Annotated in this window: 122 protein-coding genes, 1 tRNA gene, 1 other RNA gene and 1 riboswitch (2 of these 125 running past the window's edge); of the genes, 28 read left to right on the forward strand and 96 right to left on the reverse strand. The window is 37.2% G+C overall.

Annotation, left to right across the window (positions count from 1 at the left end):
* The 3 genes from F8162_RS27070 to F8162_RS27080 form a co-directional block, all read right to left on the reverse strand.
* On the reverse strand, positions 1–116 hold the 5' portion of the coding sequence (locus tag F8162_RS27070) for an SET domain-containing protein (protein WP_000573650.1). The gene continues 280 nt to the left of window position 1, outside the view; only the first 116 of its 396 coding nucleotides appear in the window; the start codon lies at positions 114–116; the stop codon falls past the left edge of the window.
* 210 nt (positions 117–326) lie between these two features.
* A complete protein-coding gene (locus F8162_RS27075) occupies positions 327–1,829 on the reverse strand; it encodes a DUF4077 domain-containing protein (RefSeq protein ID WP_151632220.1) in 1,503 nt (500 codons plus the stop codon).
* Positions 1,830–1,856: 27 nt separating this feature from the next.
* Positions 1,857–2,915 carry an endonuclease/exonuclease/phosphatase family protein gene (locus tag F8162_RS27080; RefSeq protein ID WP_151632218.1) on the reverse strand — a complete coding sequence of 353 codons (1,059 nt, stop codon included), beginning with the start codon at positions 2,913–2,915 and terminating at the stop codon, positions 1,857–1,859.
* A 217-nt stretch (positions 2,916–3,132) separates the two neighbouring features.
* Positions 3,133–3,192, forward strand: a riboswitch (Fluoride riboswitch).
* Between the two features lie 54 nt (positions 3,193–3,246).
* On the opposite strand from F8162_RS27080, the gene crcB (F8162_RS27085) reads away from it, so the two are divergent.
* Positions 3,247–3,651, forward strand: coding sequence for a fluoride efflux transporter CrcB (crcB, locus tag F8162_RS27085; protein ID WP_192797680.1), 405 nt, complete (start codon positions 3,247–3,249; stop codon positions 3,649–3,651).
* The gene (crcB, locus tag F8162_RS27090; protein WP_151632214.1) at positions 3,648–4,004 is read left to right on the forward strand and encodes a fluoride efflux transporter CrcB; all 357 of its coding nucleotides are present in this window, start codon (positions 3,648–3,650) and stop codon (positions 4,002–4,004) included. Before crcB (F8162_RS27085) ends, crcB (F8162_RS27090) begins: the two co-directional genes overlap by 4 nt.
* A 33-nt stretch (positions 4,005–4,037) precedes the next feature.
* Here the strand turns inward: crcB (F8162_RS27090) and F8162_RS27095 are convergent, their stop codons facing one another.
* The 6 genes from F8162_RS27095 to psiE form a co-directional block, all read right to left on the reverse strand.
* The gene (locus F8162_RS27095; protein WP_151632211.1) at positions 4,038–4,277 is read right to left on the reverse strand and encodes a DUF3947 family protein; all 240 of its coding nucleotides are present in this window, start codon (positions 4,275–4,277) and stop codon (positions 4,038–4,040) included.
* A gap of 100 nt (positions 4,278–4,377) precedes the next feature.
* On the reverse strand, positions 4,378–4,611 hold the full coding sequence (locus tag F8162_RS27100) for a DUF3955 domain-containing protein (RefSeq protein WP_076541675.1): 234 nt from the start codon (positions 4,609–4,611) through the stop codon (positions 4,378–4,380).
* A 159-nt stretch (positions 4,612–4,770) separates the two neighbouring features.
* Entirely contained in the window at positions 4,771–5,964 is a 1,194-nt protein-coding gene (locus F8162_RS27105; protein ID WP_151632208.1) for an MFS transporter, read from the reverse strand.
* 5 nt (positions 5,965–5,969) lie between these two features.
* On the reverse strand, positions 5,970–7,517 hold the full coding sequence (locus F8162_RS27110) for an ABC-F family ATP-binding cassette domain-containing protein (protein WP_151632206.1): 1,548 nt from the start codon (positions 7,515–7,517) through the stop codon (positions 5,970–5,972).
* 436 nt (positions 7,518–7,953) lie between these two features.
* Positions 7,954–8,469 carry a spermidine N1-acetyltransferase gene (gene speG / locus F8162_RS27115; protein ID WP_151632204.1) on the reverse strand — a complete coding sequence of 172 codons (516 nt, stop codon included), beginning with the start codon at positions 8,467–8,469 and terminating at the stop codon, positions 7,954–7,956.
* 140 nt (positions 8,470–8,609) lie between these two features.
* Complete coding sequence (gene psiE, locus F8162_RS27120) at positions 8,610–9,014, reverse strand: phosphate-starvation-inducible protein PsiE (protein WP_151632202.1); 405 nt, start codon at positions 9,012–9,014, stop codon at positions 8,610–8,612.
* A 294-nt stretch (positions 9,015–9,308) separates the two neighbouring features.
* Here psiE and F8162_RS27125 point away from each other — a divergent pair, with 294 nt between their 5' ends.
* On the forward strand, positions 9,309–9,866 hold the full coding sequence (locus F8162_RS27125) for a cysteine hydrolase family protein (protein ID WP_151632200.1): 558 nt from the start codon (positions 9,309–9,311) through the stop codon (positions 9,864–9,866).
* Between the two features lie 40 nt (positions 9,867–9,906).
* On the opposite strand, the gene F8162_RS27130 is transcribed toward F8162_RS27125, so the two are convergent.
* Both F8162_RS27130 and F8162_RS27135 read right to left on the reverse strand, forming a co-directional pair.
* Positions 9,907–10,341 (reverse strand): Lrp/AsnC family transcriptional regulator, encoded by a 435-nt coding sequence (locus F8162_RS27130; protein WP_151632198.1) that lies wholly within the window; start codon positions 10,339–10,341, stop codon positions 9,907–9,909.
* 282 nt (positions 10,342–10,623) lie between these two features.
* A complete protein-coding gene (locus F8162_RS27135) occupies positions 10,624–11,055 on the reverse strand; it encodes an Lrp/AsnC family transcriptional regulator (protein WP_025709812.1) in 432 nt (143 codons plus the stop codon).
* Positions 11,056–11,222: 167 nt separating this feature from the next.
* Here F8162_RS27135 and F8162_RS27140 point away from each other — a divergent pair, with 167 nt between their 5' ends.
* The 3 genes from F8162_RS27140 to F8162_RS27150 all read left to right on the forward strand — a co-directional run bounded on the left by F8162_RS27140 (position 11,223) and on the right by F8162_RS27150 (position 13,713).
* Positions 11,223–11,804 (forward strand): beta-class carbonic anhydrase, encoded by a 582-nt coding sequence (locus F8162_RS27140; protein WP_076541667.1) that lies wholly within the window; start codon positions 11,223–11,225, stop codon positions 11,802–11,804.
* A gap of 55 nt (positions 11,805–11,859) precedes the next feature.
* A complete protein-coding gene (cynS, locus tag F8162_RS27145; protein WP_029443571.1) occupies positions 11,860–12,309 on the forward strand; it encodes a cyanase in 450 nt (149 codons plus the stop codon).
* A 123-nt stretch (positions 12,310–12,432) separates the two neighbouring features.
* Positions 12,433–13,713 carry a purine/pyrimidine permease gene (locus tag F8162_RS27150; RefSeq protein ID WP_151632196.1) on the forward strand — a complete coding sequence of 427 codons (1,281 nt, stop codon included), beginning with the start codon at positions 12,433–12,435 and terminating at the stop codon, positions 13,711–13,713.
* 136 nt (positions 13,714–13,849) lie between these two features.
* Here F8162_RS27150 and F8162_RS27155 read toward each other — a convergent pair whose 3' ends face one another.
* From F8162_RS27155 to F8162_RS27210, 12 genes are all read right to left on the reverse strand, one after another.
* A complete protein-coding gene (locus F8162_RS27155; protein ID WP_151632194.1) occupies positions 13,850–14,602 on the reverse strand; it encodes an ABC transporter ATP-binding protein in 753 nt (250 codons plus the stop codon).
* The gene (locus F8162_RS27160) at positions 14,599–15,663 is read right to left on the reverse strand and encodes an iron chelate uptake ABC transporter family permease subunit (RefSeq protein ID WP_137052376.1); all 1,065 of its coding nucleotides are present in this window, start codon (positions 15,661–15,663) and stop codon (positions 14,599–14,601) included. The genes F8162_RS27155 and F8162_RS27160 overlap by 4 nt, the downstream gene beginning before the upstream one ends.
* Entirely contained in the window at positions 15,660–16,676 is a 1,017-nt protein-coding gene (locus tag F8162_RS27165; protein ID WP_151632192.1) for an ABC transporter permease, read from the reverse strand. Before F8162_RS27165 ends, F8162_RS27160 begins: the two co-directional genes overlap by 4 nt.
* A 19-nt stretch (positions 16,677–16,695) precedes the next feature.
* Entirely contained in the window at positions 16,696–17,715 is a 1,020-nt protein-coding gene (locus F8162_RS27170) for a siderophore ABC transporter substrate-binding protein (RefSeq protein WP_151632190.1), read from the reverse strand.
* A 390-nt stretch (positions 17,716–18,105) separates the two neighbouring features.
* The gene (locus tag F8162_RS27175; protein WP_151632188.1) at positions 18,106–18,783 is read right to left on the reverse strand and encodes a response regulator transcription factor; all 678 of its coding nucleotides are present in this window, start codon (positions 18,781–18,783) and stop codon (positions 18,106–18,108) included.
* Between the two features lie 376 nt (positions 18,784–19,159).
* Positions 19,160–19,514: a transfer-messenger RNA gene (gene ssrA, locus F8162_RS27180) on the reverse strand.
* Positions 19,515–19,640: 126 nt separating this feature from the next.
* Positions 19,641–20,108, reverse strand: coding sequence for an SsrA-binding protein (smpB, locus tag F8162_RS27185; protein ID WP_001123922.1), 468 nt, complete (start codon positions 20,106–20,108; stop codon positions 19,641–19,643).
* A gap of 126 nt (positions 20,109–20,234) precedes the next feature.
* Complete coding sequence (gene rnr, locus F8162_RS27190) at positions 20,235–22,667, reverse strand: ribonuclease R (RefSeq protein WP_151632183.1); 2,433 nt, start codon at positions 22,665–22,667, stop codon at positions 20,235–20,237.
* Between the two features lie 142 nt (positions 22,668–22,809).
* The gene (gene estA / locus F8162_RS27195; protein WP_165615090.1) at positions 22,810–23,550 is read right to left on the reverse strand and encodes a carboxylesterase; all 741 of its coding nucleotides are present in this window, start codon (positions 23,548–23,550) and stop codon (positions 22,810–22,812) included.
* A gap of 162 nt (positions 23,551–23,712) precedes the next feature.
* Positions 23,713–23,946 (reverse strand): preprotein translocase subunit SecG, encoded by a 234-nt coding sequence (secG, locus tag F8162_RS27200; RefSeq protein ID WP_000557263.1) that lies wholly within the window; start codon positions 23,944–23,946, stop codon positions 23,713–23,715.
* Positions 23,947–24,040: 94 nt separating this feature from the next.
* Positions 24,041–24,733 carry an LrgB family protein gene (locus F8162_RS27205; RefSeq protein ID WP_000078299.1) on the reverse strand — a complete coding sequence of 231 codons (693 nt, stop codon included), beginning with the start codon at positions 24,731–24,733 and terminating at the stop codon, positions 24,041–24,043.
* Positions 24,730–25,098 carry a CidA/LrgA family holin-like protein gene (locus tag F8162_RS27210; protein WP_151632181.1) on the reverse strand — a complete coding sequence of 123 codons (369 nt, stop codon included), beginning with the start codon at positions 25,096–25,098 and terminating at the stop codon, positions 24,730–24,732. The genes F8162_RS27205 and F8162_RS27210 overlap by 4 nt, the downstream gene beginning before the upstream one ends.
* 428 nt (positions 25,099–25,526) lie before the next feature.
* Here F8162_RS27210 and F8162_RS27215 point away from each other — a divergent pair, with 428 nt between their 5' ends.
* A complete protein-coding gene (locus F8162_RS27215) occupies positions 25,527–26,477 on the forward strand; it encodes a nucleoside hydrolase (RefSeq protein WP_151632179.1) in 951 nt (316 codons plus the stop codon).
* A 50-nt stretch (positions 26,478–26,527) separates the two neighbouring features.
* Here F8162_RS27215 and eno read toward each other — a convergent pair whose 3' ends face one another.
* The 13 genes from eno to F8162_RS27280 form a co-directional block, all read right to left on the reverse strand.
* Positions 26,528–27,823: a phosphopyruvate hydratase gene (gene eno / locus F8162_RS27220; protein ID WP_000103948.1), complete on the reverse strand. Its 1,296-nt coding sequence runs from the start codon at positions 27,821–27,823 to the stop codon at positions 26,528–26,530.
* A 30-nt stretch (positions 27,824–27,853) separates the two neighbouring features.
* The gene (gene gpmI / locus F8162_RS27225; protein WP_001231145.1) at positions 27,854–29,383 is read right to left on the reverse strand and encodes a 2,3-bisphosphoglycerate-independent phosphoglycerate mutase; all 1,530 of its coding nucleotides are present in this window, start codon (positions 29,381–29,383) and stop codon (positions 27,854–27,856) included.
* Positions 29,380–30,135 carry a triose-phosphate isomerase gene (gene tpiA / locus F8162_RS27230; RefSeq protein ID WP_001231042.1) on the reverse strand — a complete coding sequence of 252 codons (756 nt, stop codon included), beginning with the start codon at positions 30,133–30,135 and terminating at the stop codon, positions 29,380–29,382. Before tpiA ends, gpmI begins: the two co-directional genes overlap by 4 nt.
* A 32-nt stretch (positions 30,136–30,167) precedes the next feature.
* Complete coding sequence (locus F8162_RS27235) at positions 30,168–31,352, reverse strand: phosphoglycerate kinase (protein ID WP_001036333.1); 1,185 nt, start codon at positions 31,350–31,352, stop codon at positions 30,168–30,170.
* Positions 31,353–31,491: 139 nt separating this feature from the next.
* Positions 31,492–32,496, reverse strand: coding sequence for a type I glyceraldehyde-3-phosphate dehydrogenase (gap, locus tag F8162_RS27240; RefSeq protein ID WP_000161234.1), 1,005 nt, complete (start codon positions 32,494–32,496; stop codon positions 31,492–31,494).
* 26 nt (positions 32,497–32,522) lie between these two features.
* Positions 32,523–33,551: a gapA transcriptional regulator CggR gene (cggR, locus tag F8162_RS27245; RefSeq protein ID WP_001258183.1), complete on the reverse strand. Its 1,029-nt coding sequence runs from the start codon at positions 33,549–33,551 to the stop codon at positions 32,523–32,525.
* Between the two features lie 136 nt (positions 33,552–33,687).
* A complete protein-coding gene (locus F8162_RS27250; protein WP_151632176.1) occupies positions 33,688–33,933 on the reverse strand; it encodes a glutaredoxin family protein in 246 nt (81 codons plus the stop codon).
* Between the two features lie 9 nt (positions 33,934–33,942).
* Positions 33,943–35,250: an RNA polymerase factor sigma-54 gene (gene rpoN / locus F8162_RS27255; RefSeq protein WP_151632174.1), complete on the reverse strand. Its 1,308-nt coding sequence runs from the start codon at positions 35,248–35,250 to the stop codon at positions 33,943–33,945.
* Between the two features lie 256 nt (positions 35,251–35,506).
* Positions 35,507–35,665: a hypothetical protein gene (locus F8162_RS28940; RefSeq protein ID WP_192797674.1), complete on the reverse strand. Its 159-nt coding sequence runs from the start codon at positions 35,663–35,665 to the stop codon at positions 35,507–35,509.
* 246 nt (positions 35,666–35,911) lie between these two features.
* Positions 35,912–36,178 carry a hypothetical protein gene (locus F8162_RS27265; protein ID WP_151632172.1) on the reverse strand — a complete coding sequence of 89 codons (267 nt, stop codon included), beginning with the start codon at positions 36,176–36,178 and terminating at the stop codon, positions 35,912–35,914.
* 348 nt (positions 36,179–36,526) lie between these two features.
* Positions 36,527–36,602 (reverse strand) — tRNA-Arg (locus F8162_RS27270).
* A gap of 129 nt (positions 36,603–36,731) precedes the next feature.
* Positions 36,732–36,920 (reverse strand): hypothetical protein, encoded by a 189-nt coding sequence (locus F8162_RS27275; protein WP_151632170.1) that lies wholly within the window; start codon positions 36,918–36,920, stop codon positions 36,732–36,734.
* Positions 36,921–36,937: 17 nt separating this feature from the next.
* Complete coding sequence (locus tag F8162_RS27280) at positions 36,938–37,414, reverse strand: hypothetical protein (protein ID WP_151632168.1); 477 nt, start codon at positions 37,412–37,414, stop codon at positions 36,938–36,940.
* 345 nt (positions 37,415–37,759) lie between these two features.
* Between F8162_RS27280 and F8162_RS27285 the strand changes: the two genes are divergently transcribed.
* The 8 genes from F8162_RS27285 to clpP all read left to right on the forward strand — a co-directional run bounded on the left by F8162_RS27285 (position 37,760) and on the right by clpP (position 42,345).
* Positions 37,760–37,966 carry a DUF1657 domain-containing protein gene (locus tag F8162_RS27285; protein WP_000216166.1) on the forward strand — a complete coding sequence of 69 codons (207 nt, stop codon included), beginning with the start codon at positions 37,760–37,762 and terminating at the stop codon, positions 37,964–37,966.
* 93 nt (positions 37,967–38,059) lie between these two features.
* Positions 38,060–38,545, forward strand: a complete 486-nt coding sequence (locus tag F8162_RS27290; protein ID WP_151632166.1) for a YhcN/YlaJ family sporulation lipoprotein — start codon at positions 38,060–38,062, stop codon at positions 38,543–38,545.
* A 29-nt stretch (positions 38,546–38,574) separates the two neighbouring features.
* Positions 38,575–39,051: a stage V sporulation protein AC gene (spoVAC, locus tag F8162_RS27295; RefSeq protein ID WP_151632164.1), complete on the forward strand. Its 477-nt coding sequence runs from the start codon at positions 38,575–38,577 to the stop codon at positions 39,049–39,051.
* Positions 39,052–40,068, forward strand: coding sequence for a stage V sporulation protein AD (gene spoVAD, locus F8162_RS27300; RefSeq protein WP_000938974.1), 1,017 nt, complete (start codon positions 39,052–39,054; stop codon positions 40,066–40,068).
* Positions 40,065–40,415 (forward strand): stage V sporulation protein AE, encoded by a 351-nt coding sequence (gene spoVAE / locus F8162_RS27305; protein WP_000575919.1) that lies wholly within the window; start codon positions 40,065–40,067, stop codon positions 40,413–40,415. The genes spoVAD and spoVAE overlap by 4 nt, the downstream gene beginning before the upstream one ends.
* An 11-nt stretch (positions 40,416–40,426) precedes the next feature.
* Positions 40,427–40,633, forward strand: coding sequence for a DUF1657 domain-containing protein (locus F8162_RS27310; RefSeq protein ID WP_151632162.1), 207 nt, complete (start codon positions 40,427–40,429; stop codon positions 40,631–40,633).
* A gap of 20 nt (positions 40,634–40,653) precedes the next feature.
* Positions 40,654–41,523 carry a DUF421 domain-containing protein gene (locus F8162_RS27315; protein WP_151632160.1) on the forward strand — a complete coding sequence of 290 codons (870 nt, stop codon included), beginning with the start codon at positions 40,654–40,656 and terminating at the stop codon, positions 41,521–41,523.
* A 240-nt stretch (positions 41,524–41,763) separates the two neighbouring features.
* Entirely contained in the window at positions 41,764–42,345 is a 582-nt protein-coding gene (gene clpP, locus F8162_RS27320; RefSeq protein ID WP_001049162.1) for an ATP-dependent Clp endopeptidase proteolytic subunit ClpP, read from the forward strand.
* 167 nt (positions 42,346–42,512) lie between these two features.
* Here clpP and F8162_RS28945 read toward each other — a convergent pair whose 3' ends face one another.
* The 26 genes from F8162_RS28945 to F8162_RS27445 all read right to left on the reverse strand — a co-directional run bounded on the left by F8162_RS28945 (position 42,513) and on the right by F8162_RS27445 (position 64,369).
* Positions 42,513–42,635 (reverse strand): PadR family transcriptional regulator, encoded by a 123-nt coding sequence (locus F8162_RS28945; protein WP_192797675.1) that lies wholly within the window; start codon positions 42,633–42,635, stop codon positions 42,513–42,515.
* Between the two features lie 108 nt (positions 42,636–42,743).
* Positions 42,744–42,992: an HPr family phosphocarrier protein gene (locus F8162_RS27325; protein ID WP_000250307.1), complete on the reverse strand. Its 249-nt coding sequence runs from the start codon at positions 42,990–42,992 to the stop codon at positions 42,744–42,746.
* A 23-nt stretch (positions 42,993–43,015) separates the two neighbouring features.
* Complete coding sequence (gene whiA, locus F8162_RS27330; protein WP_000006564.1) at positions 43,016–43,966, reverse strand: DNA-binding protein WhiA; 951 nt, start codon at positions 43,964–43,966, stop codon at positions 43,016–43,018.
* A gap of 89 nt (positions 43,967–44,055) precedes the next feature.
* Entirely contained in the window at positions 44,056–45,009 is a 954-nt protein-coding gene (locus F8162_RS27335) for a gluconeogenesis factor YvcK family protein (protein WP_151632158.1), read from the reverse strand.
* Positions 45,010–45,012: 3 nt separating this feature from the next.
* Positions 45,013–45,894 carry an RNase adapter RapZ gene (rapZ, locus tag F8162_RS27340; RefSeq protein ID WP_151632156.1) on the reverse strand — a complete coding sequence of 294 codons (882 nt, stop codon included), beginning with the start codon at positions 45,892–45,894 and terminating at the stop codon, positions 45,013–45,015.
* Positions 45,895–45,914: 20 nt separating this feature from the next.
* On the reverse strand, positions 45,915–46,373 hold the full coding sequence (locus tag F8162_RS27345) for an NUDIX hydrolase (protein WP_001190080.1): 459 nt from the start codon (positions 46,371–46,373) through the stop codon (positions 45,915–45,917).
* Positions 46,374–46,601: 228 nt separating this feature from the next.
* Complete coding sequence (locus F8162_RS27350; RefSeq protein WP_151632154.1) at positions 46,602–47,408, reverse strand: DUF368 domain-containing protein; 807 nt, start codon at positions 47,406–47,408, stop codon at positions 46,602–46,604.
* Positions 47,409–47,570: 162 nt separating this feature from the next.
* A complete protein-coding gene (gene trxB, locus F8162_RS27355) occupies positions 47,571–48,527 on the reverse strand; it encodes a thioredoxin-disulfide reductase (RefSeq protein ID WP_001288064.1) in 957 nt (318 codons plus the stop codon).
* 85 nt (positions 48,528–48,612) lie between these two features.
* Positions 48,613–50,124 (reverse strand): tetratricopeptide repeat protein, encoded by a 1,512-nt coding sequence (locus F8162_RS27360; RefSeq protein WP_151632152.1) that lies wholly within the window; start codon positions 50,122–50,124, stop codon positions 48,613–48,615.
* A 145-nt stretch (positions 50,125–50,269) separates the two neighbouring features.
* Complete coding sequence (locus F8162_RS27365; RefSeq protein ID WP_151632150.1) at positions 50,270–50,776, reverse strand: acyltransferase; 507 nt, start codon at positions 50,774–50,776, stop codon at positions 50,270–50,272.
* A gap of 75 nt (positions 50,777–50,851) precedes the next feature.
* The gene (ppaX, locus tag F8162_RS27370; RefSeq protein ID WP_151632148.1) at positions 50,852–51,502 is read right to left on the reverse strand and encodes a pyrophosphatase PpaX; all 651 of its coding nucleotides are present in this window, start codon (positions 51,500–51,502) and stop codon (positions 50,852–50,854) included.
* 67 nt (positions 51,503–51,569) lie between these two features.
* Positions 51,570–52,382, reverse strand: a complete 813-nt coding sequence (gene lgt, locus F8162_RS27375; RefSeq protein ID WP_087983077.1) for a prolipoprotein diacylglyceryl transferase — start codon at positions 52,380–52,382, stop codon at positions 51,570–51,572.
* A gap of 30 nt (positions 52,383–52,412) precedes the next feature.
* Positions 52,413–53,342: an HPr(Ser) kinase/phosphatase gene (gene hprK / locus F8162_RS27380; protein WP_001127251.1), complete on the reverse strand. Its 930-nt coding sequence runs from the start codon at positions 53,340–53,342 to the stop codon at positions 52,413–52,415.
* Between the two features lie 156 nt (positions 53,343–53,498).
* Entirely contained in the window at positions 53,499–53,879 is a 381-nt protein-coding gene (locus tag F8162_RS27385; RefSeq protein WP_151632146.1) for a phage holin family protein, read from the reverse strand.
* Positions 53,880–53,993: 114 nt separating this feature from the next.
* Positions 53,994–54,443, reverse strand: coding sequence for a DUF4275 family protein (locus F8162_RS27390; RefSeq protein WP_151632144.1), 450 nt, complete (start codon positions 54,441–54,443; stop codon positions 53,994–53,996).
* 59 nt (positions 54,444–54,502) lie between these two features.
* Positions 54,503–57,373: an excinuclease ABC subunit UvrA gene (gene uvrA / locus F8162_RS27395; RefSeq protein ID WP_151632434.1), complete on the reverse strand. Its 2,871-nt coding sequence runs from the start codon at positions 57,371–57,373 to the stop codon at positions 54,503–54,505.
* Between the two features lie 11 nt (positions 57,374–57,384).
* Entirely contained in the window at positions 57,385–59,361 is a 1,977-nt protein-coding gene (uvrB, locus tag F8162_RS27400; RefSeq protein ID WP_151632142.1) for an excinuclease ABC subunit B, read from the reverse strand.
* Positions 59,362–59,512: 151 nt separating this feature from the next.
* Positions 59,513–59,944, reverse strand: coding sequence for a DUF4362 domain-containing protein (locus F8162_RS27405; RefSeq protein ID WP_151632140.1), 432 nt, complete (start codon positions 59,942–59,944; stop codon positions 59,513–59,515).
* Between the two features lie 45 nt (positions 59,945–59,989).
* The gene (locus F8162_RS27410; protein ID WP_151632137.1) at positions 59,990–60,610 is read right to left on the reverse strand and encodes a hypothetical protein; all 621 of its coding nucleotides are present in this window, start codon (positions 60,608–60,610) and stop codon (positions 59,990–59,992) included.
* On the reverse strand, positions 60,607–61,368 hold the full coding sequence (locus F8162_RS27415; protein ID WP_151632135.1) for a MerR family transcriptional regulator: 762 nt from the start codon (positions 61,366–61,368) through the stop codon (positions 60,607–60,609). The genes F8162_RS27410 and F8162_RS27415 overlap by 4 nt, the downstream gene beginning before the upstream one ends.
* 100 nt (positions 61,369–61,468) lie before the next feature.
* Complete coding sequence (locus tag F8162_RS27420) at positions 61,469–61,696, reverse strand: hypothetical protein (RefSeq protein ID WP_151632133.1); 228 nt, start codon at positions 61,694–61,696, stop codon at positions 61,469–61,471.
* 196 nt (positions 61,697–61,892) lie between these two features.
* Complete coding sequence (locus F8162_RS27425; protein ID WP_151632131.1) at positions 61,893–62,258, reverse strand: ATPase; 366 nt, start codon at positions 62,256–62,258, stop codon at positions 61,893–61,895.
* Positions 62,255–62,476, reverse strand: a complete 222-nt coding sequence (locus F8162_RS27430; protein ID WP_016118885.1) for a hypothetical protein — start codon at positions 62,474–62,476, stop codon at positions 62,255–62,257. Before F8162_RS27430 ends, F8162_RS27425 begins: the two co-directional genes overlap by 4 nt.
* Positions 62,477–62,493: 17 nt before the next feature.
* Complete coding sequence (locus F8162_RS27435; RefSeq protein WP_151632129.1) at positions 62,494–62,883, reverse strand: hypothetical protein; 390 nt, start codon at positions 62,881–62,883, stop codon at positions 62,494–62,496.
* 11 nt (positions 62,884–62,894) lie between these two features.
* Entirely contained in the window at positions 62,895–63,092 is a 198-nt protein-coding gene (locus tag F8162_RS27440) for a helix-turn-helix transcriptional regulator (RefSeq protein WP_151632127.1), read from the reverse strand.
* A gap of 254 nt (positions 63,093–63,346) precedes the next feature.
* Positions 63,347–64,369, reverse strand: coding sequence for a YeiH family protein (locus F8162_RS27445; RefSeq protein WP_151632125.1), 1,023 nt, complete (start codon positions 64,367–64,369; stop codon positions 63,347–63,349).
* A 151-nt stretch (positions 64,370–64,520) separates the two neighbouring features.
* Here F8162_RS27445 and F8162_RS27450 point away from each other — a divergent pair, with 151 nt between their 5' ends.
* Positions 64,521–65,414, forward strand: coding sequence for a LysR family transcriptional regulator (locus F8162_RS27450; protein ID WP_151632123.1), 894 nt, complete (start codon positions 64,521–64,523; stop codon positions 65,412–65,414).
* A gap of 171 nt (positions 65,415–65,585) precedes the next feature.
* Here F8162_RS27450 and F8162_RS27455 read toward each other — a convergent pair whose 3' ends face one another.
* From F8162_RS27455 to F8162_RS27535, 17 genes are all read right to left on the reverse strand, one after another.
* Positions 65,586–65,897: a heavy metal-binding domain-containing protein gene (locus F8162_RS27455; RefSeq protein WP_000637525.1), complete on the reverse strand. Its 312-nt coding sequence runs from the start codon at positions 65,895–65,897 to the stop codon at positions 65,586–65,588.
* A 65-nt stretch (positions 65,898–65,962) separates the two neighbouring features.
* Positions 65,963–67,678: an ABC transporter ATP-binding protein gene (locus tag F8162_RS27460; protein ID WP_151632121.1), complete on the reverse strand. Its 1,716-nt coding sequence runs from the start codon at positions 67,676–67,678 to the stop codon at positions 65,963–65,965.
* 77 nt (positions 67,679–67,755) lie between these two features.
* Complete coding sequence (locus F8162_RS27465; protein ID WP_151632119.1) at positions 67,756–67,971, reverse strand: hypothetical protein; 216 nt, start codon at positions 67,969–67,971, stop codon at positions 67,756–67,758.
* On the reverse strand, positions 67,950–69,152 hold the full coding sequence (locus F8162_RS27470; protein ID WP_151632117.1) for a PDZ domain-containing protein: 1,203 nt from the start codon (positions 69,150–69,152) through the stop codon (positions 67,950–67,952). The genes F8162_RS27465 and F8162_RS27470 overlap by 22 nt, the downstream gene beginning before the upstream one ends.
* A 91-nt stretch (positions 69,153–69,243) precedes the next feature.
* The gene (locus F8162_RS27475; RefSeq protein ID WP_151632432.1) at positions 69,244–70,728 is read right to left on the reverse strand and encodes a S41 family peptidase; all 1,485 of its coding nucleotides are present in this window, start codon (positions 70,726–70,728) and stop codon (positions 69,244–69,246) included.
* A 70-nt stretch (positions 70,729–70,798) separates the two neighbouring features.
* Positions 70,799–71,692: a permease-like cell division protein FtsX gene (gene ftsX / locus F8162_RS27480; RefSeq protein WP_000645023.1), complete on the reverse strand. Its 894-nt coding sequence runs from the start codon at positions 71,690–71,692 to the stop codon at positions 70,799–70,801.
* Entirely contained in the window at positions 71,682–72,368 is a 687-nt protein-coding gene (ftsE, locus tag F8162_RS27485; RefSeq protein ID WP_071724655.1) for a cell division ATP-binding protein FtsE, read from the reverse strand. The genes ftsX and ftsE overlap by 11 nt, the downstream gene beginning before the upstream one ends.
* A gap of 313 nt (positions 72,369–72,681) precedes the next feature.
* Positions 72,682–73,005 carry a cytochrome c551 gene (gene cccB, locus F8162_RS27490; protein WP_087959294.1) on the reverse strand — a complete coding sequence of 108 codons (324 nt, stop codon included), beginning with the start codon at positions 73,003–73,005 and terminating at the stop codon, positions 72,682–72,684.
* A 439-nt stretch (positions 73,006–73,444) separates the two neighbouring features.
* A protein-coding gene (gene prfB / locus F8162_RS27495; RefSeq protein WP_151632115.1) for a peptide chain release factor 2 occupies positions 73,445–74,543 on the reverse strand; the annotation gives its coding sequence in 2 pieces (ribosomal slippage) (positions 73,445–74,470 and positions 74,472–74,543; 1,098 coding nt in all).
* 134 nt (positions 74,544–74,677) lie between these two features.
* Positions 74,678–77,185 carry a preprotein translocase subunit SecA gene (gene secA / locus F8162_RS27500; RefSeq protein ID WP_151632113.1) on the reverse strand — a complete coding sequence of 836 codons (2,508 nt, stop codon included), beginning with the start codon at positions 77,183–77,185 and terminating at the stop codon, positions 74,678–74,680.
* 275 nt (positions 77,186–77,460) lie between these two features.
* Positions 77,461–78,003: a ribosome hibernation-promoting factor, HPF/YfiA family gene (gene hpf, locus F8162_RS27505; protein WP_071710070.1), complete on the reverse strand. Its 543-nt coding sequence runs from the start codon at positions 78,001–78,003 to the stop codon at positions 77,461–77,463.
* Positions 78,004–78,321: 318 nt separating this feature from the next.
* The gene (gene cspC, locus F8162_RS27510; RefSeq protein ID WP_001990088.1) at positions 78,322–78,519 is read right to left on the reverse strand and encodes a cold shock protein CspC; all 198 of its coding nucleotides are present in this window, start codon (positions 78,517–78,519) and stop codon (positions 78,322–78,324) included.
* 126 nt (positions 78,520–78,645) lie between these two features.
* Positions 78,646–79,350 (reverse strand): ComF family protein, encoded by a 705-nt coding sequence (locus F8162_RS27515; RefSeq protein ID WP_151632111.1) that lies wholly within the window; start codon positions 79,348–79,350, stop codon positions 78,646–78,648.
* Entirely contained in the window at positions 79,350–80,699 is a 1,350-nt protein-coding gene (gene comFA / locus F8162_RS27520; RefSeq protein ID WP_151632109.1) for an ATP-dependent helicase ComFA, read from the reverse strand. The genes F8162_RS27515 and comFA overlap by 1 nt, the downstream gene beginning before the upstream one ends.
* Before the next feature lie 126 nt (positions 80,700–80,825).
* Entirely contained in the window at positions 80,826–82,247 is a 1,422-nt protein-coding gene (locus F8162_RS27525; RefSeq protein ID WP_151632107.1) for an NlpC/P60 family protein, read from the reverse strand.
* Positions 82,248–82,394: 147 nt separating this feature from the next.
* Entirely contained in the window at positions 82,395–82,709 is a 315-nt protein-coding gene (locus tag F8162_RS27530) for a winged helix-turn-helix transcriptional regulator (protein WP_000400857.1), read from the reverse strand.
* A gap of 173 nt (positions 82,710–82,882) precedes the next feature.
* The gene (locus F8162_RS27535) at positions 82,883–83,725 is read right to left on the reverse strand and encodes a DegV family protein (RefSeq protein ID WP_098904013.1); all 843 of its coding nucleotides are present in this window, start codon (positions 83,723–83,725) and stop codon (positions 82,883–82,885) included.
* A 239-nt stretch (positions 83,726–83,964) separates the two neighbouring features.
* Between F8162_RS27535 and F8162_RS27540 the strand changes: the two genes are divergently transcribed.
* Together F8162_RS27540 and F8162_RS27545 are read left to right on the forward strand one after the other, a co-directional pair.
* Complete coding sequence (locus F8162_RS27540) at positions 83,965–84,600, forward strand: YigZ family protein (RefSeq protein WP_151632105.1); 636 nt, start codon at positions 83,965–83,967, stop codon at positions 84,598–84,600.
* Positions 84,601–84,674: 74 nt separating this feature from the next.
* A complete protein-coding gene (locus F8162_RS27545; RefSeq protein WP_151632103.1) occupies positions 84,675–85,832 on the forward strand; it encodes an LCP family protein in 1,158 nt (385 codons plus the stop codon).
* Between the two features lie 38 nt (positions 85,833–85,870).
* On the opposite strand, the gene wecB is transcribed toward F8162_RS27545, so the two are convergent.
* The gene (gene wecB / locus F8162_RS27550) at positions 85,871–86,986 is read right to left on the reverse strand and encodes a non-hydrolyzing UDP-N-acetylglucosamine 2-epimerase (RefSeq protein ID WP_151632101.1); all 1,116 of its coding nucleotides are present in this window, start codon (positions 86,984–86,986) and stop codon (positions 85,871–85,873) included.
* 74 nt (positions 86,987–87,060) lie between these two features.
* A complete protein-coding gene (locus tag F8162_RS27555; protein WP_151632099.1) occupies positions 87,061–88,431 on the reverse strand; it encodes a UDP-glucose dehydrogenase family protein in 1,371 nt (456 codons plus the stop codon).
* Positions 88,432–89,174: 743 nt separating this feature from the next.
* Between F8162_RS27555 and F8162_RS27560 the strand changes: the two genes are divergently transcribed.
* The 3 genes from F8162_RS27560 to F8162_RS27570 all read left to right on the forward strand — a co-directional run bounded on the left by F8162_RS27560 (position 89,175) and on the right by F8162_RS27570 (position 93,966).
* Positions 89,175–90,248 carry a glycosyltransferase family 4 protein gene (locus tag F8162_RS27560; protein ID WP_016718934.1) on the forward strand — a complete coding sequence of 358 codons (1,074 nt, stop codon included), beginning with the start codon at positions 89,175–89,177 and terminating at the stop codon, positions 90,246–90,248.
* A gap of 200 nt (positions 90,249–90,448) precedes the next feature.
* Positions 90,449–91,186, forward strand: coding sequence for a polysaccharide deacetylase family protein (locus F8162_RS27565; protein ID WP_151632097.1), 738 nt, complete (start codon positions 90,449–90,451; stop codon positions 91,184–91,186).
* Between the two features lie 104 nt (positions 91,187–91,290).
* Positions 91,291–93,966, forward strand: a complete 2,676-nt coding sequence (locus tag F8162_RS27570; RefSeq protein WP_151632095.1) for a PRD domain-containing protein — start codon at positions 91,291–91,293, stop codon at positions 93,964–93,966.
* 181 nt (positions 93,967–94,147) lie between these two features.
* Here the strand turns inward: F8162_RS27570 and exsM are convergent, their stop codons facing one another.
* On the reverse strand, positions 94,148–94,561 hold the full coding sequence (gene exsM / locus F8162_RS27575; protein WP_151632093.1) for an exosporium regulatory protein ExsM: 414 nt from the start codon (positions 94,559–94,561) through the stop codon (positions 94,148–94,150).
* Positions 94,562–94,750: 189 nt separating this feature from the next.
* Between exsM and F8162_RS27580 the strand changes: the two genes are divergently transcribed.
* The gene (locus F8162_RS27580) at positions 94,751–95,932 is read left to right on the forward strand and encodes a chromate transporter (protein ID WP_151632091.1); all 1,182 of its coding nucleotides are present in this window, start codon (positions 94,751–94,753) and stop codon (positions 95,930–95,932) included.
* Between the two features lie 39 nt (positions 95,933–95,971).
* On the opposite strand, the gene chbG is transcribed toward F8162_RS27580, so the two are convergent.
* The 10 genes from chbG to F8162_RS27630 all read right to left on the reverse strand — a co-directional run bounded on the left by chbG (position 95,972) and on the right by F8162_RS27630 (position 103,532).
* Complete coding sequence (chbG, locus tag F8162_RS27585; protein ID WP_151632089.1) at positions 95,972–96,676, reverse strand: chitin disaccharide deacetylase; 705 nt, start codon at positions 96,674–96,676, stop codon at positions 95,972–95,974.
* Positions 96,677–96,725: 49 nt separating this feature from the next.
* Positions 96,726–98,051 carry a 6-phospho-beta-glucosidase gene (gene celF / locus F8162_RS27590; protein WP_000145755.1) on the reverse strand — a complete coding sequence of 442 codons (1,326 nt, stop codon included), beginning with the start codon at positions 98,049–98,051 and terminating at the stop codon, positions 96,726–96,728.
* Positions 98,052–98,054: 3 nt separating this feature from the next.
* Positions 98,055–98,378 (reverse strand): PTS lactose/cellobiose transporter subunit IIA, encoded by a 324-nt coding sequence (locus tag F8162_RS27595; RefSeq protein WP_000989053.1) that lies wholly within the window; start codon positions 98,376–98,378, stop codon positions 98,055–98,057.
* Between the two features lie 183 nt (positions 98,379–98,561).
* Positions 98,562–99,869, reverse strand: coding sequence for a PTS cellobiose transporter subunit IIC (gene celB, locus F8162_RS27600; protein WP_151632087.1), 1,308 nt, complete (start codon positions 99,867–99,869; stop codon positions 98,562–98,564).
* 16 nt (positions 99,870–99,885) lie between these two features.
* Complete coding sequence (locus tag F8162_RS27605; protein WP_001023569.1) at positions 99,886–100,188, reverse strand: PTS sugar transporter subunit IIB; 303 nt, start codon at positions 100,186–100,188, stop codon at positions 99,886–99,888.
* A 407-nt stretch (positions 100,189–100,595) separates the two neighbouring features.
* Positions 100,596–101,000, reverse strand: a complete 405-nt coding sequence (locus F8162_RS27610; RefSeq protein WP_151632085.1) for a DUF3021 domain-containing protein — start codon at positions 100,998–101,000, stop codon at positions 100,596–100,598.
* Positions 101,001–101,003: 3 nt separating this feature from the next.
* Positions 101,004–101,453, reverse strand: a complete 450-nt coding sequence (locus tag F8162_RS27615) for a LytTR family DNA-binding domain-containing protein (RefSeq protein WP_151632083.1) — start codon at positions 101,451–101,453, stop codon at positions 101,004–101,006.
* 133 nt (positions 101,454–101,586) lie between these two features.
* Positions 101,587–101,904 carry a PTS lactose/cellobiose transporter subunit IIA gene (locus F8162_RS27620; RefSeq protein WP_151632081.1) on the reverse strand — a complete coding sequence of 106 codons (318 nt, stop codon included), beginning with the start codon at positions 101,902–101,904 and terminating at the stop codon, positions 101,587–101,589.
* A 9-nt stretch (positions 101,905–101,913) separates the two neighbouring features.
* Complete coding sequence (celB, locus tag F8162_RS27625) at positions 101,914–103,215, reverse strand: PTS cellobiose transporter subunit IIC (RefSeq protein WP_151632078.1); 1,302 nt, start codon at positions 103,213–103,215, stop codon at positions 101,914–101,916.
* A gap of 14 nt (positions 103,216–103,229) precedes the next feature.
* Positions 103,230–103,532, reverse strand: a complete 303-nt coding sequence (locus tag F8162_RS27630; RefSeq protein WP_002139105.1) for a PTS sugar transporter subunit IIB — start codon at positions 103,530–103,532, stop codon at positions 103,230–103,232.
* A 222-nt stretch (positions 103,533–103,754) separates the two neighbouring features.
* Between F8162_RS27630 and F8162_RS27635 the strand changes: the two genes are divergently transcribed.
* The 3 genes from F8162_RS27635 (at position 103,755) to F8162_RS27645 (ending at position 106,701) form a co-directional block, all read left to right on the forward strand.
* Complete coding sequence (locus F8162_RS27635; protein ID WP_151632076.1) at positions 103,755–104,972, forward strand: dicarboxylate/amino acid:cation symporter; 1,218 nt, start codon at positions 103,755–103,757, stop codon at positions 104,970–104,972.
* A gap of 148 nt (positions 104,973–105,120) precedes the next feature.
* Positions 105,121–106,278, forward strand: coding sequence for an acyltransferase family protein (locus F8162_RS27640; protein WP_151632074.1), 1,158 nt, complete (start codon positions 105,121–105,123; stop codon positions 106,276–106,278).
* Positions 106,279–106,320: 42 nt separating this feature from the next.
* The gene (locus F8162_RS27645; RefSeq protein WP_151632072.1) at positions 106,321–106,701 is read left to right on the forward strand and encodes a VOC family protein; all 381 of its coding nucleotides are present in this window, start codon (positions 106,321–106,323) and stop codon (positions 106,699–106,701) included.
* A gap of 38 nt (positions 106,702–106,739) precedes the next feature.
* On the opposite strand, the gene F8162_RS27650 is transcribed toward F8162_RS27645, so the two are convergent.
* Complete coding sequence (locus tag F8162_RS27650) at positions 106,740–108,740, reverse strand: YhgE/Pip family protein (protein ID WP_151632070.1); 2,001 nt, start codon at positions 108,738–108,740, stop codon at positions 106,740–106,742.
* Between the two features lie 135 nt (positions 108,741–108,875).
* Between F8162_RS27650 and F8162_RS27655 the strand changes: the two genes are divergently transcribed.
* Positions 108,876–109,760 carry a LysR family transcriptional regulator gene (locus F8162_RS27655; protein WP_151632068.1) on the forward strand — a complete coding sequence of 295 codons (885 nt, stop codon included), beginning with the start codon at positions 108,876–108,878 and terminating at the stop codon, positions 109,758–109,760.
* Positions 109,761–109,807: 47 nt separating this feature from the next.
* Here F8162_RS27655 and F8162_RS27660 read toward each other — a convergent pair whose 3' ends face one another.
* A complete protein-coding gene (locus tag F8162_RS27660; RefSeq protein WP_151632066.1) occupies positions 109,808–110,893 on the reverse strand; it encodes a transcriptional regulator in 1,086 nt (361 codons plus the stop codon).
* Positions 110,894–110,984: 91 nt separating this feature from the next.
* Positions 110,985–111,134 carry a hypothetical protein gene (locus F8162_RS28950; RefSeq protein WP_098200230.1) on the reverse strand — a complete coding sequence of 50 codons (150 nt, stop codon included), beginning with the start codon at positions 111,132–111,134 and terminating at the stop codon, positions 110,985–110,987.
* A gap of 253 nt (positions 111,135–111,387) precedes the next feature.
* On the opposite strand from F8162_RS28950, the gene cydA reads away from it, so the two are divergent.
* Complete coding sequence (gene cydA / locus F8162_RS27665) at positions 111,388–112,743, forward strand: cytochrome ubiquinol oxidase subunit I (RefSeq protein WP_151632064.1); 1,356 nt, start codon at positions 111,388–111,390, stop codon at positions 112,741–112,743.
* Positions 112,736–113,761: a cytochrome d ubiquinol oxidase subunit II gene (locus F8162_RS27670; RefSeq protein WP_151632062.1), complete on the forward strand. Its 1,026-nt coding sequence runs from the start codon at positions 112,736–112,738 to the stop codon at positions 113,759–113,761. Before cydA ends, F8162_RS27670 begins: the two co-directional genes overlap by 8 nt.
* Before the next feature lie 125 nt (positions 113,762–113,886).
* On the opposite strand, the gene thiC is transcribed toward F8162_RS27670, so the two are convergent.
* Positions 113,887–115,343, reverse strand: the 3' portion of a protein-coding gene (gene thiC, locus F8162_RS27675) for a phosphomethylpyrimidine synthase ThiC (protein WP_151632060.1). 304 nt of this gene lie beyond the right edge of the window; the window shows 1,457 of its 1,761 coding nt (coding positions 305–1,761); the start codon falls outside the window, past its right edge; its stop codon occupies positions 113,887–113,889.

Here is a 115,343-nt window from a genome sequence, read left to right on the forward strand (position 1 = left end):
GGATAAGAGATAACTGGTGCTGAGTGAATCAACTCACCCTTTTTAATATCACGAGTTGCAAATACCCCTCTATTAAATTCTCCATCACTAAGTTCAGAAGTCTTAACTTCGATCATATGCGTCACCTATATAATTCTTTCTTTGAAGTATTTTATTCCGCTATTTGCGGGGTTCAACTAATAATCAGTAGCGTATAGCCACACAAATTAAAGTCTCAGTTTATCTCCTTAAGCTTGGCAGAAAACGCGCAGAAAAGCAATTAAATTACTATCAAGTATTCATTTAAATGAAAAAGAGCACACATGGTGTGCCCTTTTCAAGAGATATTACTTTTCTAAAATATCTTCTAGTAACTTCACTTGCTCACTAACAGTATGTAACGTCTTCACCGATATATCATTTCGATGTTTTTCTTCTTCCACACTTGCTAACACTTCTTCCGTAGCTGCAGAAGTTTGCTGAATTACGTTAGAAGCATGTGTAACATCCTTTACGATATTCGTCGTTTTAACCTGCAAGTTTTCTTGATGACCAACAATCTCTCTCATTACATCATTAATTGCATCAATAAACTTCCCTAAATCCGTTACATTTGTTAAAACACTTGCTAGCATTTCATTACATTCTTCTTGTACTTTTTCTGATTTTTCTACCTGTACTTCCACTTTACTTGCTTGATTACTAAACTCCTTTAAAATACCTTGAATTCTCCCCGCAGAGCGATTCGATTCTTCGGCAAGCTTTAATACTTCATTCGCTACAATAGCAAATCCTTTTCCATGCTCGCCTGCTCTTGCTGCTTCAATATTTGCATTTAAAGCTAGCAAACTCGTCTGACTTGAAATATTCGTTATTACATCTACAATTTCATTAATTTGCTTCGACTGCATCATTAAATCTCTAAATATAATTCCTGATTGTGAAACAACATCATTTAAACTTCTCATATTCGCTTCAAAATTTCGTAAAGTATGTACACTACCCTTTGAAATCTCTAAACTTTCATCAACACGAATCGATGCACCTCTTACTTGAGAAATGATTTGTTCAATATTTCCTTCCATATCATTCAATACTTCTACTGAACGATGCATCATCTCTGATTGTGATTGAGTACCAACTGCCACCTCTTCAAAAGCAAAATTAATTTCACTCATCGATTCCATCGATGTATTCATATTTTGTCTTAAATGATTGAAATTACTATCTAGTTTCACAACAGTTTCCTCAATAAGTCTTTGAGTCTCTTCTAGCTCCTGAGCTTTCCTCATCACCTCTTGCTTCTCATCACTTAAACGAGCTAGCAGATTAGAGCCAATCTTCGTTACGCCCCACATAGCGATCGTTACGATTGCTAACAAGCTTGCGAAGTTTGCAGCTTCAGATGCCGCTGTATAAGCAAAAAATTGCTCCGGCCAATAACTACAAAGAATAAATGTGATAACAACCGCCACTCCGCCGAGAATGATAACGAGACGTTCACTTAAATAAATAAGTGAAACTGCTAGCGTAAAGTAGACCATTTGAAATACAGCTGGGCTTTCATTAAAAGCTTGTACCATAATGAAAGACATAATAAGCAACATAAATGTCATGATATATTTATACATCGCTTCCATGCTTTCTATAAAAGTAAGAAGCGTTCCAAATACAACAACTGAAATACCACAAACCCAAAATGCTATTGCTCTCTCTGTAAAAATATATCCGTAATACCCAATCGCGATTATTCCAAGGAAGAAACTACAAATCGTAATAAACAGCAATAAATGATTTTTCTGTGATTCTTTCTCAAGGTTAGAAAAACAAGTTCTCTTTAACCACTCCATATATAAAGTCCCACCTTCTGCACTTAATTACTTTAGCTTAAATACCGCACTCACTGGGTTATGATCGCTATTTTCAAACTTTAAATCTTTCCCCTGCACATTTACAATCTCCACATTCGGTGAAACGATAAAGCCATCAATAATCGTGACGAAGTTTTCGCCTTCTACATATTTCTTCACATCATCTCTCACCGTCATAACAGATGGGTCTACAGCCCACTTAAAGCCACCATCAGTAAAGTCCTTTGGCAACTCTACTAACCATTCTGGACGTTCTTTCACAAACTTTGGATCACTTAATTGAACATCAGAAACTAATTGATTCCAATCTCCGCCCATTATTACGTAATCACCATTTTCATAATGCTTATTCATATATTCTTTTAAATACTCTACTTGCTGTTTTCTAATTTTCCCGCCTTCATCATACGCAGACAAATGTAAATTTACGAGTCTAACAAACTTCCCATTATTAACAGGTATTTTATGCTCAACAATCGCTCGATCCAAATCAAACAAACGCTTTGGCCAAGGCTCCATTCCAGGAAGTTGGAACCTCTGCGCTGTTTGGACTGTATATTTAGAAAACGTACTTAGTCCAGCCTCCGCATATCCCATTGGACTTGTAATTGGTACAGGGACCCATTTTGTATCATAGTTCTTTCCGAACGACGAAGCATAATCAGATAATCCTTTTTTCAAAAATTCATGTCCATTTACATCAAAAGATCGCAGTGATTTTATATCAACCTCTTGTAATAACGTAAAATCACTATTCTCATTTTGTAAAAACGAAAGCATATTCTTTAGGTTAACTTCCGTTTGCTCTTTACTACTTGAACCAGATCCCTTTCCGCCATCCATAAAGAAATCTTGATCCTTATCTAATCCACCATATCCAATATTAAATGTTGTAACCTTAAACTCATTGTTAGGCGCTAATACGCGCTCCTTATTATTTTCCACCTTCAAACTTATAACATCAGCAGGCTGTTCTTTTGTAAGTGTCATATACGCTAAAAAACCACCTACAACTCCCAATCCTACTAAAATACATATAAGTACTATTTTTAATAATTTCTTCAAATAAACGCCCCTTTTCTAAAACACACAGTTTAATTTTCTTTATTTTCAGTTAACTAAAACCGAATGACAGACATAAGAAATATTTTATCACATCGAAAACCTTATATCACTATATTTAGTTTATAAGTAATTATTCTTGCTCTTAAATTATCAAAAATACAAAATGCCCCGACTCCTTCACTGGAAATCCAACAAAATGTTTAGTACACTATATGTAATAATCATAGGCGATGGAGTTCGCCATAACTGCTGCTTAGCTAATGACTCCTACCAGTATAACTACTGGTAGGAGTCTATTTTTTTGAGCAAGCTATTTAAAGAGGTGAAGAAATTGATTTATATTATCGTTGGTATAGCCGGTATATTAGGAGCCCTCTCTCGCTATTATTTAGGTCTTATTATTCATACTTCATGGCATCATTCATTTCCATTAGCTACATTACTTATTAACTTAGCCGGCTGCTTCTTATTAGCGTGGCTAACTACGTATATCGCTCGGAGAAATATCTTGCCTTCAGAAATTATCACAGGCATTGGAACTGGATTCATCGGTTCCTTTACGACGTTTTCGACATTCAGTGTAGAAACTGTGCAATTAATCCATCATTCTGAATGGAGTACGGCTTTCTTATATGTATCATGCAGCATACTTGGCGGCCTCATTATGTCTGCTCTTGGCTATACACTAGGTGATATCTTACTTAAGAAACATCTTACGGAAGGTGATCACTTATGATAGAAGCTTTATTAGTAGCAACTGGAGGTTTCTTCGGTGCTATTACACGATTTGCAATTAGCAATTGGTTTAAAAAAAGAAATAAAACTTCCTTTCCAATTGCTACATTTCTCATTAATATAACAGGCGCGTTTTTACTCGGATATATAATTGGCAATGGCGTCACTACAGGTTGGCAATTATTATTAGGTACTGGATTTATGGGTGCCTTCACGACATTTTCAACATTTAAACTAGAGTCCATTCAGCTCTTCAATCGTAAAAACCTTGGTGTACTATTTTTATATGTAAGCGCAACTTATATAATCGGTATCCTCTTTGCATTCCTTGGAATGAATCTAGGCGGAATATAAAAAAAGAAAGCGACTCTTATCAGTCGCTTTCTTTCATAAGAAGTATGTCCCGCCATATGGAATGGAGAATAAACCCGCTGGATGCACATCGTAATGTACAATTTGCATCGGAGGCTGTGAGTACGACATATACTGCCCTTGCATCATTTGTGCAAAATATGCTTGCTGCTGCATTTGAATCGCTTGATTCACAGCATGAATTGTCCCCTGTGCTCCTGCCAAAGTAATAGCTGCTCCCACTTGTCTACCACTATAAGAATAATGATTCATCATGATTCAGCTCACTTATTATTTTTCTTCCATATAGTATGTTCCTATTTTATAGTGAGTATTTTGTCCTGATTAATGGATCCCTCACTACTTAAACTTCATTTTATCTATTACTTTTTTTCAGCTTTGAAGTAATAAATCCAAATAGTAATACACCAATACCACTAAAGAACAATACATAACTTATCGGTACTAAGAAAAAGAAAGGTTCTTCAAGGAATCCATTCGCTCCCACTTTACTGTTTGAAGCATGTATAGCTAAAGAAATGATCGCTAAAATCATGAAAGAAATAGCTACTACGTATTTATTTATCATTTCACATTCTCCTCTATTCATATAATTACCCTTAGATTATTAACATCATATTACCTAAAATAAAATCATTCGTCAATAATTATTTATTGTTTTACAATAAATAATTATTGACTATTATAAATAGAAAAAGGTTTATGAAGCACCTTAAATTGCCTCACAAACCTTTTCAAACATAAATATTTACACTTCAAACCTCTTGCTTACTACAACATAAATCGCATACAATAGCACGAATATCCCAGCATAAATTAACAAAATTTCTACACTAAACATATCAGCCAATGGACCAAATATTATCATTCCTAAAGGAAGCGCGCATGAATTAGCGATTTGTACAAGACTAAACATTCGTCCGTGCATAGAAGGTTCTACTTTTTCCTGCAATAACACGGTAACCGCTGTATTGAAGCACGGCATTGTTATACCAATTAAAAAGTTAAATACTAAATACACAATAAATACCGGAGCAATCCCTAGTCCAATCATAAGCAGTCCATACAACGCACAAGCTAGTGCTGTTGTATGCATACGATTACGGAAACCACCCCATGCCGCAATCAATACGCCACCAGCTGCCGCCCCCGCACTAAAAGTCATCTCACTAGCAGTAAGTCTCCACATTTCTGCACCGAAAGAACGAGTTACCATTAAAGGTGTTAAAAAGGCGGCTGGACTTATTAAAATCATGACAATGATTAATAAAACGAGTAGCCTTTTAATCAATTCATTTTCTTTTAAATAAGCAAATCCTTCTTTTATGCCTTGTAGATTAGATTTTTGCTTGCCCTCTGCATTCACATGTCCTTCCACTTGAATGATAAACATAATACTAATTCCAATCGTAGCCGTAATAACATCAATAAAAAATGTCGTTTCAATGCTAGCAATAGAAAGAATTGCAGCACTTGCTGCTGGAGAAAGAAACATAATTAAAGATGTAATACTGCTATTTATCCCATTTACTTTCATAAGATAATCTTTCGGAACGATTTGTGGGATTAACGCATTCACAGCTGGCGTTTGTATACCTGTCCCAGCTGATCGAATGAGTAGTACTATAAAAAGTAACCAAATACTTTTATATCCTGTTAAAAATAAAACTGCTAAAACTAACGTAGCAATTGCTATAACCCCGTCCGATAACATAATCATCTTTTTACGGTCATAACGATCAATCCAAACACCCGCAAATAAAGAAATCGCAATTTGTGGTAAGAAACCGCAAACGGTTGAAATGGTCAACATTAACCCTGACGATGTCGTTAAGGTGATATACCATATAATCGCGTATTGTACGAGAGATGAACCGAATAACGAAATCGTTTGAGCGGTCAAAAATAATATAATTTTCGTTTTCCAATTGTTTTCAATCATATGCTTCACACCCCCTTAACTAATCCTGTCTCTATATTAAAAATACTATCTGCCCAATCAAGATAAAAACTTGCTTCGTGAGATACGAGTATAATGCTACCTTTAAACTGAATGAGTGCCTTTTGCAAAGCCCCCTTCGCTTCTGCATCTAAATGATTTGTCGGTTCATCTAAGATTAAGAAATTACAAGGTGATAATAATAATCCGCATAATTTAACCTTTGATTGTTCACCACCACTCAACGTACGAATTTCTTGTGAAACATGAGTATCCTTCACACCACATGCAGCTAAATGATGACGTATCTCCTTCACATTTAGTTTAGGAAACTGTTCTGAAATAATTTGCAGCGGCGTTAAAGAATCGTTGTTCCAATTCAGATTTTGCTCATAATATCCAATCTTTATTTGCTCTGAGAAGTGAAATGCTCCGGCAATACTAGAAATAGTTCCAACGATTGTTTTTAATAAAGTAGATTTCCCTACTCCGTTGAACCCTGTAATAACAAGTTTTTGCCCACCCATCACTGAAAAATTCAATTTTGGTAAGAGAGCAAAATCGTAACCAACTTCAAGATTATTTACTTCAAGAACTGTCTGAACTGAAATGGGAAGCTCCTGAAAATAAATATACGGTTTATGAGTAAAACTTGGTGGCGCAATTCTTTCCATACGTTGCAACTGCTTCCTACGCCCTTGCGCTATTTTTGAATTCACTCCAGCAATATTTCTACGAATATACTCTTCCGTTTTTTCAATTTTCTTTTGCTGTGCATAGTATTGGCGAATATAATCTTTTCGCAAATGCTCCTTTTGTCTTACAAAATCTGAGTATTTGCCGTAATACTTCTTCACCGTTCCAAACTCTATATCACATATGCAAGAAGTCACTTTTTCTAGAAAGTCAAAATCATGTGACACGACAATAAACGCCCCTTCAAAATTCACTAAATAATTAGCAAGCCATTCAACATGCTCTTTATCAAGAAAGTTTGTCGGTTCATCTAGTAATAAAATAGTAGGCTCTTCTAATAAAAGCTTTGCTAAAATTACCTTCGCCCGTTGTCCTCCGCTTAATTCATCAATAACACGATCCATCCCAATCGCATCAATACCTAAACCGGCTGCCACCTTATTTATTACGCTGTCTACTGAATAAAAATCACGAGCCTCAAGCTGTTCTTGTATTTCAGCTGCTTTCAATAGTTGATTCTCATCTCCAGTCATCGCACTTTCTTCATATAACTGATTCATTCTCTTTTCCATTTCAAACAAATCATAAAAGGCTCGCTTTACATACTGTGAAATGGTATAGCTCCCATCAATTTCTGCATATTGATCAAGATGTCCAATTTGAATATTAGGTTGCCACTTAATGCTCCCCTTATCAGAAATAATTTCCCCCACCAATATTTTCATTAATGTGCTTTTCCCTGCACCATTCTGTCCAACAATCCCCATATGTTCCCCTTTATACAAATCAAAAGAAGCATTTTCGTATAATACTTTATCTATAAAACTATGTGATAAACGTTCAACTTTAAGTAAACTCATTTTTATTCCTCTTTTCCTGAAATTAAAAAAAGCAGAGAGATAGCGTCATTCGACACTAGCCCTCTGCTTCGTGGTTTTTCCCATACTACTCCAATTTACAGTAAAAGCTCATTGGAATAATATACACAAAGGGCCATAGACAAAGCATTGTCTATGGCCCCTTAATCTATTTTATACATCAACTGAAAAACCATAACCAAATAAGCATAGATAAACTATACTTTTTTAGAAAAGTTATTCAGTCGATGAATATAGGGATTTATACCCCTTGATTAAGCTCCGTACAACGCTTCATCGTATACATTTGTGCGGAGCAAAGTTTTCTAATGAGTTTTACAAATTTTATATAAAGCATGTTCTGCACCTTCCTTAATACTTAAAAGGGATTTTAGCATACAGTTTTACGAAGCGTCAACATTACCTCCAAATCATTCAACTACTTATTTTTAAAATATTCCTTCTGGAACATACACATTCTTATCGCATTATGATAGTTACCATCAACGAAAAACTCGTCTAAAAGCTCGCCTTCCACTATAAATCCAACCTTTTTATACACATGGACTGCTTTCTCATTTTCTTTATCCACAACTAAATAAATCTTATGCATATTTAATACAGAAAAAGCGTAATCCATCGCTAAACGCGTCGCTTCTGCTGCGTAGCCATGCCCTTGATAATTAGGATCAATAATAATTTGGAATTCAGTTCTTCGGTGAATATAATCGATTTCCACTAATTCGACCAATCCAACCATCTCATTATCTTTCTCAACGATAAATCGGCGTTCACTTTGATCATGTATATGTTTATCGTATAAATCCTGCAGCTCCACAAATGCCTCATACGGCTCTTCAAACCAATACGACATAATATGTGCATTATTATTAAGTTCGTGTACAAACTTTAAATCTTCCCGTTCTAAAGGACGTAACCTTAATTCCTGACTCATTGCTATAACCTCCAAGTAAAAGAAACCTCTTCACTTAATGTCTCAATTTTTTTCAATTTCAAACGCCCTATTTGTATTGTAAACTTTCAAGCAACTTGAAGGTCAAGACATAAAAAATAGTGCAAGCTACGCCTGCACTACTACTCTTTTCTCAAATCTCTCATATTCGATATGTATAAAGCAACGACTAAAACGAGAATGGATCCCGCATATAACAACGTCTCCATCGGTTCCTCATGAGATACAATAATTAATCGAATTAAAGCCGTAATTCCGATATAAATAAAATAACGTAACGGAAAATGATAATTCGACTTAAAATACTTAATAATCAATGCGATGAACTCGAAGTATAAGAAGTAGACGATAATACTTTCAACCAATTTATACGATGTATACTCCTTTTCCGAAAAGATATACTGCACAAATGTAATTGTCTCATTCACTAAGAAAATCGATAACACAATGGATAATATAATTAAAGCTATATTTAATATCCATTGCAAAACACTAGCTATAAGATGATCGATATTAAACGACTTCATTTTATCTTTAAACTCCCCTTCGTGTAAGTACGTATTTATTATAGCAAAATTATACTTACAAAAGTGTTAAATCAAATATGTTCGTCCTCTTTCACTATCACTTCACCATCCTGATATTGACGTTTAATATAGCCGTTTCCCCAATCTTTACTTTGTATCTTTTAGCTTTTTCGCAATGAAACTATATGCGTTAAAATCGTTTCATGACATTATTACCTGCACATACCTATACTTTATATAATAACGGTACAGTACAAACAACGTACTGTACAAATATATGTGGGGGGATTAACTATGAACGAAGCGTTACTATTAGTCGACATACAAAATGATTACTTTAAAGGCGGCAATATGGAATTGCATCACCCTGAAAAAGCTGCACAAAAAGCGCAAGAAGTCTTGAAAGTATTTCGTAAAAAACATAAAACAGTTATTCACGTACAACATATTGCGAACAATGAAGGAGCTACTTTCTTCTTACCTAAAACAGTAGGTGTTCAAATTCATGATGATGTACAGCCAATCGCTAACGAAAGAGTCGTACAAAAACATCACCCTAACAGTTTTTTAAGAACCAATTTATTTGAAACATTAAAGAAGGAAAAAATAGATCAACTAGTCATTTGCGGTATGATGACTCATGTATGTATTGATGCAACAGTACGTGCTGCCAGTGATTTAGGATTTCAATGTGTTGTAATTGAAGATGCTTGTACAACAAAAGATTTAGAATTTCAAGGAAATCTGATCCCCGCAGTACACGCTCATCAATCGTTCATGAGTTCGTTAGAGTTTGGTGATATTTATGCAAAAATCATGTCAGCAAACTGTTTTATAAACAAGAGCAAATAAAGAATTACAGTTCCATATAAAAAAAGAAAGAATAAATCTCTTATTCTTTCTTTTTTTCAATTGTCTTAATGACAGTATTTATACGATAATCACCATAATGTAAAACATCTGCAAGAGTCTCTTCTAATTGTTGATGTGAAGATGTGTGAAGAATCATGATATAACAGCCATCGCCACTTATACGATACATTTCAGTAATTACGTCCATTTTTTCAAAAAAGGTTTGAATTTGCTTATGATAATGTGGTGCATGCAGAAATAGTGTAACAAACGTCATAATAGACCCTTCTAACTTAGCCCTGTCGATATCTATCGTATATTTTCGAATGACACCTGCCTCTTCTAATTTATTAATTCGTTTCCCAACAGCCTGGCCAGTCAAATGTACTCTCTCTCCAATTTCCTTCCAGTTCATTCTAGCGTTTTCTTGTAGTAACTTTATAATTTTAAAGTCTGTTGAATCAAACATAGACATCCCCTTCCTATAAGAATCCCTTCTATAAGATCTTCATTTCCCCTACAATTCATCTTAAAAACCTTTACAATGCACTTGATTAACTCTATTAAGAATTACATTATTGTTAACGGCTTTCCTTCTTCCTTACAATGTATTTTTTAACAGCTTTAAAAAAGCCTTACTACACATAAATTGTAGTAAGGCTCTGACTATTTAAGATAAAAATTAAAAGACTTTATTATCTCTATACAAATAAGGTTTAGCAAATAATGTTACTATCTCCTCCAAAGAAAAGAAACCTTATTTCAACTTTCCTATTGATAAGTTAACACGATAATTCCCGTATTTTAATAGTCGTCCTAGAAAGTTATCTAAGTCTTCGTTGGAAGCAAAATGTGTTTTTAATAAATAACACCCCTCACCACTTATACGGTGTACTTCAGAAACCCCTTCTTCTCCTTGAAAGAAATTCATAAACTCTTGGTGATTAGCTGTTGTTACGAACAAAGTAACAAATGCAGTCACTACTTGTCCTAATTTGATTCGGTTTATTGCAATTGTATACTGTTCAATAATCCCTAAATCCTCTAATCTTCGAATTCGATTTCCTACGGCCTGCCCCGTCATATGTATTTTTTGGCCAAGCTCTTTCCATTGTATTCTTGAGTTTTCTCCTAATAATTTCAGTATCTCAAAATCTGTTTGATCAATGATATAAACCAATCCTTTCACCGTGAAAGTAGAAAGCCCGAAAGTGTTTCGCCAACTTATTCTGCTTATCGATACAATTCACTATACTTAGTTTATCCTCTTACATCACATTATTTATCAGTTATATTTACTTATAACACAGAGGACGCAACAAAAAAATACATCTAGATTTAAAGGAGGTTACAAATATGTTATTACAAGAAATTCTATCGTTCAATGAACAATTTGTAGAAAATAAGGAATACGCTCCTCGTGAAGCGACAAAAATGCCTAAAAAACGTATGGTTGTTGTTTCTTGCATGGATGCTCGTTTAATTGAGCTACTTCCAAAAGCTTTAGATATACACGATGGTGATGCAAAAGTCATCAGAAATGCAGGTGGTAAAATTGCTTCTGCTTTCGATAGTGTTATGCAAAGTGTTGTCGCGTCAGTATACGATTTAAATGCAGATGAAATCTTCCTTATTGGACACCATAGATGTGGTGCGAGCCAAACGAATCCAAAAGGAACACTCCAAAAAATATTAGATCGTGGAGTAGCTTCCCCAGAAATTTTATCAGCGATTGAATATGCTGGTGTTGACCTTAAAAAATGGTTATTCGGATTCGATGATGTTTGCGATTCAACACAAGCTAATGTTGATTTAGTAAGAAATCACCCACTTATTCCAAAAGATGTTCCTGTACACGGTTTAGTTATTGACCCTCACACAGGTAAATTAGATGTAGTGGTTGATGGATATAAAGCGTTAAATAGTGAAGCAAAATAATAATTATTACGTACATGAAGGGAAGTTATGAGATATGAAAAAACAAGTATTAGATATGAATAGACAAGAAGCTACGCAAAAAATTCTAGCGGCAAAAATTAAAAAAGGGTTAACTTGGGAAGAAATTGCAAAAGTAAGTGAAAACTCTGAGACTTGGGTTGTAACAGCGTTATTAGGACAAGCTACAATGACACGTCCAGAAGCAGAAAAAATCGGTAAACTATTAGAATTAGATGAAGAAGTAGTTCAAGCATTAACAGTAGTTCCACTTCGTGGCCAAGTAATGGAAATGCCTCCTACTGACCCGATTGCATATCGTTTATATGAAATGATGTTACAATATGCACCAACTATTAGAGAGTTAATCTTAGAAAAAGCGGGCGAAGGTGTAATGAGTGCGATTAACTTCAACCTAGGTGTGGATACACAAGAAGATCCAAAAGGTGGCGATCCTCGTATCGTGATTACACTTAACGGGAAATTCTTACCATTCCGTACATGGTAAATAATCAAAAAATTCATCTATATAATTAAAGTAATTTTATAGATTTACAAAATCCATCCTTTCTAACTATGTAAAAAGGATGGATTTTAACTATGAAATTCTTTTTCGGCAAAGGAGAATAATATGAATAAAAAACACTTTGATACGAGTTTTAGTATTCTACAATGGTTTGTGTTTCTATTAGCAAATGCAATTGCATTACCTATCATTATTGGTGGCATATTCCATTTACCAATAGAAGATATCTCAACATTAATGCAGCGGACTTTTTTAGTCGTGGGAGTAAGTTCGTTTCTACAAGCGTGGTTTGGGCACCGTTACCCCATTGCGGACGGGCCAGCCGGTTCATGGGTAAGTATATTTGTCATATTGGGACAAGTCGCTATGCATCAGGGACAAAGTGCAAAAGACGTGTTGCAACTTTTAGAAGGCGGATTAATTATTGCAGGTATATTACTCTTCGTTCTTGGTATAACAGGGCTTGTTCATCGAATCTTACGTTTATTTACCCCTTTAGTTACAGGAACTTTTCTTTTAATATTATCACTTCAGCTTAGTGGTGTGTTACTAAAAGGAATGATGGGATTACAAGGATCTGCAACTCATCCTGACTATACAACAGCTACTATTGCGCTCTTTGTTTTTGCCCTTATTACTTTCTTATCAATTAAAGGGAAAGGATGGATGAAAAGTTACGCTGTGTTACTTGGAATTTCATGTGGTTGGCTTTTGTATGCAGTATTAGGAAAATCATCTCATATGCCCTCACATACAACGCTAGTTAAGTTACCAGAGATATTTGCTTGGGGCACACCTAGATTCGATATTGGAATGATTCTAACTTCGACTTTATTTACCTTTCTTTTAATTGCAAATACAATTGCTGCTATTTCGGCTGTAAAACAAGTGGCTCCGCTATCTAAAGAAAATGAAAAGCAAACACTGAACCGTGGTGTATGGGTCGGAGGTATATCACATATTATCTCGTCATTGTTCTCTACAATTGGAATTGTACCATTACCTGCATCAGCAGGATTTATTCAACTAACAGGTCAAAAAAAAGTGAAGTCGTTCCTTATAGCAAGTCTTATATTAGCAGGTATTTCTTTTATCCCCTCAATTGTAAACTTTATATCCTTGCTACCAGGTCCTATTGCTAATGCTGCACTTTTAGCTACATTTGTCCAAGTAATAGGCATTTCATTTCAATCCATTTTACGTGAAGAATTAAAGCAACGCCGATTCACTATATTAGGAATTTCATTATTAATCAGTTTTGGTATAATGTTTCTTCCAGAAAGTGCATTTAGCGGAGCCCCTTCTTCCTTACAATATGTTTTAAGTAACGGATTACTCGTAGGTACTATGATTGTTATTTTGTTAGAACAGTTTTGGAAAGAGTAAAATTTGTGATTAAGTAAAAAAGCGCCCTGCTTACAGGGCGCTTTTTTATACCTAATGACTAATACTAGCAGTTGGGTATAATGTTGTTCCTCCAATTGAAACTTTTATTTCATTTGTTAATGGAACATTTTATTCATTAATAAACAGCGATTGGCCCATAAGGACCTTTGATAATTTCTATTTTCGTTTCAAAAATATCTGTTAAAATTGTTGGGTCCATAACCTCTTCTACTGTTCCAAAAGCAGCAATTTGTCCATCTTTCATAGCACAAATTTTATCAGAGTATTTAGCTGCAAAATTTATGTCATGCATAACAGTCAAAATTGTTCTTCCGAATTCATTAGCTGCACGTCTCAAATGCTCCATCATTTGAACAGAGCGCGCAACATCAAGGTTGTTCAGAGGCTCGTCCAATAGCACATATTCAGTCTCTTGGCACAATACCATCGCTACATATGCCCTTTGTCTTTGACCACCAGAAAGCTCATCTAAATATCTATTCTCTAAACTAGTTAAATCTAAGAAATCGATATATTTAGAAATGATAACCTCATCTTCTTTAGTTAATCTTCCCTTTGAATAAGGAAAGCGCCCAAATCCAACTAATTGTCTAACAGTAAGCCTCGTTACAAAATGATTTTCTTGTCGCAATATAGTCAAAATTTTTGCTAAGTCTTTTGATTTGGATTCAGAAACATCCATATTCGCTACCTGAATTTGACCTTCATCCATATCTAAAAGTCTTCCAATCATCAAAAGTGTCGTAGACTTTCCAGCGCCATTTGGTCCAATTAAAGAAGTAAAGCCCGCTTTTGGTATTTCAATATCCAAAGGTCCTATTCTCACCTTATCAGTATAGAACTTTTTAACATTATCTATTTTTATCATAAAGCCCTCTTCCTTAAAACTATAGTTAAGAATATGATTCCACCAAATAATTCAATAATAACTGAAACTACACCTTGAGCATGGAATACATGATACATTAAAAAGTATGCACTCGTCATTATTAAAAATCCTATAGCAAAAGCCATTGGGAAAATATATCTATGATCATAAGTTGACGCCGCCTGATAACTCAAAGTTGCTACTAAAAAGCCGTAGAAAGTAAGTGGCCCAATTAGAGCTGTTGAGATAGACATCAAAATAGCAACTAACACAAGCGTATAAATTACACTAGGTTGATATTTAACCCCAAAAGAAGTAGCAACATCCTTTCCTAATGACAAAACATTCAACTTCTTAGAATGAGCAAAAATTAATACTGCTACAATTATGATCATAGGAATTACAATAGGAAAATATGCAGGGTCTGCATGATTAACAGAACCAAATAATCTCGCTTGTAAAATATCAAATTCTGAAGGCGCAAGTAGTTTTCTCATGAAAGTTGACACAGAATTTAGCCCGGTACCAATAATAATTCCAACTAAAAGCATAAGTTGTAAATTCCCGTATTTACCGGAAAGTAACCATCCATAAAGTATCAAACTCATGAAGACCATCACAACAACTTGAAATAAAAATGATCCAATTCCATTAAAATTTATTAATGCACTAGCACCAAAGAAGAATATTGTACTCGTTTGAATTGCTGAATAAAGTGATTCGAAACCTAAAAGTGAAGGAGTAATAATCTTATTATTCGTAATAGATTGGAAAGCAACTGTCGATAAGCTATGGCAAACTGCAGCAATAATCATCGCAACAATAGCTACTATCCTTCTCTTAACAACTGGGATAAAAGAAGGTGAATCTATCGGAACTGGGTTGTTATAAACTAAAAGTCCATATGAAGAAAGGAGACCTAAAGCAATCAATGTTATGAGTAAAATCCAATAACGTCTTGCTTCCTTTTTAGAACGAAAAGCACTAGCTGATCTACTTTCATTATGAAGGCTAGAATCGATTTCGACATTTTCTTTATTTTTATAGTCTAATGTGATCATCGCAGCCTCCTTGGTTTTCTTTGTCTCAATAGAATAGTAATAAACACGACCGCTCCCACTGTTGCAAGTATTAAAGAAACAGGTACTTCAAAAGGCTTTATAATTGTTCGAGAAATGATGTCACAGGCAGTTATTGTCCCCATTCCAATCACACAAACCCAAGGTAAATTACTTCTAAGATCATCACCTCTAAACATGGAAACAATATTTGGCACAATTAATCCCAAGAAAGGTAAGTGTCCAATAACAGCTGCAACAATTCCAACCGCAACAGAGATAAGGCCCGTCCCAAAAAGAACAATTCTATTGTAATTAACGCCAAGGCTTGTTGCGACATCTTCTCCTAGTCCAGCTAAAGTCAATCTATTCGCATACATAAAAATAAGCAAAGTAATGATAACAATCAGCCATAAATATTCATACCTTCCCACCTGAATGTTAGCAAATGAACCTACGAACCAAGTTTCAATACTTTGCGTCATTTGAAAAAGAAGTCCCAAAAAAGTAGACACTGCAGAAATAACTGCTCCGAGCATCAATCCAATAATCGGGACAATTAAAGACGAACGAAGCTTAACTCTTCTTAAAAATAGAAAGAAAATCATAGTTCCTATAAAAGAAAAAATGATTGCACCAGTCATTCTTTGAACTAAAGTCGGGGCAGGAAATAATAAATACACAAAAAGCAGGCCTAAGCCTGACCATTCGATAGTACCCGTTGTAGTAGGTTCAACAAAGCGATTCTGTGTAATGAGTTGCATTACGAGTCCTGCCATCGCCATTGCAGCTCCAGTAAGCATTAATGCAACTGTTCTCGGAACACGAGTGATGAAAAACATCTCCATTCCGTCCTCTTGTCCACGAAGATCATAAACTCCAGTAAACAGTGATATAACCCCTAAAATGATAACAACTATAACCGCTATTATAAAAGGTTTTGTCCATATTTTATTGTGATTATAAAACTGGGGTTGAGAAATATTCTCAACCCTAGAAATCATATTTTTTGACACTGTTTCGTACCCCTTTACACTACTTAGCTAAAGTTTTTGCAAGATTTCCAAATAACTCTACATAAGTCTGAATTGATTCATTTGTGTAAGTATCTTCTGGTGCATAAACAACTTGTTTTTTAGAAACAGCAGTTGTGTTTTGAAGAGCTGGTGATTTAGAAATAACATCCTTGGCAGGTGTTGACTTAGCTGCATCAGATGTTGCAGCATCACGATCTAATACGAAAAGCCAATCAGGATTTGTTTGTGCAATAGCTTCAACAGAAACGTCATCACCTTTATGACCTGCAGTAGAATTAGACACTTCTAATGCTGGAGTCCAACCGAAAATTTCATACATTGGTCCCCAAACACGACCAGAGTGCGGCGCAGCAAAACCAATATTCCCACCAGTAACGATAACACTCATAACTTTATCTTTTCCGTTATAAGCAGATTTTGCTTTTTCAATAGATTTATCAAAATCAGCTACTAATTGTTTAGCTTCTTTATCTTTATCAAAGATTTTTCCTAGAGTAGTTGTAGAATTTTTAAGTCCATCTACTAAATTTTTTCCAGGCGTAGTAGATTTCTCAGAAACATCAAAATTAAGATCAATAACAGCTGCATTTGGCACTAATTTTTTGATTTCTTCGTAATGATCAGCAAATCTTTGACCAACGATTACAAGGTCAGGGTTTGCCGCTGCAATAATTTCAAGATTTGGTTCGCGGTGATTCCCGATATTTTTAACTGAATCATCTTTTTTATATGCTGAATCCGCAGGCATGATATCCTTTGGAGCAGCCGCTAATTTAATTCCCCAATCAGCTAAAGTTTCAAAAGTTCTATTATCCAAAGCAACTACATTCTTTGGATTTACTGGTACTTTAACAGTTCCGTGTGCATCAGTGATTTCAACCATTTTTGGCTTATCACTACCATTCTCTTTATTAGCCTTCGACTCTTTCGTGTCATTACTTGGATTTGAGCAAGCTACTAACATTAAAGTGAAGATTGCTAAAATACTTACTAATTTTAAAAGCATAGTTTTTTTCATACGTATACTCCTTATTATGTAATTTAGTTCGAAAATGATAAAGTCCATAGATTAAATTAGATAGTAACGTTTATACATCTAAATTGCTATTGATAATCATTTTCATTTGAACATCCTGATAATAAGTATAGTCGTTAATTATGTGAAAATCTTGTGAATGGTGTGAGTTAATTAAATTAAAAATAAATTAGATAGGGCCTCAACTAAGGCGTGCTAGAGTCATCCCCTCCGCACTAACCAATAGATGCGCACCTCTTATAAAGTGAAACTTTAATCAGCCCTCACCAATCGGGCATTTAATATTTCTCAGACACTATTTGATTATCAGATTTAATAGAAAAAAACGAGTAAAACTGATAATCAAATAGTTTTACTCATTTTTTTCTACTATCAATCAACCATTGAATAGCCTCTGCCATGTATCGTTTGAATATATCTGTCTTTCTTCTCGCACTTTAACTTTTTTCTGACATACCCAATATATAAGTCTACTACATTTGGATTTACTACTACGTTATCTCCCCAAACCTGGTTCAAAAGCATTTCACGGCTCAATATTGTATTTTTATTCTTGATTAAAAATACAAGTAAATCGTACTCGCGCTTAGTAAGCACGAGGTTTTCGCCACTTTTTTTCACAATATTGCTAGATGCATCAACAAAGAGGTCTTTAAACTGAAAAAAGCTTGTCCCATTTTGCTGGATATAGTCACTTCTCCTTAAAATAGCTTGAACCCTTGCTACTAATTCTTCTTTCACAAATGGTTTTCTTATATAATCATCTGCCCCTGCTTGTAACCCTGCTATGCAATCCTTGCTAGAAATATTGTCGGTCACAATAATAATCGGCGTCGTTTTAACAAGTCGTATTTGTCTGCAAATTTCTGGTCCGGACATACTTAATGAATCCCAGTCCAATATGATAATATCCCAATCTTGTTCGTATACTATATTTAAACCTTGGTTTTCATTGTGAAGTTTTAAAATGAAATGGCCTTCTTGCGTTAGACCGCTTACGATTTTCTTCGCTAAAGACCTTTCATTCTTAATTACTAACACCTGCCTCACCGATGGTTCACCTCTACTTCAATATAACTTGGTTAGATAAAAAATTATCTCAAAAAAATAATTTAAGATTTATACATATTAAATTCCTAAAAAAACCATTATAACAGCTTATTAGGAGAACTCTATATAATCTTACAATAGATACGGGTGAAAACACAAAAGATATGAAGATTTAAATATAGACCATGTAATCATTAAAGGTATCTATAGTATCTACCTGCTTATCATCAATAACGATGTTTTCATTTTCTGTTTCAAGGGTACAGTCCTCAACTTGAGTATTTTATAAATAACAAAACAAAAAGAACCATAACCTTGCCAAAATGGCAAAGTTATGGTTCATATCATACAAAATAAAAAACCACCAAATATGTATTGGTGGAGACGGTGGGAGTCGAACCCACGTCCAAAAATATCGGCACTTAAGCTTCTACGAGTGTAGTCGATATATTAGCATTTCGCGAACTCTTCGGCCTATCGACAGGCTTCCAAGTTGCTAGTCTGATTGTTCTCTTCCTTCGCCCTCAGACGGCGAACTCCGGCGTAGTCCACTTAGTTTGAGTCCCTTACCCTACCACATGGACGATGGAGGGAGGAACCTTTAGTGCAATTAAGCAGCTAAAGAAAGATTGTTTTGTTTGCCAATTATAGGCTTTGACGTTTTAACGAGGCCGATCCCCTCGACTCGCAACCTAAGCTCGAACTATCCCTGTCGAATCCGTAACGTCCCCATGATAAAAATGGAGCATACGAAGAAAATATCGTGATAGCTACTAAGAGCTGTTTTTCAATGTGCAACAATCTTACATAAGTTATTATAACATACGCGCGTCGTTTTACAAATGTAAATATCTGTATTACATCTTTTGACGATCACGGAACGCGCGTGCAATTTCACGTTTTGCTTCTTTCTCTTTTAAATCGTTACGCTTATCATATTGCTTTTTACCTTTTGCTAAACCAAGTGCCATTTTCGCGAATCCATTTTTTAAATAAATTCTAACTGGAACTAATGCGTAGCCTGTTTCTTTTGAAGCACCCGTTAACTTCTCAATTTCTTTTTTATGAAGAAGTAACTTTCTCGTGCGAAGTGGATCATGATTGAAACGATTCCCTTGCTCATATGTACTAATATGCATATTATGAACCCATACTTCACCATTATGTACACGTGCAAACGCATCTTTCAAGTTCACGCGTCCAGCGCGAATCGACTTAATTTCCGTTCCTTGAAGGACAAGCCCTGCCTCGTATGTTTCTTCGATGAAATAATCATGAAATGCTTTTTTATTTTGTGCAATAACCTTACCTGTACCCTTTGGCATATAACGTCCCTCCTCTATTTTTACTATTGTAACAAATGTGAACAAAAAGCGAAAGTGGCTCGCTCTCAAGCCACCAATAAAAAAAGAAAAAGCCCCGCTTTTCATCAAAGCGAAGCCCTCCTTTTCTTACTTACGCTTTTTCTTTTTCTTCTTGAATCCTGGTACATTTTCGAAGAATGCTTTTTTCTTCTTACCGTTACCATCTTTTTTCCCTGGCTGACTAGCGGACGTGGAAGTGGAAGCAGAAGCTGATCCTCTTCCTTTTCCTTTGCCACCACGGTCGAATTTTCTACCTGTACCACGTTCTCCGCCGCGCTCATCACTGCGCTCGCTACGTCCACCGCGTTTCTTTCTACCTGTTCTTGGCTGTTCGATAACGACTGGACGATCTTTGAACTTACGACGAGGCGTACCTTTCATGCCAACGATTTCAAAGTCGATTGCACGCTCGTCTTTGTTTACGTTAATAACGCGAATTGTAATTTCGTCTCCGATGCGGAATACGTTACCTGTACGTTCTCCGATCATTGCGAAATGTTTCTCGTCATAACGGTAGTAATCATCCGTTAAGTAGCTAACGTGTACAAGACCTTCGATTGTATTTGGAAGCTCTACGAATAAACCGAAGTTTGTTACAGAGCTAATCATACCATCATACTCTTCGCCGATCTTATCAACCATATACTCTGCTTTTTTCATTTCGTCTGTTTCACGTTCTGCTTCAACAGCACGACGTTCCATATTAGAAGAGTGCTCTGCAATTTCAGGTAAGTTTTCACGCCATTTTGCTTGTGTTTCGTTGTCGACTTTACCGTTAATAATGTATTCACGAATTAATCTATGAACGATTGTATCTGGATAACGACGAATTGGTGATGTGAAATGTGTGTAGAACTCAGTTGATAAACCGAAATGTCCTAAGCTATCCGCATCGTAACGCGCTTGCTTCATTGAACGAAGCATTACTGTTGAAATAACTACTTCTTCCGGCTGTCCTTGAACCATTTCAAGAATTTGTTGCAGCGCACGAGGATGTATTTCATTCGCACGTCCTTTTACTGCATATCCGAAGTTTGTTACAAACTCGAAGAAACGTTCCAGCTTATCTTCTTTCGGATCTTCATGGACACGGTACATGAATGGTACGTTCATCCAGTGGAAATGCTCTGCTACTGTTTCGTTCGCAACAAGCATAAATTCTTCAATTAACTTCTCTGATACAGAACGATCACGCATGACAACATCTGTCGGTTTTCCTTCTTCATCTACTAATACTTTAGCTTCTTTAAAGTCAAAGTCGATTGCACCGCGGCGCATACGTTTTTCACGTAAAATTTGTGCCAATTGCCCCATCTCTTTAAACATCGGTACGATCGGCTCATAGCGTTTGATTAACTCTTCGTCCTCATCTTCTAAAATGCTTCTTACGTCAGCATACGTCATACGCTCTGTCGTTTTAATCACACTTTGGAAAATCTCGTGCTTTACAACGTCACCTAGGTTGTTGATTTCCATTTCACAAGATAACGTCAGACGGTCTACTTTCGGGTTTAACGAACAAATACCGTTAGATAGACGATGCGGAATCATCGGAATTACACGGTCTACAAGATATACACTCGTCGCTCTCTCCGCTGCTTCTACATCAATTGGAGAACCTTCTTGAACGTAATGACTTACATCCGCGATATGAACACCAAGCTTGTAGTTACCGTTCTCAAGCTTCGTTACTGTAACAGCATCATCTAAATCTTTCGCGTCTGCACCGTCAATCGTTACGATCATTTGGTCACGCAAGTCACGGCGATCTTTTAAATCTTCTTCAGAAATCGTTTCTGGTACACTGTTTGCATGCTCCATCACTTCTTCAGGGAACGCTAAAGGTAGATGATGTTTATGGATAACTGATAAAATATCTACTCCTGGATCATTTTTATGACCTAGAATTTGAATAACTTCACCTTCTGCACTTAAACGATTCTCTGGATAACTCGTAATTTTCACAACTACTTTATGGCCTTCTACAGCACCCATTGATGCACTTTTCAAGATAAAGATATCACTCGTCCAGCGCTTATTGTCAGGTATAACAAATCCAAAGTTTTTCGATTCTGTATATGTACCAACTAGTTCTTTCGTGCCGCGCTCTAAAATACGTACAATTGAACCTTCTTGGCGTGATCCACTTGTTTGTGCGCTAACACGCGCTAATACTGTATCACCATGAAGTGCACCGTTTAACTCTGTAGGCGGGATGAAAAGATCATCATCTCCCGTTTTCTTCTCTTCTGGTACAACGAATGCAAAGCCACGTGCATGTCCAATTAATTTACCACGCACTAAATTCATCTTTTCAGGAAGACCGTAACGGTTACTACGGGTACGGATAACAAGCCCCTTCTCTTCCATCGTTACAAGTGCCTTTACAAAATCTTTAAAGCCCTCAGAACCTTCAATTCCAAATGCCTCTTCTAACTCTTGTATCGTTAGCGGTTTATACGCTTCTTCTCTCATAAATAATAACAACTTATCAATATTTTCTTGTATGATTTCTTCCAAGCAGAAATACCTCCTTTAAACCCTTATATTATTTAGTGTATCCGAAAGACTGGGGATGTATAAAGCGAAACTTTAATACTCCCCTAATGATTTTTACAGTTTTCACAAAAAATTCCTTATGAAAAAAAGAGGCAACTAGATCTTACCAATCTAGTTGCTCCAAGAAGTTATATACATCCTCATGTAGCTCGTCACGTTGCTTATCAAGTGTAATGACATGCGTAGAGTCTTCATACCATTTAATGTCTTTTAACGTAGATTCTACACCGTTATAAATAATGTTAGCACTATCTGTATTAATCATTTCATCATGACGTGCTTGTACAACAAATGTCGGTGCATAAATCATATCCACATTGTTACGTACGTCAGCAATTAATTGTTGTAATGCTTTTAATGTATTCATCGGTGTCTTTTGGAATTCCAACATTTCTTGTTCGATTTGCTCTGGTGATTTTTGCTCACGGTTTTTATATTCGCGGGCATATGCCAATATACCTTGGTACATCGTTTCTTCACTCTTAATATACATTGGTGCACACATTGGTACTACACCTAAAACCGGCACTGTATAACCTAATTTCAAAGAAAATACTCCGCCAAGTGATAATCCAACAACAGCAATTTTCTCAAAGCCTTTATCTTTTAAAAGCTGATATGCCTCCGTTACGTCTTGCCACCAATCTTCAGGACCTGTATGCACAAGCTCTTCTGGTGGTACACCGTGCCCTTTATAAATTGGTGCATGACAAGTGTAGCCTTTCTTTTCTAAGAAACGCCCTAACATACGTACATCAGCTGAGTTTCCTGTGAAACCATGTAGTAATAAAACAGCGCGGTCTCCACCCTCAAATGTAAATGGTTTCGGAGATGCTAATTTCATCATGTACTTCTCCTCTTTCTCTTCTGTAATCTAGTCGTATTCTTTCTATATCTTAGTGTACCATATTTATATTTCTATAATCTAATTAGAAACATCTTTCAAATAGCAAAATAAAAAAAGAAGAACCATTAGTACATCTTACTAACGCTTCTTCTTTCAATTCTATAAATTTAAGTACGTAACAGCAATTGTTAATACGAAGAATAGAACAGCTAAAACAATTGTAATACGGTTTAATACTGCTTCAATTCCACGTGCTTTTTGCTTACCAAATAATTGCTCTGCACCGCCTGAAATTGCACCTGAAAGGCCTGAGCTATTACTAGACTGCATAAGTACCATAACAATCATTAAAATCGATACAATAATAAGTAAAACGGATAATAACGTATGCACTTGGCGTACCTCCTACAAAGATTCAGTTATTTTAACTGTAGCATAAATTCTATAGAAAAGCGAGAGCTATAGAGTCGCTCTCGCTTTTCTTCTATTACATAAACATCATTGCAAATAACGGCCCGAGCAAACATGTCAAAATTGCTGTTAATGTCATTGTTACCGATCCAATAACACCTTCATGTTCATTATTTTTCATCGCTCTCATTACACCCATAATATGAGAAGCACATCCAAATCCGATACCTTTACCAACTGAGTTTGTAACACGGCTCCATTTTAATAAAAGCGGGCCGGTAATCGTTCCAGTAATACCTGCGATAACAACGAAAGCTGCTGTTAATGACGGTACACCACCAACTTGCTCTGAAACACTCATCGCAACTGGCATTGTCACCGATTTTGGTAAAGAAGATAAAATTAAGCTTTTATCTGTTCCCATAAGTGATGCGATGGCAAAATCACTCGCTATTGCAACTGTTGTCCCTACTAATACACCACCAGCAATCGGTACAACATATTTTTGCAGAACGTGACGTTGTTTATAAAGAGGAATGGCAAATGCTACAACACCGGGTCCCAGCAGTTTTGCAATCCAGCCACCACCGCTTTCCATATAATGTTGATATGGTATATCAAGCATGATAAATAAGAAAGCCATTAATCCTGTTGCTACAAGCATTGGAATGGTGAATGGTGTTGGAAATAATTTATAGATTTTTTTAGATAATTGGTATAATAGCACCGTAAAAAGAACCCAACCGATTCCGATTAATATTTGGCTCATCTCGATTCTCTTTCCTTTCTATTCGCAAGATATTGTCCTGTATGTCCTGCGACAATAATAATTAAAAATGTACTCGCTACAATTGTAATGAAAAGAGAAATTCCTTTACTCATAAAAAAAGCACCGTAATTCATTAGGCCAAGCGTTGGCGGAATTAATAAAAACGGCATAATAGCTACGAGTGTTTCTGCTCCTAAATCGAACCATTTCACTGGAAGAACTTTTAGGCTAAGTAAAACAATTAAGAGGAACATTCCAATCAAACTTCCTGGAATCGGAATATTTAACACTTCTTGTACCCAAGTTCCAACCATATAAAAAACGTAAAGAGCAGCAATTTGGACAAGAATCTTTGTAAATTTCATGTTCATCATCCCTCATGTTTATACGATCTTCTGTTAATATCTTTATCATAGTATAAATTGTAAAAAGCTGCAATTTATCAACTTGACAGCAAAAACGGCCTATGTTATACGCTTACACCCTTGATATGACTGCATTTTTAAGTGGAAATTAAGTCAAAAACCTTGACCTAATATAAAAAGTTTTTATTTTCTGAATTTGTTGCGTTGTTATTTCAATAAAATAATCTTTTTATCCTTAAGCTTACATATATATAAAGTGAAACTTTAATCAGTGGGGGTTTTCTTCATCCCCCACTGATTATTAGCCTTCACCAATCGGACTTTTATGGGCAGTTGATCCCCCACCTAAATTCTTTGCTTTCGCTGAATTTTGAGGTGGGGGTCTTACTGCCCATTAAAGTGGGATAAATAAGATAGGTGGTGAACATATGCCAAAAAAAGTTCTTATTTTTTGTGATCCTGGGATTGATGATACGATGGCTCTCCTCTTAGCATTCTTTATCGATGAAATAGAAATCATCGGCATTGTTGCTGATTACGGCAATGTTCCAAAAGAGATGGCCGTACAAAATGCTCATTTTCTTACGAACGAAGCAAAGGATAGAAATATCAAGATATTTGGTGGAGCAGAACGTCCACTTACTGGTGCTCCTCCCGCTTTTTTTACAGATGTACACGGGAAACAAGGGCTTGGTCCCATTATTCCAAAGGGAAATGTGACTAACGGAGAAATGGAGAATTTCTTTGAAGTTATTCCTCTGATTGAACAGTATAAAGATGAATTAATCATTGTAAGTTTAGGAAGACTTACCTCCCTAGCAATTTTATTCATCGTATGCAAACAGCTAATGAAGCAAATTAAATCTTACTACGTAATGGGCGGTGCCTTTTTACATCCTGGTAATGTGACTCCTATTTCTGAAGCGAACTTTTATGGGGATCCTACTGCCGCTAATATAGTCCTTCAATCCACAGCTAACATATATATATATCCGTTAAACGTCACCCAGTATTCTGTCATTACACCAGAAATGGCTGAATACATTGAAGCGAAAGGAAAAGCCCCACTCGTCAAACCGTTATTCGATCATTATTACTACGGATATTATAAAGATGCCCTGCCGAATTTAAAAGGAAGCCCCTTCCATGACACGATGCCAATTCTCGCTTTACTTGATAACTCTATGTTTACGTATCACAAATCACCTATCGTTGTCATGACGGAATCCTATGCACAAGGAGCAAGCATAGGGGAATTTCGCTCTTTAGGAGAATCTAAGCCATTTATTGATTGGCCGAGTCACCAAATCGCAATTGATTTCGATTATAACCGTTTCTTTCAACATTTCATGTCACTTATGACGGGTGAAGAGTTTTAACATAAAAAAACAGACCGTGATTTCTCACGGTCTGTCGTTATTTTCTACAATTATCGTTTGATGTTGTAGAAAGATTTGATACCATCGTAAACAGCGATTTCGCCTAGTTCGTCTTCGATGCGTAATAATTGGTTGTACTTAGCAATACGGTCAGTACGGCTCATAGAACCAGTTTTGATTTGGCCAGCGTTAGTTGCAACTGCGATGTCAGCGATTGTAGCATCTTCAGTTTCACCAGAACGGTGAGATACAACTGCTGTGTAACCAGCACGTTTAGCCATTTCGATAGCTTCGAAAGTCTCAGTTAAAGTACCGATTTGGTTAACTTTAATTAAGATTGAGTTAGAGATACCTTTTTCGATACCTTCAGCAAGTTTTTGCGTGTTAGTTACGAATAAGTCGTCACCAACTAATTGTACTTTATCACCGATACGCTCAGTTAATAATTTGTGACCATCCCAGTCGTTTTCGTCTAAACCATCTTCAATAGAGATGATTGGGAAGTCTTTGCAAAGCTCTTCGTAGAAATCAACCATTTCTGCAGAAGTTAAGCCAGTACGGCCTTCGCCTGCAAGGTCATATTTACCAGTTTCTTTGTTGTAGAACTCAGAAGAAGCAACGTCCATTCCTAAGAATACGTTCTCGCCAGCTTTGTAACCAGCTTTTTCGATAGCTTCGATGATTACTTCTAATGCTTCACGGTTAGAACCAAGGTTTGGAGCGAATCCACCTTCGTCACCTACTGCAGTGTTAAGACCTTTGTCATGTAATACAGCTTTAAGTGCATGGAATACTTCAGCACCCATACGGATTGATTCTTTGAATGTTGGAGCACCAACTGGTAAGATCATGAACTCTTGGAAGTCTACGTTGTTATCAGCGTGAGAACCACCGTTGATGATGTTCATCATTGGAGTTGGTAATTGTTTTGCATTGAATCCACCAAGGTAACGGTATAATGGAAGACCTACGAAGTCAGCTGCTGCGTGAGCTACTGCCATAGATACACCAAGGATAGCGTTAGCGCCTAGTTTACCTTTGTTTGGAGTGCCATCTAATTCGATCATAGCACGGTCGATACCAGCTTGGTCAGTTACGTCGAAACCAACGATTTCTGGAGCGATTGCTTCGTTAACGTTGTTTACTGCATTTAGAACACCTTTACCAAGGTAACGAGATTTGTCACCGTCACGTAATTCTACTGCTTCGTGCTCACCAGTAGATGCACCACTTGGTACGATAGCGCGTCCGAAAGCGCCGCTTTCTGTGTAAACTTCTACTTCTACAGTTGGGTTACCACGAGAGTCAAGGACTTCGCGAGCATAAACATCAATAATTGTTGACATAATAAATTCTCTCCTTTTTATATAAGCAAATTATTTAATAATTGTTTTACCTGTCATTTCTTTCGGTTGTTCCACATTTAAAAGCGTAAGCATTGTTGGAGCGATATCTCCTAAAATACCACCTTCACGAAGCTCTACATCATTTTTTGTAACGATGAAAGGAACCGGGTTAGTTGTATGAGCTGTCATTGGTCCACCATCAGCAGTTAACTCCTGATCAGCATTACCATGGTCAGCAGTAATAAGTGCTACACCATCTTTTGCAAGAATCGCTTCTACAACTTTTCCTAAACATTCGTCAGTTGCTTCTACTGCTTTAATTGTTGGTTCCATCATCCCAGAATGGCCAACCATATCACAGTTTGCAAAGTTAAGAATGATAACATCATGTTTATCATTTTCGATTTCATTTACTAAAGCGTCCGTTACTTCGTAAATGCTCATTTCAGGTTTCAAGTCATACGTTGCAACCTTCGGTGAGTTAATTAAAATACGCTCTTCTCCTGGGAATTCAGCCTCACGACCACCGCTAAAGAAGAATGTAACGTGCGGATACTTTTCAGTTTCCGCGATGCGAAGTTGCTTTAATCCCGCTTGCGCAACAACTTCACCTAATGTGTTATCAAGGTTCATTGGCTTGAATGCCACGTAACCATCTACAGTTTCACTGAAATGTGTCATACAAACGAATTCAGGAATGTGAGGTACTTTTTCACCACGATCGAACTCACGGAAGTCTTCGTTTGTAAATACACGAGCAATTTGAATTGCACGGTCTGGACGGAAGTTATAGAAGATAACTGCATCATCATCATTGATTGTTGCAACTGGCGTGTTATCTTCGTTAACAATTACAGACGGCAATACGAATTCATCATAGATACCGTTCGCATAAGAGTCTTCTACACACTCTTCTGCTGATTTATAAGTAGGGCCTTCACCATTCACCATAGCACTGTAACATTTTTCTACGCGATCCCAACGCTTGTCACGGTCCATGGAGTAATAACGACCAGAGATAGTCGCGAATTGTCCTACTCCTGTTTCTTTAATTACTTCATTCGTTGCATCGATATAACCTTTTGCTGTTTGTGGTCCAACATCGCGGCCATCTAAGAATGCATGGATATAAACTTTCTCCACGCCTTCTTTTGCTGCTAAGCGAAGAAGAGCAAACATATGGTTCATGTGACTGTGCACACCACCATCAGAAAGTAAACCGAATAAATGAAGAGCAGTACCTTTTTCTTTTACGCTTTTAATTGCATTTTGGAAAGTTTCGTTCTGATCGAACTCACCTTCACGAATTGCAACGTTTACGCGTGTTAAGCTTTGATATACGATGCGGCCTGCACCGATATTTAAGTGACCAACCTCAGAGTTACCCATTTGACCTTCTGGAAGACCTACTTCTTCACCACAAGCTGTAAGCGTTGTGTGAGGGAATTTGTTCCAGTAACCATCAAAATTAGGTTTCTTAGCTTGTGCTACAGCATTCCCATGAGTTTCTTCACGTAGTCCGAAACCATCAAGAATGATTAAAGCTGTTGGCTTTCTCATTTTACCGCCCCCAGAAGACCTAAGAACGAAGCAGGCTCTAAGCTAGCACCGCCAACTAAAGCGCCGTCGATGTCAGATTGTGCCATATACTCTTTAATGTTTTCTGGTTTTACGCTACCGCCGTATTGAATACGAACAGCTTCTGCAGCTTCTGGAGAAACAGCTTCTGCAACAACTTTACGGATGTGCGCACATACTTCGTTTGCATCTGCAGAAGAAGAAGATTTACCTGTACCGATAGCCCAGATTGGCTCATAAGCGATAACAGTTGCTTTAACTTGCTCTTCTGTTAAACCTGCAAGTGCTTTTGTCACTTGACCTGCTACTAGATCAAATGTTTTTCCGCTTTCGCGCTCTTCTAAAGTCTCACCACAACATACGATTGGTGTTAAACCATGTTCAAATGCTGCAAGAGTCTTTTTGTTTACTGACTCGTCTGTTTCAGCAAACATTTCACGACGCTCAGAGTGGCCAAGTACTACGTAGCCTACTTTTAAGTCGCTAAGTGCTACTGGGCTAATTTCGCCAGTGAATGCACCATTTTTTTCGAAGTGCATGTTTTGTGCACCTACTTGTAAATCAGTTCCTTCAGTTGCTGCTACTAAACGCTCTAAGAATAGAGCTGGAGAGCAAACTACTGCATCAACAGCTGAAGCTGCTGGGATTTGACCTTTAACTTCCTCTACGAAGCTAACTGCTTCAGATAGAGTTTTATTCATTTTCCAGTTACCTGCGATAATTGGTTTACGCATGCTTTGCACCGTCCTTTTTCTTTGGCTGCTACTTATTTGTCGTTAAGACAAACTACACCTGGAAGCTCTTTGCCTTCCATGAATTCTAATGACGCACCGCCGCCAGTAGAAATGTGGCTCATTTTATCAGCCATACCGAATTTTTCAACAGCTGCTGCAGAGTCACCACCGCCGATAACAGAGTATGTATCTTCTGCATCTGCTAATGCTTGTCCTACTGCTTTTGTACCTTCTGCGAATGGAGTCATTTCGAATACACCCATTGGTCCATTCCATACAACAAGCTTAGAATTTTTAATTACATCTGCATAAATTTCACGTGTTTTAGGACCGATGTCCACGCCTTCCCAAGTAGAAGGGATAGAGTCGATACCTACGATTTGAGTTGTTGCAGTTTCAGAGAATTCCTCTGTGATTACAACATCAACTGGCATGTAGAAGTTTACGCCTTTTTCTTTTGCAAGTTGCATAAATTCTTTAGCTAGTTCGATCTTGTCGTCTTCACATAGAGATAGACCAATTTCATGACCTAAAGCTTTAACGAATGTGTAAGCAAGTCCGCCACCGATGATTAAGTTATCTACTTTGTCTAATAGATGACGAATTACACCGATTTTATCTTTTACTTTCGCACCACCGATGATAGCTGTGAATGGACGTTCTGGGTTAGAAAGTGCTTTTCCAAGTACATCTAACTCTTTTTCCATTAATAATCCAGATACTGCTGGTAGGTAGTCTGCGATACCTGCTGTAGAAGCGTGAGCACGGTGAGCTGCACCGAATGCATCGTTTACGAAGATATCAGCAAGTGCTGCAAATTCTTTCGCAAGTTCTGCATCGTTCTTTTCTTCGCCCGCATAGAAACGTACGTTTTCAAGAACTAATACGTCGCCTTCGTTCATTGCTGCAACCATTTCTTGTGCAACTGGTCCGAATGCTTCGTCCGCTTTTTTAACATCTTTACCAAGAAGCTCGCCTAAACGTGCTGCTACTGGAGTAAGACGTAATTCTTCTACCGCTTGACCTTTTGGACGGCCTAAGTGACTTGCTAAAATAACTTTCGCACCTTGCTCTACTAAATATTGAATTGTAGGAAGAGCTGCACGGATACGAGTTTCATCTGTAATTTTGCCTTCTTTCATAGGTACGTTGAAATCAACGCGGCAAAATACACGCTTACCTTTTAAATCTACGTCACGAATTGATTTTTTGTTCATTGGATTTCCCTCCGACTACTAGTTAGGATTGACAAAACCCACTCAAAAGCTTAACACATTTGCTTTTAAAACGAAAGAAAAGAGAGAGGGAACAAACCCTCTCCCTCGTTTTGTCATTGATTACTTATATAATTAAGAATTAAAGACCTTTAGAAGTCATGTATGCTGCTAGGTCTACTACGCGGTTAGAGTAACCAGTTTCGTTATCGTACCAAGAAAGTACTTTAACCATGTTACCTTCCATTACCATTGTAGATAATGCATCGATTGTAGAAGAAGCAGTACATCCGTTATAGTCGATAGATACTAATGGCTCTTCGCTGTATCCAAGGATACCTTTTAATTCGCCTTCAGCTGCTGCTTTGAATGCTGCGTTTACATCTTCAACTGTTACTTCTTTGTCAAGTTCAACAACTAAGTCAACAAGAGAAACGTTAGCAGTTGGAACACGTACAGCGCCACCGTTTAATTTACCTTTAAGTTCTGGTAATACTAATGCTACAGCTTTAGCTGCACCAGTAGATGTTGGGATCATGTTTTCAGCTGCTGCACGAGCACGACGTAAATCTTTGTGTGGTAAGTCTAAGATTTGTTGGTCGTTAGTGTAAGAGTGAATTGTTGTCATCATTCCGCGTTTTACGCCGAATTTTTCGTTTAATACTTTAGCGAATGGAGCTAGACAGTTTGTAGTACAAGAAGCGTTAGATACTACGTTGTGGTTAGCTGCATCGTATTGTTCGTGGTTAACACCCATAACTACAGTGATATCTTCGTCAGAAGCTGGAGCTGAGATGATAACTTTCTTAACTGATCCACCTAAGTGTTTTTCAGCGTCTGATTTTTTAGTGAAACGGCCAGTAGATTCTACTACTACTTCTACTCCGTAGTCGCTCCATGGTAATTGAGCTGGGTCACGCTCAGCGATAACTTTAATTTCTTTACCGTTAACAACGATGCTGTTTTCGTTAGCAGATACTTCTGCATTTAAAGTTCCGTGAACTGTGTCATATTTTAAAAGGTGAGCTAATGTTTTAGCATCTGTTAAGTCGTTGATTGCTACTACTTCTACCTCAGAGTTGTTAAGAGCTGCGCGGAATACGTTACGTCCGATACGTCCAAATCCATTAATACCAATTTTAGTCATTTGAATTTCCTCCTTGGGGGATTATATTAAAGGGTAATACCCTTTGTTAACTGTTTTGCTGCACCTTCATCTGTAATTAGAATTGAAGTGTGCCCTTGTTTAATTACAGCCTGTATTGCCTTTGCCTTTGAAGAACCTCCAGCGACTGCAACAACGTGAGATACATGTTGTAAATCCTCAAGTTGCATACCAACTGTTCTTACTTTATGAACAACATTTCCTTGTTCATTAAAGTAGTAACCGAAAGCTTCGCCTACTGCTTCGCTTGCTTGAATCTTTAACCAATCTGCTTCTGAAGTATTTCTGCGACGTGCCATTGTTAACGCATCACCTATTCCATGAATGACGATATTGGAAGATCGAATCAACTCAAGAACTTCTTTCACGGAAGGCTCTGTCACAATAGACGCATATGCTTCGCTACTAACATGGTCTGGAACATACAATAAGCGATAATTACTCATCGTATTTTGCGCCATCTTGGCACAAATGGTATTGGCTTCTAATTCGACGCCCTCTCCAATTCCACCACGTGCTGGGACAAATAGCATATGTAAATCTTTGCAATCAAGCTGCATCATGTCCGCAGCAGCAGCTAGCGTAGTTCCTCCAGCCACAGCAACGATATTATTCGCTGTCAGACGGTCTTTTATACAAGTCACACAAGCACGGCCCATCTCCAGTTTGACCCAAGGCGATTCATCACTATCACCAGGGACAACGAAAACTTCATCCAAGTCTAATGTTTCCTTAAGTTGCTTTTCTAAAACCTTTAACCCGGAAATTTCTTTCATAAAGTCTTCCAAAGCAAGAACTAAAGCTGTTCCTTCTTCTGTCAAAGTCATTCCAGAAGAAGCGACGTGAACTAAGTTTTGTTCTTTCAAAACTTGAACTTCACTTCGCAATACTCGTTCTGTCATACCGAGACTTGCTGACAAGTTTCTTCTTCCAATCGGCTGCATGAGCCTAATGTATTGAAGAATTTGCATTCTCGTTTGCATAACAGGTAGCAGATCAGGTAATAATTTTTTTGTGTTCTGAATCCATGAGCGCATATCTTTTCTCCTCACTACATTGGTTCATTTTTCCTTTGTGGTCATTTTGTGTCCCGTAGTGACATTTTATGTCCCACATAGGTTAAAAAAATAATCCCTGCTACGTGTATTATTGTAACAGGAGATAGAAACTTATTCAACTCTTAACTGCATTGTTTATATAGTTTATTATGACACCTTTGTGAATGTTACCATATTCTACTTGTTTTCCGTCTATTTCTACAACCGGAATCATTAAGTGATATTTTTCTAAAAGGTCATTATCTTCATATATATTTATTTCCTCGATTTGAAAAGAATATTCACATTGTACTTCCTGTAAAACTTGTTTCGCCTGCACGCAAAGGCCACAATCTTCTTTTGTATACAGTACAACTTTCATATTCTTCACCTATCCGATCGTTTTTCGTAATGATGACGCTGGAATGTGCATTTGTTCTCTATACTTCGCCACTGTTCTTCGAGAAATAACGATTTCATGCTCTTCTTCTAATAATTTTGAAATCTTTTGATCTGAAAGTGGCTTTTTCTTATTCTCCGCCTCAACAAGCGTTTGAATAAATCGTTTCACACGCTTTGTAGAAACTGCTTCATCTTCAGTAGTCGAAACAGCATTACTAAAGAACGATTTCATCTCAAATAAACCGTGTGGTGTTTGCACATATTTATTTCGCGTCGCACGACTAATTGTAGATTCATGCACACTTAACTCTTCCGCTACCTCTTTTAAAGCAAGTGGCTTTAAATGTTCTGGACCTTCCCAGAAGAAATCCCGTTGTTTTTCCATAATAATAGTCATCACTTGCAGAAGCGTTTGTTTTCTCTGTTTTAAACTACGCATAATCCACTGCACATGCTGATACTTTTCTGATACGTAAGATGCTACTTCACTCTCACTATCATTCAGAAGCGCACTATACTCAGAATGAATTTCAATTCTCGGCATATTTCTCTCGTTCATTTGTAAAATGAGACAATCACCATCTTTTTTTACCGCCATATCAGGCACAATATAAAGTGGTTTATCAGAAGAAAACGCAAGACCTGGTTTTGGTTGTAATGACGTTATACAGTTCACCGCCGATTGCAATTCCTCATTACTACACTTCAATACTTGAACGAGCTTTCGCCAATCTTTCTTCACGAAATAAGCGAAGTGATCCTCTATAACCTCTTCCGCTAACCCATTCCGCCTTTGTAAGCGCTTCAATTGCAAAATTAGACATTCCTGAATATTACGTGCTCCTACCCCTGCTGGCTCGAGTGATTGGACAAACTCTACAGAGCGGTCGACTACATGAAGCGGTGCAGAAAGGAGATCCGCTAACTCTTCGTTCGTTTCTTGTAAATACCCATTTCCATCCATGTTCATAATAATGAAAGAAGCTACTTTTCGCTCTTCTTCTTCTATTTTATAATACTGTACTTGATTTAATAAATGTTGCTGAATCGTTGTAGAATCCACACTGTAGATTTCCATCTGATTCTCGACTTGTTTGCTGGTACTTTTACTGTTGTTAGAGCTCTTTTTCTTCTCCCTCTCAAAACCACCTAACTCAATAAGGGGATTCTCTAACGATTGCTCATACAAAAACTCCGATAATTCTTGTACATTATACTGGAGCATTGTAATCGCTTGCCTTAACTCTTGTGTCATTGCCAAACGTAAGCTTTGTTCTTGTAAAAGACTTGCCTTCAAACTAATCTCCCCCTTGTTTCTATTGTACAATAAGTTTGGTAAAAGGAGAATGCTATCACAGACACCCATTCCAAAATATTATTAATTTATATGTATTAATGAGATTTACAACTTACAACCGAAATTTGAATAATATTGAAAGAAAATAATAGTGCAACAAAAATTATTACCACATACTAATAGTAAATCTTATCACCAGATATAACAAGTAGTAATAAAAAAAGGTCTGAACTTACATTTGTAAGTTCAGACCTTTTTACAATAGCGAGTACATATCGAATATTACACGTTTCTTCACCATTGTCGCATTTTCATTTGATAGATTAATTCCATTCGTATCCTCTACGAGTGCCACACATACCAAATTCACAACGTTACGATTTGCTATAAAAATACTTCCTTGTTTATCCCGCATTAACGGGCAGTAAGACCCCCACCTCAAAATTCAGCGGAAGCAAAGAAGTTAGGTGGCGGGTCAACTGCCCGTAAAATCTCGATTGGTTCAACTAATAATCAGTGGGGATGAACAAAACCCCACTGATTAAAGTTTCACTTTATCTACTTTGTGTAATTTTTAAATCGTGACTTGAATTACCTATGAGTTATTTTGCCCAGGGTCTATTCGTACAATTGAATAAAATTTGTGGCATGCGCTTTTTTCTTAACTGCAATAAATACCTAATGATGCCGTTATCTTATAAACTTCATTGAAATTTTCATCTTCCATGAATAGATCCATGATTTCTGGTATTCCTTTTGCATAAGCAACTAACATTTCGAATGCATCATCTCTCGTTATTTTGTGACGAGTCACACTATTATTGTGATGTGTCATCATTACATAATACACTTTTTCTCCGCGCTCCTCTTCTTCAATACATGTAAGAAACGGTTTTATCTCAAATAGCTTACGAGAATCTTTTTTCATTCTTCTTCTCCTTCATAACGGGTCAAGAAAGCCCCTTAGTGCCAACGAAAAATGATCGCTTTTATTAAACTTCATCTTACTGGCAAATGCGGCGACCCTATCCCTATCACTTTATAAATCACTACTATCTTACGTACCATATCTTCGTTCAGCAACTTAGTAATACGCTTACGCAATATGTCTCGTTCAATTTTTAGTATCAAAATCTATTCTGATTAAAATTACATTTCACACTTTCATTCTTTGCATAACGAAACAACCCCCTATACACGATTATTTTTAATCACATACAAGAGGTTGTTTTAAATTTACTATCCATTTTCAACACGTAACACCAACAATACATAACGCGCCCAGAGGGATTCGAACCCCCGGCAGACGTGGTACCGGAAACCACCGCTCTATCCGACTGAGCTATGGGCGCATGATTATAGAAAACACTTCATTTTCTTTTCATAATAATAGCAATAAAATCCAGCTAAATCAATAAAAAAAGAGAACCTTATATCCCCTAGATAAAATCAATCTAGTTTCTAAAGAGTTCTCTCTTTTTTTATTTTAACTTCGGAATAACAATTTGAAAAATCAATACGAGAATAGTTATGTAAAAAATTGTTAATAACAGCAAGGAAATACCATTCATAACAATAGAATCAAATTGTAATCCAGAAAAGAAACTTCTTGTTAAAAGCCCCAATAACAAAGCTAGAAATAGATACAATGGTTTAAACGTAATAGCCATCAGCTTCCTCCTTTGTACTATTTAATATACCCTCTAGTTTTACAAAAGTCAGTAAAGAAACCATATTTACCTTTTAATTTTTGACAAGCTTTCCCAATTCCATATTGAATTACTTCATTAATAATCACAGCTCCAACTGCACCAATTAGATATTTACCTATTGGGATTAAAACTACTGGTATTGCAGGAAATACATATTGGATTTCTCCTCTTTTTGCTGATTCAACCATTAGAACTTGCCCTGCATCCATATTCTCAAAGTATTCTTTTATATATGTTGCTTCTTGCTCTGATGCCCCTATGTCGATTAATTCTTGTTCATTATATTCATATAATCCCAATTCGTTTTTTGTGGCAAACTGAGCAGCAAACAGTCCAGCTTGATAATCAGAAACTTGCACTTCCAAGTTTCCATTTTCCACTTGTGCAAATGCTCCTGTACCAAAAGAAAACATAAGTACTAATACCATTAATGAAGATATTATTTTTTTCAAATTAAACACATCCTTTTTTTTACTTTACAAGAAAATTTTATTTTAAATAGAAAATAACTACAAGACTAGAAATATATATATTTTATTGATATATTTTTTTTGTAAACAACTAGAAATTTAACCACATGTAATTTTTAGTTACTTCTTAATCTTTAACAAGTAACATACCTACATCATGAATCATATTTCATCCTCTTCCATTTTATAAAGCTCCACTACAACAAAGAATTCATTGACACTTAAATCAAAGCTCCAGCTCCAAAAACCTAAAATTTCCAATCATAAATTCCCATCAATTCACAAATTATAATCTTTGAATTGATATTCCAAAGGGGGCTTCATTCAATGACTGTAATTACAAAACTAAAGCAAACTGTTTCTGGATTAAAAAGTGCACAAGCTAGCTTAGAGGGATTCGCTCTTGATACGGATAACCAACAAGCAAAGCAACTTTTCCAAACAGCTGCGCAGCAAACACAAACAATTATCGATTCTTTAAACCCACGCGTTGAAGAAGTCCAACAAGAAGAACCACAATACTCACAGCAATAACGTATTCGTCATGCTGTGAAATAGAAAAAGGATGATATGCAGTCATCCTTTTTCTATCACATTACATATTGCAATAGAAACGGAATGATAATTATGCGAAAACTCGGCCTCATAACCGCATTATTTGCCCTTCTATTTAGCTCTTTTACCGGATGTGATAATAGTCCTTTAGATAAAAAAGTGAAAGAAGAAGCAAAACGAACGGAGAAAGAAAAAGGTCCTAAGTTAACAAAGATGAGTACGGAATCCTTTAATCAATCTATATCACAAGGAGCCAAGAAAAGGGCTCTCGCTATGAATGAAATTACAAAAAGCACAGCAGTGAATTCAAATTTAGATCTCTACATAGCAGTTACACCTGATCATCATGAAAGATTTGGATTAAAACCTCTGCGTAAGAAGCTCCAAAAGCAGCTAAGTGACGAGCATCCTACTTTCGATGTTCGTGTAAGTACAGATAAAAAAATCTTTATGTTACTCGAAAAACTTGAAAGAAAAATTAAGGAAAAAGAAGTATCTAAAGATGAGATTAATGAGCAATTAAAATTCATTGGGAAAAAAATGGAGTCTAACACTTAACGCTTTTTAATAGAAAAGGAAGGATTGCAATGTCTAGTAAAGATAAAAACTTAACCCCTGTACAACAAGAGTATAAAAAATTCGAGCAAGAACGAGAACCGAAGCGCCCTGTCTTGAAAAATTGTATTAAAGCATTTTTCGTCGGTGGTTTTATTTGCTTCATCGGACAACTCATTTCTACGTTTTATATCACATATTTTGATTTCACTGAGCGTTCAGCAGGAAATCCAACAGTCGCAACTCTCATTTTCATTTCCATGTTACTAACTGGTTTCGGTATATATGACCGCTTTGGGCAGTTTGCTGGAGCAGGCACAGCTGTACCTGTCACTGGATTTGGTAACTCTGTTATTGCCGCATGTATCGAACACCGAACAGAAGGGTTCGTACTCGGCGTTGGAGGAAATATGTTTAAATTAGCCGGCTCCGTTATTTTGTTTGGTGTGTTTTCAGCTTTCGTCATCGCACTTATTAAAACGATTCTCGTTCAATTTGGAGGGCTATAAATGTTACAAGGACACCGCACGTGGGTATTTGAAAATAAACCCGTTATTATTTCGACAGGAGTCGTTGGCGGGCCGTTTGAAGCAAAAGGAAACATTCCAGAAGACTTCGATATCCTTCATGAAGATTTATGGCTCGGCCAAGATTCCTATGAAAAAGCACATAAAATTTTGTTCGAAGAAGCTTGTAGCCGCGCCACTGAAAAAGCAGAACTCCGTAAAGACGATATTCAATTCGTACTCGCAGGAGATTTAATTAACCAAATTACTCCTACAAGCTTTGCCTGCCGCACACTCGGCACACCATATCTCGGATTATTTGGAGCTTGTTCTACTTCTATGGAAGGTTTAGCACTTGGGGCAAGTATTGTAAATGCAAAAGGCGCAAAATATTTATTAACCGGGGCATCAAGCCATAACACTGCGGTAGAAAAACAGTTCCGCTATCCAACTGAATACGGCGGTCAAAAACCTCCTACCGCACAATGGACAGTAACCGGAGCAGGAGCCGCTATTTTAAGCGATACTGGACACGGCCCTAGAGTAACATCTGCCACAATCGGACGCGTGGTTGATATGGGATTAACGGATCCATTTAATATGGGAGGCGCAATGGCTCCCGCTGCCGTCGATACAATTGAAGCCCACTTACGCGAACGCCAAATTGACGCCTCTTATTACGACTTAATTGTAACAGGTGATCTTGGACATGTCGGTCGCGAAATTGCTTATGACTTACTACATAAACACGGAACAAAAGTAACGAGCGAACAGTTTCAAGATTGCGGCATACTCATTTATAGAGAAGGACAACCTGTCATAGCTGGTGCTAGCGGACCGGGATGTTCCGCAACAGTCGTGTACGGTCATTTATTAAACCGAATGAAAAGAGGAGAGTTCAAAAAAATACTTGTTGTTGCGACAGGCGCTTTACTATCTCCACTTACATTCCAACAAGAAGAAACGATTCCGTGTATCGCTCACGCCGTTTCGATTGAATTTGGAGGTGCAACGCAATGATTTTTTTCTGGGCTTTCGTCATCGGCGGACTCATATGTGTAATTGGTCAACTTATGTTTGATGTCGGTAAACTAACACCCGCCCATACAATGGCAACACTCGTTGTTGCCGGAGCTATATTAGATGGATTCAATTTGTATGAGCCATTAATTGATTTTGCTGGAGCCGGGGCAACTGTACCTATTACAAGCTTCGGTAATGCACTCGTTCACGGCGCAATGGAAGAAGCTGCAAAGCATGGCATCGTTGGCGTCATTACCGGCATGTTTAAAGTAACGAGCGCTGGTGTATCTGCTGCGATTATTTTCGGCTTCATTGGAGCATTACTATTTAAACCGAAAGGATAAGAGGTGTTTGTATGACTGTTATCGCTAGCGTTAAAAATTGCCTTGCTAGTGTAAGGGGAGCTCAAGCAAGCTTAAGCTCCCTTTCGCTAAATTCTACAGACGATGAAGCAAAACGCGTATTTCATGAATGTATGTTAGAAATGGACAACGTCATCGCTGATTTACAGGATAGAGTTTCAGTATTAGAACGTGAAGAACCTCAATATAAAGGGTTTTAAGTAGACTGGAGGAAATGACTATGTCTCACCTACCGGAATGGACACTTGTCATTTTTCGCTCTGTATTCATATTAATTATTTTATTCACTATTACAAAGTGTTTAGGGAAAAGACAAATCTCTCAACTTTCCTTTTTTGAATACATAGCGGGAATGACAATCGGTGATATCGCCGCTCAAATAGCTACAGGTCTTGATCAAAAGTTTTTCCATGGTGTCTTTGCCATACTTATTTTCGCTTCGGTACCTTTTTTCGTCGGCATTCTTTCCTTAAAAAATAAAACTGCTCGAGATTTTTTCGAAGGCAAGTCTACAGTTTTAATAAAGGATGGCAAGGTACTTGAAGATAATTTAAAGAAAGAAAAATATACAAGTGATGAGTTACTTGAACTTCTTAGAGGAAATGGTGCATTCAGTATAGCCGAAGTCGAATTTGCTGTCTTAGAACCGAGCGGTGAATTAAATGTATTATTAAAGAAAGATGCTCAGCCACTTACAGCAAAAGATATCGGTTTAAAAGTACCAAATGAAAAAGAACCGCAAACTGTTATTATGGATGGAAATGTACTAGATGGACCACTTTCAGCAAGCGGGCATAACCGCGCTTGGTTACATTCCGAACTAGAAAAGCTCGGTGTTGTTATCGAAAATGTCTTTCTTGGTCAATTGGATTCATACGGACAACTTACTATCGACATTTATAATGACAAACTGCAAATGCCTTCTCCTCAAAATAAGCCTTTATTATTAGCATCTTTAAAAAAATGTCATGCTGACCTTGAACTATTTTCCCTAGAAACAAAGTCGAAGTCAGCAAGCGAAATGTATAGTAAAAACGCGAAACAAATCGAAAAGATTTTAAATAAAGTAACCTATCTTCTAAAAGAATAGATAGTGAAAGAACGCTTCAGTAAAAAGGCGTTCTTTTCTTTTTTCTACAGTTTTTATAACGTTTAAATTTATGTAATTCGGTTATGATGTTTAAGATACATAAGCAGGGAATTTCAAAAACATAGCGAATATTTCATGGTACAACTACATATTTTTTTGATTTAAAGTGGTTTCGTTTGACCTTTATTGACCATAATTGTATTATAAGACTAAGAAAGCTTTAGAAGGAGGAAATAACAGATGAATTTAATTCCTACAGTAATTGAACAAACAAATCGTGGAGAACGCGCTTACGATATTTACTCTCGACTATTAAAAGACCGCATCATTATGCTTGGTAGTGCAATTGATGACAACGTAGCTAACTCAATCGTTTCCCAGCTTTTATTCTTGGAATCTCAAGATCCAGAAAAAGATATTCACATCTACATCAATAGCCCTGGTGGTTCTATCACAGCAGGTATGGCAATTTACGATACAATGCAGTTTATTAAACCACAAGTATCAACAATCTGTATCGGTATGGCTGCATCTATGGGTGCATTCTTACTTGCAGCAGGTGAAAAAGGAAAACGTTATGCACTTCCAAACAGTGAAGTAATGATTCACCAACCACTTGGCGGAGCACAAGGTCAAGCGACTGAAATCGAAATCGCTGCAAAACGTATCCTATTCTTACGTGAAAAACTAAACCAAATTCTTGCTGACCGCACAGGTCAACCACTTGAAGTACTACAACGCGACACAGACCGCGACAACTTCATGACAGCTGAAAAAGCTTTAGAATACGGTTTAATCGATAAGATCTTTACAAATCGTTAATAATTAAAAGTGGAAGCGGCTCGTTCAGAATGGGAGGAGGATGGAGCTTCTGACAAAGAGGTGCTTTTTACCTCGTCGGAAGAAGCGAAGCCACCGACCATTCCAGCCGCTAGAGCTGGATATAACTAAAAGCGGAAGCGCCCTCTTACAGGGCGCTTTTGTTATGTTTAGACCTCTGCACGCGCATACCCCACCCAGTATCCACCTAAATATATCGGCGATTTTTCAAATATATCGACCGTAACTCCAATTATATCGGCGATCATTTCAATATATCGACGATTCGACACAACTTATCGACTTACCGACAATTTTCAACAAGTATACACAGCCTACATACCCCGGCCCCGCCAACAAATAACAAAACAAAAAAGCTATCGCACACGCGCGATAGCTTCTTATTGTACATATGCAGCTAATGCTTCTAAAGCCTCTTCTGCATCTGAACCTTCTGTTGTAATTGTTATCATGCTACCAGTTCCAATTGCTAAGCTCATAATCCCCATTATGCTCTTTGCATTCACTGTCTTTCCATCTTTCTCGATGAAGATATCCGCATGAAAGCGATTGGCCTCTTGTACAAACAACGCAGCCGGACGTGCTTGTAAACCGTTTTTTAATGAAACCTGAACTCGTTTTTGAACCACAGCTCCATTTCCCCTTTAACCTCTTATTTTTTTGCTACCGTTTCCCCCGCGCGTAATTTCTCTGCAATCTCATCGATTTTACGCAAACGATGATTAATACCCGATTTACTAATTTTCCCCCCGGATACCATCTCACCTAACTCTTTCAATGTTACATCTTGATAATCTCTTCGTAATTGTGCAATTTCTCGCAGTTTATCTGGTAATATATCAAGACCAACCGTCTCATCAATATAACGGATATTTTCAATCTGCCTTAGCGCTGCACCAATTGTTTTATTTAAATTGGCGGTTTCGCAGTTCACTAAACGATTTACTGAATTACGCATATCGCGAACGATTCGAATGTCTTCAAATCTTAAAAGTGCATTATGAGCGCCTATAATATTTAAAAACTCCGTAATCTTTTCTGCTTCTTTTAAATACGTAATGTACCCTTTTCTTCTTTCCAACGTCTTACTATTTAAATCAAATCCGTTCATCAGTTCACATATAGCATCATTATGTTCCTTATATAACGAAAAGACCTCTAAATGATAAGATGATGTTTCTGGGTTATTTACTGAACCACCTGCTAAAAATGCACCGCGTAAATACGATCGTTTACAACATTTCTTCTCAATCAATTCTTGTGATATATTTCGAATAAATGAAAAGTCGTCTCGAACAATATGAAGATCAGCTAATATTTCGCGAGACTTCTCAACAAGCCGTACAATATATACATTATTTTTCTTCAATCGCATTTTTTTACGAACAAGTAATTCTACCGTCACGTCATATCCTTTTTTCAAAAGCGTATAAATCCTTCTTGCAATTGCCGCATTCTCCGTTTGAATATCAATAGATAGACGACGATTTGAAAAAGAAAGCGATCCGTTCATTCGAAGTAACGCTGATAATTCTGCTTTCTCACAGCATTCCTTCATCTCAAGATTCGTCAACTCTTTCTTTGTTTCTGATGCAAATGACACAGTCAACACCTCCTCATACGATTACTTTGGAACAAAAATCTTGTCCTATATGAAATGATGAGCGTTACCTCAAACGAGGCAACGCACATCTACAACAGTGAATATAAAATAGAAGCTAGTTTTAATGTATCGTGTCTTACAACACGATCTTCATACTTCGCTAATTGATCTTGAATGACATCAATATTGCTCTCTGTAAAACGCTCTTCATCTACTACAACTGGTGCCGACATTTCTTCCTCATATAACTGACGTAATTCACAAGGAATATCACGGTTATTTACAATTGCAGTATCAATAAATGGTTTACCTAAATGATCATGTAACGCCTGCACATGGTCAAACGCAGTATATCCCATCGTTTCACCAGCTTGCGTCATAACATTACACACATATACCTTCTTCGCTTTTGCAGCAAGAACAGCGTCCCCGATTTTGTTAACAACTAAATTCGGTAATATACTCGTATACAAACTTCCTGGACCAAAAACAAGTAAATCAGCTCGTTTAATCTCAGCCAACGTTTCATGTAACGGCTCTACATCTTCTGGAGTTAAAAAGACGCGGTTAATCTTCTTCCCGGAATAAGGAATCTTTGATTCACCTGTTACAATTTTTCCATCTTCTAGTTCCGCATGAAGTACCGCACTTTGGTTCGCTGCCGGTAACACACGTCCTCTGACATTTAACACTTTACTCGTTTCCGTAATTGCATGGAAGAAGTCTCCTGTAATCGAGGTCATACCCGCCAATAATAAATTTCCTAACGCATGACCTTTCAGCCCGTCTCCCGTTGTGAAACGATGCTGAAATAAAGCTTCCACCAGCGGCTCTACATCTGATAACGCAACAAGTACGTTGCGAATGTCACCTGGGGGTGGAATTTCGAGCTCATCACGTAATCTACCTGAACTGCCACCATCATCAGCGATTGTAACAACTGCTGTAATATCAACCGGATATTGTTTTAATCCTCTTAATAAAACAGAGAGTCCAGTACCGCCTCCCATAATAACAATTTTAGGTTTTCTCTCTTTTTTCATCCCTTAATGGCCCTTTCTCTTCTCCACATCACGATGAGATACATGAACGCTATACTCTGGTTTCAAATGTTTCCCAAGGTATTCTGTAAGCGTAACAGAACGATGCTGTCCACCTGTACATCCAATTGCAATTACAAGTTGACTCTTGCCTTCTCTTTTATAATGAGGCAGCATGAATGTGATAAGATCCGTCAATTTCTCTAAAAACTTATGCGTCTCATTAAATTTCAGCACATACGATGAAACTTCTTCATCTAGTCCTGTTAATGGCTTCATATGTGGAATGTAATATGGATTTGGTAAAAAACGAACATCAAATACTAAATCTGCATCAATTGGAATACCGTACTTAAATCCAAATGACATAACATTTACACGAAATGCTTGCTCAGTTTCAGTTGAAAACAGATGAACAATTTTTTCACGTAATTCTTTCGGTTTTAAATCCGAGGTATCCAGCACAATATTCGCTCGTGCCTTCATATCAGTTAATAGGCCACGCTCCACCTCGATACCCTTTAACGGTAAACCAGTTGGTGCAAGTGGATGCGAACGTCTCGTTTCTTTATAACGAGTTACAAGCGTGCTATCTTTCGCATCTAAGAATAAAATATGAGGAATAATCCATGTACGTTCTGATAAATCATCAAGTGCTCCCCATAAATGTTCGAAAAACTCTCGGCCACGTAAATCAACGCCCAGTGCCACTTTATTCATTTTCCCTTTTGAATCCGCCATAAGCTCAATAAACTTTGGCAATAACATCGGTGGTAAATTATCAACACAGAAATATCCTAAATCTTCAAAACTTTGTAAAGCTACTGTCTTTCCAGCTCCAGACATTCCTGTAATAATTACCATTTTTATATCATTATTCTCTGTCATCGTATCCTCTCCTTGACGGTTTAACTCGGATCTAATCGATATGAAAGCAACTCAAAATCTGGGGTATATACAAATGTACCGTAGATTATACCATTTCCTTTAATTAAATAATCAATAATGTGATAATCTCCTGGCGCCATTGCTAAATCATCAATTTTGTCAAATGTATGCCAACCAATGATGCCTTCTTCGCTCTCTAGTTTGTTTTCTCCTGCAAAATCTGTCGCTAAAAAGGAGAACATCATCCATTCAGAAACAACTTTATCACCTTCTTGGATGACAAAGGTGAAGACCCCCTTTAACGCTGGGTTCTTTAAATAAATACCTGTTTCTTCACGATACTCGCGAACAACGGAATCTCTTACAGTCTCACCACGCTCCATTTTCCCACCTGGTGCAACCCACCAATTTCGGCGAGGTTTTTGGAGTAAGAGTACTTCATTATCTCTAATTAACACACAGTTTGTCACTCTTTGCATGTTTCTTCACCTCAGCTACTTGCAGTAAATTTCTCACTGCATACTCATTTCATTATACTATCAAAAACAGTTTGCTACAACGAAGGAGCCAGTCCCCTTTCGCTAAGCACATGCTACTCAACAATTTAAAAAAAGCTTTCTATAACAAGCAATGTAAATGCCTACATTTTCAATGAATAGCATGAAAAATCCCCTTAACGATTTTTATCGCCAAGGGGATTAAAGCTCTTATTTCTTACCGAAATAAGTAACAATCGCAAATCCTAAAATAAAGGTAATAATTGAACTTATAATTGAAAATCCTCCAGTTGGAATACCAGGGAACACAATTACAATCGAGCCAATAACAAGTCCAATAATTGCCGCAAATGTCATACTTTTATAACGATCTAATAAGAAACTAATTCCTTTACTACTTACAACGAATCCTACCATAACACCAGCACCGATAACTACGATTAAAGGTAAGTTCAGTGTAGTTAAAGCATTAATTGCTGTCGGATACACACCAATAATTAATAAAATAAATGATCCGCTAATTCCAGGAAGTAACATAGCCATACTAGCCATCCATCCTGCGAAAAATAAACCAATTGCATTTAAAATTGTTAACGTCGTAATTGGATCTGCTGCTTTATCTGGTTTAAAGAAAGCTGTAATCGCAACAAGAATTGCTGCAACTATTAATAAAACAATGTGCTTACCTTCAAACGAAGACTTTGCATCAGCTTCTCTCATCAACATCGGTAATATGCTAATAATTAAACCGAGGAAGAAAAATTGAGTCGGTTCATAATGATTTGCAAGTAAATATTTAATAACGTGGCTTAACGTTAAAAACGCTGCTGCCACACCAGCTGCAAGGGGAATTAAAAACCCTAAATGTTTTTTCCATTCACGACTAAAGAACCCACTAATTGCCGCAAGCAATTGTTCATAAATCCCTAACACAACAGCGATTGTACCGCCGCTCACACCAGGAATTAAATCACTAACGCCCATACAAAATCCACGATATATATTACGCCATTCCATACTGAATAAATTCCTCATTTCTTATAGTGATTTTTCCGTAAATTCCAGTATATCAATAAGAAAGCTTATAATCCTAATATTTTTTGACAAAACTTTGACATTTTCACAAGAAAAGAAGAAAGCTCCTATCGGTAGCTTTCTTCTCAAAAGGCATGTTATCCCTTATTTTTCTGATACTGTTTTTAGTTCTTCTAATAATTCTTCTACGTAATGTTGTGCACTTTGTGCTGCGATACTACCATCACCTGTTGCAGTTACAATTTGACGTAGCATTTTTTCACGAACATCTCCAGCTGCGAAGATACCAGGAACTTTCGTTTCCATACGCTCATTTGTTTCAAGGTAACCATTTTCATTTGTAATACCTAGTTCAACAAATGGTTTTGATAGTGGTAACATACCGATGTATATGAACACGCCATCAGTTTTGACTTCTTTCTCTTCTCCACTGTTTACGTCTACAAGTGTTACGCTTCCCACTTTACCATTTGCATCGTTAATTTCTTTAATAGTATGATTCCAAATGAAATCAACTTTTTCGTTTTGGAAAGCACGGTCTTGTAAAATTTTCTGTGCGCGAAGCGTGTCACGACGGTGAACGATTGTTACCTTTGATGCGAAGCGTGTTAAGAACACACCCTCTTCAACAGCAGAATCTCCCCCACCAATAACTACAAGTTCTTTTCCTTTAAAGAATGCCCCATCACATACTGCACAATATGATACACCGCGGCCGCCAAGTTCCGCTTCGCCTGGCACACCAATTTTTTTATATTCTGCACCGCTTGCAACGATAATTGCACGTGCTTTATATTCTTTTTTACCAGCAATGATTGTTTTATATTCTTTACCATCGATGACTGCTTTCACATCACCGTATGCATATTCAGCACCAAATTTCTTCGCATGCTCGAACATTTTATTTGATAAGTCTGGTCCTAAAATAGACTCATAACCTGGATAGTTTTCTACATCTTCCGTGTTTGCCATTTGGCCACCTGGGATACCGCGCTCAAGCATTAATGTGCTTAAATTTGCACGAGATGTATATACTGCAGCTGTCATACCAGCCGGTCCTGCACCAATAATAATGACATCATAAATTTTTTCTTCTGACACACCATTCACTCCTATTCATTCCTACACAATTAAGTTACCCTCATTATACTGTTAGCATCATTTTTTTCCCAATGATTTGCTTACCCTATGTGTGCGTACGCTTAACAGCCTGCACATACTTTCGAACAGTCGCTACAGATACATTATATACATCTCCAAGCTCCGACTGTGTCATCTTATTTCCTTGTTCGCTGCGTACGATATATTCAACCGCAGCTGACCAGCCATATACATTTGTGAAAACTGCCCCAGATGTATATAAACGTATGAACGTACAAAACCAAAATTGTAAACACTCTTCGATTAATTCATCATCTTTTTTCGTATAATTATATAAAGCATCCGCAATTTGCGCGCACTGTTCGAATTGCTGTAAATCAGCTGGAATGCTCTTATGGCTATTAAGTAAAAAGAAATACTTTGCAAGTTGCGATACGATTGGAACACCGTTCTTCGCCTGCGTTACATCAAAGAAGAATCCCACCTTCTCTGGCGTTGACAATTCATTCATTAAATATAAAGCTAGCATTTGTTCCTCTAGCGTCGTACTTTGCTGAAATGATTTTCGTAATTCTTCAAATAATACGTTTTGTCCTTCATCTGCTAAATTCAGCGCATTCCACGGTTCTTTTCCCTTTTTATCAGGGTGCAATTCTACAACATGCTGCCACATTTTTTCAGCTACTTGCTGATCTTTCACCATATAAGCAGAATATGCAAACCAATAATAAAAACTAACGTCTCCCTCGTATCCTTGACGCTTTAATACTTTGAACCATTTATATGCAGGCTCAAAATGACCAATTGTTGCAAGTGTCGTTCCAAGTTTCAAACGATGCTCGAACGAAATCGGATATACTGAAACTAACTGCTCCGCTAACGCTTCTACTTGTTTATGCTCTCCAATTGAATATAGGAAAATAAGCGTATTACAAAGCGCATGTATATTACCAGGATTTTTCTCTAAAATCATTTCCGTTAACTTCAGAGCTTTATCTACATTACCAGATTGAAAATGTGCAATGGCTAAATTATTATGACCCGACCAAAATTCTGGATAATCTTTTGTAACAATTTCTAATGTAGCAATTGCTTCTTCCAATTGTCCGTTACGAATATAACGATTCGCTTCTTCCTGCATAACAATTAGATCATCTTCATCCTCAATCTCTTCCTCACCCATCGCTTCTTCTTCCATAATTTCAAGTAATTCTAATGTATCTTCTACAAATTCCTTCTCTTCTGCAACTTCTAAATAGCGATCCGCATACTTTTTCGCCTGCTGAAATAGCCCCATATATGCATAATTATTTGCAATAAAATAATAGCATTGTTCAAGTTCTGGATTAGATCTAACAAGCTTAAAGAAGATTTGATTCGACTCTTGATATTCACCAGCCTCAGATAATACTGTTGCTAATTGGCATAAAATAAACGGCTCCTTCTCACTTTGTGCCGCTCTTCGAAAATATTTAATTGCATCTTGCAATTTCTGCCCTTTGTAAGCCCTCATCCCTTTTTTATAAAAGAAGTCCGCTAATTGATTAAAAGAGATAACTTGTCCGTTCTCCTTATATATTCCTTGATTTTTCCCCATATATCCTCCAGTTTTTTGTTTTCTTCGTTCACACATTCTTCTATCTATAAGTATAAACGATTCCGTAAAAAACAAAACAGTATATTATACTCAATTATTTCCTTTTTATTCATTAAAAAAGAAGAGAAATGTTACATTTTTAGCATCAACCTTCTCTAGCATCCATTTCTTCTTTCGTATAAATAACACGCATTGGATTTCCACCCACGAAAGCACCACTTGGGACATCTCTATGAACAAGTGTGCCAGCTGAAACAATCGCGCAATCCCCAATTTTCACACCTGGTAATATAGTCGTATTTGCTCCAATCATCACTTCATTTCCTATGACGATCTCTCCAAGTCGATATTCGCGAATTAAATATTCATGTGCTAAAAGCGTTGTATTATAGCCGATAATCGAATTCTCTCCCACGGTTATCTTTTCTGGGAACATAATGTCCGGCATTACCATGAGCGCGAACGATGTTTTCTTTCCGACTTTCATCCGTAAAAATGTGCGGTACAACCAATTCTTGACGGATAAAAATGGTGTATAACGCGCAATTTGGATAATAATAAAGTTTTTCATTACCTTCCAAAAAGACACTGTTTTATACACATTCCATAATGAATTTTCTCCCGAAACGGGATAGCGCGTTGTCCGTCGCACTTAACTCGCTCCTCTACTAAAAAGTGAAACTGTAAGTTAGTAGGGAAATACACCCCTACTAACTTACTTGGACCTTTATAAACGGTTCATATCAGACAAAATCGGTAGCAAATCACTCATTTTATCTAGCATAAAGTCCGGCTTGTAAGCCTCTAAATACGCTCTACCTTTCAACGTCCATGAGACAGCAGCTGTTTTCGTACCCGCATTTTGTCCACCAACAATATCATGATGGTTATCCCCAACCATCAATGCTTCTTCCGGTTTCGCATCTAATAACTCAAGCGCTTTTTGAAGTGGTTCTGGATGTGGTTTCACATGCTCTACATCATCAATTGTCACGACCACATCAAAAAATTCATCAAGCTTTGACAACTTTAATCCCATCTCAACTGTTTGTCTCGCTTTCGTTGTAACAATACCAACTTTATAACCTTGCTTCTTCAACTCTTGAACTGTTTCATATACAGTTTCATATTCTTCCACTAATTCATCGTGATGATCATGGTTAAATTGACGATAACATGTAATCATCTCTTCAACCTTGTTTTCATTAATCTTGCTGAAAGTATCATGTAAAGAAGGGCCGATAAATGGCAATACATCTTCACGCTTATATTGATTTGGATAATATGTATGTAACACATGTAAAAAAGAAGAAATAATAAGTTCGTTTGTATTAATTAAAGTCCCATCTAAATCAAATAACACTGTATTTATTCTCATTGCCTTAGTCCCTTCTCTTTCCTGAATATGAAAGAAGCAGCACCTTATAATAAGATGCTACTTTTCTCTAATTTTCCGAATATCTTTTATCAGCTTGCCCCATTTTTCGTCTCACAATAATGAAAATAATAGAAATAACAACAAGTCCAATTGACATTACTTGTGCGATACGAAGTGGTCCTAGCATTAAACTATCTGTACGTAAGCCTTCTACGAAGAAGCGCCCTACTGAATACCAAATTAAATATGTGAAGAATAACTCCCCGCGTCGCAAGTTCACTTTTCGTAATGCAAGTAATAAAATGACACCTGCAAAATTCCATAATGATTCATATAAAAACGTCGGATGATAGTACACACCCTCAATATACATTTGATTAATAATGAAATCCGGTAAATGAAGGCCTTCTAAAAACTGTCTCGTTACTTCATCACCATGTGCCTCTTGGTTCATAAAGTTTCCCCATCGGCCAATTGCTTGTCCTAGTAAAATACTTGGCGCTGCAATATCAGCCAACTTCCAGAATGAAACCCCGCGGCGTTTCGCAAAAAGAACCCCTGTAATAACAGCCCCAATTAAACCACCATGAATCGCCAAGCCACCTTGACGAATATTAATAATTTGACTCGGGTTTTGCGCGTAATATTCCCATTCAAAAATAACATAGTACATTCTCGCAAATAGAATAGCGATTGGTACTGCAATTAATACAAGGTCAACAAATGTATCTTTTGGAATACCTAGCCTTTCTCCCTCGCGAGTTGCTAGCCAAAGACCTAATAGCACACCTGTACCGATAATAATCCCGTACCAATAAACAGGAAACGGCCCAAGTTGGATCGCTACGCGGTCAAGCTGTGGTACAGAACCTAACAGCATATGTATGACCTCCCTCTCCAAAGTTTACTCCTACTCCTGATTTCCTAACTCAATCGCACTCATTAATCGTTCAGAGAACTGCTGTGCTGCATTGACTCCCATACGTTTTAAACGGAAGTTCATCGCTGCTACTTCAATAATAACAGCCAAGTTTCGACCAGGACGAACTGGAAGTGTAATCTTCGTAAGTTCTGTATCAATAATCTTCATCTTCTCTTCATCAAGACCTAAGCGATCATAATTTTTCTTTTGATCCCAAATTTCAAGATTAATAACAAGTGTAATACGCTTATAATTTCGCACTGCCCCTGCACCGAATAACGTCATAACGTTAATGATACCTAGACCACGAATTTCTAATAAATGCTCAATTAAATCTGGTGAGCTTCCTACTAATGTGTCTTCATCTTCTTGGCGAATTTCTACACTATCATCCGCAACAAGGCGATGGCCACGCTTCACAAGTTCAAGAGCTGTCTCACTTTTACCAACACCACTTTGACCTGTAATTAAAACACCAACACCGTAAATATCTACTAATACACCATGAACAGCAGTTGTTGGTGCTAGCTTACCTTCTAAATAATTGGTTAAACGACTTGATAATCTCGTTGTCGTTTGAGAAGAACGTAATAAAGGCATGCCTGATTCACGTGATGCTTGTAATAACTCATCTGGTACATCTTGATTACGAGTTATAATAATACATGGCGTCTCCTCGGTACAAAGCGCTTTCATTCTCTCTTGTTTTTGCTCTGTTGTTAACGTATCAAAGAACGTAAGCTCCGTTTTTCCAAGAAGCTGCACGCGATCAGCTGGATAATATGTAAAAAATCCGGCCATTTCAATTCCAGGTCGTGATAAATCACTTGTATCAATCGGACGATGAATTCCTTCTTCACCACTTATTAACTCCAATTGAAACTGTTCAATTAAATCTTTTGTCCTTACTTTCGGCATATGTATAAACCTCCACTCCGCTGCGGGTTCAGTCTCATTTGATGTAAAATTCCATTCTACCGGATATTGTACCATTTTTTTCTGGAAACAAGAAATACGGTTTCTAATAAATAGAAAAAAACATTTCATACACATCATGAAATGTTTTTCTTTTTGTCATTTTCTCTTTTTTTCATAAAGTGGCTCCACAATTGCCTTTTCAATAATCATATTAAAAATTGAAATACAAATTGCCGCAACGATTGCTACCCCGAACCCTGATATATTAAATGCATCTCCTAATAATGAATCTGCCATTTTTAACGTAATCGCATTAATAACAATTAAGAAGAACCCGAAAGTTACAACAGTAATTGGTAGCGTAATTAAAATTAATAACGGTTTTACGAACACATTTAAAACAGCCAAAATAATACTCGCAATAATTGCAGTTTGTATATTTGCTACGTAAAACGCGTCTGGTGCAATCCCTTTTAAAAGTCCCGATACAGCGATTAACACAACGCTATTTACAAGAAGTGATACAATCCATCTCATTTTCTTACACATCCTTTTGACATATATATTTCATCATACGCTAATAGATTATAAACGCAAGTATCATACAAACACTTATATCAACTTATTCTACTCTTCCTGCTTGTATACCTACTAACATTTCCTCGCAAAATAAGGGCCATACCATCTATGTTCATGAGTTTTCACAAAGGTCCAAGTAAAATCTTTGTCTACAATATAGATATCGCCTTTATACATATCATCTGTTTCACGTAATATATCATCCATACTTAATAAGCTCGCATCTTTTATTAGCAATACGTCATTACAATGTTGGTAGAAAACACAGCACTCCTTTTTCGCTTCATTATGAAACGCTCTCTCTGCTTCTATTCCTTCTAAACACTTCTTTTTCTCATAACTAAATATGTGCCACAAGTAACCACAGCCATACTTATCTCCATAAAGGAAAATATCTTCTTTTTCCTCATCACTTAAATGATTTGCAAAATGATCCTCCCAGCGTTTCCGAAAATATACACCCCACTTTTGAAACTCTCTTACCTTCATATTTTTCTTTCGCAACACATCTAAAAACTCCATCTTCTCCCCCTATGCAATAAAAACCGAGTGTCATTCCCACTCGGCTTTTAGTAATACACTTATTGAGATAATTCTACTTCTTTTATTTTCTCTTTCATTCTCGCTTTATCACGAACTAAAATCTCTTTTAAATACTTACCTGTATACGAGCGCTCTTCTTTCACTACTTGCTCTGGCGTTCCAGAAGCGACGATTTGTCCACCTTTGTCTCCGCCCTCTGGTCCAAGGTCAACGATATAATCAGCTGTTTTAATTACATCTAAATTATGTTCAATTACAAGTACCGTCTCACCGCTTTCAACAAGACGTTGCAGCACTTCTAGAAGACGCGCGATATCATGTGCATGCAAACCAGTCGTTGGCTCATCTAAAATATATAATGTACGCCCAGTAGAACGACGGTGTAATTCAGACGCTAATTTCACGCGCTGCGCTTCACCACCAGATAACGTCGTAGCTGGTTGCCCTAATTTCATATAACCAAGCCCTACATCTACAAGCGTTTGAAGTTTACGCTTAATTTTGGGGATATTGGCGAAGAACTCTACCCCGTCTTCAATTGTCATCCCTAACACTTCAGAAATGTTCTTATCTTTATACTTCACTTCTAACGTTTCGCGGTTATAACGTTTACCATGACAAACTTCACACGGAACGTATACGTCTGGTAAGAAGTGCATTTCGATTTTAATAATTCCATCACCACGGCACGCTTCACAACGTCCACCTTTTACATTAAAACTGAAACGTCCTTTTTGATATCCACGCACTTTCGCTTCATTCGTTTGTGCAAACACATCACGAATATCATCGAATACACCTGTATACGTCGCTGGATTAGAACGTGGTGTACGCCCGATTGGCGATTGATCGATATCGATTACTTTATCTAAATGCTCAAGACCTTTAATTTCTTTATGCGTACCTGGCTTCGCTTTCGCTTTATATAGCTTTTGAGCTAACGATTTGTATAGCACTTCATTAATCATCGTACTTTTACCTGAACCAGATACACCAGTTATCGCTACAAACGTACCAAGCGGGAATGACATCTTTGCATTCTTTAAGTTATTCTCTTTTGCACCGACAATTTCCACCTTACGTCCGTCACCTTTACGTCTTTCAAGTGGAACCGGAATAAACTCTTTACCGCTTAAATACTTCCCTGTTAGCGAATTCTCATCTTGCATCACTTCAGCTGGCGTACCTGCTGATACAACTTGACCACCGTGAATACCTGCACCAGGTCCGATATCAAGTAAATAATCAGCAGCCATCATCGTGTCTTCATCATGCTCAACGACAATTAACGTATTTCCTAAATCGCGCATTTCTTGCAATGTACGAATAAGACGATCATTATCACGCTGATGTAAACCGATAGAAGGCTCATCAAGAATGTAAAGTACGCCAGTAAGGCGCGAACCAATTTGTGTCGCTAAACGAATGCGCTGCGCCTCACCACCTGATAAAGTTCCTGCGGCACGACTTAACGTTAAATAATCTAAACCGACGTTCACTAAGAACCCAACGCGCTCTTGGATTTCTCTTAAAATTAAATGAGCAATTTTTTGTTGCTTCTCCGTTAGCTCCACATTCGAGAAGAATTCCTGTACTTCTTGAACAGAATACTTCGTTACATCAGCAATCGTTTTATCACCAACGAAAACAGCTAAACTCTCAGGCTTTAAGCGTCCACCTTTACACTTCGGACAAGCTTGCTCTGCCATATACTTTTCCATTTGCTCACGAACATAATCAGAACTCGTTTCACGATAGCGACGTTCAATATTTGGAATAACACCTTCAAATAAAATCTCATTTTCCTTTACTTGACCAAATTCATTTACATAGCGGAAATAAACTTTCTCTTCACCGCTTCCGTACAACACTTTATCAAATAAATCTTTCGGTATATCTTTCACAGGCACATCCATATCAACGCCATAATGATTACATACAGATTGTAAAAGCTGCGGGTAATATTGTGAGCTTGTCGGTTCCCAAGGCGCAATCGCATGTTCATTTAATGATAAATCCCAGTTCGGAATAACAAGTTCTAAATCTACCTCTAACTTTGAACCAAGTCCATCACAAGAAGGACATGCCCCGAATGGACTGTTGAATGAGAACATGCGCGGCTCTAATTCTCCGATTGAAAAACCACAATGCGGACAAGCATGATGTTCACTAAATAGAAGTTCCTCTTCTCCCATTACATCAATTAACACGCGGCCCCCGCCAAGCTTTAATGCACTTTCAAGTGAATCCGCAAGACGGCTTGCGATTCCTTCTTTTACAACAATACGATCAATTACAACTTCAATAGAATGCTTCTTGTTTTTATCTAACGCAATATCTTCAGATACATCAAGCATTTCACCATCAACACGAACACGAACATACCCTTGCTTCTTAATATCTTCAAGCACTTTCACATGTGCACCTTTACGTCCAGAAACGATAGGAGCTAACACTTGTAATTTCGTACGTTCAGGATATTCAAGTACACGGTCTACCATCTGCTCTACTGTTTGTGACGTAATCTCAATACCATGATTCGGACAAATCGGCGTACCAATTCGCGCAAATAATAAACGTAAATAATCATAAATCTCCGTTACCGTTCCGACAGTTGAACGTGGATTACGACTTGTCGTTTTTTGATCGATTGAAATCGCTGGAGATAAGCCTTCAATCGTATCCACGTCAGGTTTATCCATTTGTCCTAAAAACTGGCGCGCATACGCAGATAACGATTCTACGTATCTGCGTTGCCCTTCTGCATAAATCGTATCAAACGCTAGTGATGATTTCCCTGAACCAGACAATCCCGTCACAACAACAAGCTGATTTCTCGGAATGGTTACATCAATATTTTTTAAGTTATGTGCTCTAGCACCTTTTACAACAATAAAATCCTTGCTTATGCTCACTCTATTCACCCTTCCGCTTTTAATTCTAATAGTAAATCTCTTAATTCAGCTGCACGCTCGAAATCTAACGCTTTTGCTGCTTCTTTCATCTCTGCTTCCATCTTCGCAATTGTCTTTTCACGCTCTTTTTTCGTCATCTTCTTAGCTGGTGCCGCTTCATACATTTCCGGCTCTTCAGCAGCTGTCGTTGCACGAATAACATCACGCACGCCTTTTTGAATCGTTTTCGGCGTAATACCATGCTCTTTATTGTAAGCTTCTTGTATAGTACGACGACGCTGCGTTTCTTCAATCGCAATTCCCATTGATCTCGTTATACGATCTGCGTACATAATTACGCGGCCGTTTTCATTACGTGCTGCACGACCGATTGTTTGAATTAATGAACGCTCTGAACGCAAGAACCCTTCCTTATCAGCGTCTAAAATAGCGACAAGTGATACTTCTGGAATATCTAATCCTTCTCGTAATAAGTTAATACCAACAAGTACATCGAACTTACCAAGGCGAAGGTCACGGATAATTTCAATACGTTCTAACGTTTTAATTTCAGAGTGAAGATAGTTCACTTTAATTCCTACATCTTTTAAGTAGTCTGTTAAATCCTCTGACATCTTCTTCGTTAAAGTTGTAATTAATACACGTTCATTTTTTGCAATACGATCTTGAATTTCTCCTAATAAATCATCAATTTGCCCTTCAATTGGTCGTATATCAATTGGTGGATCTAAAAGCCCTGTTGGACGAATAATTTGCTCTATTACTTCCGGTGACTGCTCTAACTCATACGGTCCTGGCGTTGCCGAAACGTAAATAACTTGATTCGTTTTCTCTTCAAACTCATCAAACATAAGCGGTCTATTATCTAAAGCTGATGGCAGACGGAATCCATGATCCACAAGCACTTGCTTACGTGCTTGGTCCCCGTTATACATCGCTCTTACTTGCGGTACTGATACGTGTGACTCATCCATAACAATTAAGAAATCTTCTGGGAAATAGTCTAATAACGTATATGGCGTTGCCCCCGCTGGACGAAGTGTTAAATGACGGGAATAGTTTTCAATCCCTGAACAAAAGCCCATCTCGCGCATCATTTCTAAATCATAACGTGTACGCTGCTCTATACGCTGCGCTTCTAACAATTTACCGTTATCATTTAATTCTTTTAAACGGACTTCTAATTCTTTTTCAATATTTTCAATAGCGACCTTCATCTTTTCTTCACGTGTAACGAAGTGAGATGCTGGGAAGATTGCTACATGATCACGTTCTGCTAATACTTCACCTGTTAACGCATTTACTTCGCGAATACGATCTATTTCATCGCCGAAAAATTCAATTCGAATACAATGCTCATCAAGTGATGCCGGGAAGATTTCAACTACATCTCCGCGCACACGGAATGTACCACGCTTGAAATCAATGTCATTACGTCCATACTGCACATCAACAAGTTCACGAAGCAATTGATTGCGGTCCTTTTCCATACCAACTCGAAGCGAAACAACTAACTCGCGGTATTCTTCTGGAGAACCTAAACCATATATACACGAAACACTCGCAACGATAATAACATCGTCTCTTTCAAATAAGGAAGACGTTGCTGAGTGACGCAACTTATCGATTTCATCATTAATCTGCGCATCTTTTTCAATAAAAGTATCTGTTTGCGGCACATACGCTTCTGGCTGATAATAATCGTAATAACTAACAAAATACTCCACTGAATTGTTAGGAAAAAAATCTTTCAGCTCACTATATAACTGTCCTGCTAACGTTTTATTATGAGCCATGACAAGTGTTGGCTTCTGCACTTCTTTAATGACATTTGAAATCGTAAATGTCTTACCCGTTCCTGTCGCCCCAAGTAACACTTGCTTTTTCTTTCCACTATTAATTCCCTCTACAAGCTTCTCTATAGCTACTGGCTGATCACCTTGCGGGGAATACGCTGAGATAATTTCAAATTGATGTTCCAAACAAAACCGACCTCCTCGTAAAAAATCTGTATTCCCATTTTACCACGAATGCCCATAAAAAAACCAAGAAAACGAACAGATATTCGGTAAAATTTTCGACAATATATACATAGAAAAAGGAAGGAATCAAAACTTCCTTCCTCTACTAACTCTATTTTGTAGGTACATATAATAAATCATATCCATTGCGCCCATTTTCATTCACACAGTCTATTAACCTATAAGCCTTTTGTGATTCACGCTGCTCTTTAACAATCCTTTTACAACTATCTTTATGTAACCCTTTATCCTCACCAGCAAATTGGTCTTTTCTATTATCTGACACATAAAGTATATCGTTCTCACTATGCTCTAGCGTTTGAAAGATCGGGTCACCTTCATGGGTATACTGTACAATTCTTATTTTATCAACCTTCCCTTGGCCAACATTCAAAACGAATTTTTCAAATTTATCTAGATTAGAAATCCCTGCTCTCTTTACAATGACATCATTCTTTTTATCAATTGCAATGTTAGATTGTGAGCATGCTACTAAACTAAAGAGAAGTAGGCATATAAAACCACTTCTTTTTCCTATTGTCATCCTCTCCTATAAAAATTATTTGTATACTACAAAAGCTACTTTCCTCTACGAAAGTAGCTTCTCTTTTCCTTTCTCCTTCTTCGGAAAAAGAACATATGAAAATGAAATAACTGTATCCACTAAAAGTATGATCGCCCAAACTTGACTAACACGACTAGCCGCCTTATTTAAAATGATTCCTGACTCTAACCAATTGCTCCACTGTTCAAATGGAATAAACCCATACGCGAAGAAAAAGAAAATATGCACAACAACGAATAAAACAAGATGTAATACCCAATTTTTTATTTCCTGCTTCGCGTAGGCCATACCTGTTAGTTCTATCTGTTCTTCGATAATAGGTGCTGGTTCATTCCGCCATTTCGCAACTAGCTTTTGCGCAAACATATCAAGCTTCTTCAAATCCTTTTTCCCGTAGAAAACTGCATACAATAAAATAATTACCGTAATGATTTGAAAGTTAGAGAACTTTCCTGTTTGATAATAGTCCACTACCCCTAAGGTTAAAATGAACACTTCATTTACGAGGAGTACAATCCCCATAATAAAGCTCGCCTTCTTCAAACGGAATCCGTAACGGAGTAAAAAGAAACCGATAGCCGATAACCAAAATACAATCTCTGCGCCAATTAAAAAATACCAACGATATTCTGCGAGTATACTCATTTATCCCTCTCCTTTTCATCATATATACGAAAAGCCTCATCCATATATAATAAAAGTTCTTCTTCAATTGGATACATGCTCATTTTCTGTGAATCTTCCTTCGATTTTCTAACTTCCCATAACTTATCTAAAAATGCTTCATCACCATTGGCCATTTCTAAACACTTCTGCATTAATCTCTTCGTTGCCCTTTGTACCTCATCACTCGCGGCTTCTTTGCCGTCTTTCATAAAAGTACGTAATTGCTTTAATAAATTTACCCACTCTAAAACATTCGGATCTTCTTCACTCATATTTGGCAAATTATGAAGCAATTTTTGTTCTTCCTTTGAAAACACTTCATTTTGAAATATTTCACGTATACGAGAAGACTGTTTTGAAAGCTGAATCAGTTCAAACATAACTTTCCAATCAAGTTCTCCCTCCACATCTACCGAATAAACAACAGCTTGTAAAACACGCTCCATTCGATTAAATTTCTTTTGTTCTCCCTGTACAAATCGAAGTTGTTTTTCAAGAGAATCCTTTAAGTTAAACTCACCTTTTACTAACATATTCGCAGACTCTTTTAATGAAAATCCCATTTCCTTTAAAAATAAAATTTGTTGTAGACGAATGACATCAGCTTCACTATATAAACGATGCCCGCCTTCCGTTTTCCCGCTCGGCTTTAATAAATCTATTTGATCATAATAACGTAATGTACGTACTGTTACCCCTGTTTCTTTCGTCAATTGTTGTATTGAAATCACTACCATCACCTCTTCCTCTTCATTATAAAAGATGACGTAACGTCACTTTCAATACTTTTGTAAAAAAAATACAAAAAGCTGTTTATACACTTTGTATAAACAGCTTTTACGGAAATAGCCCTTTTTGTACAGCACGCCCACAAAATAAAATAAGTGCTCCAACAACAACACTCGTTGCCGTTTTATGATAATGAGCTGATAGTAATAAATAATAAGATAAACCGACAGTACCAATCATAATACAAACGCTTGGCACTGGATTACGAGAGAAATTTTGCATTCCCCAAAGAAGCGCGAATATAGCCGTAGCGACACATAACACCGGTAATCCCATCCCAGTTCCCCTTTTTCTATTTAGTCCTTGTTGCTAACACACTCGTTGATGCCATACTTATTAATAAAGTGAAACTTTAATCAGTGGGGGTTTTCTTCATCCCCCACTGATTATTAGTTGAACCAATCGGACTTTTATGGGCAGTTGATCCCCCCACCTAAATTCTTTGCTTTCGCCGAATTTTGAGGTGGGGGTCTTACTGCCCATTAAAGTCGGATAAACCGAAAATAGCAATATATAATAACTCATTTACATGTACAGCTTGCCTATCTAAATACTTATTTACACAAAGATACATAATGAACAAAAGAACGAAGCTTGTAATACTAATCGTAAAATATGACTTCATCTTGTTCACAACTCGCTCATCAATCGACGGTACTCCCTCTTCTTTCAAACGCTTCTGTTCTCTATATTCCGCAATACTATATAAAATGACTAGTGCTACATTCGATATAAAAATAGTCCCCCACGAAATACTTAAAATCATTAAACTCACATTTAAAACAAGACCCGCTAAAAATAAACTTCCTATAAAACGTATAATATCTTGCTTACTCATACATGATCCGCCTCTTTTTGATTTCTATATTTCCACTTCGGCCAATAGTTCACAAGAAAATACACCCACTGCCCTAGTACAAATAAAACAAACGGCATACCAGCATTTCCATCAACAATTAAATTGTACAAACTCCATATCGCTAAACTAATCGTAAAAAATAACCCTACATATTTAAACGCTTTATCCGACTGAAATCTCTCAAACTCATCTTGCATTTTCATTCCTCCTATCACTAGGCTCGTGTGCCTATCATGACTCGTACGATGAGACTACCCGCAAATAAGGAACTACATATTATAAGTATTTCTTGCACTGGTATAACAGCCCTACCTATCGCTTTACTCGCAACAATATAAACAACGAGCAAAAGAAATGCGAATATAAATGAGATGTTTACATGCTTTTTTATATTTTCATTTACTCGCTCATCTATATCTGGAAGTTCTTCCTTTTTGTACTTACGCTTTTTGTAATACGCATACACTATCAAAAATACAATTGCTAAAACGTTACTCACTACGAGCGGTAAAATTGGTATAGCCGGATTCATAATATGAACTACAATGTCTCCCAAAAACAATCCAATAATCGCACCAATCAATAACCCTTTAGTATCTTCCATTTTTTCTCTCCTTACTCTAGCGTAAATATTTCCTCCACCTTCACCCCAAAATATTTGGCAATTTTTAGGGATAACTCTAGACTCGGATTATAATAATGGTTTTCAATCGCCACAATCGTCTGCCGCGTCACCTGCACCGCCTTTGCCATTTCAACTTGCGTTATATGATGTTGCTTTCTTAACTCTTTTATTTTATTTTTCACACCCATAGGCTCCACCTTCTAAAGTAAAGATATCTTTACTTTAATTATAAATATTTTCCAGTTACAAGTAAAGATATCTTTACAAATTTTAGAAAAACGTTTCCACTGAATATCTTCTCTCACACAGTACGATAGAAACTAAATTTATATCGGCGATTTTCCAAATATATCGACTTACCGATAAATACCGACATCATTAGCCCTATAATCATAAGAAAAAGCTGCTCCCAAATACCTCTGGGAACAGCTTCTCCGTCCTACTACATAAATCCTAACGCATATACAAGAAAGTATCCAAGAATAGAAAGGCAAACCGAGCCGATCAGCCCCGCCATGAATGCTTTGCTTCCTAACTTACGGAACGTTTTAAACTCTACATTTAAACCAAGACCCGCCATCGCCATTGCGATAAGCATGTAAGCAATGACAACAATGTATCCAGCAACAACTTCTGGTATAATCCCGAGCGAATGCACTGCACTCATCGCTAAAAATCCGAAGATAAACCACGGAATCGGAAGGTCGCGCCACGATTTTTCCCCCTCGCTACCTTCGCTCTTACCAAACCATAATCCAATTAAAATCGCTACTGGTACAAGCATTGCAACGCGCGTTAGCTTCACGATAACTGCAATGTCTACAGCCGTGCTTCCTCCTGGCGCCGCAGCTGCGATGACATGAGCGATTTCATGCAGCGTCGCACCTGAGAATACACCGTAACCGTACGGAGAAAAGCCAAGCACTGGGTATAATAACGTATAAATAAGTGTAAATATTGTACCTAAAATTGCAATAATTGCTGCCCCAACTGCCGTTTCTTCATCCTTCGCTTTCACTTGCGGTGCAATTGCCACGACCGCTGCCGCGCCGCAAATTGCTGTTCCGCACGCTGTTAAAATTCCAAGCTTCTTTTCCACTCTAAATACTTTCGTTAGTCCATATACAACGAAAATCGTAAATGTAATAACAACCGCTGCGATGACCAATACTTTCGGCCCTGCCTTTGCAATATCAACAAGATTTAATCGCATTCCAAGTAAGATGATCCCGAAGCGAAGCAACTTCTTACTCGCAAAGTTTGTCCCTGCAATCGCATCATGAGGAACTCCAATTGTCGCACGCCAAATCATCCCAATTAGAATAGCAATTACTAATTGTCCCATAATATTTAAAAATGGAAGCTCTGCTAAATATTTCGCGGCAATTGCGATTAATAACGTAATCCCAATACCTTGCGAAAATCCAAAGCCCTTCTTCTTTTGTATAACAAGTGTTTGTTCCACTTTGTACCACTCCAATAATCGTATTGGAACATGCATGTTCTTTCTACTTACATTATAAGAGAGTTTCTATAATAAGTTTAATATCAATATTGAATCTCTACCATCAGAAATACTTATGATAAAATGATAGAAAAAGAAAGGGTCCTATTATATGAACGTAGACATTTTAAAAATTTTTGTTACTGTCGTGGAACAGAAACACTTCTCCCGTGCAGCAGAATTATTAAACCTTTCACAACCTGGCGTAAGTATGCACATTCGCAACTTAGAAAACGAATTTGACACTACACTTATTCAGCGCTCCCCAAAGCACGTTCAAGTGACAGAGGCTGGAAACATTTTATATATACATGCAAAGCAAATGCTCTCTCTTTACGAAGATGCTAAGCAAGAAATTAACGAGCTACATAACGTTGTAACAGGAACGCTTCGCATCGGCGCTAGTTTTACAATTGGCGAATACTTACTTCCAAAAATACTGGCTAACTACGCGAATGAAAATTCACACGTCGAAGTTCATACCTTTATTTCAAATACAGAAGACGTTTTGCAAAGCCTTCGCTCTAATCAAATTGATATCGGCTTAGTGGAAGGGCAAGTCGTATACGCCGACGTTGACGTTGAAACATTTATGCAAGATGAAATGAAGCTCGTCGTCCCGCCAAACCATCCACTACTCCGCACAAATGAAATAAATGAAAGCACACTCCAAGATCAAGTATGGGTATTAAGAGAAAGTGGTTCTGGAACACGCGCTTATAGTGACCGCTTTATTCATCAACACCATTTAAAAATGAAACGATTCTTTACATTTAGTAGTATCCAAAGCGTAAAGGAAGCCGTCGCTGCTGGGCTTGGCATCGCTATCCTTTCAGATTGGACTGTACGGAAAGAGCTACTGGCAAAAGAACTATTCCACGTCGAAGTTCCAAATGAACAACTCATCCGCCCATTCTCTATCGTGCGCGGCAAATATTTTATTCCGTCTAAAGCTATTCAAGTATTTTTAAATCATGTAGATTCTTTTGCGAAAAAACAGAGTTGACCTTCATATTAGTGTGAAGGTTTACAATTACGAAACATTATTAGTTCAAATCCGAAAATGTAAAGAAGCACTCTAATGTCTTCCCTATATATCGACGGGACCTTCCGCATTTCCCAAGAAATATCGAAACTTCGACAAGTAAAAGGCCGTGCATCAGCACGGCCTTTTACTTTATATACGGACAGCAGTCCCACTCACTGCAACCATTAGCATCCCTTCGCGAACTACTTCGTAATCCACGTCGATACCTACAATTGCATTCGCATTTTTTTGTCTTGCGAGAGTTTTCATCTCTTCCATTGCAATGTCGCGCGCTTCTTTTAATTTACTTTCATAAGCGCCAGAACGACCACCGACAACGTCACGGACAGAGGCAAAAAGGTCACGAACGATATTCGCACCCATAATCGCTTCTCCATTCACGATATCGATATACTCAATAATTTCTTTCCCTTGAATTGTAGAAGTTGTTGTTACAATCATGCTTCATAGCCTCCCATATAAGATTCTCACTTACTTATGGTGCACTAATTCAGCAGAAATTATATTTACGAACTGAACTGAGCTTCGTATAAACGGCTGTATCCTCCGCCTTGCTCAATTAGTTCCTCATGCGAACCTTGTTCTGCAATACCATCTTTATTTACAACGACGATGCGATCTGCATTTTTAATCGTCGCAAGTCTATGAGCGATAACTAATGTTGTACGGCCGACAGATAGTTCAGCAAGTGATTTTTGAATCGCTAGTTCCGTCTCTGTATCTAATGCGGAAGTCGCTTCATCTAATATTAAAATTGGCGGGTTTTTCAAGAACATACGAGCAATCGCTAGACGCTGCTTCTGTCCACCTGAAAGTTTCACACCACGCTCACCGATAACGGTATCTAAACCGTCTGGTTGTGAGTAAATTAAGTCTTCTAACTGCGCACGTTTTACTGCCTGCCAAATGTCAGCTTCTGACGCCTTTAAATTTCCGTAAGCGATATTTTCACGAATCGTTCCTGAGAATAAGAACACATCTTGCTGCACAATTCCGATTTGCTTACGAAGTGAAGATAACGTCATATCTTTCGTATCAATACCATCAATTTGGATTGAACCCGATGATTGCTCATAAAAGCGTGGGAGTAAACTACATAACGTTGTTTTCCCTGCTCCTGATGGTCCTACGAACGCAACTGTTTCACCTGCATGTATTTTCAAACTAATATCATTTAAAATCGGTTCTTTGTTTTCATATCCGAACGTAATGTTGCTATATTGAATATCACCATGTACATGTTTAACTTCCATCGCATCTTTAGAGTCTACAATATCTGGCTCTGTTTCAAGAAGCTCTACATATCTCTTAAAACCAGCAATCCCTTTCGGATAGCTTTCAATTACCGCATTAATTTTTTCAATTGGGCGGAAGAAAATATTCGTTAATAGAACGAATCCAATAAATCCACCGTACGTTAATTCTCCTTGCAGAACAAACCATGTACCGCATATTAAGACGAAGAGCGTTACGAGACGCATGAGCATATAACTAATCGACGAATTTAACGCCATAATTTTATAGGCCATTAATTTCGTTGTACGGAAACGAGCGTTGTTAACAGCAAATTGCTCTTTCTCAAACTTTTCATTTCCGAATGCTTGTACAACGCGAATACCACCAACGTTATTTTCAATGCATGCATTAAAATCAGCAACGTCTGAGAATAAACGTCTAAACGTACCTGTCATTTTTTTGTTGAAGTAAAGTGCTAACCATAATAAGAATGGAATGACGAAGAACGTTAATAGCGCTAATTTCCAGTTGATCATCATCATAAATGAGAATGCCCCAACTAAAGTCATAACAGCGATAAATAAATCTTCTGGTCCGTGGTGAGCAATTTCCCCAATTTCCATTAAGTCGTTTGTAAGACGTGAAATTAAATGACCTGTTTTATTATTGTCAAAAAATCTGAATGATAGCTTTTGAATGTGATCAAATAATTTCTGCCTCATATCTGTTTCAATGTTAACACCAAGCATATGTCCCCAATATGTAACGACATATTGTAAGCCTGCATTTAATATATACACTGCAAGTAAACCGAAACAAGCCCATAAAATAAGCGTCCAGTTTTGTCCTGGCAATAACTTATCAATAAATTGATTTACGATAAGTGGGAAGCCAAGTTCTAGTAACCCTGCGACAACCGCGCAAGAAAAGTCGAGTATAAATAAACCTTTATACGGTTTATAGTAAGAAAAAAATTTACGTAGCATATTTCCCCTCCATTTTCCAAAATTAAAAAGACTCCCTAAATGATAACCATTATCAAATAATTATTCAAGTTATCCGTCTATGAAACTTCAAAATAAGGTTTGCGATATTTGTCGTTTTTTGCCGGAAAGTCGATATATTGGAATAATCGCTGATATATTTTCAGTTGCGCTGATATATTCCGATAATCGCCGATATAAATTTCATTTACTACTAATCCCGCCACCCCATAACCAAAAAGGGCATCACCACAAGGTGATACCCTTTCTTCTATTACATCGCTTCCGAATCCCACTCATGCTCCTGCTGAACAAATACAATACCTAATTCGTGATGTCCTCCGGCGTATAATGCCGTTTGAGCGAGGCGAAGCTCTTCATTTGTATCTAATACTTCTAACTTACAAAATGCTCCTGTCGTCTTCGTTTGAAGCGCATCGTAAAATTCTTCAGCGCTTTTTGGAATGACTCCATTTACTTTCGTAATAATTTCTCCAGGTAGTAAATTCAGCTCTGCCCCAATTGTATTCGGGATTGTATCTAGTACAACAAGTCCCTCATTACGTGCAGCGAAGTACGCCGGTCTTGTCTCATCGGCAATTTTCTCTTGCATGGAAATCGTGAAGCGTCCAAGCATTGCAACTCCCATCGCGATAATTGCAAGTACGTGCCACCAATAACTTGCGATTCCTAAAACAAGCACAAGTCCTGCTAATCCGTATACACGTCTTCCTGTAAATAATAAAGCTTCCGTCGGCTCATAACTTCTAATCCTTCTCATAAACCCAATTAAAAATGGAACGAGGAATAAAGAATATGTATCTGAACCGATTGAAACGACAGGCCACCATGAAATAAATTGTGTTACCGCGTCACCTGGTACAAGAATAAAAATAGGAACGATCCATAAACGCTTTGATTCGTGTAAACCAATCTTTAACCCGCGCTTACCCTTCCTAATCTTCGGCGTCGAATATCCTACTGCATTTTTAGAAATCAATAAGCCCTCTACAACGAGCATGACGCCTAGTAAAATAGCAAGAGATACAATCGTACTCGCTTCACCTTCTCCAAGCTGTAAGAAGGAAACTGGTAGCTTAGAAGATAATAGAACACATACAATTGCGATACTAAATGTATAAGCTGCTGATAAATATCGATACATAGCCGTTAATCCAAATAGAAACGTCCATAATAAGATGACCCATAAGCTTGCTTTAGAAACGACAAGGCCAAGTCCAATCGTAATAATAGATACGATTAATCCGTATTTAACTCCCGCAAATAAAGATGTTCGCAGTTCAAACCAAATATCATAAACTTTAAAGGAAAAATCCTTTCGTTCTCGTAACATACGTAAGTATCCAACGAAGATACTACTTATTAAAAATACATAGACAGCAGGGTGTAAGAAAAAACGTCCAACTGCCCGCATTATTTCAAAAATCCATGCCTCCACGAACCCATTCACCACCATTTATATCATTCTTTCTTTTTATATTATCATAACTGGACAAACGTTTGTTTAACACAAAAAAATACAGGCAGCAAACTGCCTGTATTTCTTTTTATTTCGCTATTAATTTTAATGCGGACTGTAATTGTAAATCATTTTCTCCAGAACGGATTTTTTCAATAATTTTCGTTTGAATCGCCTCAGCTGTCTTTTTATCCAGCTGTCCTGTCGCTTCCATCTCATTCGCATTTTGGAATGCTTTCAGCGCTGATTCTGTCTCTTTACTAAAGTATCCATCTTCACGTCCTGGTACATATCCTAAGCTCTTAAGCATTTCTTGCGCGTGTTTTACTTGCACATCATTTGCATTGTATGAAAGTGTCTTTTCAATTTGAATTGGTGTCGCATGATAATAATCTGGTTGCTTCACTTCTACTGTTGGCTCGATTCCTTTTTTATGAATCCAGTTTCCATCCGGTGTTAACCATTTAAACATCGTTAATTTAATGTTACTGCCATCCTTAAATGGAACAGCTTGCTGAACAGTACCTTTACCAAACGTTTTTTCCCCAACTAACTCGTATCCTTCTCCCTCTTTTAGCGCACCCGCTAAAATCTCTGAAGCAGAAGCACTTCCTTTATCAATTAATACTGAAATTGGATATGGCTTTCTCTCTTTCAGTTCCGTAGAGAATTTCTTCTTCTCACCATTTCTTTGCTCTACTTGTAGCATCGGTTTTTTATCCGTCATAATTTCCCCTAGTATCTCTTCTACACTATTTAAGTAGCCACCAGGATTACCACGTACGTCAATAACTAAGCCTTTTATGTTTTTCTTCTCTAATTCTTTTAACTGATCCTTAAATTCTTTCGCCGTATTTTCAGCGAAGGAAGTGATTTGCATATAACCGATATCTTTTCCGCTCTCTTGTTTCACAGAACTAAATACTGTGAAGATCGGAATTTTTTCACGCTTAATTTTAAATACAATCGGATCAGCTACTCCTGCACGCTTAATTTCAATCGCAACAGTCGTTCCTTTTTTACCACGAATCTTTAATACCGCTTCTTCACGTGATAAATCTTTCACACTATTTCCATCTACAGATAAAATTTGGTCATTCGGTTTAATTCCAATCTTTTCTGCCGGTGAGCCTTTAATTGGAGATACGATAATAAGCTTACCGTCCGTTTTGTTCACCTCAGCCCCGATCCCCTCTAGCTCAGGATCAAGCGATTCACTAAACTGTTTTGCCGTTTCTTTATCCATATACGTGGAATAAGGGTCCTTCAGCGTAGACAACATGCCTTGTATTGCACCTTCGACTAACTTTTCATCTTTCACGTCTTCCACATAACGTGAATCAATTAGTCCATACGCTTCATTAATTTTTGCCAAATTCCCTTGCGCGGTGCTAGCGTTTCCACTCGAAATTGTTTGCGTTACCTCTGCTGGGTTAACCCCAAATAAAGACATACCTGCAAACATTCCGCCAGCACCAATTAAAAATGCAACAACCATTCCAATAATTGCAACTCTACGTTTCAATGCGGAATTCCCCTTTCCAAAACACACAGGTGGTGTAGCAAAAGGCATCACACAGTGTGTGATGCCTTTACCTATTTCTACTATATGATAAGCTTGTACGAATTATGTTTGCAACTTTTTATACTTTTAAGAAGCGACGAATTGACATTACACTTCCCCACATACCGATTAAAGCCCCGATTAACACTAGTAAACCAGCTAATTGGAATACGAAAGGACTGTATGGTAGAAGTTCGAAAATTGTTCCGCCAAGTTTTTCGTTAAACACACTTTGTAGTGAATTATACGTAACTAGAATTAGGCCAATTGGAATAATTGATCCTAATACTCCTAGGAATAATCCCTCTAATAAGAACGGCCAACGAATAAACCAGTTTGTTGCACCTACAAGTTTCATAATTTCGATTTCTGTACTACGAGCATAAATTGTAATTTTAATTGTATTAGAGATTAAGAACATCGCTGTGAATAAAAGACCTGCAATTAACGCAATCCCAATATTACGTCCTGTTTTTACAGTATCAAATAATTTTTCAACTTGCCCTTTACCATATTGAACATTGCTTACAAACTGCATTTTCTCAATCTTTTTCGCGATTGTCGCTGTATCTGTTGGTTCTTTTGCTTTTACAATAAATACGTTTTTAAGTGGGTTATCTTGTTCAAATAACTCAAACGTTTTTCCGCTATCACCTAAGCTTTTAATTAAGCGTTTTAGCTCTTCTTCTTTAGATGAATATTTAATAGAGTCTACTTTTGCAACCTTACTCATATCATCTTCTAATTTCTTTTGATCAGCTTCTTTTGCTGCTGGATCAATGTGTACACGAATCTCTACATCTTGCTCTACTTTCGTCGCAAAATGGTTCATATTCATAATCGCTGTTAAAAAGACACCTACAAGTAATAATGTAACTGTTACTGCACTAACAGAAGCAAACGTCATCCATCCGTTACGGGATAGATTCTTTACACCTTCTCGCAAATGTCGACTAAGGGTCTTAGCCTTCATATCCGTATCCTCCCTCAATCTCATCTCGAACAATTTTTCCGCCTTCAATCGCGATTACACGATGACGGATTGTATTTACGATATCTGCGTTATGTGTCGCCATAACGATCGTTGTACCACGTTCATTAATGCGTGTGAAAATCTTCATAATATCAAGAGCAGTTTCAATATCTAAGTTACCTGTTGGCTCATCGGCAATTACAACCTTTGGTCTATTAACAATTGCTCTCGCAATCGCAACACGTTGCTGCTCCCCGCCCGAAAGTTCACTTGGTAGTGCGTCTGCACGATCCTCAAGACCTACAAGACCTAAAACTTCTGTTACACGCTCACGAATGGCTTCTTTTTCTTCTTCAATTACTTCTAAAGCAAACGCAACATTCTCATATACCGTTAACTTAGGTAGCAATTTGAAATCTTGGAAAATTACGCCTAATTGACGACGGAAATATGGAACATCTCTTTCTGCTAATGTTTCAATAACAAGTCCATTTACATTAATCGATCCTGTAGATGGCTTTTCTTCACGATACATCATTTTAATAAATGTAGATTTCCCGGCTCCACTCGGTCCAACTACGTATACAAACTCACCTTGTTTAATGTTAACTGTGAGACCAGCAATGGCTTTCATACCATTCGGGTACTCCTTATAAACATTCGTCATTTTTATCATTATTTATCACCCAATACTTAATGATTTTTTTCGAAATACTTTTCTGTACATCTGAAAATAAAAGATAACCTTTTATTCTCGCTTAACCACTCTTGTTGAAGGTAGTCTACTTACATTTTTTATAAGTAATACTACTATGTAATATATTTCAGCAAAATTCTACAAACCTCATTGTAACATCAAACGGTTTCCAGTTCAGATACAATTTTGTTACAGTTATGTTACACACAAAAAAGGAAAAGAGTTGTCATAGTTCTTACCAAAAATCCTTTTTGGATAAGACTCTATAATCAACTCGTCCATTTCACCCTTTTTATTTATGGTCAGCTAACCACTCAGCTACTTTTTTCGCATCCTCACCTTGAATAATTCCTGGTGACATAGAACCGCGACCTTTTTCAATAATCTTTTCAATCTCTGCTGCATCATACTTCTGTCCCACTTTTCGTAAATCCGGTCCAGTTGCTCCTGATAAATCTTTCGCATGACAGCCTATACAACTTTTTTGATAAATTTGCTCTGCGCTATCTGTGCTTGCAGATTGTTTTGAAGGCTTACTCTCTTCTTTATTTCCACATGCTCCTAAAGCAAAAACGACTGATGTTCCTAGCGCAATAGCCAACAATTTCTTTTTCACTTCTATCGCTCCCCATTGTTGATATTCTTTTCATTCCTAACACACTCATTTTCATTATAAGCATTATCTTTATATAGAAAAACTAAGGTATATTTCATATTCTTCAAAAATACAGTAAGAACCCTGATAATATAAAGCTTTCATAAGTTGTTTCAATTCTGTGAACAACGTAAAAACTTCTATAAAGAATTCTTTTTGAACAGGAAATCAGAAAAATTCTGTATAAAGTCTTACTCTATTACCGCTCTGTTTTACTATTCTCTACTTTTTACAATACAATATACAACATTGTATGCTACATATAATCCCATCAAAAAGAGAAGTTGTCGTTTCCAACTTCTCTTCCTCTTTACTTCATTTATAGAAATAAAATCAAATTCTTTATATCCCCGATTGCCCTCAGCATACGCCGACAACTTTGTTGGCTTTTTTTCGCTTATTAGATACGAGAACGTAAGTAAGCATCAATAAATGGATCAATTTCTCCATCCATAACTGCTTGTACGTTACCAACCTCTGTATTTGTACGGTGGTCTTTCACAAGAGAATACGGGTGGAATACGTAAGAACGAATTTGGCTACCCCATCCGATTTCTTTTTGTTCACCACGAATTTCATCTAACTCCGCCTGTTGCTCTTCTAATTTCTTTTGGTATAATTTCGCTTTTAACATCTTCATCGCGTGCTCACGGTTTTTAATTTGCGAACGCTCTGACTGACATGTTACAACTGTGTTTGTTGGTGTATGTGTAATACGAACTGCTGAGTCTGTCGTATTAATATGCTGCCCACCTGCACCACTTGCACGGTACGTATCAACTTTTAAGTCTTCTGAACGTATTTCGATTTCAACTTCATCATTGAACTCAGGTACAACTTCACAAGATACGAACGATGTATGACGACGGCCTGAAGAATCGAATGGCGAAATACGTACAAGACGATGTACACCTTTCTCTGCCTTTAAATAACCGTAAGCGTTATGACCTTTAATTAATAAAGTAACACTCTTAATACCAGCTTCATCACCTGGTAAGTAGTCAACCGTTTCTACTTTAAACCCACGTTTTTCAGCCCAACGTGTGTACATACGTAATAACATAGAGCCCCAGTCTTGTGACTCTGTTCCACCTGCACCTGGGTGCAATTCTAAAATAGCGTTATTTTTATCATAAGGATCGCTTAGTAGTAACTGTAGCTCATACTCATTCATTTCTTGAATTAAGCCTTTTACTTCTGATTCAAGCTCCTCATGTAAATCTTCGTCATACTCTTCTTTTAAAAGCTCATGCGTTATTTCTAAATTTTCGAATGTCTCATCTAACTGACGGAACTTTCCAACCATATCTTTCAGTGCATTTGCTTCGTTAATTACAACTTGTGCGCCTTGTTGGTCATCCCAAAATCCTGCACCCATCATTGTCTCTTCTAATTCTGCAATTTGTTTCTCCTTAGTAGGAAGGTCAAAGAGACCCCCTAAAAGCCGCTAATCTCTTAGCCATTTTCTCTAATTCTTGTCTAATTTCTACTAATTCCATTTCCTTCACCTCTATGTAATTGCTATTACTTTCGTATGAAAACAAGGGAAACTCTCTCCACTTACTAGGGAGAGAGTTTAATCCTTTTTATTATAATTTGCAAAACAAGCTGAATTCAGCAGCCGCATTTTTTATTAACTTACAATGCCACAGCAGTTTTTATATTTTTTACCGCTTCCACATTTACATAAATCGTTGCGGCCTACTTGGTCACCTTTTACAACTGGCTTTTTCTTCGCCTCTTCGCCATCACTAGATGGATGAACAGCTTCACCTTGAACAACTTCTTGACGCTCTAAGTTTTGTTCAATTTCAGCTTTCATAATGTAACGAGAAATTTCCTCTTCAATAGAAGCAATCATCGATTCGAACATTGCGAATCCTTCCATTTGATACTCACGAAGTGGATCAATTTGACCGTAGGCACGTAAATGAATACCTTCACGAAGGTGATCCATCGCATCAATATGCTCTGTCCATTTCGTATCTACTACACGGAATACAACAACTTTTTCGAACTCACGCATTTGCTCTTCTGGCAGAAGCTTTTCTTTGTCGTTGTAACGCTCTATTAATTTCGCGATAATTGGCTCGCTCATTTCCTCTGGAGCAAGACGACGTAACTCTTCTTCTTTTATATCGCCTTCTTGCAGAAGGTTTGTATTTAAGTAGTCAACAAGACCTTTAATGTTCCAATCTTCTTCAATTTCCTCTTGTGTATGAAGCGCAACAGCACGTTCTACTGTAGATTTCATCATACCTTCAATAATACTGCGTAAGTTTTCAGAATCCATTACTTCTTGACGCTGTTTGTAAATAACTTCACGTTGCTGACGAAGTACATCATCGTATTGTAGTAACTGCTTACGTGCATCATAGTTATTTCCTTCTACACGTTTTTGCGCAGATTCTACTGCACGAGAAACCATTTTACTTTCGATTGGCTGTGAATCATCCATACCAAGGCGATCCATCATTGCTTTCATATTGTCAGAACCGAAGCGGCGCATTAGTTCATCTTCCATAGACAAGTAGAACTGCGTTACACCAGGGTCCCCTTGACGACCAGCACGACCACGTAACTGATTGTCAATACGACGGCTTTCGTGACGCTCTGTACCGATAACCGCTAGACCAACGTTTTTAATATCGTCTCCAAGCTTAATATCCGTACCACGACCAGCCATATTCGTCGCAATCGTTACAGCGCCCTTAATACCAGCTTCTGCAATGATATCAGCTTCTCGCGCATGGTTTTTCGCATTTAAAATGTTATGGCGTACACCTTTACGTGTTAACATTTTTGAGATAAGCTCTGACGTTTCAATTGCAACTGTACCGACAAGAATAGGTTGCCCTTGTTTATGACGATTTACAATATCCTCAACAACTGCATTGAATTTACCTTCCATTGATTTGAAGATTAAATCAGCACGGTCATCACGAATAATATCTTTGTTCGTTGGAATTACGATAACATTCATATTGTAAATACTACGGAATTCTTCTTCTTCCGTTTTCGCTGTACCAGTCATACCAGATAACTTTTCATACATACGGAAATAGTTCTGGAACGTAATTGTTGCGAGTGTCATACTTTCATTTTGAATTTCTACGCCTTCTTTTGCTTCAATAGCTTGGTGCAAACCTTCGCTATAGCGACGACCTTTCATAAGACGACCAGTGAATTGGTCTACAATTACGATTTCGCCTTCTTGTACAACATAATCTGTATCAAGGTGCATAACAACGTGCGCACGAAGTGCCTGATTAATATGGTGAAGAAGTGCTACATGTTTTAAATCGAATAAGTTTTCAATATGGAAAGCTTTCTCTGCTTTCGTAATACCATCTTCTGTTAACATTACATTTTTCGTTTTCACATCAAATGAATACTCTTTTTCATTTTCTAATGTACGAACGAATGCATTTGCAAACATGTATAGCTCTGTTGATTTTTGAGCTTGTCCCGAAATAATAAGCGGCGTACGTGCTTCATCGACTAAAATAGAATCGACTTCATCGATAATAGCAAAATGAAGTGGACGCTGAACGCACTGTTCTCTATATAAAACCATGTTGTCACGTAAGTAATCGAATCCAAGCTCATTATTTGTGCTATACGTAATATCAGCAGCATAAGCCTCTTGTTTCTCTTCGCGTGACATACTGTTTAAGTTAATTCCTACTGTTAAGCCTAGGAACTCATGAAGCTGTCCCATTTCACTCGCATCACGTTGTGCTAAGTATTCATTGACTGTAACAACGTGAACACCTTTTCCGGTTAAAGCATTTAAATATACAGGTAATGTAGATGTTAACGTTTTACCTTCACCCGTTTTCATCTCAGAGATATTTCCTTCATGTAAGGCAATACCACCCATTAGCTGTACGCCATACGGACGCATTCCAAGAACACGAGTCGCAGCTTCACGAACAACCGCAAAAGCTTCAGGAAGTAGATCATCTACTGTCTCACCTTTTGTTAGACGTTCTTTAAATTCAAGCGTCTTTCCTTTTAATTGTTCATCTGTTAGTGGCTTAATAGATGATTCTAATGCATCAATTTGCTCAACTGTCTTCTGCATACGTTTAATTTGGCGTTGATTTACATCAAATACCTTTTTTAAAATACCGATCATAGGAAATACGCTCCTCTTTTTTATTAAAATAAAACTTCCGATTGTTTTTTCTTTTTCTATTACAATCAGTCGTTATAAAAATCAAATGTATGTTATGCCAATTTTTCTCCTAATTAAAAAAACTAAAATGTATATACCTAATGATAATTGTAACACTTGTCTTATAACTATGACAACAATCGGCCGAATGTCTCGTTCTAAATTAAGAAAACTTTTTAAAAAAATCTATTTTCAGCAAAAAAAAGCGCAGCCATTTCGGCTGCGCTTTTGAATTATTATTTAGTTTCGATTAAACCGTATTTCCCATCTTTACGGCCATATACAACATTAGTTTCATTTGTATCAGCATTTGTGAAGACGAAGAAATTATGTCCTAGCATATCCATTTGTAGGATTGCTTCTTCAACGTCCATCGGTTTTAAATCGAATCGTTTTGTACGTACAAGTTCTAGTTCATCCTCTTCTACCTCATCCAGAACAGCTACTGCTTCTGGAAGGATAAAGTTCGTTTTCACAGAACCTTTCTCACGTAACTTACGATTTACCTTTGTTTTATGTTTACGAATTTGTCGCTCAAGTTTATCAACTACTAAATCGATAGCAGCGTACATATCGCTATTAGTTTCTTCTGCACGAAGTAATAAATCAGTAAATGGAATTGTTACCTCGACACGTTGCTTGTCAGAGTATACTTTTAAATTAACTTTAACCTCTGGGAATGTATCAAAATAACGCTCTAACTTACTTAGTTTTTTCTCTACATATTCCTTTAATGCTGGAGTTACTTCAATATTTTCACCACGAATGTTGAATTTCATAGATGAATTCCTCCTTTCAAGCCTATGTACTATAATTTCGACACTGGCTTAAAAACTCCTTCTAACTTTTTAAAAAAATTAGTGGAATTGCGATTTTTTTATCGTTTTTTGTTGAAATGAAAAGATGCATCGTTTCTATCTTTATTTTATCCTATTAACATCGTGAATAACGAATATAACTGTGGACAATTCGTTACAGAAAAGAAACAACTTTTTGACAACTTGATTCATAACAAAAACCCCTTGCAAAAACAAGGGGTTCTACCATATATATAACGTTGCCACAAACGCAGCTTTCTCTTCCCAAAAACAATATCCCTACAGTTTTACAACATTAGCTGCTTGTGGTCCACGTGCTCCATCTACAATATCAAACTCAACTTGTTGTCCTTCTTCTAATGACTTATATCCATCTTGTTGAATAGCAGAAAAATGAACAAACACATCATCACCGTCTTCACGCTCAATAAATCCAAATCCCTTTTCTGCATTGAACCATTTCACTCTTCCTTGCATGTTCATTCCATTCCCTTCACTCTAAAAATCAGGGCATTCGCCCCATAATTTGACTATAACGAATGACAACTTACGAAGTCAAAGAAGACTTATCGTCTTTTTATTATCCCTTTCGACAGTTACAGATTAACTTCTACAAAGCGTCAAACTAGAAACTTCCCTTGCCCCTCTATCGTATAAAAGACTTCCAATTTGTCTAACTGTAATTCCTGTCGTATATACATCATCAACGAGTAAAATGTGTTGACCATGAAACATCTCTTCTCCTTGAAAATAAAAAGGATTACTTCCCGAAAGCCTTTCTTTACGTGTCTTCTTACTTTGCTTTTCTGTTTCCCTTCTTCTTAATGATGGATACGAACTGTTGACAGGTAAACAAGTTGCTAATAACTCTGCCTGATTAAAACCACGTTCATATTCCCGTTCCCTACTAAGCGGAACAGCAATCACACTTGAAACACTTATAAAATGCTTTTGAAATAGCTCCCGAAAGGATCGATGAAAAATATGAACTAACTCCGCATCCCCCCGAAACTTAAACTGTGCTAATATTTCTTTCATCTCATCATCGTACACGTGCAAAGAACGATTTTTAAAAGGACGATACTTCTCCTCATTTATCCACCTTACGCAATCCACACAAATATCATTGTCTTTATATTCGGAAGGTAAGTCCTCTAAAGGTCTCCCACACTCCATGCAAATCTCTCCTATAATATAGGAAAGTTTCTGCTCACATCTGTCACATATATATTTTTTGTGAGACTTTACAAAGAATGTGTACCAACTAACTGTTTCCAACATATACTCATCACAAAGCAAACAATGCATTAATCGATCAACCCTTGTTCCTTCGCATTTTTGTTCATACTTTGAATGTGCTTTTTCGCGCGTACCATCGACTCTGTCTTACCGTAATGAAAATACATAACCTCGCCATATGGCTCTTCAAAACTACGACCTGCTCGGCCTGCAATTTGTACGAGCGCACTCTCTGAAAAAATTTCTTCTTCTGCCCCTAGCACCGCCACTTGTAAGTTCTTCACAGTTACTCCCCTTTCTAAAATCGTCGTTGTAACTAATAACGGAATTTCTCCCTTTCTGAACGCTGCTACTTTTTCTTTTCTCATCGAATCTTCTGCATGTACACCATCGATTCTATTATCCAAACCTTTCAATAACAGACTTATTTCTTCTATATATCGCACATGAGGAACAAATAAAAAAATAGGATGTTTTTTGTTTACGTACATTTTTAACCATTGTAGTAACACTCGAGGAATTTTTTTATGATGAAGGCTTTTCTTCCAATTTCCACACCAGCTAAATAGAGGAACTGGTAACGGATGACGATGGTATCGTCCTGAGACAATGATACCCTTTTGTTTGCCCCTTCTGAAATTACGCTTCCACTTTTCATCAGGAGTTGCCGTTAAATAAATACGCGCCGCTTTCTCTTTCATCGCTTGTTGTACCGCATACTGTAACATTCGATCTGCATGATACGGGAAGGCATCAATCTCATCTACAATCATGACATGAAACGCTCTATAATAACGTAACAATTGATGCGTCGTTGCAACGACTAACGCTGCATCTTTTTCACGATCTACACTCCCTCCGTATAAAGCAGCTACATTTATATTAGGAAACACTTCTTGTAATCTCGGTGCTAATTCCAGTACAACGTCTGTTCTTGGCGTTGCGATACAAACTCTTTCTCCTTTTTGAAGTGCCTCTGCAATACCGTAAAACAACATCTCCGTTTTTCCAGCCCCGCATACAGCCCAAATAAAAAAAGATTCTTTCTGCTTAATAGCTTCTATAACACCTTGCGTCGCCAACTCCTGACCAGTAGACAAATTCCCGTTCCACTGTAACGAATTTAAACCTTTTCCTTCTTTTCTTTCAGAGATCCCACGAACAAGTACAGCACATTCACTTACCCTCCCCATCGTTATACACTTCCGGCAATACGTACACACTTTACTGCACCTTTTACATGAAAATGATGCAAATAGTCGCTGCTCTATATTTCCGCAGCGCTGACATATATATTTAGAAGACTTCTTTGTTACACCTTGTACACATACGACCTCTCCCTTCTTTTTCAAATCACTTAATTTTCTCCGTAAATCTAAAGAGAGTTCCTCTAATAGTAACTGTTTCCCCGCTAACATCAGCAACCACCTCCAGCCCTACTATAAACCTTTCTCATAATCTCGTAAAAACTCAAAAAAGCCGATAACCTACTTATAAAATAGTAAGCTATCGACTTTATACACGTTTTTTATTCAATTATAATCCTATAATCTACCGTAACCTAAGAAATGTTTTTGATTATAAGAACTATTTACACTACCGTAAGTAACACCCGTTGATTCATCAGCAGCATGGATCATTTGACCGCCACCAATATAAATACCAACGTGAGATACGCCTGCTCTGTAAGTACCTTGTAAGAAGATAAGATCTCCTGGTTTTGCTTCAGATGGGCTAATCTTTTGTACAGAGTTCCATAAACCTCTAGTATCTTGACGACCTAAACCATAAACATAAGAGATTAAACCACTGCAGTCAAATCCACCATTTGAAATTGATGCACTACCCCATACGTATTTTAGACCTACTAAACCTTTAGCTTTTTCAACAACATCATTTGTTGGTGCTGGTGCTGGTGTTGGTGTTGGAGCTGGTTTTTTCGCTTCTTCTTTTTTAGGCTCTTCTTTTGGAGCTTGTACAGCATTGTTTGCTGGCGCTGCTGGTTGAGCCTGTGTTTGTGCTGGTTGAGCTGGAGCCTGCGCTGGTTGAGCTGCTGCTTGAGCTGCTTGCTCTGCCTGCTTTTGAGCAGCAGCCTCTTGTGCAGCTTTTTCTTGCGCTTCTTTTTCAGCAATTTGTTGTAATTTTAATGCCTGTTGTTCAAGCTCCTTCAATTGATCTTCCGTACTTGTCATTGAAGTTACAACTGTATCCATTTTACTACTTAAATCGTTTACTGCTGTTGCTTTTTTCGCTTTTTCAGCGTCAAGTTCTTTTTTAGCAGTTTCAATTTGAGCTTGTGCTTCTTTTAATTCTTTTTGTTTTGTTTTTACCGTTTCAACATCTTTTTTCACGTTCGCTTGATCTTCTTGTTGTGTTTTCATGATGTCTTCGTCAGACGCAAGAATTTTAGAAACTGAATTTAAACGATCCACTAAATCTGCAATGTTTTTAGAGTTTACAAGAACTTCTGTTACAACGTTTGTGTTTGGTTGTTCTTGAAGTGCAACTAAACGTTTTCTTAATAACTCTTCACGTTTTGCAATTTTCGTTTGTAGTTCTGCAATATCTTTATTTTTATTTTCGATTAATTGCTCAGTATCTGCTACTTTTTTCGTTGTTTCATCAAGTTTTGAAGCATTCTCTTGAACAGACTTATCCAAACCTTGAATTGTTTTGTTTAAGTCATTCATTTGCTTTTGTAATTCATCACGTTCTTGTTGTTGTTTATGTAAAGTGTCATTTTGTGTATTAATTTGTGATTTCACGTCAGAAATTTTATCTTCTGCAAATACATTTGGTGTTAGTCCTGAAAACATTAACCCTGCAACTAATGCGCAAGATGCTATTTTTAGCTTTTTCATTTTATTTTTTACACCGCTTTCTTTTTTCTTTTTCCGTATATAACCTATAAAATTTATACCATAATTCGGGATTTTTTTTGCTAATGTTACGCTTTTGTAAAACAAATGTAATATTATATGTAACTCTATCGCAAAATATGCATATTTTTGTATGTATGTGTAGAATTTAAAACGTTTTTTATAAGCAAAGAAAAAAACGTAAGGTTTCCCTTACGTTTTATTAAATATACTAATACGAATGCAATCCAAGTGTTATTTCATCCATTTTTCAGCCCAATTTTGGACTTCATCCATAACACTTTCTAATGCTTTTCCTTTGTCAGTTAAGCCGTACTCGATTCGAACTGGTACTTCTGGATAAACATTACGAACTACAATGCCTTCGCTTTCCAATTCCTTCAAACGCTCTGACAACATACGATCGCTCATATTCGGTATAATATCTGCGATTTCCCTAAAACGTTTTGACTCTTCAAGCAAAGATTTAATAATCAAGCCAGTCCATTTTTTACTAAGTAAAGTAAAAGCTGACTCAAACTTTGGACATAAACAAGAATTATGCTCCATATGTTTCACCTCTCTTCCATTATAATATAGTCTCTTGTAAAAAGTAAGTTATAAAACTTTCCTCGTTATTTTATTTTACGTACATTTTACCATTTCCAAATATTAACTTGTCAACTAAGCGTAAAATATCCGTAAAAAAACCCTCTTCAAAAAGAGAGCTTTTTATATTTTTATTACTTCGTATACCATCCCAGACCTAATGCACCTTCACCTAAATGCGTACCAATTACAGCACCAAAATAACCTGTGCGGATTGTGACATGAGGATATTTTGCTTCTAATTCAGCCTTCCATTCATTCGCTTCCTCTTCACGCTGTGCATGAATGATAACTGCTTCCATAGGTACACCTTTACTTGCTTGCTCATCAAAAATTTCAACAATTCGTTTTAACGCTTTTTTACGCGTACGAATCTTTTCAAACGGAATAATGATTTTATCTCTAAAATATAAAACCGGCTTCACTTGTAACAAACTACCAATGAAGGCTTGTGCACTATTTAATCGTCCGCCTCGTTGTAAATGATGTAAATCATCCACTACAAAATAGGCGTCCATCGTTTGTTTCATTTCATCAAATCGGGCGATAATCTCTTTCGGATCCTTTCCTTCGCTTGCTAGCCTTGCACCTTCACGCACATAGAATCCTTGTACTTCACAACTAATTTCAGAGTCGTACGTATATACATCAATACCCTCTACCATTTGTCCAGCTGTCGTTGCCGTTTGATATGTACCACTAATCCCACTTGAAAGATGAATGCTAATAACCGCATCATAATCCTTAGATAGTTCTTCAAATAACTCCACAAACTTTCCGATTGCTGGCTGAGAAGTTTTCGGAAGTTCTTCTTGCTCACGTACTTTTACATAGAAATCATCTACTGAAATTTCTGCTTCTTCTTGATAAGATTCCGTTCCAAACACAACGTTTAATGGAATCATATATATATTGAGTTCATCACGAATATGCTTCGGTATATATGCTGTACTATCAGTAACAATAGCTGTTTTCATTTGCGTACCTGCCTTATAAAAAAGTTTTTATTCCCTAAGTTTACACGAAAACTAAAAATGGTGCATCCAAACATGAAAATGCCGGTTTGGAATTATACTCACCATCTCGACAAATTACAACAAAAAGGTGAAATACTCACCAAAAAATTCATCTTATTTATAAAAAATGTTTGAATATAAAAACGCTCGCTTTTAAAATGTAAAGTACTAGTCATTTTGATAGATAGGGGCGTATACGAGTGTTATTACAATATTTAACAATCAAAGACTACGGCGAGCACGAAATTGTCATTCAAAAATCAAGGTTTATCTGTTACATTAGCCGAGCTACAACCGAAGAAGAAGCTCAAGAATTTATACAAAAAATAAAAAAACAAAATTGGAATGCCACGCATAATTGTTCTGCATATTTAATTGGCGAACAAGATCAAATCCAAAAAGCAAATGATGATGGAGAACCTAGCGGTACAGCTGGCGTACCTATGTTAGAGGTACTAAAAAAACGCGGTTTAAAAGATACTGTCGTTGTCGTTACACGCTATTTTGGTGGCATCAAACTTGGCGCAGGTGGATTAATTCGCGCATATGGAAAATGTACAAGTGAAGGCATTAATCATGTCGGTGTTGTCGAGCGAAAACTCATGCGTGTTATGCAGACCGAAATTGATTACACATTGCTTGGCAAAATTGAAAATGAATTACGTAATTCAAAATATGCCATTAAAGATATACATTATCTCGAAAATGTCACATTTAATACGTATGTAGAAGAAGATGGAAAACAAGCATTCACTGATTGGATGATTGAATTAACAAATGGGAAATGTACAATTACAGAAGGAGATATGTTGTACTTAGAACAGGATGTTATCTAAGAATAACTATATTATCACCTTTAAAGATTAATGTAGTGAATTACTTCCCTACAAATGAACTAAGGAGATTATATATGGAAGAACGTTATTATCATCTCCAAAACAGCAGAATAAAAAAGAAACGAAGAAGAAAGTTTTTCTACTTCCTTATTTTCTTATTTTTATTTGGTAGTGTAGGACTTTATATATTAAATTCCTACTCTTCTCTTATGGGGATGTATAGTGGTTTTACTCGTGAAAAATCGGATTTGAGAACTGAAGACGTAGAAATTACAAAAGAACCTTTTACAATCCTCATTATGGGTATAGAAGATTATGCGACAGACGGGCAAAATGGTCGTACAGATTCATTAATGTTTGCAACAGTCAATCCAAAAACGAAGAAGATTTCGCTTATGAGTATCCCTCGTGATAGTCGCGTCCCAATTGTCGGAAAGAATAAAGAGGACAAAATTAACGCTGCGCACGCATATGGCGGAGAAGAAATGGCAATCAAAACGGTCGAAGGTTTTCTAAAAGTGCCTGTAGACCATTATCTTAAAATTGACTTCCAAGGCTTTAAAGGTATTGTTGATGCTGTTGGCGGTGTTACCGTAGATGTTCCCTTCGATTTCTGGGAACGTTCTGACGTAGATTACTACAAAAAAATCGAATTTAAGCAAGGGCAACAAGAATTAAATGGTGAAGAAGCACTCGCTTACGTTCGTATGCGAAAGCAAGATCCAAATGGTGATTATGGTCGGGCTGCTAGACAAAGACAATTACTCGCTGCCGTTGCTCAAAAACTAAATTCCACCTCTACCGTATTTAAAATTAAAGATTTAACAACAGTCGTTGGAAAATATATAAAAACTGATATTCCTATTTCAGACGGACTTGCTCTTTACAATAAACTATCTGGATTTGATCCTTCTACAATACAAACGTTCAAACTTGAAGGAGAAGACAAAAAAGTAGGTGGTATTTATTACTTCCTTCCGGATCCAAACGGTGTTGAGGCAGTACGTAACGAAATAAAAAAAGAATTAGGCGAAACAGCAAACACTCAAGACAATTCAACGACAAAAACCGAATCAAATCCTTCTTCAAATACTAACTCTAACGAAAAAGCGAAGAGAGAAACGAATCAGAATCAGAATCAGAATCAGAACCAAAATCAGAACCAAACACCAACTGAACCTCCACCTTCCACAAATGCTCATGCAGAGTGGATTATGAGAAATCAGCAATAACAAAAGAGCCAAATCGCAAATGATTTGGCTCTTTTTCTTTACTTATTAAAGTGTTGTAAAATCGCTTCTACAATTCGCTCTGATGCACGGCCATCACCGTATGGGTTAGATGCTTTCGACATCTTATCATGAGCTTCTTTATTCGATAACAATTCATCAGCAAGGCTAAAGATTGTCTCTTCATCTGTTCCTGCTAATTTTAATGTACCCGCTTCAATACCTTCTGGACGCTCTGTTGTATCACGAAGAACAAGAACCGGTACACCGAGTGATGGTGCTTCCTCTTGTACTCCACCAGAATCAGTTAGCATTAAGTATGAACGAGCTGCAACATTGTGGAAATCAATTACATCTAGCGGCTCAATTAAATGAATGCGGCCATGATCGCCTAAAATATCATTTGCAGTTTCACGAACAACAGGGTTCATATGAACAGGATACACAACTTGTACGTCTTCGTGCTTATCAACAAGACGTTTAATTGCACGGAACATGTTACGCATTGGCTCTCCTAAGTTTTCACGACGGTGAGCTGTCATAAGTACAAGACGATCATTTCCAAGTTTCTCTAGTACAGGGTGACTATATGTTTCTTTTACAGTCGTTTTTAGGGCGTCAATCGCTGTATTTCCTGTTATGAAAATGCGTGACTCGTCTTTATTTTCTTTCTGTAAGTTCGTTGCTGATTTTGCTGTAGGTGAGAAGTGAAGATCTGCCATTACGCCTGTTAATTGGCGATTCATCTCTTCTGGGTACGGAGAATATTTATCCCATGTACGAAGTCCTGCTTCAACATGACCTACTGGAATTTGATTATAGAAAGCAGCTAAACTTGCAATAAATGTTGTAGTTGTATCACCATGTACAAGTACAATATCCGGCTTTGCTTCTTTCATTACTTTATCCAAACCTTCTAAACCACGCGTTGTAATATCAATTAAAGTTTGGCGATCCTTCATAATATTCAAATCGAAATCTGGCGTAATTCCAAAGATACTTAATACTTGATCTAACATTTGACGATGTTGCGCCGTTACAGTCACAATCGATTCAATTTTCTCTGAATGCTTTTGCAACTCTAATACAAGAGGTGCCATTTTAATTGCTTCTGGACGTGTCCCGAAAATTGTCATTACTTTTAAACGTTCAGTCATTTCATTGCCTCTTTTCTTTCACTAGTTACAAATTCTATTATGACATATAAGAATATACATGAATACATGCCTTTTTAACGAATAACGGAAAAGTCTCTCTTACAAATACTTTCTCTTCCAACCGAATAATAATCTATCTCTTGCTTCTTGACACCCTCAATAGTATAACAATTTCTTCCATCGAATAAAATAGGCTCTCTCATAAGTTGTACGTACTTTTCTAACGAATAAGCTCGGATAGCCTCCCATTCTGTCATGATAAAAGCCGCACTCGCTCCTCTAATCGATTCATCTATACATTCGCTATATTGTATAGTCTCTCCAAAGATATTTTTCATATTTGGAATCGCCTTCGGGTCATATAGAACTACATCCGCACCTATATGAATTAATTCTTGTATCATAATAAGAGACGGTGCATCTCTTATATCATCCGTATTCGGTTTAAATGCCGCTCCCAGCACCGCAATCCGCTTCTTGTTCATATTTAATACTTTCTTCGCTTTCTCAATCAATAACAACTGTTGTTTATTATTCACTTCAATGACTGCTTTTAACAAGCGAAAATCATGCGCCACATTCCCTGCAATTTGCACAAGGGCTTTCGTATCTTTCGGAAAACACGATCCCCCATAACCAATGCCCGCATTTAAAAATGACGCACCAATTCTCTTATCCATTCCCATCCCTTTTGCAACATCCAATACATTTGCTCCTACCTTCTCACAAATATTTGAAATTTCATTGATAAAACTAATTTTTGTCGCTAAAAAAGCATTTGATGCATATTTAATCATCTCTGCACTCTTTATATCTGTAACATACGTTTTTAAGTGTAATTCACTATATAAATTCTCAACTTTTCGTGCCGCTTCCTCATTATCTGCTCCAATTACAATGCGATCTCCCTGAAAAAAATCGTAAATACCTGAACCTTCCCGTAAAAATTCTGGATTCGATACGATATGTAATTCATATCTATTTTGTAATTTCTCCTCAATCCATCTCCTCATAACATCATTCGTCCCTACAGGAACCGTACTTTTTGTAACAACAATGACGTCGTTATTCGCATATGTTCCAATATCGTTACAAGCACTTCGAATATATGTTAAATCCGCTGTCCCATCTAATAAAGATGGCGTTCCAACTGCAATAAATATAAATTCTGCATCGTTAAATGCTTTTACTCTACTTGTTGTAAAAGTTAAATGATTATTCTCACATGCATCATTTATTAATTCATATAAACCAGCTTCATAAATAGGCAAATCCCCTTGCTTTATCCGCTCAATTTTCTCATCATTTATATCAAAACATGTGACCGAGTGGCCTAACATCGCCAACCCTACTCCTGTAATCAATCCAACATATCCGGTACCTATTATCGTAATTTTCATTTCCTTTTCGCACAGGAATATACAATAGAAAATATACGAATACATAGAATTCTCCCTGTGCTTCCCCCTCTCACATTAAAAATGAGAAAACTCTTTTACTTCTTTATTATATGAATTACTTTTCCCATTCTTTTTTAAGTTTTTGTAAAATTAAATGCACCAATATAAAGTGAAACTTTAATCAGTGGGGGTTTTCTTCATCCCCCACTGATTATCAGCCCTCACCAATCGGACTTTTATGGGCAGTTGATCCCCCACCTAACTTCTTTGCTTTCACTGCATTTTGAGGTGGGGGTCTTACTGCCCATTAAAGCGGGATAAAGTGAAATTTTATTCAGTGAAAGAGTATCTATTCTCCGCTAATTATTAGCGAAACCAATCGAGATTTTACAGGAATTAAGGTTCCCACCTAACCTCTTTTCTCCAACTGAATTTTGAGGTGGAAGCCTTACTGCCCGTTCATGCGGATAAATTCCCACATTTTAACACGGAACTTACTCATTTCTACGTGTACACTTATAATACCGAAATAAAAGTATTCACTATCAAAGAAAAAGAGAAAATGTCATATTCCAAAGTTCAATACGATTAACCTTCTCAAATGATTCAACATTCTGTATACAATTGTCATATATTCTATCTGCTTCCATTTACCGTGAATAGAAAAAAAGATTGAATTCTAATCTTTTTGTGATACCATATGTTATGAGCCTGTAAATAAACATCATAATTTTCAGATAAATATATTTTCAAAAAATTACGTTAGACTATAAAAGGGTGGGGTATTAATGGACTCACAAGTGATTTATGCCATTTTGGCATCTTTCATCACTGTACTCGTCGTTACTCCTTTAGTTATTAAGTTAGCTTTTAAAATAGGAGCAACAGATAAGCCAAACGCTCGTAAAGTACACCAAAAGATTATGCCTCGTCTTGGCGGGTTAGCAATATTTATTGGTGTAGCTGTAGGATTTGTTGTCGGCGGCTTATACGAACAAAGAATGTTATCGATAACGCTAGGTGCGATTATCATTGTAATCATTGGTATTTTAGATGATATGTACGAGTTATCTGCAAAGGTAAAATTCGGTGGACAACTACTAGTTGCCATTATGATTGTAAAAAGTGGATTATTAGTGCAAGTATTATACATCCCAATCCTCGGGGATACTGAACTTGGATGGCTTGCTTATCCAATTACAGTATTTTGGATTGTAGGTATTACAAATGCAATCAATTTAATTGATGGCTTAGATGGATTATCTGCTGGTATTTCATCTATCGTACTTGCAACACTGGCATATATGGCCTTCACTAGCCCATGGGGCACTGGAGCTGCTATTATCTTACCACTAGCATTAATTACATTAGCAAGTACAATCGGATTTTTATTCTACAACTTCCATCCAGCAAAAATCTTTATGGGAGATACAGGCGCACTATTTTTAGGATACTGTATTTCTGTTATATCGTTACTTGGGTTATACAAAAGTGTAACGTTATTCAGCTTTATCGTTCCAGTTATCATTTTAGGTGTACCTGTATTTGATACGACATTTGCAATTATCCGCCGTATCGTAAATAAAAAACCTATTTCAGCACCAGATAAATCGCATTTACATCACCGTTTACTTGCAATGGGCTTCTCTCATCGTAAAACGGTACTAATTATATACGCATTCGGTATTTTCTTTAGTGTAAATGCAATCATTTTCTCTAGTGCGACATTATGGTTATCCATTATTCTTCTTTTCGTTTTAATCTTCTTTACAGAGATTATTGCTGAAGTAATTGGGCTTGTACACGAACGTTACAAACCACTTATTTCCTTTTATAAAAAAGTGAAAAAACGCGAAGACTAATTATAGTATAGCCTTTACAATTATGAAATATTCAAATAGCATCCTCTTTCTTATAAGAGGATGCTATTTTTTATTCATTATTTTACATTTCCAAAATATAGATTGTTTGAGAGTCCCACTATTGGAGAAAGATATACATAATAAGAAAAGGATTATATTTTCTTTTTTACATCTTGATTGTCAAACTGAGGGTGAATGTTATGATCAAGCGAGTATTTCAATACATTATTTTATTTTTAACGATTACGATGTACGCGTCATCTCATGCAGGAGCAACTACAATTCCCCCTGCTGAACATCATCCAAATACTAAAACTACCTCTTCTACCCAAAAAATCGCGTACTTAACATTTGATGACGGACCAAACAAATATACTACGCAAATTTTAAACATCTTAAAGGAAAAGAACGGAAAAGCAACTTTCTTTGTTATTGGTGGAAAAGTACCACATTACAAAAAAACAATGCAACGATTAATTAAAGACGGACATTATATCGGACTTCACAGTATGTCACACGATGTAAAACGCCTTTATACTGGTGATCCATCTGCTTTAATTACAGAAATGAAACAAACACAAAACATCGTTCAGCAAGTTACAAAATTAAATACACATCTCGTTCGTGTCCCGTATGGTAGCATGCCTTACTTAAAAAAGAATTACCGTGATGCACTTGTATCAGCTCAGTATAAAATGTGGGATTGGACAATCGATACATACGACTGGAAAAGCTATGATAATCCTTCTGCCATACTAGAAAGAGTACGTAATCAAAGTGATGAACAAGTCGAAGTAATTTTAATGCATGATTCGAGTGTAACTGTACAAATACTGCCACAAGTAATTGATTACTTACAGTCACAAGGATACAAACTTCTTCCCTATAATCCATCTTCCCACCTTGAAGTGAACTTTTGGAAAGACACAAGATTGTAACAGCTTTAGTGCCTATGTGCTAAAGCTGTTTTATTTTTCTCTTCCCACCCTTCCCATTTTTGTGTAAAATTTTAAATAGTGATGAAGGTTCGAGGTGAATAGAAATGAAACGAATAGATCTCATTTTTAACGCAATACAAAAAGGCAAGTATACAGAAGGTGTAACCGCATTAGAACTCGCTACCCTGTTACAACTAGATCGCGCCAATGTAAGTAGCGACTTAAACAAACTTGTAAAAGATAAACGTTTATTAAAAACAAATACGCGTCCTGTTCGTTTTTATATAGAAACGAACACTTCGTTGGAAACGCATTCAAAAGAAGCGAATTCATTAGATACATTTGCACTTGAAAATACGAGCCTTAAAATCGCAATTGAAAAAGCGAAAGCTTCTATTCTCTATCCTCCAAACGGTATGCATACTTTACTGCTCGGAGAAACAGGAGTCGGAAAATCTATGTTCGCTTCTTTAATGCACGAATATGCAATTGAAGTCGAACAGCTTCCTAAAAACGCACCATTTATCGTCTTTAACTGTGCTGATTACGCAAATAATCCACAGCTGCTACTCGGGCAGCTATTTGGGATTAAAAAAGGAGCTTATACAGGGGCAAGTGATCAAAAAGGGTTAATTGAAAAAGCACATGAAGGGATCCTTTTCTTAGACGAAGTACATCGCCTTCCTCCAGAGGGACAAGAAATGCTTTTCACCTTTATTGACCGCGGAGTATACCGCCGCCTTGGAGAAACAGAAAACGAACGTAAAGCACAAGTATTAATCATTACTGCAACAACAGAAGAACCAAATTCATTTTTATTAAAAACATTTACAAGACGTATCCCGATGACTGTTACGCTACCACCACTTCGTGAGCGTACACATAAAGAACGCTTTGCTTTACTACAACTATTTTTCACAAATGAAGCAATTCGTCTACGAAAAGAAATTCACGTTAGTCCGAATGCAATGCGTTCTTTCGTCTTTTACAATTGTCCCAATAACATCGGTCAATTAAAAACGGATGTACAAATTGCCTGTGCAAAAGCCTATTCTGACTTCGTGACAAAGAAACGTGATTCTGTCCACGTTTCAAGTACAGATTTACCTTGGTATATGAAAGAAGGGCTATTCATTGAAAGAAAGAGCCGTCATCTATACCAAATACCAAATGAAACATTTATATTTACAGGTAATGAAGGTTGGAGTAATCATAAAATAGAAAATGAAAAACAGTCTTCTATTTACGATTATATTGATTATAAATACGAAGAACTTCAAGCTCGTGGTATTGAAGAGGACGAATTAGAATTACTTATAGAAAATGATCTTCAAAGCTTTTTCGTACAATATTTTAACCAAATGTCCAAAAAAACAAGTCATGAAAATGTTTTTAAAATTGTGGATCGTAATATCGTTTCCGTTTGTGAAAGAATTGCAGAACTTGCTGAAAAGCATTTATCTAAGACGTTTGATGAAAAAGTATTTCTCGCTTTAAGCTTACATGTACAGACAACTCTACAACGATTGCAAGCTGGAAAACAAATTCATCACCCACAATTAAATCAAATTCGTACGAAATATAAAGACGCTTTTTCTGTAGCTATGCAATGCATTCAACTACTGGAGGACGAATTACAAATAACAATGCCTATTGATGAAGCAGGCTTTTTAACAATGTTCTTCGTTGTTGATCCAATTCCTGCCTCACAAACAGAAGTAAAAGTATTAATATTAGCGCACGGCAACGGCATCGCAACAGAAATGGCAAACGTCGCAAACGAACTGCTCGGCATTGAGGAAGTAACCGGTATCGATATGCCGTTACATGAATCGCCGAAAGATTTCTTAGAGCGTGTGAAAGTGTATATGAAGACACTCCAAAATGTAAATGGACTTCTCTTACTCGTTGATATGGGATCGCTCGCTTATATTGGTGATATATTAGAAACTGAGTTCAAAATTCCAGTGCGTGTTCTTTCCATGACAAGCACTCCACATGCACTAGAAGCAGCTCGAAAAGCTCAGCTTGGCTACTCGTTAGATGCATTATATGAAACAGTGAAGAACTTAACACCGTTTTACTTAAACGTACAAGAAGATAAGAAAAAGCCACTATCACCAATGAAGTCTGTTATTTTAACAGCTTGTTTAACTGGGGAAGGCAGTGCTTTAGCTATTCAAAAAATGTTAGAGAACTATTTGCGATTTGACAAAGACTTAATTGAAATTATTCCGATTAGTATCGTCCATGAAAAAGATTTAACGAAAATGATTGAGAATATCAAAAAAGAGCGGAATATCATTTGTATCGTCACGAATTTCGATGTGCAGGTGCCCTGCTTAACATATCATTTCCAAGACATCGTAAACTACACAGCAATTCAGCCAATTCAAGAATTAATTACGTATGAAGAAACATATGCAAAAATGGCTGATATTCTGGAACAACAAATGCAGCGGAACGACGGAGCATTACTTATTAAAACAATTCGTTACGCATTAAATACAATTCAAGAATTAATTTCCTTACAGCTAACTCCTGACAGCTTAATGGGTGTGATTCTGCATATGAGCTGTATGGTTGACCGTCTTCAAAAAGGAGAAAGCCTCCTCCCTCATCCAGATAAGGAGAAACGAAGACAAGATGAATACTGGATATATATGAAGGTAAAAAAAGCATTACAACCGATTGAAAATACATTTGAAATACAAATACCTGATGACGAAGTGTTTTATGTCATGGACTTCTTCATTAAAAATCAGCCTGTAAAAAATTAATCGAGTCAATTTTTTAACTATATCGACCGTAACTCAGATTTTATCAGCGATTTTTCAAATATATCGGCGTAACTCGGATTATATCAGCGATTTTCAAAATATATCGATTTACCGAAAATAATCGCTAAAATTTGCACCTTATAGGAGAAAAGGCTGTTCCAAAATATGGACAGCCTTTTTTCTACTTCTTTACTTTCCTGATCCTGCCCCTGATTTCGCCCTTCTTATTGGACTTCGTATAAACATTTACATATACATTCTCCTGCATGATTTCTTGCAGTAAACTATCAAACGCTCTCCCCTGTAAAGGCCCTTCAAAATCCTCCACATTGACTACACCTGTCACGACTCCTTCATTTACGCTAATACCTTGCTTTAACGGACCAAATAAACTTAAAACAATTGGACCAATTTGATCCGCTTTCCCTAAATGAATTTGGCATGATGTAACTTTTTTGATGTTTTTCAATATGACCCGATATTGCAATTTCTTTAAATCATCGCTAAATATAAACTCTGCTACACCATAAGCTTCTGTATTTACAGGAGGTAGTTCCCTCTTTCCTGTTAACCTCGCAAAGAAATGTGTTGTCATACAGGCATTCTCCTTATATAAATTTCCCAGCACTACTTCTACTACTTTATGGTTTATACATAATCATTTATGACTTTTTCAAGTTTTAATTACGAAGAAAAGGTTCACATAATCTTTACATTAGAATCGTTCCTTTTGCTTTACTACCTCTTGTATAATGCACATAGGAAAGCATAATAGGAGGTTATTTTGGAAAATAACAAATACACTTTTCACACATTATTAGAGATTTTTCTCGTCTCATTTAAATTAGGACTTACTTCATTTGGTGGTCCTGTCGCACATCTCGGCTATTTTCATCATGAATATGTGCAAAAAAGAAAATGGATGGATGAACGAAGCTATGGAGATTTAGTAGCACTATGTCAATTCCTTCCTGGTCCTGCGAGCAGTCAAGTCGGTATGGGAGTTGGATTATTAAGAGGTGGATTATTAGGAGCTATTATTTCATGGATTGGATTCACTCTACCGTCTGTGCTTGTTTTAGTGTTCTTCGCCTCGTTCTTTAATCAGTTCGACCTTGGAAGTGCTGGCTGGATTCACGGACTAAAACTTGTAGCAGTCGCTATTGTCGCTCATGCCATATGGGGAATGGCGCAAAAATTAACGCCAGACCGAAATCGTGCGACGATTGCTATTGTAACTGCCGCAATCGCCTTATTATGGCCAAGTAGCTGGACACAAGTCAGTCTCATTATAATATCTGGCTTTATCGGCTGGTTTTTATATCGTGACCAACCAATTAGCCAATCTCAACATATAAAAGTACCTATTTCAAAAAAAATAGCAGTTTCTTGTCTCGTCTTATTCTTCGGACTATTACTACTGCTACCAATATTAAGACCGTTCTCTTATTACATCGCTTTATTTGATAGTTTCTATCGCTCTGGTGCGCTTGTATTTGGAGGCGGACACGTCGTGCTTCCTCTTCTTGAAGGTGAGTTCGTACAAAACGGAATGATGACGAAAGAACAGTTTCTAGCTGGATACGGATTAACACAAGCCGTACCAGGACCACTATTTACATTCGCGTCTTATATAGGCGCAGTGTTAAACGGGACGCTTGGGGCCATACTCGCAACAATTGCGATCTTTCTTCCTGCTTTCTTACTCATGATTGGTGTTTTACCATTTTGGGATAGTGTAAGAAAAATATCTTTTATACAAGGCGCACTACTTGGAGTCAATGCAGCTGTGGTCGGTATTTTATTAGCAGCTTTTTATGATCCTATTTGGACAAGCACAATTATGAACGCTGTAGATTTTGTTTTTGCTTCTCTTCTATTTTGCTTGCTCGCTTTTTGGAAAACACCACCTTGGGTTATCGTTATACTCGGAGCCTTTGGCGGATATATTCTATCCATTTTGTAAATAAAAAAACGACGGCATGATATAGCCGTCGTTTTTCTATTAAAACTTCACAAGCTCTATTCCTTCAGGCAACTCGCTCTCTGTTAAAATACGCAATTCTTTCACACGATCCATTACGTAAGAAGAACGCTTCACAAGCTCTGGATCAATATAAGCTGGATGAACCATAATTTCTACCGTTTGTTCACCTTGTACTCTTTCTTTTAACTTCACAAAATAATCTTCCGTCACACCATCCGCGTAAAAATCACTGTAAAATACGTCAGAAAACGGGCGTACTGCTCGCTCTTTCTCACAACGACGAATCGGAACATTATATGTAGCCGCTAATCTCTCAAGAACATCGTGCAAAATCGGTAATCCATGCACATGATGGTGACTATCTAAATGAGTTGGTGTTAATCCGTAAGATAGGAATTTCTCAATTTGAGCAGTCCACTCTCTCTCAACTTCTTCTGGATTTACCTTCCCTTCCCATACGACGCTTTGTTTATGAAACAACCCATCGCTACTTACAAGTGATGGTACGTCTCCAAGAAGCGGTTCTCCTGCTGTTAATACGAGATGTACGCCTACTCCGAGTAGATTATGCTCTTTCGCTAAGCGTACCGCATGCTCTGTTCCTGGCATATTCATCATCATCGTCGTTGAATTTACAAATCCATTTATATGCCCATCAATAATGCCGTAATTTGTACCTTCTGTAAGACCGTAATCATCTGCATTTACAATTAACTTAATCATCGTAATACCTCCTAATAGAATAAAAAAAAGCGGGCTAACTAGCGCCGCTTTATTTCTCTACCTTTTTAAAGAACTGCGGAAGATATTCTTTATGTGCTTCCAACATTTCATCTAAAATTTGTTTTGCCACTTTATCTGATGGTACAAGTGGATTAATTGTCATAGCAAGCAGCGCTTTATGATAATCCCCTGTAACAGCAGCTTCAATTGTTGTGCGCTCAAATGATTTAATTTGCTGTACTAAACCGCGAACTGGTACTGGAAGATCTCCAACTGCAATTGGTTTTGGACCTTCTTTCGTAATAATACAGTTTACTTCAACAGCAGAATCATGTGGTAAGCTTGCAATTGTTCCGTTGTTTCGTGTATTAACAGGCTGGATATCACCTTTATTATTGTAAATAGACGTAATTAAGCTACATGCTGCGTCACTATAATAAGCACCGCCACGTTTTTCTAATTGTGGTGGTTTAATATCTAAGTTCGGGTCTTTATATAGCTCGAATAAATCATTTTCTAACTGTTTCACTACCTCTGCACGTGTACCTTTTTCAATCGAAGCTTCTTTCTCTTCTTCTAGCATTTCACGTGTTTTGTAGTAATAGCGATGGTATGGACATGGAATTGCACGAAGGCCGCGAATAAAGTCTGGCTCCCAGTTAAGCGCTGCAATATTTTCCATCGTAATTTGCTTTTCTGGATCTGTTACAAGCTCTAACACACGATCCATTACACTTACGCCGTCTAAATATACGTCTAATCCGTATACCATATGATTTAAACCTGCAAAATCAACGTGGACACGACTTGCATCTACTTCAAGTAATCTTGCAAGACCCATACGGATTCCGATTGGAACGTTACATAGACCAACTACTCTTTGAATATTTGTATAACGAAGGACAGCTTCTGTTACCATACCAGCTGGATTTGCGAAGTTAATTAACCATGCATTCGGACAAAGCTCCTCCATATCCTTACAAATATCTAAAATAACAGGAATCGTTCTCAATGCTTTGAATAAACCACCAGGACCATTCGTTTCCTGACCGATTACATCATATTTTAATGGGATTGCTTCATCTTTTGCACGAGCTTCTAATAAACCTACGCGAAGCTGCGTTGTTACGAAATCAGCATCTTTTAATGCTTCGCGGCGATCAAGCGTTAAGTGTACCTCAATTGGTAAACCAGATTTTTTCACCATACGTTTCGCTAAGTTACCAACAATTTCTAACTTTTCTTTTCCTGCCTCAATATCTACTAACCAAATTTCACGAACAGGAAGCTCATCATAACGTTTAATAAATCCTTCAATTAACTCTGGTGTATAACTAGATCCACCGCCGATTGTAGCAATTTTAATTCCAGTCATGCTTTATTCCCCTTTCGCTTCTAACTTTTTATAAAGGTCAATAAATTCTGTTGCTAATTCTTTTACTGTAATCGCATTCATTAAATGATCTTGTGCGTGTATTAAAAGAACACTAATCTCTGTTTTTTCTCCTCTTGCTTCTGATTGTATGAGCTCTGTTTGGAAATGATGCGCTTCATTAATCGCTTCTTTCGCCTTTACCATCGCTTCATCAGCCTCTGCCATTTTCCCCTGTTTGGCAAATTGAAGTGCCTCCATCGCAAAGCTTCGTGCATTACCACTATTTAAAATTAATTGGAATGGAATTTGTTCTGCTGTAGTCATCATAATTACCGCCCTCTCTATTATGGTTCAACCGATTGAAATACCCCTTCAGTTTGAACATTTCTATTAAATTATTATTTTATGAATGATAGTTTGGTGTTCTTGTAGATGGGTCTCATCTTTTGGAACATGATATAAAAGTTAGTTGTTCTGACGAGCTATAAAAACTCGTCAGAACAATACTTTTTAAAGTGATACTGAATTGTCATTTCCTTTTGTTTCAGCTTTTGCAGCTTGTACATAAGTACGGTCACACATTAATACGAATGGATAGTAAATTACTACCGCAATTGCAAAGTTTACTACTTGTAATGCTGCACCAGCGATGCTTCCGCCTGCTACAAGATAACCACTAAAGATTGGTGGCATTGTCCATGGAACTAAAGCAACTGTTTTTGGTACCCATCCTAAAGAGATCGCTGTATAAGAAGTAATAACTAATACAACTGGTGTCAGTACGAATGGGATAATTAATGCTGGATTTAATACAATTGGTGTACCGAAAATAACTGGTTCGTTAATATTGAAGAAACCAGGACCGATAGATACACGGCCTACACCGCGAAGCTGTGCACTTTTTGCAACAAGCATTACTGCAACTAAGAATGCTAATGTTGCACCAGATCCACCGATGTATACATATACATCAAAGAATGGTTTTGTGAAAATGTGCGGTACATCATATGCAGACATACCATCGTTAAATAATTTAATATTCTTTTCTAATGCTGGTAAATAAATTGGGTCGATAATACCACCAACGATATTTGGACCATGTAATCCGAAGAACCATAATACATGAATAAGTAACGCTACAATAATTGCACTTGGTAATGTACCTGCTAAACCTTGTAGTGGTACTTGAATTGTTTCAAATACGATTTTATGAATACTTGTTCCTGCTAATTTCACTGCTAATTGAATACTTGCTGTTACGATTAAAATAACGAATGCTGGAACTAATGCTGCGAATGATTTCATTACTGCTGGTGGAACACCATCTGGCATTTTAATTGTAATATCTCTTTGTACAAAGAATCTAAATGCCTCTGTTACTAGAAGCGCTACAATGATAGAAACGAATAAGCCTTGTGATCCCGTCCAAGCTAAATCTATACCGCCTTCTTTTGGCGTTGTCGGAGAAATAATAATTAATGCACCGAATGTAATGATTGCTGCTGACAACGCGTCAACGCCGTAAGATTTCGCTAAATTATAACTTATCCCTACTGCAACTATGAGGGCGAGTATAGCGAAGGAACCTGCCCACATACCACCGCCGATATCTTTCCAAACGTCTCCGAATGCACCTTTCATAAATTTTTGGAATGCATCCACTGGTAAGTTATTAATAAGTATTGCAAATGATCCAACTAAGATAAGAGGCATAACTGCGATAAATCCATCACGGATCGCAACTAAGTGGCGCTGCGATCCAATTCTACCTGCGATAGGAACTAAATATTTCTCCATAAATGCAATAAACTTTTGCATTTCGCTTCCCCCCTAATTATTTTTTAAGTGTTAATGCGTGATCTAAAACTGCTTCTCCATTCATCATGCCGTAGTGCATTGGATTAATAACATCGATTCCAACATTTCTCTCATCAGCAAGCGTTTTCATTGAAGAAAGCATGTAACGAACCTGTGGTCCTAGTAATAATACATCTGCTTGATCGATATTCGTTTTTACTGCATCCCCAGATACAGCCCAAATTTTTCCTTCTAGACCGCGAGCTTTTGCAGCCGCTTCCATTTTTGTAACTAGTAAACTTGTAGACATCCCTGCTGAGCAACATAATAAAATATTCATTTGAAAATCCCCCTTGTGTAGTATAAAAAATTTATGTTTTATTTATTTTTCTTTACGCTATTTATTAATGCAATTAGCGTGCCAACTTTTTAAAACCACTAAAATCAGCACTTTTTCGACTGTTTTCTTTGTGTGTTAACGCTTCCAATTAGTGTGTCAGCAAAAAACACACAGTGTGTTATAAAACAACACGCTTTTAACACATAACTGTATGAAAATAGATTAGTGTTTAGTTGTCTAGTTGTATTCAAAACAAAATAACACTAAAAAATTTTTAAAATGTGAAAATCTAGTAAAAAAATAAACCTCTCTTGAACACACTCTTACTCATTTGTAAAAAAGGAGGATTGTAAATACCCTCAGTTGAATAAACATTCCACTGAGGGTACAGACACATACATATTTTTTCACCTTAATTGATGGTTTAATTTTTCTATTTTTCGCTTCCAATATAAAGTCATCATAAACCATATAATGAAGTAAATAACAATAAAGCTTCCTATACAAATAAGAATCGGGCCAAAACGATTTGGAACCCATCCAATCCAAATGGCTGTAGGCAAAAATGTTCCTAGCAAAACAATAAAGTGAATCATCGTCTGCTTTAATATGCTCCATTCTTCTTTTTCAAAAATAAATGAAGCGAAAGAGAAGATAAGTCCTACTAAATTTGCCGTAACTAAATACGTAAGTAATGTTTTTGTTTCCACCGTTTCCATTCCTTTTGCATAACCAATCCATAAAAACAACAAACTATATAACATCGCCATCCCGAGTCCAAAGGCTATTTTATTAACAATTCTATCAAACATCTTTTAACCTCCTCCTATATTTAAGGCCTCTTTAATGAGCGGTACATATTTTCTCGAAACATATTCTTTCATTCCGTTAGAGAAATGGGCACACATACTTCCACTAAAAGACATTTCAAAGCTTTTGACATGCCCTAAGTTTGCAAGTATCGACTTAGAAAATCTAGCAAACCGCTTTCCAGCTAACTGTTCCTCTAATTCATACAAACGAGCCTTCACTTCAAGACTCCCTTTCCTTGTCTTTGCCATAACTTTTCTTCCTTCTGTATAAAACCAAAAAATATCATTTAAAGATAATAAATAATACTGCTGATCTAATACACCGACAATTTGATTTACAGTTCCCCCTTCCATTATTTTTAAAAGTTGTTGAATCTCATCTGTTACTTCTTTTGTTTTTATAATTATTTCTACTTCTTCTTGTGATGGGTCTAGTTCAATGCGAACTTTCATCTATTTCCCACCCCCTTTACACTTTCATTTTTACATAAACCTGGAAATAATAAATATGATTGTGCGTAAGTGGTTTTTGTTTCGTCATAACTGTCTCTTTATACAACATAAAAAAACCTTGCATACGCAAGGTTCATTCAGCTACTGACATCTTCCTATATAATTCTACAAATTCACTCGCTAATTCCTTCACCGTAATCGCATTCATTAAATGATCTTGCGCGTGCACCATCAGAAGGGTAACTTCGGTCTTTTCACCACCAGCTTCTTTCTGTATGAGCTCCGTTTGTACACGGTGCGCCTCTTTTAATTCCTCTAACGCTTCTTGTAATTTCGCTTCTGCTTCTGTAAATTCTCCACGCTTTGCGCAATCAATTGCTTCCATTGAACAACTTCGCGCATTTCCCCCATGCAAAATTAAATGAAAAGCCTTCGTTTCTATCGTATCCATTTTAGTTCTTTACTCCCCCTTTTCTTCCGCTACTTTTTGTTTATCCCATATTTTTAAGAACGGTAAATAAATGAAGAATGCTAGTGCAAAGTTAACGAGTTGCAAAATAACACCTGAAATTTTTCCGCCTGATCCTAAATATCCACTAAACAGAATCGGTGTCGTCCAAGGTACAGCAGCTCCGCTCGGACGGGCAACTAACCCCCATTCCATCGCAAAGTAAGAAACAATCGTTAACACAACCGGAACTAATATAAATGGAATAAGTAAAAGTGGATTCATAACAATTGGCATACCGAAAGTCACCATTTCATTAATGTTAAAAATACCAGGTGCAATCGACAATCGACCTATACTTTTTAATTGCTGACTTCGCGCAAACAATAACATTCCGACAACTAAAGCAAGTGTTGCACCGGAACCGCCCATATAAATCCATAAATCAAAAAACTGTGCAGTAATCGTATTTGGTATATCTTGCCCTGATTGGTAAGCAACTCGGTTTTGATCCATTAACGACAACCAAACGGGACTCATTACACCACCAACAATAGTAGCTCCATGAATTCCACATGACCAAAGAACATGAACGAGAATAACAGCTATTATTGCGCCCCAAAGACTAGCACCAAGTACACTAAGTGGTTCCTGTAAAATTTTCCCCACAATATTATGGATACTGCCAAAAGAAGTATTTTCTATAATTAAACGTAAAATCCAAATAACCGTTACAACAATAAATCCTGGAACAAGTGCGGCAAATGAACGTGTCACAGCTGGCGGAACTGTCTCTGGCATCTTTATAATTATCTTTTTTTGTACAATAAACCGATAAAGCTCAGTAGATATAAGTGCAATAATCATTGCTACAAATAACCCTTGGCTCCCCATTAATGCAGCTGGGATAGCACCTTCTACAAGTACACTCTCTTTTGTACTTGGTATAATATATGCAACTTGAAATGGCGTCGCAAGTAAAAACGTCACAAGCGACAATGCCCCGGATGCTAAAGCGTCCACTTTATAATATTCTCCGAGTCTGTAAGCGATTCCAAAAACAGCTATTAAAGCCATTATATTAAAAGTTGCACTAACTGGATACCCCAAAGCCCTCTGCCAATTCTCCCCAAACAAACCTGCCATAAAATCATTATAACCTGGTATTGGTAAAGCACTAATGATAAGGAAAAATGATCCAATAATTAAGAAAGGCATCGTCAATACAAGTCCATCACGAATCGCTAGCAAATGCCTCTGTTCTGCAACCTTTCCTGCTACCGGCATTACATATTTCTCTAAAAACTGTATCATCTATCCCACTCTCCTCATGGTTTCATGGACAAAGCTGCTTGTAAGATAGCCTCTCCATTACAAAGTCCGTAATGGACGGATTGAATGACATCAACAGGTATTCCCTTCTCCTTACATAATTCTTTCATTTTCGGTAATAAATAACGTACTTGCGGTCCAAGTAAAAGCACATCTGCGGTATCAATATGATTTCGCACTTCTGAACCTGATACTGCCCAAATCTTTACCTCTATCCCTCTTGCCTCTGCTGCTTTCTCCATTTTCGTAACAATTAAACTGGAAGACATTCCTGCTGCACAGCAAAGTAAAATATTCATCCCATTTCCCTCCCCTTTTTCCAAACCTAAGTTACGGTGCACCCCTTGCCACCACTAGGTTACAAATATATATGTCTAGATTTCCTGCTGTATGCCGAGCTTAAAAACAAAAATTTCTCGGTTTTCACGCTATTCCATCTATCGGTATTTTCCTAGTAAAGAGGGCTCTAACTCGCTATAATAATTCAGTATGATTTTTTTAATTGATAGGAGGATATATTTATGAAGGCATATCGCTTTCCGCTTATTTTATTATCTTCTATCCTAATTGGTGGTTTCATTGGTTATTTCATGGGTGCCGATGCAGTTGCTTTAAAGCCGCTTGGTGACATTTTCTTAAACTTAATGTTTACGATTGTTGTACCTTTAGTGTTCTTTAGCATCGCGTCATCTATTGCTAATATGGATGGATTAAAACGTTTCGGTAAAATTATGTCTAGTATGGCTGGAACTTTCTTATTTACAAGTATTTTAGCTGCTATTTTTATGATTATTGTCGTGAAAGTATTCCCGCCAGCACAAGGTGTTGTATTAGAACTAACGCAGCCCGATAAAGCTGAAAAAGCTGTTAGTGTTGCAGATCAAATCGTCGGTATTGTAACAGTATCTGACTTCTCGAAGTTACTATCTCGTGAAAATATGTTAGCACTTATTTTCTTCTCTATTTTAATGGGGGTTGCAACTTCAGCAGTTGGTGAAAAAGGAAAACCATTCGCTACATTCTTACAAGCTGGTGCAGAAATTTCAATGAAAGTTGTATCTTTCATTATGTACTACGCTCCAATCGGACTTGCTGCTTACTTCGCGGCATTAGTTGGTGAATTCGGACCACAACTTCTTGGAACTTACTTCCGAGCAGCAATGGTATACTATCCAGCGTCTCTCATTTACTTCTTTGTATTCTTCACGTTCTATGCATACCTTGCGGGTCGCAAACAAGGTGTACAAATCTTTTGGAAGAACATGGTATCTCCTACAGTTACATCACTAGCAACTTGTAGTAGTGCTGCTAGTATTCCAGCGAACTTGGAAGCAACGAAGAAAATGGGTATCTCTTCTGACGTTCGTGAAACAGTTGTCCTTCTTGGATCTACACTTCATAAAGACGGATCTGTTTTAGGTGGCGTATTAAAAATTGCTTTCTTATTCGGTATTTTCAACATGGAATTCGAAGGACCGAAAACATTAGCAATCGCACTTGTTGTTTCTCTATTAGTAGGAACAGTAATGGGCGCTATTCCAGGCGGCGGTATGATTGGTGAAATGTTAATCGTTTCTCTATACGGCTTCCCGCCAGAAGCATTGCCAATTATCGCAGCAATTAGTACAATCATTGATCCTCCTGCAACAGTGTTAAACGTAACAGCAGATAACGCTTGTGCCGTAATGACAGCTCGCCTTGTAGAAGGTAAGAACTGGATCAAAAGCAAATTTGCTTAATAAATGGAAAGAGGATGCTCCAAACGAGCATCCTCTTTTTTTGTTGTTACTCCATTCCGCCACAAATTTGTTATAATCTTCACAAATATTCCACACCTCTTATCCATTCTCCGTACTATAATCATGTATGGAAAAGGAGATGGATTTAATGACACAAAGCGCACCAGAATTTAAAGTTTTGCAAAGCATTGCATTTCTTGCTGTCGTTTTGCAAAGTTCCTTATTATATACAATGAATCAAGGAAATGTTTTACTCGAGCAATCTCTCATTATGGGTATGCTTTTTAACCTTGCAAAATTTTCAGCACCTGCATTCATATTTATCGTCGGCTTTCACTTAATTCGGCAATATACGAAACAACTAGCCTACACAGCATATATTTATGAAAAAGCCGCACATTTACTCATTCCTTATTTCTTCTGGTCTATTCTTTACTTATTAACAACAAACAATATGATTACACTGCAAAGTGGAATAAAAAGTTTATTACTCGGAACAGCTGCCCCCCATCTTTGGTACGTAATTATGATGTTCCAAATTCACTTATTGTTCCCTTTGCTATGCACACTATTTTATTGGTTTCAAAAACGAACTGAAAATAAAAAAGACATATATACATATATGACAATCTTTGCTTCTCTATATTTTCTCTTAATGTGGTATTCTTCTCACTACATTTTTAATGGAGAGAAATTGACTAGCTCAACCATTTTACATTATACAGATCGTTCCTTCTTCTTCTACTCATTCTATTTCGTCATGGGGGGAATCGCTGCTGTCTCACTCAAAACGTGGCGTACATTTGTCATGAAACATATCCCGCTTATCACAATTTTATTTTTCATCTTATTTTTATTCATCAATTATGAGTTATTTAGTTTTTACGGAGTAAATTCGATTCATTTAACCGTTTCGACTTATTTAAAACCGTCTATGTTTTTATATATCGTATGCGAAATTATTATACTTTACGTGCTATCTATTACAATTGTACAGCGACGCGGTTTCTTATATAAAGCTTTACGATTTATTGGGAATTACACGTATGGTGCTTATTTAGCTCATTTTTTCTTCTTGCAACTATGTACAAAATTTCTTTCTTTATTCACACTGCAAGAAAACACCATATTATATAGCCTATTATTATTTACAATAGCGGCCACAATCTCGATTTCAGCAATGGTCATTTGCAGTACACTACCACTTCATACGTGGATTACAGGACCTTCTCCTAGGGCAAATATGAAATGGGCGAAGATTATACTTCGGAAAAATCACGAAAAAGTATTCAAACCATATCTTTGATATAATAGAATTCCATACAAGAAAAGAAAGTAGGACACACCTATGATTAATCAAATTGGACAAATTATGTTATATGTAAATAACCAAGACGAAACAGTACAATTTTGGACAGAAAAAGTAGGGTTCCAAATCATCGCTGAAGAAAATAACGGAAAAGGATTTCGCTGGATTGAAATTGCACCAACGAAAGAAGCAGGCACAAGTATCGTCCTTCACGATAAAGCGTTAATTGCGAAGATGCAGCCTGAATTAAACTTACATACGCCTTCACTTATGTTCTTCTCTAATAACTTAGATCAACTATATAAAGATCTTTCTGAGAAAAACGTTACAGTTGGACAAGTTGTAGATTTACCTACTGGTAGAGCGTTCAACTTTGCGGATAATGAAAATAATTACTTTGCGGTAATGGAACGAAAATAAAAAGAAGCTATCCGAAAAAACGGATAGCTTCTTTCATTTTAAGAAACTTGTTCTGCATTTGTTTCTCTATGTTGTATATGACTCGTGATCCAAGCAATTCCACCGGCAACAACGAGATAGCATAACAATATTAAAATTTGCATTTGTAATTGCGACCAATCTCCTAAAGAAATTACATCTTGTAACCCTCTAAGAGAATGGGACATTGGGAGAAATTCTCCAATTTTGCTAAGAACAGCTATATTTAATTCTCCTGGGAAAGTACCCCCGCTCGTCGCTAATTGCAAGACGAGAAGCGTTACCGCCGCAAACTTCCCAACAAGACCAAATACCGTTACTAACATAAGAATAAATGTCATGAACGTAAAGGAAATAATAATACTTGATAAAACAAAAAGTGGCACACTGGCAACTTCTAATTTCATAACTCCTAGCACAACCACATCTACAAGTAGCGCTTGAATGAGTCCAATCAAATATACTAATCCTAATTTATTAACAAAATGTACTGTTCCGCTTACCTTCATATTCTGTCTACGACCAAGTGGTAAAATATTCGATGCCATAATTCCACCAACATAAAACGCAAGTGATAAGAAGTATGGTGCAATACCTGAACCGTAGTTAGGCACGTCAGAAACCGTCGACTTCACTAATTGAACCGGCTCTGAGAACATCGTATTACGTGCATCATCATTGCGAACATCAGCTATCTTCTCTGCGCCCTCTCCCAATTTCGTAGAAAGTTCTTTCGCACCATCGTCAAGTTTAACAAGTCCGTTCGTTAACTTCCCAGCACCGTTATTCAGCTCCGTTCCGCCACTCGCAAGGTGATTTACACCTTCTTGTAATGATGTAAATCCATTTCCCCACTTCGTAAATCCATTAGCTAAATTCACCGCACCATCTGCTATCTTTTTCGTTCCAGCAGTAGCTTCGTTCAACTTAACTCCGAATGTATTCATACCTTCTTCAATCTTATGCTGACCATTAGCAAGCTTCTTGGCACCTTGTGTCAATTGTTGTTGGCTATTATTTAAAGTGTTTGTTGCTTTAGCTAATCCATTAGAAGTAGCAATGATCTTTTGAAAAGCAGGATCTTGCTGCACTTCTGGATGACTTTTCACGTACTCTTCTAATTGCTGTTTTACACTATTTGCTACATTGTCCGCTTTCACTTGCCCTTCAGCAAGTTTCTCACTTCCGTTCACCCATTCATTTGTACCAGTACTTAATTTACTAACCCCTGCTTGTAAAGTTTTTTCACCTTGAGCTAATAATTCCATGCCACTATGAAGTGAGGTCGCTCCTTGACTCAGCTCGTTTGCTCCGCCAGTTAAAGTAGATTTGCTAGAAGCAAGTTTTTCACTTCCCTCTTTCACTTTTGATGTCCCGTCGCTTAAACGATGAATACCATCTGCAAGCTGATTTGCCCCATTTCTTGCATCTGTCGTTCCTTCATGTAACTTCTCAGCACCATTACTTGCATCACTCAACCCTTGTGCCAAATCTTGAAACTTTGAAAAGACACCTTCTGTATATGATTTCGTAATACTATTTGAAATTTTGGTTTTCATATTTTCAACAGCTGTCGTTCCAATTTGAGCTGCTACAAAGTTTTTACCCGGATTTACTTTGTACTGAAGCTGCGCTGGCTCTGGTTTCTCATCCATAAGTGTACTTACCTTTTTAGAGAAATCCTCTGGAATCGTAACAACCATATAATACTTATCTTCTTTTAGCCCTTCATCAGCATTTTTTTCTGATACGAAATGAAAAGCTAGTTCCTTATTCTCTTTTAAATTTTCTACAAAATCGTCTCCTGCATGAATTGTTTTTTCATCCATCGCAGCACCCTTATCTAAATTTACAATCGCAACAGGTAATTTATCTAATTTCCCATATGGATCCCAATATCCAGCTAAAAAGAATCCTGAATAAATTAAAGGAACGATTAATAAAAAAATTAAAGCGATACGTCCATGTTTATGGTGCCACATCGCTTTCCAATCTTTAAATATAAGTTGAATTCCCTTCATGAAATATGCTCCTTCTCCTAATTTAACACCATTAGAATGGTTTAACAGATTTACTATACACGTCCATATTCATACTGTATAATACATCTTTAATTATCAATTCATTCCTTTTGGTCTATAGAAAGGAGAGTCAAAATGGAACTTCTTCAACTAAAATACTTTCAGACAGTCGCACGATTAGAACATATGACAAAAGCGGCTGAAGAATTGCATATTGCACAACCTTCGCTCAGCAAAACAATTGCTAGATTAGAAAAGGACTTAGGTGTCCCGTTATTTGATCGCCAAGGTCGCCAGATTACATTAAACTCATTTGGGAAAGTATTTTTAAAACGAGTAGAGCGCATTTTTCATGAATTAAGTGAAGGTGAACGAGAAATTAAAGATTTAGCTAAATTACAACAAGCTTCTATTACACTAGCAGTTTCTATTCCGAGAATATTACCAGAACTACTCGGTTCTTTTTTACTAGAACATCCTAACGTTCGATTCCAACAGTTTCTCGCATCTACTCCTTCTATGAAACGACAACTAGATAATATAGAAATTGATTTTTGCATTTCTTCTGTGCCAATTGAAGGCGAGGAAATTATATGGGAACCACTTATTACAGAAGAAATTTTCTTAGTCGTCCCTTCCGGTCATCGTTTATCAGGACGCGACAGTATCCATCTGCATGAAGTAAAAGACGAACCATTTATTAGTATGAACACTGGTTACGGATTTCGGCACTTAACGGATGAATTTTGCAAGGAAGCTGGCTTTACTCCACATATCGCTTTTGAAGTAGATGAACCAACCGTAATTAGCGACCTTATTAAGCAAGGTCTCGGCATCGCTTTCGTCCCAAGTTTAACTTTATTAAAAAACTCTACTTTATCATTAAATAAGTTACGTATTATTGAACCAAATTGCGAGCGAACTATCGGCTTAAGTTGGTCGAAGAAACGCTATTTATCGAAAACTGCTCAGCAATTTCGTAAGTTTGTGATTGAGTACTTCTCTAATATTAAGGCGTAAAATTATATCAACAAATAGAAGGTGCCATCCCCATAGGATGGCACCTTCTATTGTTCACTCTTCTCTAATTCTATTTCAGCTAAAAGTGGTAGTACATTATCAAAAATATGCGTATTGTTATTTTCGCCTGTTACGTATCCACCGTAATATCTACTAAATACGTTATCATTTCGGAATGTGACCATATGATCATATAGTTCCTTTGCAAACTTTGTATCACCTGTTTGTAGTACGTACAAAATCGTTAGTCCGTAAGCGGCTGGCGATTCATAATTCACAGTTTGTTTTCCCGTTTCTAAATTGTAACGACCGTATAGCTTTCCATCCTCCTGAAATTTCTTCTTTATAAATTCCAAGTAAGCATCTGATGTAAGTCCACCTAAACTCCGATGATATGAAACGTATGATTGATCAATTACATTCACTTCTTTATCATACGTAAATGTACCATCTGCTTTATACTCTTTCGGAAATGCCCAACCATCCCTTGGATAATCCGCTAAAAATTGAACGACCTCCCGGTATTGCTGAGCAGAAACTTTGCCGTACTTTTTCATATAAGAGAATGCACGCGGATTTAAGTATGATGTAGTTGCAAAATCATTTTGTTTTCCTGCATCTGCATCATAATAATCAACGTAATAATTATCTTTCTTATTATAACGAATGACAGCGTCACTCAATTGATCTGCCAAGTTTTTATAACGCTCTTCCTTGTACATTTCATACGCTCGATATAATTGTTCTATAATACGAAGATCATCTATAAGTGCATTGGTAGCCGACTGTATTTCTCCCTTTTCAGAGATTTTCCATACAACGATTTGATCCTTATGTACAAAGTTATTTTGAATAACCTTAACTTGTTCATCGAATAACGCTTGATCGTCTTTATCGAGTGTATATTGTAGCCATAGTCCTGCTGATTCCGATAAAGCTTCACGGCCTTTCGCTTCACCCGTACCTGCCTTTGTATCCCCTAAACGATATGTAGCAAGCGTCCCATTTTCATTCACCATATGTCTCAAAATAAAATGTTCTGTACGGTTTCCTTGTATAGCTGCCCAAAATACAATTCCACCTAAAGCGATTAAGAGAATAACTCCAATCCCTATATATAAACGTTTCCGCAATCTATTCACCTCCCTAATAAGGCTAGCCTTAATTTTACCAGAACATACGTAAAATGAAAAAAGACAATCTATTAGATTGTCTCCCGTTCCTCTATCTCTCACAAGCCTCTTTAGAAGGTCTATATAGCGATGCCACAAGTCGATCATATTCACGACGCGTAATCTCTTTATTATACAGCTTCAATAATAAATCTCTATGCTCTTTTGAAAATGCCATCTTTTTAATGACTTCAGGATACATAAAACATCCTCTCCATTTCACATAAACTTCTTCACCCTAAAATAGAACTTATGTTCGCATAAAAGATTATAAAATATTCCTTACTAAAAAACAAACAAAATATTATTAAACATTAACTTCTTTCTATTTAGAATATTCAAACAATATATTACCATATCCACTTTTTAAATACATATATATTTTTGGTAGTTTTTTTGAATAAATCTTCCAATTCAATCAGAAAATAATGGCAAAAAAGAAGAGGAGTTTACATATGGATACGGTAACATTAGCAAGAGCATTTTTCGGTTCTTCATTAGCATTCCACATTATCTTTGCAACACTTGGTGTCGGCCTTTCATTGATGATTTTTATAAGTGAAATACTCTATCACTGGAAGAAAGATTCCGATTACGCCATTATGGCGAAAAGATGGACGAAGGCGTTTGCCATCCTTCTCGGTGTAGCAATTCCAACTGGAACAATCGTTGGTGTACAAATCTCACTTCTTTGGCCTGGTTTTGCCAAAATCGTGGGGCAGGTTATCTCTGTTCCCTTTCAAATTGAGATTTTCGCCTTTTTTTTAGAGGCTTTGTTCATGTCCATTTATGTATATGCAGCTGACAAACTACCTCCATTCATGAGATTAATCTCGCTATTCTTCGTCATGATTGGTGCCACGGCATCTGCCGTGCTTATTACATCAGCAAATACATGGATGAATACACCCGCAGGCTTTTCAATGGGGCCAGATGGATCCGTTTTTAACGTTGATCCGTGGAAAGCTTTCTTTAATCCGAGTTTTGGCACAAGCGCATTCCACGTTGTGATTACAGCCTATGCAACTGGAGCTGCCGTCATTGCCTCTATCGCCGGATTTAAATTATTAAAGAAGAATTTAAGTGAACGGGAAGTGGCTTATCATAAAAAAGGGCTACTGTTAGGACTCGTCGTGACATTTATTACAGGGGCTACGATGTGGCTTTCGGGACACGAATCAGCAATTGCCTTACATAAGCATTCTCCTGAGAAACTTGCATCTGCTGAAGCTTTATTTGAAACGACATCACATGCACCGTTATCAATTGGCGGAGTTGTGGATCCTAACACACTGGAACTAAACTATGCACTAGAAATTCCGAACATGCTTAGCCTACTAGTGGGGCTAGACCCTAGCACTGTCGTAAAAGGACTAAATGAATTCCCACAAGAAACATGGCCACCATTTTACACACATACATTATTCAACTTAATGGTTGGCACCGCTGCCTTCACCTTTGCAGTCGCAGCAATTGCCCTCCTATATTGGTACTTTGTTTATCGAAAAAAAGGAACAGAATTACCGAAGTGGCTTCTTTGGGGAGCTGCCGCATGTGGACCAATTATGATGCTCGGCATTGAATTCGGGTGGATTTTCAGCTGTAGTGGTCGTCAACCGTGGACCATTTATGGTATGCAACGGACCGTTGACGCTTCTACACGCGCTGATTTTGTTGGTCCTTTATTTATTTTATTCATCATTTTATATATCGGACTCGGTATTTTAACTGTGTTTGTACTACGGACATTCTTTAAGAAACATCCGCTTACAAATGATTTACATCACGAAGGAGGCGATTCTCGTGCATGAAGAAAGTATTGCAATTATCATATTATGGGCTCTTATTTTCGTATACAGTATATTAGGGTCCATCGATTTTGGAGCAGGTTTTTGGGGCATGGTATACGCAAAACATCCAACGCTCGCTGCCAAGCTTGCCAATCGGTACTTATCACCAACTTGGGAAGTAACAAATACATTTCTCGTCTTTGTCGTTGTCGCTTTTCTCGGTTTCTTTCCGAAAGCCGCTTTCACCCTTGCGACAGTGATGTTTGTACCAGTTATGTTAATTTTAATACTCATTGCCATTCGCAGTACATTCATGGTATTTGCTTACTCTGTGCCAAAATATCAGTATCTCCTTCGGGTGATTTCAGGTATTACTGGGCTCTTAATTCCAGCCTTATTAATTACCGTTTTACCCGTTACAGAGGGGGCTTATATTACAATGGTTGAAGGAAAAGAGGTACTCCTGTACGGGAAACTTCTTTCTAGCCCAGTTATCTACTGCTATATGCTCTTTGGACTAACTTCGGAACTCTTTCTTTCCTCTCTCTTTCTTGCTGATTTTTCGAGAGAGCAAGGTTCAGAAGATTCGTATCGAATTTATCGAAGAAACGCCATCATCCTTGGTCCTGCAACACTCGTTACAGCAATTATTGCCCTCGTTGTAATGGATCCGAAAACACACTGGCTTATGCAAGGACTCATAAAGCAATTTCCATGGTTTACAGTTTCTATCGTTTTATTCGTTATCGGGTACTCTTCTCTCTGGTGGACAAACAAAAAGTATGGCACACTAGGATACCCTCGCATTGCCGTGTTAGCAGTCGTCGCTCAATATGCATTTGCAAGTTACGCTTACGGTGTCGCGCATTTACCTTACATTATTTATCCTGATGTAACTGTATTTACAAGCTTTACAACACCAGAGACATTCTATGCATTGCTTATTCTATACGCAATCGGAATTGCAATTTTACTACCAGGATTTATCTTCTTCTGGAATTTATTCTTGAAGGATCGAACTTTTTTGAAGGAAAAGTAATATAGCTTTGGAGTCTGTTCCAAAACGACAGAAGCCCGCTTTGCTACCGTCTTAGCAAAGCGGGCTTCTTCTATATTTAAGTTAGGTACTACAGTGTGATCAATCAAGTAAAGAGGTGTAACGTGTTATTGGTATAAATGACTACCAGTGTCTTTAAATTCTTTCGCTTTCTCTTTCATCCCTTTTTCAATTGCTTCTGTCGTTTCTAAATCATTTTCTTTTGCGTATTCACGAATATCATGTGAAATTCTCATACTACAAAACTTCGGCCCACACATGGAACAGAAATGAGCCGTTTTCGCGCCTTCTGCTGGCAATGTTTCATCGTGATATTCCATCGCACGTTCAGGATCTAAAGATAAATTAAATTGATCGCGCCAACGGAATTCGAAGCGTGCTTTTGAAAGTGCATCATCACGCTGATGAGCCGTTTTGTGCCCTTTCGCAAGATCAGCTGCATGCGCAGCGATTTTGTACGTAATAACCCCCGTGCGAACATCATCTTTATTCGGTAATCCTAAATGCTCTTTCGGTGTTACATAACAAAGCATCGCTGTTCCAAACCAGCCAATCATCGCAGCCCCAATTGCGGATGTAATATGGTCATAACCTGGTGCAATATCTGTCGTTAACGGCCCAAGTGTATAGAATGGTGCGCCCTGACAAATATCAAGTTCTTTCTCCATATTCTCTTTAATTAAATGCATCGGTACATGCCCAGGTCCTTCAATCATCACTTGTACATCATGTTTCCAAGCAATCTTTGTTAATTCACCAAGTGTTTCAAGCTCAGAGAATTGTGCTTCGTCATTTGCATCTGCAATCGAACCTGGACGTAATCCATCTCCAAGAGAGAACGAAACATCGTACTGCTTCATAATTTCACATATCTCTTCAAAATGAGTATACAGGAAGTTTTCTTTATGATGGAATAAACACCACTGCGCCATAATCGAACCACCGCGTGAAACGATACCTGTCGTACGCTTTGCAGTAATCGGAATGTAACGAAGTAATACGCCTGCGTGAATCGTAAAGTAATCAACACCTTGCTCCGCTTGCTCAATTAACGTATCACGATACACTTCCCACGTTAAATCTTCTGCAATTCCATTTACTTTTTCCAGCGCTTGATAAATCGGTACAGTTCCAACTGGTACAGGCGCGTTACGAATAATCCACTCACGCGTCGTATGAATGTTTTTACCTGTAGATAAATCCATAATCGTATCTGCACCCCAGCGCGTTGCCCACGTCATCTTCTCTACTTCTTCTGCGATAGAAGAAGATACAGCAGAGTTTCCGATATTTGCATTAACCTTCACGTGGAAATTACGTCCGATGATCATTGGCTCTGCTTCCGGATGGTTAATATTCGCTGGTAAAATAGCACGGCCTTCCGCGATTTCCTTGCGAACAAACTCAGGCTCTACACCTTCACGAATCGCAACATATTCCATCTCAGACGTAATGATGCCATTACGCGCATAATGCATTTGCGTAACATTTGCACCTTGCTTCGCTCTAAGCGGTTTGCGGTCCATTTGCGGAAAAACAGGTGTATGTTTCGAAGCTGCCTTCA

Origin of the sequence: Bacillus sp. CH140a_4T, assembly GCF_008923725.1 — a bacterium.
GTDB lineage: Bacteria > Bacillota > Bacilli > Bacillales > Bacillaceae_G > Bacillus_A.

Coding starts and splice junctions, on each gene's coding strand:
- F8162_RS27075 (WP_151632220.1), bottom strand. CDS start 1,829: ATGGAGTGGTTAAAGAGAACTTGTTTTTCTAACCTTGAGAAAGAATCA.
- crcB (WP_151632214.1), top strand. CDS start 3,648: ATGATAGAAGCTTTATTAGTAGCAACTGGAGGTTTCTTCGGTGCTATT.
- F8162_RS27095 (WP_151632211.1), bottom strand. CDS start 4,277: ATGATGAATCATTATTCTTATAGTGGTAGACAAGTGGGAGCAGCTATT.
- F8162_RS27100 (WP_076541675.1), bottom strand. CDS start 4,611: ATGAATAGAGGAGAATGTGAAATGATAAATAAATACGTAGTAGCTATT.
- F8162_RS27105 (WP_151632208.1), bottom strand. CDS start 5,964: ATGATTGAAAACAATTGGAAAACGAAAATTATATTATTTTTGACCGCT.
- F8162_RS27110 (WP_151632206.1), bottom strand. CDS start 7,517: ATGAGTTTACTTAAAGTTGAACGTTTATCACATAGTTTTATAGATAAA.
- speG (WP_151632204.1), bottom strand. CDS start 8,469: ATGAGTCAGGAATTAAGGTTACGTCCTTTAGAACGGGAAGATTTAAAG.
- psiE (WP_151632202.1), bottom strand. CDS start 9,014: ATGAAGTCGTTTAATATCGATCATCTTATAGCTAGTGTTTTGCAATGG.
- F8162_RS27125 (WP_151632200.1), top strand. CDS start 9,309: ATGAACGAAGCGTTACTATTAGTCGACATACAAAATGATTACTTTAAA.
- F8162_RS27130 (WP_151632198.1), bottom strand. CDS start 10,341: ATGTCTATGTTTGATTCAACAGACTTTAAAATTATAAAGTTACTACAA.
- F8162_RS27140 (WP_076541667.1), top strand. CDS start 11,223: ATGTTATTACAAGAAATTCTATCGTTCAATGAACAATTTGTAGAAAAT.
- cynS (WP_029443571.1), top strand. CDS start 11,860: ATGAATAGACAAGAAGCTACGCAAAAAATTCTAGCGGCAAAAATTAAA.
- F8162_RS27150 (WP_151632196.1), top strand. CDS start 12,433: ATGAATAAAAAACACTTTGATACGAGTTTTAGTATTCTACAATGGTTT.
- F8162_RS27155 (WP_151632194.1), bottom strand. CDS start 14,602: ATGATAAAAATAGATAATGTTAAAAAGTTCTATACTGATAAGGTGAGA.
- F8162_RS27160 (WP_137052376.1), bottom strand. CDS start 15,663: ATGATCACATTAGACTATAAAAATAAAGAAAATGTCGAAATCGATTCT.
- F8162_RS27170 (WP_151632190.1), bottom strand. CDS start 17,715: ATGAAAAAAACTATGCTTTTAAAATTAGTAAGTATTTTAGCAATCTTC.
- smpB (WP_001123922.1), bottom strand. CDS start 20,108: ATGCCAAAGGGTACAGGTAAGGTTATTGCACAAAATAAAAAAGCATTT.
- estA (WP_165615090.1), bottom strand. CDS start 23,550: ATGAAATTAGCATCTCCGAAACCATTTACATTTGAGGGTGGAGACCGC.
- F8162_RS27205 (WP_000078299.1), bottom strand. CDS start 24,733: ATGAGCCAAATATTAATCGGAATCGGTTGGGTTCTTTTTACGGTGCTA.
- F8162_RS27210 (WP_151632181.1), bottom strand. CDS start 25,098: ATGAAATTTACAAAGATTCTTGTCCAAATTGCTGCTCTTTACGTTTTT.
- F8162_RS27215 (WP_151632179.1), top strand. CDS start 25,527: ATGCCAAAAAAAGTTCTTATTTTTTGTGATCCTGGGATTGATGATACG.
- eno (WP_000103948.1), bottom strand. CDS start 27,823: ATGTCAACAATTATTGATGTTTATGCTCGCGAAGTCCTTGACTCTCGT.
- gpmI (WP_001231145.1), bottom strand. CDS start 29,383: ATGAGAAAGCCAACAGCTTTAATCATTCTTGATGGTTTCGGACTACGT.
- tpiA (WP_001231042.1), bottom strand. CDS start 30,135: ATGCGTAAACCAATTATCGCAGGTAACTGGAAAATGAATAAAACTCTA.
- F8162_RS27235 (WP_001036333.1), bottom strand. CDS start 31,352: ATGAACAAAAAATCAATTCGTGACGTAGATTTAAAAGGTAAGCGTGTA.
- gap (WP_000161234.1), bottom strand. CDS start 32,496: ATGACTAAAATTGGTATTAATGGATTTGGACGTATCGGACGTAACGTA.
- cggR (WP_001258183.1), bottom strand. CDS start 33,551: ATGCGCTCATGGATTCAGAACACAAAAAAATTATTACCTGATCTGCTA.
- F8162_RS27250 (WP_151632176.1), bottom strand. CDS start 33,933: ATGAAAGTTGTACTGTATACAAAAGAAGATTGTGGCCTTTGCGTGCAG.
- F8162_RS28940 (WP_192797674.1), bottom strand. CDS start 35,665: ATGCGGGATAAACAAGGAAGTATTTTTATAGCAAATCGTAACGTTGTG.
- F8162_RS27265 (WP_151632172.1), bottom strand. CDS start 36,178: ATGAAAAAAGATTCTCGTAAGCTATTTGAGATAAAACCGTTTCTTACA.
- F8162_RS27275 (WP_151632170.1), bottom strand. CDS start 36,920: ATGGCTATTACGTTTAAACCATTGTATCTATTTCTAGCTTTGTTATTG.
- F8162_RS27285 (WP_000216166.1), top strand. CDS start 37,760: ATGACTGTAATTACAAAACTAAAGCAAACTGTTTCTGGATTAAAAAGT.
- F8162_RS27290 (WP_151632166.1), top strand. CDS start 38,060: ATGCGAAAACTCGGCCTCATAACCGCATTATTTGCCCTTCTATTTAGC.
- spoVAC (WP_151632164.1), top strand. CDS start 38,575: ATGTCTAGTAAAGATAAAAACTTAACCCCTGTACAACAAGAGTATAAA.
- spoVAD (WP_000938974.1), top strand. CDS start 39,052: ATGTTACAAGGACACCGCACGTGGGTATTTGAAAATAAACCCGTTATT.
- spoVAE (WP_000575919.1), top strand. CDS start 40,065: ATGATTTTTTTCTGGGCTTTCGTCATCGGCGGACTCATATGTGTAATT.
- F8162_RS27310 (WP_151632162.1), top strand. CDS start 40,427: ATGACTGTTATCGCTAGCGTTAAAAATTGCCTTGCTAGTGTAAGGGGA.
- F8162_RS27315 (WP_151632160.1), top strand. CDS start 40,654: ATGTCTCACCTACCGGAATGGACACTTGTCATTTTTCGCTCTGTATTC.
- clpP (WP_001049162.1), top strand. CDS start 41,764: ATGAATTTAATTCCTACAGTAATTGAACAAACAAATCGTGGAGAACGC.
- F8162_RS27335 (WP_151632158.1), bottom strand. CDS start 45,009: ATGAAAAAAGAGAGAAAACCTAAAATTGTTATTATGGGAGGCGGTACT.
- rapZ (WP_151632156.1), bottom strand. CDS start 45,894: ATGACAGAGAATAATGATATAAAAATGGTAATTATTACAGGAATGTCT.
- F8162_RS27345 (WP_001190080.1), bottom strand. CDS start 46,373: ATGCAAAGAGTGACAAACTGTGTGTTAATTAGAGATAATGAAGTACTC.
- F8162_RS27350 (WP_151632154.1), bottom strand. CDS start 47,408: ATGGAATGGCGTAATATATATCGTGGATTTTGTATGGGCGTTAGTGAT.
- F8162_RS27360 (WP_151632152.1), bottom strand. CDS start 50,124: ATGGGGAAAAATCAAGGAATATATAAGGAGAACGGACAAGTTATCTCT.
- ppaX (WP_151632148.1), bottom strand. CDS start 51,502: ATGAGAATAAATACAGTGTTATTTGATTTAGATGGGACTTTAATTAAT.
- lgt (WP_087983077.1), bottom strand. CDS start 52,382: ATGCTGTTAGGTTCTGTACCACAGCTTGACCGCGTAGCGATCCAACTT.
- hprK (WP_001127251.1), bottom strand. CDS start 53,342: ATGCCGAAAGTAAGGACAAAAGATTTAATTGAACAGTTTCAATTGGAG.
- F8162_RS27385 (WP_151632146.1), bottom strand. CDS start 53,879: ATGAGATGGATTGTATCACTTCTTGTAAATAGCGTTGTGTTAATCGCT.
- F8162_RS27390 (WP_151632144.1), bottom strand. CDS start 54,443: ATGGAGTTTTTAGATGTGTTGCGAAAGAAAAATATGAAGGTAAGAGAG.
- F8162_RS27405 (WP_151632140.1), bottom strand. CDS start 59,944: ATGACAATAGGAAAAAGAAGTGGTTTTATATGCCTACTTCTCTTTAGT.
- F8162_RS27410 (WP_151632137.1), bottom strand. CDS start 60,610: ATGAGTATACTCGCAGAATATCGTTGGTATTTTTTAATTGGCGCAGAG.
- F8162_RS27415 (WP_151632135.1), bottom strand. CDS start 61,368: ATGGTAGTGATTTCAATACAACAATTGACGAAAGAAACAGGGGTAACA.
- F8162_RS27420 (WP_151632133.1), bottom strand. CDS start 61,696: ATGGGATTACCGGTGTTATGTGTCGCTACGGCTATATTCGCGCTTCTT.
- F8162_RS27425 (WP_151632131.1), bottom strand. CDS start 62,258: ATGAGTAAGCAAGATATTATACGTTTTATAGGAAGTTTATTTTTAGCG.
- F8162_RS27430 (WP_016118885.1), bottom strand. CDS start 62,476: ATGCAAGATGAGTTTGAGAGATTTCAGTCGGATAAAGCGTTTAAATAT.
- F8162_RS27435 (WP_151632129.1), bottom strand. CDS start 62,883: ATGGAAGATACTAAAGGGTTATTGATTGGTGCGATTATTGGATTGTTT.
- F8162_RS27440 (WP_151632127.1), bottom strand. CDS start 63,092: ATGGGTGTGAAAAATAAAATAAAAGAGTTAAGAAAGCAACATCATATA.
- F8162_RS27450 (WP_151632123.1), top strand. CDS start 64,521: ATGAACGTAGACATTTTAAAAATTTTTGTTACTGTCGTGGAACAGAAA.
- F8162_RS27455 (WP_000637525.1), bottom strand. CDS start 65,897: ATGATTGTAACAACAACTTCTACAATTCAAGGGAAAGAAATTATTGAG.
- F8162_RS27460 (WP_151632121.1), bottom strand. CDS start 67,678: ATGCTACGTAAATTTTTTTCTTACTATAAACCGTATAAAGGTTTATTT.
- F8162_RS27470 (WP_151632117.1), bottom strand. CDS start 69,152: ATGGTGGTGAATGGGTTCGTGGAGGCATGGATTTTTGAAATAATGCGG.
- F8162_RS27475 (WP_151632432.1), bottom strand. CDS start 70,728: ATGCCTTTTGCTACACCACCTGTGTGTTTTGGAAAGGGGAATTCCGCA.
- ftsX (WP_000645023.1), bottom strand. CDS start 71,692: ATGAAGGCTAAGACCCTTAGTCGACATTTGCGAGAAGGTGTAAAGAAT.
- ftsE (WP_071724655.1), bottom strand. CDS start 72,368: ATGATAAAAATGACGAATGTTTATAAGGAGTACCCGAATGGTATGAAA.
- secA (WP_151632113.1), bottom strand. CDS start 77,185: ATGATCGGTATTTTAAAAAAGGTATTTGATGTAAATCAACGCCAAATT.
- hpf (WP_071710070.1), bottom strand. CDS start 78,003: ATGAAATTCAACATTCGTGGTGAAAATATTGAAGTAACTCCAGCATTA.
- cspC (WP_001990088.1), bottom strand. CDS start 78,519: ATGCAAGGAAGAGTGAAATGGTTCAATGCAGAAAAGGGATTTGGATTT.
- F8162_RS27515 (WP_151632111.1), bottom strand. CDS start 79,350: ATGCATTGTTTGCTTTGTGATGAGTATATGTTGGAAACAGTTAGTTGG.
- comFA (WP_151632109.1), bottom strand. CDS start 80,699: ATGTTAGCGGGGAAACAGTTACTATTAGAGGAACTCTCTTTAGATTTA.
- F8162_RS27530 (WP_000400857.1), bottom strand. CDS start 82,709: ATGGAGCATAATTCTTGTTTATGTCCAAAGTTTGAGTCAGCTTTTACT.
- F8162_RS27535 (WP_098904013.1), bottom strand. CDS start 83,725: ATGAAAACAGCTATTGTTACTGATAGTACAGCATATATACCGAAGCAT.
- F8162_RS27545 (WP_151632103.1), top strand. CDS start 84,675: ATGGAAGAACGTTATTATCATCTCCAAAACAGCAGAATAAAAAAGAAA.
- wecB (WP_151632101.1), bottom strand. CDS start 86,986: ATGACTGAACGTTTAAAAGTAATGACAATTTTCGGGACACGTCCAGAA.
- F8162_RS27555 (WP_151632099.1), bottom strand. CDS start 88,431: ATGTATTCGTATATTTTCTATTGTATATTCCTGTGCGAAAAGGAAATG.
- F8162_RS27560 (WP_016718934.1), top strand. CDS start 89,175: ATGGACTCACAAGTGATTTATGCCATTTTGGCATCTTTCATCACTGTA.
- F8162_RS27565 (WP_151632097.1), top strand. CDS start 90,449: ATGATCAAGCGAGTATTTCAATACATTATTTTATTTTTAACGATTACG.
- F8162_RS27570 (WP_151632095.1), top strand. CDS start 91,291: ATGAAACGAATAGATCTCATTTTTAACGCAATACAAAAAGGCAAGTAT.
- exsM (WP_151632093.1), bottom strand. CDS start 94,561: ATGACAACACATTTCTTTGCGAGGTTAACAGGAAAGAGGGAACTACCT.
- chbG (WP_151632089.1), bottom strand. CDS start 96,676: ATGATTAAGTTAATTGTAAATGCAGATGATTACGGTCTTACAGAAGGT.
- celF (WP_000145755.1), bottom strand. CDS start 98,051: ATGACTGGAATTAAAATTGCTACAATCGGCGGTGGATCTAGTTATACA.
- F8162_RS27595 (WP_000989053.1), bottom strand. CDS start 98,378: ATGATGACTACAGCAGAACAAATTCCATTCCAATTAATTTTAAATAGT.
- celB (WP_151632087.1), bottom strand. CDS start 99,869: ATGCAAAAGTTTATTGCATTTATGGAGAAATATTTAGTTCCTATCGCA.
- F8162_RS27605 (WP_001023569.1), bottom strand. CDS start 100,188: ATGAATATTTTATTATGTTGCTCAGCAGGGATGTCTACAAGTTTACTA.
- F8162_RS27610 (WP_151632085.1), bottom strand. CDS start 101,000: ATGTTTGATAGAATTGTTAATAAAATAGCCTTTGGACTCGGGATGGCG.
- F8162_RS27615 (WP_151632083.1), bottom strand. CDS start 101,453: ATGAAAGTTCGCATTGAACTAGACCCATCACAAGAAGAAGTAGAAATA.
- F8162_RS27620 (WP_151632081.1), bottom strand. CDS start 101,904: ATGGATACGATAGAAACGAAGGCTTTTCATTTAATTTTGCATGGGGGA.
- celB (WP_151632078.1), bottom strand. CDS start 103,215: ATGATACAGTTTTTAGAGAAATATGTAATGCCGGTAGCAGGAAAGGTT.
- F8162_RS27630 (WP_002139105.1), bottom strand. CDS start 103,532: ATGAATATTTTACTTTGCTGTGCAGCAGGAATGTCTTCCAGTTTAATT.
- F8162_RS27635 (WP_151632076.1), top strand. CDS start 103,755: ATGAAGGCATATCGCTTTCCGCTTATTTTATTATCTTCTATCCTAATT.
- F8162_RS27640 (WP_151632074.1), top strand. CDS start 105,121: ATGACACAAAGCGCACCAGAATTTAAAGTTTTGCAAAGCATTGCATTT.
- F8162_RS27645 (WP_151632072.1), top strand. CDS start 106,321: ATGATTAATCAAATTGGACAAATTATGTTATATGTAAATAACCAAGAC.
- F8162_RS27650 (WP_151632070.1), bottom strand. CDS start 108,740: ATGAAGGGAATTCAACTTATATTTAAAGATTGGAAAGCGATGTGGCAC.
- F8162_RS27655 (WP_151632068.1), top strand. CDS start 108,876: ATGGAACTTCTTCAACTAAAATACTTTCAGACAGTCGCACGATTAGAA.
- F8162_RS28950 (WP_098200230.1), bottom strand. CDS start 111,134: ATGTATCCTGAAGTCATTAAAAAGATGGCATTTTCAAAAGAGCATAGA.
- cydA (WP_151632064.1), top strand. CDS start 111,388: ATGGATACGGTAACATTAGCAAGAGCATTTTTCGGTTCTTCATTAGCA.